The organism is Pseudomonas corni (assembly GCF_057128765.1).
This window is the reverse complement of record NZ_JBSKHW010000001.1, coordinates 90,716-205,294: the sequence shown is the minus strand read 5'-3', so window position 1 is coordinate 205,294 and position 114,579 is coordinate 90,716. Positions and strand designations below refer to the sequence as shown.

At 58.6% G+C, this 114,579-nt stretch carries 107 protein-coding genes, 1 other RNA gene and 2 pseudogenes (1 of these 110 running past the window's edge); 35 read left to right on the top strand and 75 right to left on the bottom strand.

Features of this window, described 5'->3' with window-relative positions; genetic code table 11:
• From ACWKV9_RS00875 to ACWKV9_RS00860, 4 genes are all read left to right on the top strand, one after another.
• Positions 1–1,044 carry the 3' portion of an imelysin family protein gene (locus ACWKV9_RS00875; protein ID WP_483834203.1) on the top strand. 21 nt of this gene lie to the left of the window's left edge, so only the last 1,044 of its 1,065 coding nucleotides appear in the window; its start codon lies beyond the left edge, outside the window; it ends in the stop codon at positions 1,042–1,044.
• Between the two features lies 1 nt (position 1,045).
• On the top strand, positions 1,046–2,143 hold the full coding sequence (locus ACWKV9_RS00870; protein WP_483834202.1) for a DUF1513 domain-containing protein: 1,098 nt from the start codon (positions 1,046–1,048) through the stop codon (positions 2,141–2,143).
• A gap of 177 nt (positions 2,144–2,320) precedes the next feature.
• Positions 2,321–3,469, top strand: coding sequence for an efflux RND transporter periplasmic adaptor subunit (locus ACWKV9_RS00865; protein ID WP_483834201.1), 1,149 nt, complete (start codon positions 2,321–2,323; stop codon positions 3,467–3,469).
• A gap of 14 nt (positions 3,470–3,483) precedes the next feature.
• Complete coding sequence (locus ACWKV9_RS00860) at positions 3,484–6,540, top strand: multidrug efflux RND transporter permease subunit (protein ID WP_483834200.1); 3,057 nt, start codon at positions 3,484–3,486, stop codon at positions 6,538–6,540.
• A 147-nt stretch (positions 6,541–6,687) separates the two neighbouring features.
• On the opposite strand, the gene ACWKV9_RS00855 is transcribed toward ACWKV9_RS00860, so the two are convergent.
• The 5 genes from ACWKV9_RS00855 to colR form a co-directional block, all read right to left on the bottom strand.
• Positions 6,688–6,915 carry a hypothetical protein gene (locus tag ACWKV9_RS00855; protein WP_483834199.1) on the bottom strand — a complete coding sequence of 76 codons (228 nt, stop codon included), beginning with the start codon at positions 6,913–6,915 and terminating at the stop codon, positions 6,688–6,690.
• Positions 6,912–7,631: a lipopolysaccharide kinase InaA family protein gene (locus ACWKV9_RS00850; RefSeq protein ID WP_483834198.1), complete on the bottom strand. Its 720-nt coding sequence runs from the start codon at positions 7,629–7,631 to the stop codon at positions 6,912–6,914. The genes ACWKV9_RS00855 and ACWKV9_RS00850 overlap by 4 nt, the downstream gene beginning before the upstream one ends.
• Before the next feature lie 4 nt (positions 7,632–7,635).
• Positions 7,636–8,304: a class I SAM-dependent methyltransferase gene (locus ACWKV9_RS00845; protein WP_483834197.1), complete on the bottom strand. Its 669-nt coding sequence runs from the start codon at positions 8,302–8,304 to the stop codon at positions 7,636–7,638.
• A 192-nt stretch (positions 8,305–8,496) separates the two neighbouring features.
• Complete coding sequence (locus tag ACWKV9_RS00840; RefSeq protein WP_483834196.1) at positions 8,497–9,777, bottom strand: sensor histidine kinase; 1,281 nt, start codon at positions 9,775–9,777, stop codon at positions 8,497–8,499.
• Entirely contained in the window at positions 9,767–10,450 is a 684-nt protein-coding gene (gene colR, locus ACWKV9_RS00835) for a two-component system response regulator ColR (RefSeq protein ID WP_483834195.1), read from the bottom strand. Before colR ends, ACWKV9_RS00840 begins: the two co-directional genes overlap by 11 nt.
• Before the next feature lie 246 nt (positions 10,451–10,696).
• Here colR and ACWKV9_RS00830 point away from each other — a divergent pair, with 246 nt between their 5' ends.
• Positions 10,697–11,440: a phosphatase PAP2 family protein gene (locus tag ACWKV9_RS00830; protein WP_483834194.1), complete on the top strand. Its 744-nt coding sequence runs from the start codon at positions 10,697–10,699 to the stop codon at positions 11,438–11,440.
• Between the two features lie 1,028 nt (positions 11,441–12,468).
• Here the strand turns inward: ACWKV9_RS00830 and groL are convergent.
• The 5 genes from groL to ACWKV9_RS00805 all read right to left on the bottom strand — a co-directional run bounded on the left by groL (position 12,469) and on the right by ACWKV9_RS00805 (position 17,244).
• Complete coding sequence (gene groL / locus ACWKV9_RS00825; RefSeq protein ID WP_268797777.1) at positions 12,469–14,115, bottom strand: chaperonin GroEL; 1,647 nt, start codon at positions 14,113–14,115, stop codon at positions 12,469–12,471.
• 52 nt (positions 14,116–14,167) lie between these two features.
• Positions 14,168–14,461 (bottom strand): co-chaperone GroES, encoded by a 294-nt coding sequence (locus tag ACWKV9_RS00820; RefSeq protein WP_268797778.1) that lies wholly within the window; start codon positions 14,459–14,461, stop codon positions 14,168–14,170.
• A 252-nt stretch (positions 14,462–14,713) separates the two neighbouring features.
• The gene (locus ACWKV9_RS00815) at positions 14,714–15,208 is read right to left on the bottom strand and encodes an FxsA family protein (RefSeq protein WP_483834193.1); all 495 of its coding nucleotides are present in this window, start codon (positions 15,206–15,208) and stop codon (positions 14,714–14,716) included.
• 66 nt (positions 15,209–15,274) lie between these two features.
• Positions 15,275–16,006 carry a HugZ family pyridoxamine 5'-phosphate oxidase gene (locus ACWKV9_RS00810; protein WP_483834192.1) on the bottom strand — a complete coding sequence of 244 codons (732 nt, stop codon included), beginning with the start codon at positions 16,004–16,006 and terminating at the stop codon, positions 15,275–15,277.
• Positions 16,007–16,236: 230 nt separating this feature from the next.
• The gene (locus ACWKV9_RS00805) at positions 16,237–17,244 is read right to left on the bottom strand and encodes a DUF481 domain-containing protein (RefSeq protein WP_483834191.1); all 1,008 of its coding nucleotides are present in this window, start codon (positions 17,242–17,244) and stop codon (positions 16,237–16,239) included.
• 159 nt (positions 17,245–17,403) lie between these two features.
• On the opposite strand from ACWKV9_RS00805, the gene ACWKV9_RS00800 reads away from it, so the two are divergent.
• Positions 17,404–17,772, top strand: coding sequence for an MGMT family protein (locus ACWKV9_RS00800; RefSeq protein WP_483834190.1), 369 nt, complete (start codon positions 17,404–17,406; stop codon positions 17,770–17,772).
• A 42-nt stretch (positions 17,773–17,814) separates the two neighbouring features.
• Entirely contained in the window at positions 17,815–19,380 is a 1,566-nt protein-coding gene (locus ACWKV9_RS00795; RefSeq protein ID WP_483834189.1) for an AmpG family muropeptide MFS transporter, read from the top strand.
• A 205-nt stretch (positions 19,381–19,585) separates the two neighbouring features.
• Here the strand turns inward: ACWKV9_RS00795 and ACWKV9_RS00790 are convergent, their stop codons facing one another.
• Complete coding sequence (locus ACWKV9_RS00790; RefSeq protein ID WP_483834188.1) at positions 19,586–20,437, bottom strand: mechanosensitive ion channel family protein; 852 nt, start codon at positions 20,435–20,437, stop codon at positions 19,586–19,588.
• A gap of 137 nt (positions 20,438–20,574) precedes the next feature.
• On the bottom strand, positions 20,575–21,060 hold the full coding sequence (locus ACWKV9_RS00785; RefSeq protein WP_483834187.1) for a YajQ family cyclic di-GMP-binding protein: 486 nt from the start codon (positions 21,058–21,060) through the stop codon (positions 20,575–20,577).
• A 175-nt stretch (positions 21,061–21,235) separates the two neighbouring features.
• Here ACWKV9_RS00785 and ACWKV9_RS00780 point away from each other — a divergent pair, with 175 nt between their 5' ends.
• The 3 genes from ACWKV9_RS00780 to ACWKV9_RS00770 all read left to right on the top strand — a co-directional run bounded on the left by ACWKV9_RS00780 (position 21,236) and on the right by ACWKV9_RS00770 (position 24,885).
• Complete coding sequence (locus ACWKV9_RS00780; protein WP_483834186.1) at positions 21,236–22,153, top strand: putative 2-dehydropantoate 2-reductase; 918 nt, start codon at positions 21,236–21,238, stop codon at positions 22,151–22,153.
• A 101-nt stretch (positions 22,154–22,254) separates the two neighbouring features.
• On the top strand, positions 22,255–24,291 hold the full coding sequence (locus ACWKV9_RS00775) for a sensor histidine kinase (RefSeq protein WP_483834185.1): 2,037 nt from the start codon (positions 22,255–22,257) through the stop codon (positions 24,289–24,291).
• A gap of 15 nt (positions 24,292–24,306) precedes the next feature.
• Positions 24,307–24,885: a cob(I)yrinic acid a,c-diamide adenosyltransferase gene (locus tag ACWKV9_RS00770; protein ID WP_483834184.1), complete on the top strand. Its 579-nt coding sequence runs from the start codon at positions 24,307–24,309 to the stop codon at positions 24,883–24,885.
• Between the two features lie 106 nt (positions 24,886–24,991).
• Here the strand turns inward: ACWKV9_RS00770 and ACWKV9_RS00765 are convergent, their stop codons facing one another.
• From ACWKV9_RS00765 to secA, 4 genes are all read right to left on the bottom strand, one after another.
• A complete protein-coding gene (locus tag ACWKV9_RS00765; protein WP_483834183.1) occupies positions 24,992–25,933 on the bottom strand; it encodes a Nudix family hydrolase in 942 nt (313 codons plus the stop codon).
• 2 nt (positions 25,934–25,935) lie between these two features.
• Positions 25,936–26,562, bottom strand: a complete 627-nt coding sequence (locus ACWKV9_RS00760; protein WP_483834182.1) for a glutathione S-transferase family protein — start codon at positions 26,560–26,562, stop codon at positions 25,936–25,938.
• A gap of 236 nt (positions 26,563–26,798) precedes the next feature.
• Positions 26,799–28,016, bottom strand: coding sequence for a bifunctional glutamate N-acetyltransferase/amino-acid acetyltransferase ArgJ (argJ, locus tag ACWKV9_RS00755; protein WP_483834181.1), 1,218 nt, complete (start codon positions 28,014–28,016; stop codon positions 26,799–26,801).
• 141 nt (positions 28,017–28,157) lie between these two features.
• Complete coding sequence (secA, locus tag ACWKV9_RS00750) at positions 28,158–30,899, bottom strand: preprotein translocase subunit SecA (protein WP_483834180.1); 2,742 nt, start codon at positions 30,897–30,899, stop codon at positions 28,158–28,160.
• A gap of 318 nt (positions 30,900–31,217) precedes the next feature.
• Between secA and ACWKV9_RS00745 the strand changes: the two genes are divergently transcribed.
• Complete coding sequence (locus ACWKV9_RS00745) at positions 31,218–31,673, top strand: DUF721 domain-containing protein (protein ID WP_483834179.1); 456 nt, start codon at positions 31,218–31,220, stop codon at positions 31,671–31,673.
• Positions 31,674–31,863: 190 nt separating this feature from the next.
• Here ACWKV9_RS00745 and lpxC read toward each other — a convergent pair whose 3' ends face one another.
• From lpxC to rsmI, 18 genes are all read right to left on the bottom strand, one after another.
• The gene (lpxC, locus tag ACWKV9_RS00740) at positions 31,864–32,775 is read right to left on the bottom strand and encodes a UDP-3-O-acyl-N-acetylglucosamine deacetylase (protein WP_331189637.1); all 912 of its coding nucleotides are present in this window, start codon (positions 32,773–32,775) and stop codon (positions 31,864–31,866) included.
• Positions 32,776–32,887: 112 nt separating this feature from the next.
• A complete protein-coding gene (gene ftsZ / locus ACWKV9_RS00735; RefSeq protein ID WP_483834178.1) occupies positions 32,888–34,078 on the bottom strand; it encodes a cell division protein FtsZ in 1,191 nt (396 codons plus the stop codon).
• 63 nt (positions 34,079–34,141) lie between these two features.
• On the bottom strand, positions 34,142–35,401 hold the full coding sequence (ftsA, locus tag ACWKV9_RS00730) for a cell division protein FtsA (RefSeq protein ID WP_483834177.1): 1,260 nt from the start codon (positions 35,399–35,401) through the stop codon (positions 34,142–34,144).
• A 15-nt stretch (positions 35,402–35,416) separates the two neighbouring features.
• On the bottom strand, positions 35,417–36,286 hold the full coding sequence (locus tag ACWKV9_RS00725; RefSeq protein ID WP_483834176.1) for a cell division protein FtsQ/DivIB: 870 nt from the start codon (positions 36,284–36,286) through the stop codon (positions 35,417–35,419).
• A 2-nt stretch (positions 36,287–36,288) separates the two neighbouring features.
• Positions 36,289–36,597, bottom strand: coding sequence for a hypothetical protein (locus ACWKV9_RS00720; RefSeq protein WP_483834175.1), 309 nt, complete (start codon positions 36,595–36,597; stop codon positions 36,289–36,291).
• Positions 36,594–38,054, bottom strand: a complete 1,461-nt coding sequence (gene murC / locus ACWKV9_RS00715; protein ID WP_483834174.1) for a UDP-N-acetylmuramate--L-alanine ligase — start codon at positions 38,052–38,054, stop codon at positions 36,594–36,596. Before murC ends, ACWKV9_RS00720 begins: the two co-directional genes overlap by 4 nt.
• On the bottom strand, positions 38,047–39,120 hold the full coding sequence (murG, locus tag ACWKV9_RS00710) for an undecaprenyldiphospho-muramoylpentapeptide beta-N-acetylglucosaminyltransferase (protein WP_483834173.1): 1,074 nt from the start codon (positions 39,118–39,120) through the stop codon (positions 38,047–38,049). The genes murC and murG overlap by 8 nt, the downstream gene beginning before the upstream one ends.
• Positions 39,107–40,324, bottom strand: coding sequence for a putative lipid II flippase FtsW (gene ftsW / locus ACWKV9_RS00705; protein WP_483834172.1), 1,218 nt, complete (start codon positions 40,322–40,324; stop codon positions 39,107–39,109). The genes murG and ftsW overlap by 14 nt, the downstream gene beginning before the upstream one ends.
• Positions 40,321–41,667 carry a UDP-N-acetylmuramoyl-L-alanine--D-glutamate ligase gene (murD, locus tag ACWKV9_RS00700; RefSeq protein WP_483834171.1) on the bottom strand — a complete coding sequence of 449 codons (1,347 nt, stop codon included), beginning with the start codon at positions 41,665–41,667 and terminating at the stop codon, positions 40,321–40,323. Before murD ends, ftsW begins: the two co-directional genes overlap by 4 nt.
• 5 nt (positions 41,668–41,672) lie before the next feature.
• The gene (mraY, locus tag ACWKV9_RS00695) at positions 41,673–42,755 is read right to left on the bottom strand and encodes a phospho-N-acetylmuramoyl-pentapeptide-transferase (RefSeq protein WP_483834170.1); all 1,083 of its coding nucleotides are present in this window, start codon (positions 42,753–42,755) and stop codon (positions 41,673–41,675) included.
• Positions 42,755–44,125 carry a UDP-N-acetylmuramoyl-tripeptide--D-alanyl-D-alanine ligase gene (locus tag ACWKV9_RS00690; protein WP_483834169.1) on the bottom strand — a complete coding sequence of 457 codons (1,371 nt, stop codon included), beginning with the start codon at positions 44,123–44,125 and terminating at the stop codon, positions 42,755–42,757. The genes mraY and ACWKV9_RS00690 overlap by 1 nt, the downstream gene beginning before the upstream one ends.
• Positions 44,118–45,581, bottom strand: coding sequence for a UDP-N-acetylmuramoyl-L-alanyl-D-glutamate--2,6-diaminopimelate ligase (locus tag ACWKV9_RS00685; RefSeq protein ID WP_483834168.1), 1,464 nt, complete (start codon positions 45,579–45,581; stop codon positions 44,118–44,120). The genes ACWKV9_RS00690 and ACWKV9_RS00685 overlap by 8 nt, the downstream gene beginning before the upstream one ends.
• Positions 45,581–47,323, bottom strand: coding sequence for a peptidoglycan D,D-transpeptidase FtsI family protein (locus ACWKV9_RS00680; RefSeq protein WP_483834167.1), 1,743 nt, complete (start codon positions 47,321–47,323; stop codon positions 45,581–45,583). The genes ACWKV9_RS00685 and ACWKV9_RS00680 overlap by 1 nt, the downstream gene beginning before the upstream one ends.
• Positions 47,320–47,613, bottom strand: coding sequence for a cell division protein FtsL (ftsL, locus tag ACWKV9_RS00675; RefSeq protein WP_483834166.1), 294 nt, complete (start codon positions 47,611–47,613; stop codon positions 47,320–47,322). Before ftsL ends, ACWKV9_RS00680 begins: the two co-directional genes overlap by 4 nt.
• Complete coding sequence (gene rsmH, locus ACWKV9_RS00670; RefSeq protein ID WP_483834709.1) at positions 47,610–48,551, bottom strand: 16S rRNA (cytosine(1402)-N(4))-methyltransferase RsmH; 942 nt, start codon at positions 48,549–48,551, stop codon at positions 47,610–47,612. The genes ftsL and rsmH overlap by 4 nt, the downstream gene beginning before the upstream one ends.
• Positions 48,552–48,553: 2 nt before the next feature.
• Positions 48,554–49,009 carry a division/cell wall cluster transcriptional repressor MraZ gene (gene mraZ, locus ACWKV9_RS00665; protein WP_268797805.1) on the bottom strand — a complete coding sequence of 152 codons (456 nt, stop codon included), beginning with the start codon at positions 49,007–49,009 and terminating at the stop codon, positions 48,554–48,556.
• Positions 49,010–49,316: 307 nt separating this feature from the next.
• Positions 49,317–49,674, bottom strand: an RNA gene (rnpB, locus tag ACWKV9_RS00660) — RNase P RNA component class A.
• 86 nt (positions 49,675–49,760) lie between these two features.
• Positions 49,761–50,666: a 16S rRNA (cytidine(1402)-2'-O)-methyltransferase gene (gene rsmI / locus ACWKV9_RS00655; protein ID WP_483834165.1), complete on the bottom strand. Its 906-nt coding sequence runs from the start codon at positions 50,664–50,666 to the stop codon at positions 49,761–49,763.
• A 234-nt stretch (positions 50,667–50,900) separates the two neighbouring features.
• Between rsmI and ACWKV9_RS00650 the strand changes: the two genes are divergently transcribed.
• From ACWKV9_RS00650 to ACWKV9_RS00635, 4 genes are all read left to right on the top strand, one after another.
• Positions 50,901–52,715 carry a penicillin-binding protein activator gene (locus tag ACWKV9_RS00650; RefSeq protein WP_483834164.1) on the top strand — a complete coding sequence of 605 codons (1,815 nt, stop codon included), beginning with the start codon at positions 50,901–50,903 and terminating at the stop codon, positions 52,713–52,715.
• Complete coding sequence (locus tag ACWKV9_RS00645) at positions 52,715–53,086, top strand: YraN family protein (protein WP_483834163.1); 372 nt, start codon at positions 52,715–52,717, stop codon at positions 53,084–53,086. The genes ACWKV9_RS00650 and ACWKV9_RS00645 overlap by 1 nt, the downstream gene beginning before the upstream one ends.
• A 118-nt stretch (positions 53,087–53,204) precedes the next feature.
• Positions 53,205–53,798, top strand: a complete 594-nt coding sequence (locus tag ACWKV9_RS00640) for a phosphoheptose isomerase (RefSeq protein WP_349800904.1) — start codon at positions 53,205–53,207, stop codon at positions 53,796–53,798.
• The gene (locus ACWKV9_RS00635; RefSeq protein ID WP_483834162.1) at positions 53,795–54,373 is read left to right on the top strand and encodes a BON domain-containing protein; all 579 of its coding nucleotides are present in this window, start codon (positions 53,795–53,797) and stop codon (positions 54,371–54,373) included. The genes ACWKV9_RS00640 and ACWKV9_RS00635 overlap by 4 nt, the downstream gene beginning before the upstream one ends.
• A 174-nt stretch (positions 54,374–54,547) precedes the next feature.
• On the opposite strand, the gene ACWKV9_RS00630 is transcribed toward ACWKV9_RS00635, so the two are convergent.
• The 7 genes from ACWKV9_RS00630 to rplM form a co-directional block, all read right to left on the bottom strand.
• The gene (locus ACWKV9_RS00630; RefSeq protein WP_483834161.1) at positions 54,548–54,961 is read right to left on the bottom strand and encodes a ClpXP protease specificity-enhancing factor; all 414 of its coding nucleotides are present in this window, start codon (positions 54,959–54,961) and stop codon (positions 54,548–54,550) included.
• 18 nt (positions 54,962–54,979) lie between these two features.
• Entirely contained in the window at positions 54,980–55,597 is a 618-nt protein-coding gene (locus tag ACWKV9_RS00625) for a glutathione S-transferase N-terminal domain-containing protein (RefSeq protein ID WP_349800901.1), read from the bottom strand.
• Positions 55,598–55,827: 230 nt separating this feature from the next.
• On the bottom strand, positions 55,828–56,610 hold the full coding sequence (locus ACWKV9_RS00620; protein ID WP_483834160.1) for a cytochrome c1: 783 nt from the start codon (positions 56,608–56,610) through the stop codon (positions 55,828–55,830).
• Complete coding sequence (locus ACWKV9_RS00615; protein ID WP_483834159.1) at positions 56,610–57,821, bottom strand: cytochrome b; 1,212 nt, start codon at positions 57,819–57,821, stop codon at positions 56,610–56,612. Before ACWKV9_RS00615 ends, ACWKV9_RS00620 begins: the two co-directional genes overlap by 1 nt.
• Complete coding sequence (petA, locus tag ACWKV9_RS00610) at positions 57,821–58,414, bottom strand: ubiquinol-cytochrome c reductase iron-sulfur subunit (RefSeq protein ID WP_483834158.1); 594 nt, start codon at positions 58,412–58,414, stop codon at positions 57,821–57,823. Before petA ends, ACWKV9_RS00615 begins: the two co-directional genes overlap by 1 nt.
• A gap of 262 nt (positions 58,415–58,676) precedes the next feature.
• Positions 58,677–59,069: a 30S ribosomal protein S9 gene (gene rpsI / locus ACWKV9_RS00605; protein WP_002555064.1), complete on the bottom strand. Its 393-nt coding sequence runs from the start codon at positions 59,067–59,069 to the stop codon at positions 58,677–58,679.
• A gap of 14 nt (positions 59,070–59,083) precedes the next feature.
• Positions 59,084–59,512, bottom strand: a complete 429-nt coding sequence (gene rplM, locus ACWKV9_RS00600) for a 50S ribosomal protein L13 (protein WP_025166857.1) — start codon at positions 59,510–59,512, stop codon at positions 59,084–59,086.
• Between the two features lie 242 nt (positions 59,513–59,754).
• On the opposite strand from rplM, the gene ACWKV9_RS00595 reads away from it, so the two are divergent.
• Complete coding sequence (locus tag ACWKV9_RS00595) at positions 59,755–60,792, top strand: NADP(H)-dependent aldo-keto reductase (protein WP_483834157.1); 1,038 nt, start codon at positions 59,755–59,757, stop codon at positions 60,790–60,792.
• A gap of 112 nt (positions 60,793–60,904) precedes the next feature.
• Here the strand turns inward: ACWKV9_RS00595 and ACWKV9_RS00590 are convergent, their stop codons facing one another.
• The gene (locus ACWKV9_RS00590) at positions 60,905–62,041 is read right to left on the bottom strand and encodes an acyl-CoA dehydrogenase family protein (protein ID WP_483834156.1); all 1,137 of its coding nucleotides are present in this window, start codon (positions 62,039–62,041) and stop codon (positions 60,905–60,907) included.
• Positions 62,042–62,177: 136 nt separating this feature from the next.
• Between ACWKV9_RS00590 and ACWKV9_RS00585 the strand changes: the two genes are divergently transcribed.
• Positions 62,178–63,173, top strand: coding sequence for a GlxA family transcriptional regulator (locus ACWKV9_RS00585; RefSeq protein ID WP_483834155.1), 996 nt, complete (start codon positions 62,178–62,180; stop codon positions 63,171–63,173).
• 106 nt (positions 63,174–63,279) lie between these two features.
• On the opposite strand, the gene zapE is transcribed toward ACWKV9_RS00585, so the two are convergent.
• The 3 genes from zapE to ACWKV9_RS00570 form a co-directional block, all read right to left on the bottom strand.
• A complete protein-coding gene (zapE, locus tag ACWKV9_RS00580) occupies positions 63,280–64,374 on the bottom strand; it encodes a cell division protein ZapE (RefSeq protein ID WP_483834154.1) in 1,095 nt (364 codons plus the stop codon).
• Positions 64,375–64,438: 64 nt separating this feature from the next.
• On the bottom strand, positions 64,439–65,788 hold the full coding sequence (locus tag ACWKV9_RS00575) for a tryptophan--tRNA ligase (protein WP_483834153.1): 1,350 nt from the start codon (positions 65,786–65,788) through the stop codon (positions 64,439–64,441).
• Between the two features lie 28 nt (positions 65,789–65,816).
• Positions 65,817–66,452: an alpha/beta hydrolase gene (locus ACWKV9_RS00570; RefSeq protein ID WP_483834152.1), complete on the bottom strand. Its 636-nt coding sequence runs from the start codon at positions 66,450–66,452 to the stop codon at positions 65,817–65,819.
• A 138-nt stretch (positions 66,453–66,590) separates the two neighbouring features.
• Here ACWKV9_RS00570 and ACWKV9_RS00565 point away from each other — a divergent pair, with 138 nt between their 5' ends.
• Positions 66,591–67,028: a Z-ring associated ZapG family protein gene (locus ACWKV9_RS00565; protein WP_483834151.1), complete on the top strand. Its 438-nt coding sequence runs from the start codon at positions 66,591–66,593 to the stop codon at positions 67,026–67,028.
• Between the two features lie 295 nt (positions 67,029–67,323).
• On the opposite strand, the gene cysN is transcribed toward ACWKV9_RS00565, so the two are convergent.
• The 3 genes from cysN to ACWKV9_RS00550 form a co-directional block, all read right to left on the bottom strand.
• Positions 67,324–69,222 carry a sulfate adenylyltransferase subunit CysN gene (gene cysN, locus ACWKV9_RS00560; RefSeq protein ID WP_483834150.1) on the bottom strand — a complete coding sequence of 633 codons (1,899 nt, stop codon included), beginning with the start codon at positions 69,220–69,222 and terminating at the stop codon, positions 67,324–67,326.
• 9 nt (positions 69,223–69,231) lie between these two features.
• The gene (cysD, locus tag ACWKV9_RS00555) at positions 69,232–70,149 is read right to left on the bottom strand and encodes a sulfate adenylyltransferase subunit CysD (RefSeq protein WP_483834149.1); all 918 of its coding nucleotides are present in this window, start codon (positions 70,147–70,149) and stop codon (positions 69,232–69,234) included.
• Between the two features lie 141 nt (positions 70,150–70,290).
• Entirely contained in the window at positions 70,291–71,049 is a 759-nt protein-coding gene (locus ACWKV9_RS00550) for a Nif3-like dinuclear metal center hexameric protein (protein ID WP_483834148.1), read from the bottom strand.
• Between the two features lie 111 nt (positions 71,050–71,160).
• On the opposite strand from ACWKV9_RS00550, the gene algW reads away from it, so the two are divergent.
• Positions 71,161–72,327: a Do family serine endopeptidase AlgW gene (algW, locus tag ACWKV9_RS00545; RefSeq protein WP_483834147.1), complete on the top strand. Its 1,167-nt coding sequence runs from the start codon at positions 71,161–71,163 to the stop codon at positions 72,325–72,327.
• 109 nt (positions 72,328–72,436) lie between these two features.
• On the opposite strand, the gene hisC is transcribed toward algW, so the two are convergent.
• The 10 genes from hisC to ACWKV9_RS00495 form a co-directional block, all read right to left on the bottom strand.
• Positions 72,437–73,489, bottom strand: a complete 1,053-nt coding sequence (hisC, locus tag ACWKV9_RS00540; protein WP_483834146.1) for a histidinol-phosphate transaminase — start codon at positions 73,487–73,489, stop codon at positions 72,437–72,439.
• 2 nt (positions 73,490–73,491) lie between these two features.
• The gene (gene hisD, locus ACWKV9_RS00535) at positions 73,492–74,817 is read right to left on the bottom strand and encodes a histidinol dehydrogenase (RefSeq protein WP_483834145.1); all 1,326 of its coding nucleotides are present in this window, start codon (positions 74,815–74,817) and stop codon (positions 73,492–73,494) included.
• 142 nt (positions 74,818–74,959) lie between these two features.
• Positions 74,960–75,595: an ATP phosphoribosyltransferase gene (gene hisG, locus ACWKV9_RS00530; protein ID WP_483834144.1), complete on the bottom strand. Its 636-nt coding sequence runs from the start codon at positions 75,593–75,595 to the stop codon at positions 74,960–74,962.
• Positions 75,596–75,783: 188 nt separating this feature from the next.
• Positions 75,784–77,049, bottom strand: a complete 1,266-nt coding sequence (gene murA / locus ACWKV9_RS00525) for a UDP-N-acetylglucosamine 1-carboxyvinyltransferase (RefSeq protein WP_483834143.1) — start codon at positions 77,047–77,049, stop codon at positions 75,784–75,786.
• Between the two features lie 22 nt (positions 77,050–77,071).
• Positions 77,072–77,311 carry a BolA family protein gene (locus ACWKV9_RS00520; protein WP_483834142.1) on the bottom strand — a complete coding sequence of 80 codons (240 nt, stop codon included), beginning with the start codon at positions 77,309–77,311 and terminating at the stop codon, positions 77,072–77,074.
• A 115-nt stretch (positions 77,312–77,426) separates the two neighbouring features.
• Positions 77,427–77,747, bottom strand: a complete 321-nt coding sequence (locus ACWKV9_RS00515) for an STAS domain-containing protein (RefSeq protein ID WP_483834141.1) — start codon at positions 77,745–77,747, stop codon at positions 77,427–77,429.
• Positions 77,744–78,394: an MlaC/ttg2D family ABC transporter substrate-binding protein gene (locus ACWKV9_RS00510; RefSeq protein WP_483834140.1), complete on the bottom strand. Its 651-nt coding sequence runs from the start codon at positions 78,392–78,394 to the stop codon at positions 77,744–77,746. Before ACWKV9_RS00510 ends, ACWKV9_RS00515 begins: the two co-directional genes overlap by 4 nt.
• 10 nt (positions 78,395–78,404) lie before the next feature.
• Positions 78,405–78,872 carry an outer membrane lipid asymmetry maintenance protein MlaD gene (mlaD, locus tag ACWKV9_RS00505; RefSeq protein ID WP_483834139.1) on the bottom strand — a complete coding sequence of 156 codons (468 nt, stop codon included), beginning with the start codon at positions 78,870–78,872 and terminating at the stop codon, positions 78,405–78,407.
• The gene (gene mlaE / locus ACWKV9_RS00500; protein ID WP_483834138.1) at positions 78,872–79,669 is read right to left on the bottom strand and encodes a lipid asymmetry maintenance ABC transporter permease subunit MlaE; all 798 of its coding nucleotides are present in this window, start codon (positions 79,667–79,669) and stop codon (positions 78,872–78,874) included. Before mlaE ends, mlaD begins: the two co-directional genes overlap by 1 nt.
• The gene (locus tag ACWKV9_RS00495) at positions 79,669–80,478 is read right to left on the bottom strand and encodes an ATP-binding cassette domain-containing protein (protein WP_483834137.1); all 810 of its coding nucleotides are present in this window, start codon (positions 80,476–80,478) and stop codon (positions 79,669–79,671) included. The genes mlaE and ACWKV9_RS00495 overlap by 1 nt, the downstream gene beginning before the upstream one ends.
• 313 nt (positions 80,479–80,791) lie before the next feature.
• Between ACWKV9_RS00495 and ACWKV9_RS00490 the strand changes: the two genes are divergently transcribed.
• The 10 genes from ACWKV9_RS00490 (at position 80,792) to ACWKV9_RS00445 (ending at position 87,835) form a co-directional block, all read left to right on the top strand.
• A complete protein-coding gene (locus tag ACWKV9_RS00490; protein WP_483834136.1) occupies positions 80,792–81,766 on the top strand; it encodes a KpsF/GutQ family sugar-phosphate isomerase in 975 nt (324 codons plus the stop codon).
• The gene (locus tag ACWKV9_RS00485) at positions 81,766–82,299 is read left to right on the top strand and encodes a KdsC family phosphatase (RefSeq protein WP_483834135.1); all 534 of its coding nucleotides are present in this window, start codon (positions 81,766–81,768) and stop codon (positions 82,297–82,299) included. Before ACWKV9_RS00490 ends, ACWKV9_RS00485 begins: the two co-directional genes overlap by 1 nt.
• Before the next feature lie 9 nt (positions 82,300–82,308).
• Positions 82,309–82,881 (top strand): LPS export ABC transporter periplasmic protein LptC, encoded by a 573-nt coding sequence (gene lptC, locus ACWKV9_RS00480; RefSeq protein WP_483834134.1) that lies wholly within the window; start codon positions 82,309–82,311, stop codon positions 82,879–82,881.
• The gene (gene lptA, locus ACWKV9_RS00475) at positions 82,868–83,410 is read left to right on the top strand and encodes a lipopolysaccharide transport periplasmic protein LptA (RefSeq protein ID WP_483834133.1); all 543 of its coding nucleotides are present in this window, start codon (positions 82,868–82,870) and stop codon (positions 83,408–83,410) included. Before lptC ends, lptA begins: the two co-directional genes overlap by 14 nt.
• Positions 83,411–84,136, top strand: a complete 726-nt coding sequence (gene lptB, locus ACWKV9_RS00470; protein ID WP_349800869.1) for an LPS export ABC transporter ATP-binding protein — start codon at positions 83,411–83,413, stop codon at positions 84,134–84,136. It abuts the gene before it with no gap.
• Between the two features lie 193 nt (positions 84,137–84,329).
• Complete coding sequence (locus ACWKV9_RS00465; protein WP_483834132.1) at positions 84,330–85,823, top strand: RNA polymerase factor sigma-54; 1,494 nt, start codon at positions 84,330–84,332, stop codon at positions 85,821–85,823.
• Between the two features lie 78 nt (positions 85,824–85,901).
• Positions 85,902–86,210: a ribosome hibernation-promoting factor, HPF/YfiA family gene (gene hpf, locus ACWKV9_RS00460; protein ID WP_349800867.1), complete on the top strand. Its 309-nt coding sequence runs from the start codon at positions 85,902–85,904 to the stop codon at positions 86,208–86,210.
• A gap of 12 nt (positions 86,211–86,222) precedes the next feature.
• On the top strand, positions 86,223–86,687 hold the full coding sequence (gene ptsN / locus ACWKV9_RS00455; protein WP_483834131.1) for a PTS IIA-like nitrogen regulatory protein PtsN: 465 nt from the start codon (positions 86,223–86,225) through the stop codon (positions 86,685–86,687).
• Between the two features lies 1 nt (position 86,688).
• On the top strand, positions 86,689–87,546 hold the full coding sequence (gene rapZ, locus ACWKV9_RS00450) for an RNase adapter RapZ (protein WP_483834130.1): 858 nt from the start codon (positions 86,689–86,691) through the stop codon (positions 87,544–87,546).
• A gap of 16 nt (positions 87,547–87,562) precedes the next feature.
• Positions 87,563–87,835, top strand: coding sequence for an HPr family phosphocarrier protein (locus ACWKV9_RS00445; protein WP_483834129.1), 273 nt, complete (start codon positions 87,563–87,565; stop codon positions 87,833–87,835).
• Between the two features lie 97 nt (positions 87,836–87,932).
• Here ACWKV9_RS00445 and ACWKV9_RS00440 read toward each other — a convergent pair whose 3' ends face one another.
• From ACWKV9_RS00440 to pmbA, 5 genes are all read right to left on the bottom strand, one after another.
• Positions 87,933–88,310: a zinc ribbon domain-containing protein YjdM gene (locus ACWKV9_RS00440; RefSeq protein ID WP_483834708.1), complete on the bottom strand. Its 378-nt coding sequence runs from the start codon at positions 88,308–88,310 to the stop codon at positions 87,933–87,935.
• 179 nt (positions 88,311–88,489) lie between these two features.
• Positions 88,490–89,377 carry a ZIP family metal transporter gene (locus ACWKV9_RS00435; protein ID WP_483834128.1) on the bottom strand — a complete coding sequence of 296 codons (888 nt, stop codon included), beginning with the start codon at positions 89,375–89,377 and terminating at the stop codon, positions 88,490–88,492.
• A 46-nt stretch (positions 89,378–89,423) separates the two neighbouring features.
• Positions 89,424–90,035, bottom strand: a complete 612-nt coding sequence (locus ACWKV9_RS00430; RefSeq protein WP_483834127.1) for a superoxide dismutase — start codon at positions 90,033–90,035, stop codon at positions 89,424–89,426.
• A gap of 1 nt (position 90,036) precedes the next feature.
• A complete protein-coding gene (locus tag ACWKV9_RS00425; protein WP_483834126.1) occupies positions 90,037–90,498 on the bottom strand; it encodes a DUF2753 family protein in 462 nt (153 codons plus the stop codon).
• A gap of 284 nt (positions 90,499–90,782) precedes the next feature.
• Positions 90,783–92,129: a metalloprotease PmbA gene (gene pmbA, locus ACWKV9_RS00420; protein ID WP_483834125.1), complete on the bottom strand. Its 1,347-nt coding sequence runs from the start codon at positions 92,127–92,129 to the stop codon at positions 90,783–90,785.
• 107 nt (positions 92,130–92,236) lie between these two features.
• Here pmbA and yjgA point away from each other — a divergent pair, with 107 nt between their 5' ends.
• The gene (gene yjgA / locus ACWKV9_RS00415) at positions 92,237–92,758 is read left to right on the top strand and encodes a ribosome biogenesis factor YjgA (protein ID WP_483834124.1); all 522 of its coding nucleotides are present in this window, start codon (positions 92,237–92,239) and stop codon (positions 92,756–92,758) included.
• Positions 92,759–92,815: 57 nt separating this feature from the next.
• Here the strand turns inward: yjgA and tldD are convergent, their stop codons facing one another.
• The 8 genes from tldD to mreB all read right to left on the bottom strand — a co-directional run bounded on the left by tldD (position 92,816) and on the right by mreB (position 104,462).
• Positions 92,816–94,255, bottom strand: a complete 1,440-nt coding sequence (tldD, locus tag ACWKV9_RS00410) for a metalloprotease TldD (protein WP_483834123.1) — start codon at positions 94,253–94,255, stop codon at positions 92,816–92,818.
• Positions 94,256–94,257: 2 nt separating this feature from the next.
• Complete coding sequence (locus ACWKV9_RS00405) at positions 94,258–95,109, bottom strand: carbon-nitrogen hydrolase family protein (RefSeq protein ID WP_483834122.1); 852 nt, start codon at positions 95,107–95,109, stop codon at positions 94,258–94,260.
• Between the two features lie 206 nt (positions 95,110–95,315).
• Positions 95,316–99,131: a YhdP family protein gene (locus ACWKV9_RS00400; protein WP_483834121.1), complete on the bottom strand. Its 3,816-nt coding sequence runs from the start codon at positions 99,129–99,131 to the stop codon at positions 95,316–95,318.
• Positions 99,132–99,318: 187 nt separating this feature from the next.
• On the bottom strand, positions 99,319–100,776 hold the full coding sequence (rng, locus tag ACWKV9_RS00395) for a ribonuclease G (protein ID WP_483834120.1): 1,458 nt from the start codon (positions 100,774–100,776) through the stop codon (positions 99,319–99,321).
• Positions 100,773–101,384, bottom strand: a complete 612-nt coding sequence (locus tag ACWKV9_RS00390) for a Maf family protein (RefSeq protein WP_483834119.1) — start codon at positions 101,382–101,384, stop codon at positions 100,773–100,775. Before ACWKV9_RS00390 ends, rng begins: the two co-directional genes overlap by 4 nt.
• Before the next feature lie 193 nt (positions 101,385–101,577).
• On the bottom strand, positions 101,578–102,069 hold the full coding sequence (mreD, locus tag ACWKV9_RS00385; protein WP_065990112.1) for a rod shape-determining protein MreD: 492 nt from the start codon (positions 102,067–102,069) through the stop codon (positions 101,578–101,580).
• Positions 102,069–103,187, bottom strand: a complete 1,119-nt coding sequence (gene mreC / locus ACWKV9_RS00380) for a rod shape-determining protein MreC (RefSeq protein ID WP_483834707.1) — start codon at positions 103,185–103,187, stop codon at positions 102,069–102,071. The genes mreD and mreC overlap by 1 nt, the downstream gene beginning before the upstream one ends.
• Positions 103,188–103,424: 237 nt before the next feature.
• The gene (gene mreB, locus ACWKV9_RS00375; protein ID WP_020292894.1) at positions 103,425–104,462 is read right to left on the bottom strand and encodes a rod shape-determining protein MreB; all 1,038 of its coding nucleotides are present in this window, start codon (positions 104,460–104,462) and stop codon (positions 103,425–103,427) included.
• Positions 104,463–104,669: 207 nt separating this feature from the next.
• Between mreB and gatC the strand changes: the two genes are divergently transcribed.
• The 5 genes from gatC to ACWKV9_RS00350 all read left to right on the top strand — a co-directional run bounded on the left by gatC (position 104,670) and on the right by ACWKV9_RS00350 (position 109,513).
• Positions 104,670–104,957, top strand: a complete 288-nt coding sequence (gene gatC, locus ACWKV9_RS00370) for an Asp-tRNA(Asn)/Glu-tRNA(Gln) amidotransferase subunit GatC (RefSeq protein WP_483834118.1) — start codon at positions 104,670–104,672, stop codon at positions 104,955–104,957.
• Between the two features lie 15 nt (positions 104,958–104,972).
• Positions 104,973–106,424: an Asp-tRNA(Asn)/Glu-tRNA(Gln) amidotransferase subunit GatA gene (gatA, locus tag ACWKV9_RS00365; protein WP_483834117.1), complete on the top strand. Its 1,452-nt coding sequence runs from the start codon at positions 104,973–104,975 to the stop codon at positions 106,422–106,424.
• Between the two features lie 11 nt (positions 106,425–106,435).
• Positions 106,436–107,881, top strand: coding sequence for an Asp-tRNA(Asn)/Glu-tRNA(Gln) amidotransferase subunit GatB (gene gatB, locus ACWKV9_RS00360; RefSeq protein ID WP_483834116.1), 1,446 nt, complete (start codon positions 106,436–106,438; stop codon positions 107,879–107,881).
• 138 nt (positions 107,882–108,019) lie between these two features.
• On the top strand, positions 108,020–108,391 hold the full coding sequence (locus ACWKV9_RS00355; RefSeq protein ID WP_483834115.1) for a septal ring lytic transglycosylase RlpA family protein: 372 nt from the start codon (positions 108,020–108,022) through the stop codon (positions 108,389–108,391).
• A gap of 69 nt (positions 108,392–108,460) precedes the next feature.
• Positions 108,461–109,513, top strand: a complete 1,053-nt coding sequence (locus tag ACWKV9_RS00350; protein WP_483834706.1) for a calcium/sodium antiporter — start codon at positions 108,461–108,463, stop codon at positions 109,511–109,513.
• 98 nt (positions 109,514–109,611) lie between these two features.
• Here ACWKV9_RS00350 and ACWKV9_RS00345 read toward each other — a convergent pair whose 3' ends face one another.
• The 4 genes and pseudogenes from ACWKV9_RS00345 to ACWKV9_RS00330 all read right to left on the bottom strand — a co-directional run.
• Positions 109,612–110,553 (bottom strand): AEC family transporter, encoded by a 942-nt coding sequence (locus ACWKV9_RS00345; RefSeq protein ID WP_483834114.1) that lies wholly within the window; start codon positions 110,551–110,553, stop codon positions 109,612–109,614.
• A 195-nt stretch (positions 110,554–110,748) separates the two neighbouring features.
• On the bottom strand, positions 110,749–112,308 hold the full coding sequence (locus tag ACWKV9_RS00340) for an alkaline phosphatase D family protein (protein WP_483834113.1): 1,560 nt from the start codon (positions 112,306–112,308) through the stop codon (positions 110,749–110,751).
• A gap of 286 nt (positions 112,309–112,594) precedes the next feature.
• Positions 112,595–113,983 (bottom strand): annotated as a pseudogene (locus tag ACWKV9_RS00335) (fructose-specific PTS transporter subunit EIIC); the annotation flags it as partial.
• Between the two features lie 63 nt (positions 113,984–114,046).
• Positions 114,047–114,334 (bottom strand): annotated as a pseudogene (locus tag ACWKV9_RS00330) (PTS fructose transporter subunit IIB); the annotation flags it as partial.
• Positions 114,335–114,579: the final 245 nt, after the last annotated feature.

The following is a 114,579-nucleotide window of genomic DNA, read 5'->3' as shown; positions in this document are numbered from 1 at the left end:
CTCACCAGCCTCGCCGCACTCGCGTTGGGTGCATGCGCGCCTTCGGACCCGCAGGCTGTGACTTCCGCCGCCATCGCCAAGCAGGTGATCCTGCCGACTTACAGCCGCTGGGTCGACGCAGACCGGCAATTGGCCGTCAGTGCGTTGGCGTTCTGCCAGGGCAAGTCCGATCTTGAGACGGCCCGCGCTGATTTCCTCCAGGCGCAAAGAGCCTGGGCGCAATTGCAGCCTTTGCTGATTGGTCCGTTGGCCGAGGGCAATCGCTCGTGGCAAGTGCAGTTCTGGCCCGATAAGAAGAACCTGGTCGGGCGTCAGGTCGAGCAACTGATCACCGCCCAGCCGCAGATCAGCGCCGAGGCACTGACCAAATCCAGTGTCGTGGTACAGGGCTTGTCGGCTTACGAATACATCCTGTTCGACGCCGAGATCGACATGGCCAATGCCGAGCAGAAAGCCCGCTACTGTCCACTGTTGATGGCGATTGGCGAGCGGCAGAAAAATCTGGCCGAGGAAATCCTCAACGGCTGGAACACCGCCGACGGCATGCTCGCCCAACTGAGCAAGTTTCCTAACCCGCGCTACGCAGATTCCCACGAAGCCATCGCCGAGTTGCTGCGGGTGCAAGTCACCGCGCTAGACACGCTGAAGAAAAAGCTCGGCACCCCGCTAGGCCGCCAGAGCAAAGGCGTGCCGCAGCCATTCCAGGCAGAAGCATGGCGTAGCAAATCGTCACTGGGCAGCTTGCAGGCGAGCCTTGAAAGCGCCGAAACAGTCTGGACCGGGGTCGACAATCATGGCCTGCGCGGCCTATTGCCCGCCGAGCAGAAACCACTGGCCGACAAGATCGACGCGGCCTACGCTGCCAGTCGAAAACTCCTGGCTGGCCTGAAGCCGCCACTGGTGGATTTGCTCGCCAATGACGAAGGCCGTCAGCAGCTCAATGCGTTCTACGACAGCCTCAACGTGGTCCACCGCCTGCACGAAGGCGAGCTGGCAAAGGCGCTGGGCATTCAACTGGGCTTCAATGCCAACGACGGTGACTGATATGTTGCGACGCCAGGCACTGGCTCTTGGGAGCCTCGTACTCAGCGCGTGTACTTTGGGCGGCTGGACGCTGTTCAAGAAGAAAGATGAAAGCCCGCTGCTGCTTTCCGCCCGAGACGACGGTAACGGGCAGCACTATGCCGTGGGTTATCGAGTGGACGGTACGCAGGTGTTTGCAACGCAGGTCGCCCAGCGCTGCCACGACATCATCAATCATCCTCAGCTTGCCATTGCGCTGTTCGTCGCTCGCAGGCCGGGCACCGAGAGCTACCTGATCGATGTGCGCGATGGTCGCCTGCTGCAGACGATTACTTCTCCGACCAGTCGGCACTTCTACGGTCACGCGGTGATCCACCACAGCGGCGAATGGCTGTACACCACCGAGAACGACACCACCGATCCCGGTCGCGGATTGCTGGGGGTTTACCGGTTTGTCGATGACCGGCTAGAGCGCACGGGGGAGATCTCCACCCATGGCATCGGCCCGCATCAGGTGTCGTGGATGCCGGACGGCGAAACGCTGGTGGTCGCCAATGGCGGCATCCGCACCGAAGCCGAAAGCCGCGTGGAGATGAACCTCAACGCCATGGAGCCAAGCCTGGTCCTGATGCAACGCGATGGCTCACTGTTGAGCAAAGAGACGCTGCCTCAGCAGATGAACAGCGTGCGTCATCTGGCGATTGCCAGCGACGGTACGATTGTCTCGGGGCAGCAGTTCATGGGGGCCAGTCATGAGTCGTCCCAGTTGCTGGCAATCAAGCGTCCCGGCCAGCCGTTCATGGCATTTCCCATGGATGATGCGCAGCTGCAATCAATGGGGCATTACACCGCCAGCGTGGCGATCCACAGTGAACTACGATTGGTCGCGTTGACTGCCCCGCGAGGGAACCGGTTCTTCATCTGGGATCTGGACACTGGCACAGTGCGCGTGGATGCGCCGCTGCCCGATTGTGCAGGTGTCGGCGCTGCGGCAGACGGCTTTGTCGTGACCTCAGGCCAGGGCCGCTGCCGCTTTTACGACTGCCGTCAAACCGAGTTGGTCGCACAGCCGCTGGCATTACCGGCAGGGTTGTGGGACAACCATCTGCATTTAGTTTGAAAGCACACATCCCGCGCCCTTTTGTAGGAGCTGACGAGCAACGCGAGGCTGCGAATCGGTAGTGAGTCTGATGCGATTCTTTCGCCTGACATACTGCCATCGCAGCCTCGCGTTGCTCGTCAGCTCCTACACTTGATGCGAGTCGAACCGGACATCTGTTTTGCAAGGAAGTGAAATATGTTGCGTCGTCGCATGCTGATCATGCTGGGCGTTGTTCTGATCGTTGTCCTCGCCCTGGGCGGTTACAAAGCGTTTTCGGTGTACCAGCAAATCCAGCAATTCACCGCGCCTAAACCACCGATCAACGTCGCGGTGGCGGTTGTCGAAGATCGGCCATGGCAAGGTCGTTTGCCCGCCATCGGCAGCCTCAAGGCGCTGCAAGGCGTGGACCTGAGCCTGGAAATCGCCGGCACGGTCAAGGCACTGCAGTTCGAATCAGGGCAGAAGGTCAAAGTCGGCCAGCCGCTGCTGCAACTGGACAGTGATGTTGAAAAGGCCCTGCTCGGAACTGCCGAAGCCGACCTTGGCCTGGCGCAGGTCGAATACGGTCGCGGCAGCAAGCTGGTGGGCGATCAGGCCATCTCAAGGGGCGACTTCGACAAGCTGGCCGCCACCCAGAAAAAAGCCGCTGCCACCGTCGCGCAACTCAATGCATCGCTGGCGAAAAAACGCATCCTCGCGCCCTTCAGCGGGACCATCGGGATTCGTCAGGTCGACGTCGGCGACTACCTCGCCAGCGGCACCGTCATCGCTACATTGCAGGACCTGACCAGTCTGTATGCGGACTTCTATGTCCCCGAGCAGACCTTGCCTAAACTCGCCATAGGTCAAGCGGTGCAGGTCAGTGTGTCGGCGTATCCAGGCCAGGTGTTCGAAGCGAAAATCAGCGCGATCAACCCCAAGGTCGAGGACGCCACGCGCAACGTGTTGGTACGAGCGACGCTACCCAATCCGGACAGCAAATTACTGCCTGGCATGTTCACCAGCTTGCAGGTAGTACTGGGCGAAGACACTCGCCAACTGGTGCTGCCTGAAAGCGCCATCACCTACACGCTGTATGGCAATTCCGTCTACGTCGTAGTCCCGAAAAAGAACGCTGACGGCCAGCCCGAGAAGAACGACAAAGGCGAGCCGCAATTGGCCGTGGAGCGACGTTTCGTCGAGACCGGCGAGCGGCGAGGCGGTCAGGTGATCATCAACAAAGGACTCAAAGCCGGGGAGCAAGTGGTCAGCGGCGGTCAGCTCAAGCTGGACAACGGCGCCCATGTGATCGTCAGCACCGAGCCTGCGTTGCCTGGGCAAACCAGCCAGCCGCGCGTTGACTGATCAAGGAATCGACTATGGCCTTTACTGACCCTTTCATCCGTCGCCCGGTGCTGGCTTGCGTGATCAGCCTGCTGATCGTGCTTTTGGGTTTCCAGGCGTTCAACAAGCTGACCATCCGCCAATATCCGCAGATGGAAAACGCGCTGATCACCGTGACCACCGCCTACCCCGGTGCCAATGCCGAGACGATTCAGGGCTATATCACCCAGCCGTTGCAGCAAAGCCTGGCGAGCGCTGAGGGCATTGACTACATGACCTCGGTCAGCCGGCAAAACTTCTCGGTGATCTCCATCTACGCGCGCATCGGTTCGGACAGCGACCGGCTGTTCACCGAATTGCTGGCCAAAGCCAACGAGGTCAAAAACAAGCTGCCCCAAGACGCCGAAGACCCGGTGCTGAGCAAAGAAGCAGCCGATGCCTCGGCTCTGATGTACATCAGTTTCTACAGCTCGGAGTTAGGCAATCCGCAGATCACCGACTATCTGTCGCGAGTGATTCAGCCCAAGCTCGCCACCCTGCCCGGCATGGCCGAAGCTGAAATCCTTGGCAATCAGGTATTCGCGATGCGCCTGTGGCTGGACCCGGTCAAGCTCGCCGGTTTCGGCCTGACTGCCAGCGACGTCACCGATGCCGTGCGCAAGTACAACTTCCTGTCTGCCGCGGGCGAGGTGAAGGGCGAATACGTGGTGACCAGCGTCAACGCCACCACTGACTTGAAATCCCCGGAAACCTTCGCCGCCATCCCGCTGAAAACCGTGGGCGACAGCCGCGTGCTGCTAGGAGATGTCGCGCGGGTCGAGATGGGCGCCGAAAACTACGACACCGTCAGCTCGTTCGATGGCACGCCGTCGGTGTACATCGGCATCAAAGGCACGCCCAGTTCCAACCCGCTGGACGTGATCAAGGAAGTGCGCCGGATCATGCCGGAGCTGGAAAGCCAGTTACCGCCGAGCTTGAAAGTGTCCATCGCCTACGACGCTACCCTGTTCATCACCGCTTCCATCAACGAGGTGGTCAAGACGCTGATCGAGGCCGTGCTGATCGTCATTGTCGTAGTGTTCCTGTTCTTGGGTGCGCTGCGCTCGGTACTTATCCCGGTGATCACCATTCCGCTGTCGATGATCGGCGTGCTGTTCTTTATGCAGCTCATGGGTTATTCGATCAACCTGCTGACGCTGCTGGCCATGGTCCTGGCCATCGGTTTGGTGGTCGATGATGCGATCGTGGTGGTGGAGAACATCCATCGGCATATCGAGGAAGGCAAGACGCCGCTCAATGCTGCGCTGGAAGGCGCGCGGGAGATCGCCATGCCGGTGGTGTCGATGACGATCACCTTGGCGGCAGTGTATGCGCCCATCGGCTTTCTCGAAGGGCTGACCGGTGCGCTGTTCAAGGAGTTCGCGCTGACCCTGGCGGGGGCGGTGATCATTTCCGGCATTGTCGCGCTGACGTTATCGCCGATGATGTGCGCTCTGCTGCTGCGTCGCGACCCGAACCCCACGGGCCTGGCGCATAAGCTCGATTCGGTATTCGAAAGCCTTAAGGTGCGTTATCAGCGCGTGTTGCACGGCACGCTGAACACGCGGCCGGTGGTGATTGTGTTCGCGCTGATCGTGCTGTGCCTGATCCCGGTGTTTCTCAAATTCACCCAATCGCAACTGGCACCGGATGAGGACCAGGGCATTATTTTCATGATGTCCACCGGGCCACAGCCGACCAACCTCGATTACATGAACGCCTACACCGATCAGTTCATCGAGATCTTCAAAGCGTTCCCCGAGTACTACTCCTCGTTCCAGATCAACGGTTTCAACGGCGTGCAGACAGGCGTCGGCGGCTTCCTGCTTAAGCCGTGGGACGAACGCAGTCGCACGCAAATGGCGATTCTGCCCGAGGTCCAGGCCAAGCTTGCAAACATCACCGGACTGCAGATTTTCGGGTTCAACCTGCCGTCGCTACCGGGTACGGGCGAAGGGCTGCCGTTTCAGTTTGTGCTCAATACGCCCAACGATTACGCCGCGCTACTGGAGGTTGCCGACCGGATCAAGAAGCGCGCTCAGGAGTCGGGCAAATTCGCCTTTCTCGATATTGATCTGGCGTTCGACAAGCCGGAAGTGGTGGTAGATATCGACCGCGCCAAGGCGGCGCAGATGGGTGTTTCGATGCAGGACCTGGGCGGCACGCTGGCCACACTACTGGGTGAATCGGAGATCAACCGTTTCACGATCGAGGGCCGCAGCTACAAGGTCATCGCGCAGGTCGAGCGACCGTTTCGCGACAACCCTGACTGGCTCAACAACTACTACGTGAAGAACGACAAGGAGCAGATGCTGCCGCTGTCGACGCTGATCACAGTCAGTGATCGGGCGCGGCCGCGCCAGTTGAATCAGTTCCAGCAGCTCAACTCGGCGATCATCTCCGGATTCCCGCTGGTGAGCCAGGGCGAGGCTATTGAACTCGTCAGACAAATCGCCAGCGAAGAGGCGCCCGCGGGCTTTGCTTACGACTACGCAGGCGCGTCGCGCCAATACGTGCAGGAAGGCAGCGCGCTGTGGGTCACCTTCGGGTTGGCCCTGGCGATTATTTTTTTGGTGCTGGCGGCGCAGTTCGAGAGCTTCCGCGATCCCCTGGTGATTCTGGTGACGGTGCCGCTGTCGATTTGCGGGGCGCTCATTCCGCTGTTCCTTGGGCTCTCGACGCTGAATATCTACACGCAGGTGGGGCTGGTGACGTTGATCGGGCTGATCAGTAAGCACGGGATTCTGATCGTGGAGTTCGCCAACCAGCTACGACGGGACAAGGGCTTTACAGCGCGCGAGGCGGTTGAGCAAGCGGCGGCGATTCGCCTGCGCCCGGTATTGATGACCACGGCGGCAATGGTGTTTGGCATGGTGCCGTTGATTCTTGCGACCGGCGCGGGGGCTGTGAGTCGGTTCGATATCGGGATGGTGATTGCGACCGGCATGTCGGTGGGGACGTTGTTTACCCTGTTCGTGCTGCCGTGCGTTTATACGTTGTTGGCGGCGAAGGATAAGCAACCGCAGACCGAGTCCCAAATCGCTGGCGCCTGACAGATGCTTCGCGGGCAAGCGCGCTCCTACAAGATCACACATCGCGATTGCCAAAATCGCGCGCTGTCGGAGCGCGCTTGCCCGCGAAAGCTTTTTCAGCCAAACGAAAAAGACCCCGATCAACGGGGCCTTTTGGTCAGGATGGGTTCAGTTTTGTCGCCCGGACCCTTGGGCCAGACCGTACATCAACAACAGCAAATCATGATCGGGCCGCGCAGCGACGTCCGCTTTGAGGGTGCGTGGCAGATAGCAAACGCCTTCACCGTGTTCCGCACCCAGAATCTTCGCCTGAGGCTGCTCCCACGCGGCAAGCGCGACAGAGGCAATCCCCAACGCTCCTACCAGAAACAAACCTCGAGCCAGTTCTAACTTCATCGCTCTAAACCTTTGATAGGGCTGCCAAACGCCGTCTCGTAAAAGTAGACCAGCTTGCTCCAGTCTGCAGACTTGAACGACGAGTGGCGACGCAACTGCTTCATATCGTGTTGCGCAGCGCCGTACGCGGTCAGACGGCGGCGGCATTTTTCCAGATCGAGCAGCGCGACCTCAGGTTTGGCATTGGCGCCCTCCCCTGTGACCCGCACAAAAACGTGCTTGATATAGATGCAACTGTGCTGCCAACGGCCCTTGTGCATGCGCGCCAGATTTTCCGCCAGCTCCTTAAGCATCCGGTCATGGACTTCTTCACCAAACCGTTCGCGGCCACCAGCGGCGTACCAGTTTTCGATTTCATCGAAGCCATCCAGCGAGGCAGTTACCAGCAACGCACGCCATTCGTTGTTTTCGTCACGCTCGGCACCGCAGAACACCATTTTCGGTACATTCACGTTCAGTTGGCGCAAACCTTCGAGGGCATCACGCTCGCGCAATACCGTCGGGCGACCGAAGGGGTGGAGCCAGCTGCGATAGATATGTCCGGTTTGCCGTTTCACGTACAGCAGCCGACCGTTTTCCGACACGACGCGTTGCACGCCACTCTCTCCGCCGCGACGCCGATTGGGTTCTTCAACCCACTCCCCGCGCGTATTCCAGAAATAGGCGAAGCGGTCCTTGGCCGGTACTGCCAGGTCTGCAACGAAATCAACGGCCATCCTGTTACCTCTTGCGTAATAGATATACACGCCACATGGCGTACAACGGCAGGAAATCCAATCGCTCCTGGATGCGGAATCCTGCCTGCGTAAATTCTGCTTCTACTGTGTCCACCGGTAACACGAAACGGTTCTGGTAACCCTCTTGCTGGCGCTTGCGCTCTGCACGCTTGCGTTTCCAGGCCTTGAAGTTGCCATCCACCCACAGCGAGATAATCACGCTGTCACGCGTAACCCGGTGAAACTCCTTCAATAAAGTTGCCCGATGCTGCGGTTCACCAACGTGGTGGAGTAACCGCATGCAGAAAATACTGTCCACAGCATTGTCGGGCATATCGATAGCAAAGGCGGAGGTCTGCAAGGGCCGTACCCTTTTCACCACTTCCGGCGATTGCGATTTGCAGGCCATGGCCACCATGTCGGCCGAATTGTCGGCGCCGATGATCACCCGGTTGGTTTTCTCGGCCAGCAGCGGCCAGAAACGTCCGGCACCGCAAGGCAGGTCCATCACTAACCCAGGCTCACCTGCCAGCGCCAATGCACGCCTGGCCAGTTGCTCATCGCGACGATGAGACAGCGTCCTGGCCAATCCGTCCTTATGCTTGTGCAAATATTTTTGCGCGTGGTCTCGGTCATATTTGCGCGAAAAATCCAGCTCTATTCGCTTGCTCATGATGTTGCTCCTGAAAATATCTGCGCCCAAGTTAGGCAGCGCGGCGTCATCTTCAGGTCATGCTTACGTGAAAAAAATGTCACGTTGGTCAGGCAAATGTTACGAGGTTTTACCGTCCGTTGTAGGAAGGCGGAGTTCAGTTCGTCAGAAACCGGGCATATTTATCCGCGATTTGCCCTTTAAGCGGCATTTCTAGTCGGTGGCGATCTTCAGTTCCACGCTGAAACGGCAGCCGTTGGGTTCCATGGTTTCCAGACTGACGGTCCAGCCCTGGTTTTCACAAATGCGCTGCACCAGTGATAGCCCCAGGCCCAAACCTTCACCGCGCTGTTCACTCCCCCGAACGAACGGCTTGAACATGGCCTCGCGTTTCTCTTCTGGAATGCCCACGCCACTGTCCTCGACGATGAACCCTTCGCTGTGCAAGGTCAGGCGAATGAATCCGCTGTCGGTGTAATGCAGGGCATTGCGCAACAGGTTACCCATGACCGCGTATAGGAACGTCGCGTTGTAGGAACTGCCGGACGCCTCGCTCGGCGCGTAGATCAGCTTCAGGCCTTTGGATTCAATCGGCTCACGCCACAACGCAATCAACTGCTCGGCGGCAGCTTGCAGCGTCAGTTGCGGGGTCATTCCAGCATCGTCGCGCTGGGTGCGCGCCAGCATGAGGAAGGTCTGCACCAGATCGCGCATCTCCTCGCACGCCCGCGCAACGCGCTCAACCTGCGCCCTGGCGCGCTGATCAAGGGCGGGATTTTCCAGCAGCAATTCACAGGAGCTAGCCAGCACCATCAACGGCGTGCGCAGTTCATGGCTGACGTCACTGGTGAACATGCGCTCGCGGGTCAGGGCATCACGCAGCCGACCCAAAGTGGCATCGAACGCCACGGCCAGCTCGCCTACCTCATCCGCTGCGTAATCGGGTGCCAATGGCGGCGCCAGCCCGAGCAGTTGATCGCGATGGCGAACCTGCCGTGCAAGCCGCACCACCGGCGCCATGACGCGACGGGCGAGAATCCAGCCGAGAAAAACCGCCAGTGCCAACGCCAGTACGAAACCGACCAGCACCACGGCAAACAGCACCCGTTCGCGCTCTTCGAAGTCGCTCTGGTCCTGCAGCAGGGCGTAACGACGGCCGTCTACCACCTCAATCATCGCGTGATAAGACAAGGGGCCACGGAAGACTTCGTGAAAGCCGGGCTCCAGATGGCGCAAATCCTTGGGCAGATCGAAGTCACCTGGGCCGCCGCTGAAATAAAACAGCTGGTCAGGCTCAGGACGGTGGCTCCAGTCGCTGACGTTGTCCATCAACAGCAGCCGCGTCAGGTCGCCCCCCAGGCCTGCTGATATCAGCTTCTCTTCCACCAAATGCACAGTTGCGACGATGCCCATTGCAAAAGATCCCGCCACCAACGCGCTCATTAAGGCGAAGGCAATGATGATCCGCTGGGCAAGGCTTTGCTTAAACTCCATCTCGGCCCTCGGCCAGGCGATAGCCCACACCATGGACCGTCTGCAGCAGCGGCTTGGCGAATGGCTTGTCGATCACCTGACGCAATTGGTGAACGTGGCTGCGCAGGCTGTCACTGTCCGGGCAGTCATCGCCCCACAGCGCTTCCTCAAGAATCTCGCGACGCAACACGTGGGGGCTTTTCTGCATCAGCACTGCCAGCAGCTTCAGGCCGACAGGGTTGAGTTTGAGCAAACGCCCTTCGCGGGTGACTTCGAGGGTGTCCAGGTCGTAGATCAAATCAGCGACCTGCAAGGTACGCTTGCCGCCGCCTTGAGCGCGACGCAGCACCGCTTCGATACGCGCGGCCAGTTCGGACAAGGCAAAGGGCTTGAGCAGGTAGTCGTCGGCGCCGGAGCGGAAACCCTGAAGACGGTCGTCCAGTTGGTCGCGCGCAGTGAGCATGATCACAGGCGTGTCACGACGCGCGTCTTCACGCAGGCGCTTGCAGAGGGTGTAGCCATCGATACCCGGCAGCATGATGTCGAGCACGATCAGGTCGTAATGCTCCGTCGCCGCCAGATGCAGTCCGGACAGCCCATCCTGCGCGCAGTCGACGGTGTAGCCTTTCATCCCCAGGTAATCGGCCAGATTGGCCAGGATGTCGCGGTTGTCTTCAACCAGCAGAATTCGCATGGGCGCACGTTCTCCATATGCAGGGTACGGCCTGAGCCTTTGTGCCACGCAGGGAGGTAACTGCAAGCGCGGGCGACGGTTCAGAGTTGGCGGCAGCTTAAGGCGAAGTGGGCCGTAGGGAAAGCGCCGCATCGCATAACGTTTTTTTCACTCCTGATTCACAGCTTGGTGACAGCGATCCGCCCATTCTGCCGCCTTCCCTCGGTTCGCATCCGAGCACTTACCGACATTGTCTCTGGATTACACATGCCAACAGCCCTCCAACGGCCTGAATCACGCCCGCTCAATCTGTGGGTGTGCCTGGGAATCCCGGCCGTGACCGCTATCGTTCTAATGTTGCTCGAACTGACGTCGCTGGACATGGACATTGCGAAACTGGCCTATGACCCGCTGGCGGGCGACTTCATTGGCCGTCACAGCTACTTTCTGGAAAACGTACTGCACGACCGCGCCAAGCAGGTGGTGATTGCAATGGCGGTGTTGTCGCTGCTGGGTTTTGTCGGCGCTTTCTTCCTCGAACGGCTTAAGCCATGGCGCCGTGAGTTGGGGTGTCTGGTGTTATCGATGGCGCTGTCGACCAGCTTTGTGACGCCGGTCAAGGTGGTGACTTCGGTGCAGTGCCCGTGGAGCCTGACTGAGTTCGGCGGCAAGGAAACCTACAGCGAACTGCTCAGCCCGCGCCCTGCGACTGACAAACCCGGACGCTGCTGGCCCGGAGGACATGCGGCGACGGGCTTTACGTTGTTTGCGCTGTTTTTTGTTTTCCGGGATCGCAAGCCGAAGCTGGCCAAGGCTGGGTTGGTGCTCGCCTTCGGATTGGGGACTGTTTTTTCTGTTGGTCGGATGCTGCAAGGGGCGCACTTTTTCTCCCACAACATCTGGACGGCGGTGTTTTGCTGGTTGATTTGTCTGGGGGCTTATTACGCAGTGCTTTATCGACCGGCGCTCAGGAAATCTGCAGTGCTGGACGCTGAGCCCCTATCTACCTGAGCCCGCAATTCCATGGTGCTGCTGATATCGGTTCCAGTGTGCGGGTGACGCGGTCCCCTGTAGGGGCATTCGGAGGTTACGACGGTCGCGATGCGGTGTGTCGGGTGTACCTCGATTAGGTGTATATCCGTTGTTTATGGTGTGGCTGATATCGGTTCCGCCCTTACGGCGTGTCACTTTGTCTTGGCAAAGTAACCAAACCGTTTCGCTCCCGTGTCCGGCCCTCCTTCGTCGGGTTCCCTCGCTCCGGCATTGCTCCGCCGGGACGCGCCGAACGGGCATCCATGCCCTAGCGGCGCTCGCACGACATCCATGTCGTGCGCCCGGCTACGCAACGCCTGCGCTCGGCCTTCCAAAGTCGCACTTTGTGGCGCTCACAAAATCTCGGCACGACACAGAACCTGTAGGAGCGAATTCATTCGCGAGAGGCCTGCGGGGTTGTGACAAAGCCCAGGACAATGCCCCAAAGCAGAAAAGCAGAAAAGCAGAAAAGCAAATGCTCTTGATCTTCACCCACGCCAGCCCAAACACCGCAAAACGCGACTTGGGTGCAGGCCGAACGCAGGCGACGCGGAGTGGGCAGCGCGGCATGGATGCCGCGCTAGCCGCCCCCGGCCATGGATGGCCGATGGCGGCGTGCCCACGGAGCGTCGCCGGAGTGAGGGAACCCGACGAAGGAGGGCCAAACCGGGAGGAAGACCTTTCGGTTACTTTTGGGGCGTTTTTGCCAAAAGTGACCCGCCGTAAGGGCGGAACCAATATCAGCCCCACCCCAAAAACCGGATATACACACAATCGCAGTACACCCGGCCCACCGCATCGCAGCCTCCCGCTGGTCGTCAGCTCCTACATGTGACTGCGTGAACCGATGCAGCTCCCGGATATACACACAATCCCAGTACACCCGACCCACCGCATCGCAGCCTCCCGCTGGTCGTCAGCTCCTACAGGGGACCGCGTTAACCTGAAAAACACCCATAAAAAAACCCCGCCGAAGCGGGGTTTTTTAACATCGGGGTGAGGCTGGCTTACATCATGCCGCCCATACCACCCATGCCGCCCATGTCTGGCATACCGCCGCCAGCTGGACCTTTGTCATCAACCACATCAGCAATCATCGCTTCGGTGGTGATCATCAGACTGGCGATCGAGGACGCAGCCTGCAGAGCAGAACGAGTCACTTTAGCCGGGTCCAGGATACCCATTTCGATCATGTCGCCGTATTCGCCGGTAGCAGCGTTGTAACCGTAGTTACCCGAACCCTGCTTAACCTTGTCGACCACAACGCTTGGCTCGTCACCGGAGTTGGCAACGATCTGGCGCAGAGGTGCTTCAACCGCACGACGCAGCAGAGCGATACCAACGTTCTGATCAGCGTTGTCGCCGCGCAGTTCGGAGATTGCCTGCAGCGAGCGAACCAGCGCTACGCCACCGCCAGGTACCACGCCTTCTTCAACGGCTGCGCGGGTTGCGTGCAGGGCGTCTTCAACGCGGGCTTTCTTCTCTTTCATTTCAACTTCGGAACCAGCGCCGACTTTGATCACTGCAACGCCGCCGGACAGCTTGGCCAGACGCTCTTGCAGTTTTTCTTTGTCGTAGTCCGAAGAAGTATCACCGATCTGCTGGCGGATCTGAGCGATACGGCCGTCGATGTCGGTACGAACGCCAGCACCGTCGATGATGGTGGTGTTTTCTTTGTTCAGCACAACGCGCTTGGCATTACCCAGGTGTTCCAGGGTAGTGGTTTCCAGGCTCAGGCCGATTTCTTCGGAGATCACGGTGCCGCCAGTCAGGACAGCGATGTCCTGCAGCATGGCCTTACGACGGTCGCCGAAGCCTGGAGCCTTGACGGCTGCGACTTTAACGATACCGCGCATGTTGTTCACAACCAGAGTCGCCAGGGCTTCGCCTTCAACGTCTTCGGCAACGATCAACAGCGGACGGCCGGCTTTGGCCACTGCTTCCAGAACTGGCAGCATTTCGCGGATGTTCGAGATCTTTTTGTCAACCAGCAGCAACAGCGGGCTGTCGAGCTCGGCAACCATGGTGTCTGGCTTGTTGATGAAGTACGGGGACAGGTAGCCACGGTCGAACTGCATGCCTTCTACAACCGACAGTTCGTTTTCCAGACCAGTGCCTTCTTCAACGGTGATAACGCCGTCTTTGGTCACTTTTTCCATGGCTTCGGCAATGATGTCGCCGATGGAATTGTCGGAGTTGGCCGAGATGGTGCCGACCTGAGCGATTGCTTTGGTGTCGGTGCAAGGCTTGGACAGTTTCTTGAGCTCAGCAACGATGGCGATGGTCGCCTTGTCGATGCCGCGCTTCAGGTCCATCGGGTTCATGCCGGCAGCGACGGCTTTCAGGCCTTCGTTGACGATGGCTTGAGCCAGAACGGTTGCAGTGGTAGTACCGTCACCAGCGTCATCGTTGGCACGGGAGGCAACGTCTTTGACCAGCTGCGCGCCCATGTTTTCAAAACGGTCTTTCAACTCGATTTCTTTGGCAACCGACACACCGTCTTTGGTGATCAGTGGAGCGCCAAAGCTTTTCTCGATGATGACGTTACGGCCCTTTGGACCCAGCGTTGCTTTTACTGCGTCAGCCAGGACGTTTACACCGGCGAGCATTTTTTTACGGCCAACGTCGCCGAACTTAACTTCTTTAGCAGCCATGATCGATATTCCTTAAATACTTTGTAGTAACGGGAAAATGCGCGGGAATCACTCAGCCTTCGACGACTGCGAGAATTTCGTTCTCGCTCATCACCAGCAGGTCTTCGCCGTCTACTTTCACAGTGTTGCTGCCGGAGTAAGGGCCGAACACCACTTTGTCACCCACTTTCACGGCCAGCGCACGAACTTCACCGTTGTCCAGAACGCGACCAGTACCGACAGCGAGGATCTCGCCACGGTTAGGTTTTTCAGCGGCCGAACCCGGCAGAACGATACCGCCAGCAGTTTTGGTTTCTTCTTCGCTGCGACGGATTACGACGCGGTCATGCAGAGGACGAAGCTTCATTGTCGATCTCCTGATTATGGTTTTTGAAGGTCCGGCGATGGCGCCGGCGAGTTTAAACATCCGGGCTTGCCGGTTACGGTTCGCGAGCGAACCGCAGAATACGGTCTGGCGAAACGCGCCAGAAACCTTGCGGTGACCCATACATAAGGGCGCACAAGCTGATTACAAGGCCAAAGCAGAAAATTTTTGTGACAGTCGCAGCCGTAAAAACAAACGCGGCACCCGAAGGCGCCGCGCAGAGTTGCTGGCCGATCACTTGTCGCGATGTTCGAACTCACCTTCGATGACTTCGCCTTCGATCACGTCCGGTTTACGCGCACCGGGACGATGCGCGCCAGGCGGTACAGGGCCACCTGCCAACGGGTCATCCGCGAATGCACGTCGGCGCGCAGCAGAGGCTTCAGCCCGCTGGCGGACCTTGACGACCAAGGCTTTGCGCGTAAACGGCAGCAGGCAGATCAAGCCGAGCACGTCACTGATGAAGCCCGGTAGCAGCAGAAGACCGCCGCCCACCGTCATCATCAAACCGTCCATCATCTGTTGTGCTGGCAACTCGCCTCGCGACAGGGCTTCACGGGCACGCAACGCCGTAGCAAAGCCTGCGACACGAATAATGAACAGCCCCAACATGGAACCTGCGACCACCAACAGGAAGGTCGCCAGGAAGCCGATGGACATTCCGACTTTCACCAGTACAAACAGCTCAAGCACCGGAAAAAGCAAAAAAAGAAACAGAAAAACACGCATCAAATGAGTTCCTCGACGGAAGAATGCCTTCCAATAAAACCTAAGTGACGTCGCAAGGTTGTGAATTCAAGCCTCAATCGTCTCAGCGGTCGGCCATTTTTCGGCGTGAGCCAGTTGCACCAAGGCCTGGCGCACTTGTGTCGGCGTATTACACGGCTCGCTAAACCCCAGCCAGTGCAGGCTGTGGCCAATTCGCAGGTGCATGCCTTCGCTGTCGATTCCCACCAGTGTGGCAGGCTCTGTCTTGGGCAAACCCGACAACTCGACGTAATGCGCGATAGCTTTGGTGTGATCTTCGTTCATGTGCTCGACCATGCTGGTTTCAGCAGCGCCCGCAAACGGGTTGGGCAACGAAACGTTGTCGAGCCAGTGAATCGCGCCAAAACCACCGATAAACCGATAACGCACCGGCACCAGCACCCAGAAATCGAAGTCATGGGCGCTGTGGTAACTCGCCGATTCCGGGAAGTAGCGGTAATAACGTTGCGCGGCGGCTTCAATCGCGGCCTCATCAGTGACCTTCGCCGCCTCGGCCATGACCGTGACTCGCCCCACGGCCTGGACATCTTCTGCCTCGCGCTCCCCCACCAACAGCGAGCATTTGTTGTCGAGCAACAGGTTGTGGGTGTGTTGGGCGATACGGCTGATCAGGATCAACGGGCGACCGTGATCGTCCAGGCAGTACGGCACCACTGAGCCGAAGGGGAAACCGGGCATCGACTTGGAATGGGTCGACAACACGCCGCGATATTCTTTGAGCAACAACTCTCGGGCTTGCCGGGCAGCTTTGGCGCTCATGGAGGGGCTCCTGAAAATGAAATCCGGCGAACGCGGAAGGAGGCGCTGGCAAATGCCAAGCGGGGATGCGAATACGATAAGCGTTATCGTTGGCGGGTGCCAGATGGGGAAATTGCAGGTTAACCAAAGTGGGAGCGGACCTGTCCGCGAAGAGGCCCGCCTATCCGATACATCTTCCGCGCCAGACAGATGGCTTTCGCGGACAGGTCCGCTCCCACAATAAAAACGTATTACCAGGCGACGCCAAACCCTGCGGTATAGCGCGTGCGGTCCAGATCACCGTCCGATGACCCGCTGATGATGTCTTTCTCAGCCTTGACGTTGAGCGAAGCCCACTCGGTAACCTTGTAACGCAGGCCGATTTCACTTTCCAGACTGTAATCCGCCACGCCACTGAGCGGCTTGCCGACTTCGCCGTTGGTGAAGAACTCGACCTTTTTACCGATCAGGTAACGGTTGTAATCCCAAGTGCCTGCAACGGAATAGAAGTTGTCCTTCTCGCCATTGGAGTATTCGAAATCAGTGCGGTTAATCAACGCACCCAGCTTGAACGCGCCCAACTCGTCATCCCAGAACTGGTAGCCAGGACCGGTACCGACCACACGCTGACGCGCCAGGTCTTCGATCGTGTCGCGCTTGTAGGTGATGCGACCGTCCCAGAACCACTTGTCAGTGATGAACCGGTCCACCGAGTATTCGGCTTCCCAGTTGTTGGTCGTGGTGATCTTGTCCTGCGCTTCGCGGTTGTACTCGCCCTTGGCGTTATGTCGCCATTGGCCGTGAGTCGCCGTGGTTTTGAACGCAATGTTGTAATCGTCGGTATCGTTTTCGGCGCGCTGGAAATCCAGGGCCGCATCGATATTGCCCTTCCAGACCAGGTCCGTGACGATTGGCTTGGGCTTCATGATCTGTTGAATACTGGCCAGATCTACCGTCTTCGGCGCATCGCCGTTGGCCAGCGTGACCTTGCCATCGTCAGCCGCTTTCAACGATTTGGAGATTTCGCCGTTGTAGGCATCTTGCTTGACCAACAAGTGCTGGTCACTCTCCAGCGTCTTGATCTCTTTCCAGTCCAGCGGGATATCGCCCGCGTACTTGGTATTGAGGAGCAATTTGCCGCCATCGAACACTTTAATCGTGCCCGTCAGCTTGTCGCCGTTCTTCAACCATACGGTATCGGCAAGCAAGGGAGTGGAGACACTGGTGATGGCAAGGCACAGCAAAGTTCTGGACAACATAGGCGGCGGTAGGGCTCGTGTTTGCGAAAAATCGGGCATTATCCATGGAGATAACGTCTAGGCAATCCAAGGACCACCAACACAGCACTCACAGACCGTAGGAAATTTCCCAAGTTCCTTGTCGAAATTTTCCACTTATCTTTTATCAGGAACGAATGCGTGACCGAACAGTCCCCCGCGCCAGAAGACCCCAGCGGCCAATCGCCCGCTGAGGCCCGGAAAACGGCGCTTTATCTCACCCTGCATCAGGTGCCGGAAGGCAAAGTCGTCAGTTATGGGCAATTGGCCGATCTTGCGGGTTTGGGACGAGCGGCACGCTTTGTTGGCCGAAGCCTGAGCCAGTTGCCGGATGGTTCGACGTTGCCCTGGCATCGGGTGGTCGGCGCAGGTGGCAAGTTGAGTTTGCTTCCCGGAACGGTTTCGGGCGAGGAGCAACGTGCTCGTTTGAGGGCCGAGGGCGTGACCATCCGTAACAATCGGATCGATATGCTGCGCCATGGCTGGCGTCCGACAGAGCACAACGGTTAGAGTGCGCCCTTTGTTTTCGTAACCTGAGGCAGATTCCAGCCCATGCCCCGCAAAACCTGGCGCGCCGCGCTCGCCGCATATGCCAGCCCGTCGACTTTTGTACTGCTGCTGCTCGGATTTGCCGCCGGCATGCCCTACATGTTGGTCTTTTCTACGCTTTCAGTGTGGTTGCGCGAAGCCGGCGTCGCCCGTGAAACCATTGGCTATGCCAGCCTCATCGGTCTGGCCTATGCATTCAAATGGGTGTGGTCCCCGCTGCTCGATCAATGGCGTCTGCCAATACTCGGGCGGCTCGGGCGTCGGCGTTCCTGGCTGGTGCTGTCTCAATCTCTGGTGATTCTCGGCCTGATCGGCATGGGTTTCTGCGATCCACAGCAGCATTTGTCCTGGCTGATCGCGATTGCCGTGGTGGTGTCGTTCTCGTCCGCCACCCAAGACATCGCCATCGACGCCTACCGCCTGGAAATCGCATCCGACAGCCAACAAGCCACCCTGGCCGCCAGCTACATGGCCGGTTATCGGGTAGCCGCGCTGCTGGCGACGGCGGGGGCTTTGTATTTCGCTGAAGGCTTCGGCTCAACCGGCTTCGCTTATAAGCATTCGGCGTGGACCGGCACCTACGTGCTGTTCGGCTTGCTGATGCTGCCAGCGCTGGTCACCACGCTGATCATGCGCGAGCCTGCGGTGCCAATGCGCACGCAGCTTTCGGCGGCGCGCTACGGCTTCATTCACCAGTTGGCGTCAGTATTCGTGCTGATCATCCTGCTGGTCTCTGTGCCAGCCATGTTCACCCAGCTCTACAACACCGATTTCGCCAGCGTGCTGTTCGAAGGCACGACCTGGAAAGACCTGCTGATGGAAGACCGCGCGTTCCTGCGCGCCATCCTCTACACCATCCTCACCACGCTGTGCCTGTCGTCCATCGGCAGGCGGGGTCTGGCGCCGGTCCTTACCCCCATCAACGACTTCATCCTGCGCTACCGCTGGCAAGCGTTCCTGCTGCTCGGCCTGATCGCCACCTATCGCATGTCCGATACGGTCATGGGCGTCATGGCCAACGTGTTCTATATCGATCAGGGGTTCACCAAGGATCAGATCGCCAGCGTCAGCAAGATTTTTGGCCTGATCATGACCCTCGTCGGCGCCGGGTTCGGCGGCCTGTTGATTGTGCGTTTTGGCATCTTGCCGATTTTGTTCATCGGCGGCATGACGTCTGCGTCCACCAATTTGCTGTTTCTGATGCTGGCCGACATGGGCCCGAACCTGAAGATGCTGATCGTGACGATCTCGCTGGATAACTTCAGCTCGGGGCTCGCGACGTCAGCCTTCGTGGCGTACCTGTCGAGCCTGACCAACCTCAAGTTCTCGGCCACGCAATACGCCCTGCTCAGCTCGATCATGCTGTTGCTGCCGCGCTTGATCGGCGGGTATTCAGGGGTGATGGTTGAGAAGCTTGGCTACCACAACTTCTTCCTGGCGACCGCTCTGATGGGCGTACCGACCTTGCTGATGATTGCCCTGCACTGGGTTCAGGAATCGCGCAAGGACAAGCTGATCGAGGACGCCAAGGCACTGCCGACGCAAACGCCGGTGAATGATCAGCCCTGACGTGCGCCGCTAAACCTGTAGGAGCGCGCTTGCCCGCGATGTGATGTTCGAGCCAATAAAGATGTGTTGGTTCACCATCATCTTCGCGAGCAAGCTCCCTCCCACAATAGGTAGCCAGCCAGATGTTTGATGAGCGCCGTTCGAGTGCACAGCAAAAGGCCCCGTGCTTTCTCAAGCCGGGGCCTTTCGTTTGATGCGGTACTGATTACTTCATCGCAGCGTCTTCCTGCACCACACGAATCACTCGTTGCGGGAACGGGATGTCGATGTTGGCGGCACGCAAACGGTCGCGGGCTTCGGCGTTGAAGCGATTCGAAACTTCACCGAAATCGCCGGTTTTGGTCCAGACCCGCAGCGACACAGTGATCGAGCTGTCGCCCAACGCAGCAACCACGGCCTGCGGCGCCGGGTCCTGGAGCACGCGCGGATCATCGGCCATGTCCAGCAGCACTTGCATCGCCTGCTTCAGATCCGCCTCGTAATCCACACCCACGTCAAAGGTGATCTTGCGCGTCGGCTGACGATTGGTGTTGGTGATGATGCCGTTGGACAGGTTGCCGTTTGGCAGGATCACGGTCTTGTTGTCGCCGGTGCGCAGCACAGTGTGGAAAATCTGGATGCTATCGACCGTGCCGGAAACACCTTGCGCTTCGATCCAGTCGCCAATGCGAAACGGGCGAAACAACAGAATCAACACCCCGCCAGCGAAGTTAGCCAGGCTGCCTTGCAGCGCCAGACCAATCGCCAGACCGGCCGCACCGATGGCTGCAACAAAGGACGTGGTTTCCACCCCGATCATCGAGGCCACGCTGACGATCAGCAGGATCTTCAGAATGACGTTCGCCAGGGTGCTGATGAAGCCCTGCAGCGCCAGATCGGCATGACGCAACGCCAGTAACGCGCCTATCTTGCTGGTCAGGCGGTTGATCAGCCACCAGCCGACGGTCAATGTCACCAATGCCAGCAGCACGCGGCTGCCGTACTCCATGATCATCGGGATCCAGGCCTGGGAGGCCTTGACCAGATGATCCACCTGATTTTCCAGGTTCAACTCCATCGATGTCTCCTTGCTCATAAAACAATTGACCGAAATAACGACAATCAGATGCGCGTTATTTCGGTCAGGCTCAGCCCTCCGACGCCCGCAAAACCCTTAGGTTCCCGGCGAACGGCAGCGCTGGCAGGATTGGGCAATCAATCGCGGAAGTTGTTGTACTGCAGCGGCATGCCGAATTCGTGACCGCGCAACACGGCCATCGCTTCTTGCAAATCGTCACGCTTCTTGCCGGTCACGCGCACTTGCTCGCCTTGAATGGCGGCCTGGACCTTGAGCTTGGCGTCCTTGATATGAGCGACGATCTTCTTCGCCAGCTCCTTGTCGATGCCTTCTTTGAGCGTGGCTTCCTGCTTCATCAGCTTGCCCGAGGCGAACGGGTCTTTGGTCTCCAGGCACTGCACGTCGATCTTGCGTTTGACCAGAGCAAGCTTGAGGATTTCAAGCATCGCTTCCAGCTGGAAGTCAGCCTCGGCGGTCAGGGTGATCGCCAGGTCCTTTTCCTTGAATTCGAAGCTGCCTTTGCCTTTGAGGTCGTACCGACGATCGAGCTCTTTGATGGCATTATCGACGGCATTAGTGACTTCGTGTTTATCCAGCTCCGACACTACGTCGAACGAGGGCATGTAAATTCTCCAATTGAACGGCGCGGCTCAGCCTGTAGATGGAGCGCGCCTGACTTGACGTTATGAAAGCCCGGTCATTATAACGAGACTTTTCCTACCTTCACTGTGAGCCTTTGATGTCGATGTCGGTTTCCTTTATTTCGCCTTTGATCTGTCCTTCAGGGCGTGACTGCTGATGCCAGCCGTCTGGCATATTCTCGGCGCGGGCAGTCTGGGGAGTTTGTGGGCCACGCGCCTGTTTCGCGCGGGTCTCCCGGTGCAGTTGATCGTCCGGGATGCAGCGCGACTGGCGGCCTATCAAGCAAAAGGCGGGCTGACCCTGAACGAAAAGGACCAGCGTCATACCTACGCCATCCCGGCACAAATCCCACGCAGCGATGAGCCGATTCAACGTTTGCTGGTGGCATGCAAGGCCTATGACGCTGAGCAGGCGGTTTTAAGCGTTGCATCACGCCTCGCGCCCGGTGCAGACGTGTTGTTGCTGCAAAACGGCCTGGGAAGCCAGGACGCAGTAGCCGCTTGCATTCCGGCCGCTCGTTGCATCTCGATTTCCAGCACCGAAGGTGCGTTTCTTGATCAGGATTTCAGCGTGGTCTTCGCAGGCCAGGGTTTCAACTGGCTGGGCGATCCAGCCGACCCAACGCCGCCCGACTGGCTAGACCAATTGCAAACCGCTGGCATCGCCCATGAGTGGGCCCCGGACATCCTGAGCCGCCTGTGGCGCAAGCTGGCATTCAATTGCGCGATCAATCCGCTGACCGTGTTGTACGGCTGTCGCAACGGCGGCTTGCTCGAACATGATGCTGAAGTCGCAACGCTGTGCGCAGAGCTGGTCCGAGTGCTGGAGTGCTGCGGCCAGCCAGCGGCAGCGTTCGACCTGCACGCCGATGTATTGCGCGTGATTCAGGCGACGGCGGCCAATTACTCATCGATGTACCAGGATGTCGTGCAAAAACGCCGCACGGAGATCAGTTACCTGCTGGGCCATGTCTGCGCCGCTGCGGCGCGTCATCAATGTCCGGCCCCGGCGTTGAATCGGTTGCGCGAACGCCTCATCAACCATCTGAGCCTGCACGGCCTGCGCATCGACTGACGACCGCGCTCACTGAGGACGAGCAAATGTGCGTCGCGGGTTTTCGCGGGAACTGAACAGCGCTACCCTGCCTGTTCCTCATCTGCCTGTGATCGCGCCCCATGCCCTTGCGCCAACGCCTGGAAAACCTGCCGGTCGGCCAAAAGCTGCTGGCCGCCCTTTTGGTCCTGCTGACCACTGTGTTGGTGGTCGCAAACCTGACGTTCATCAGCGCCGCTTATTACATCTCCCAGGAAGCAATGGCCCCGCAGGCGTTGCAGACCATTGGCCGGCTGATCAGCAACCCAAGCCTGTCGGCCCAGGCCCTGGCCTCCCCTGCCAATAGCCAGGCGCTGCTCAAGGAACTGAAGAACTACGGGCCTCTGCGCGCCGCAGCGTTGTACGACGCCGATGGCAATCGTCTGGCGCAAGTCCAACAGGGTGACAAACTCAGGCTTCCCGACCACTTCCGCAATCTGGAAACCTGGCGCATCACCGAGTTTCGCAATACCCAGGTCATTCCGGTCCCCAAACCCGATGGCGCGCAGGGCCATTTGCTGCTGGTCGCCAGTAGCGAACTGCCCACTGCGTTCTACACCGGCACGCTCACCGCCAGCCTTGGGATTCTGATTTTCAGCGTGTTGCTGTGGGCGGGCGTGGCGCGGCAAATTCGTCGCTTCATCACCGAGCCCATTTACCAGCTCGAAGACCTGTCGCGACGCGTTACTCGCGAAGAAAACTACGCGCTGCGTGCAGAGCCCGGCAACCACGATGAAATCGGCAGTCTGGCCGAAGCGTTCAACACCATGCTGTCGCGTATGGAAGCTCGCGAGCAGCAACTCAAACGCGCCCGCGACGACTCCCAGGATGCCTACGATCAAGCGCAGGGTCTGGCCGAAGAAACCCGCCACACCAACCGCAAGCTGGAGCTGGAAGTCCAGGTGCGCAGCAAGATCGAGAAGAAGCTCACCGGTTTCCAGAATTACCTCAACAGCATCATTGACTCGATGCCGTCAGCACTGATTGCGCTGGATGAACAGCTGTACGTCACGCAATGGAATCAGGAAGCCGGGGCGCTTTCCGGCACGCCGCTGGACGAGGCGCTGAATCAGCCGATCTTCCTGGCCTTCCCGCCCATGAAGTCGTTTCTGCCGCAGATCAAGCAAACCGTTGAGCGCCATACCGTGACCAAGATCGAGCGGGTGACCTGGGTCAAGGGCGACGAATCGCGGCACTACGCCCTGACTTTCTACCCGCTCACCGGTGGTGCGGGGCGTGGCGTGGTGATCCGCATCGACGACATCACGCAGCGTCTGTCGCTGGAAGAAATGATGGTGCAGTCCGAGAAGATGCTTTCGGTGGGCGGCCTCGCGGCTGGCATGGCGCACGAAATCAATAATCCATTGGGCGCGATCCTGCATAACGTGCAGAACATTCGTCGGCGCCTGTCGCCCGAACTTCCGAAGAATCTGGAGCAGGCCGAGCAGGATGGGGTCGAGCTGACAGCGGTCAATCAGTATCTGAATGCGCGAGAAGTGCCCAAACTGCTCGACGGCATTCAACAGGCAGGCGCGCGGGCGGCGAAAATCGTCAGCCACATGCTCAGTTTCAGCCGTCGCAGCAACCGCGAAATGGCCCCCTGTGACCTGCCCGCGCTGATCGATCAGGCGGTAGAAATCGCCAGCAACGACTTCGACCTCACCATCGGTTTCGATTTCAAAGGCCAGAACATCACGCGCCAGTTTGATCCCGAGCTTGGCCCGGTCCCCGGCACTGCCAACGAGCTGGAACAGGTGCTGCTCAATCTGCTGAAAAACGCAGCGCAAGCCATCCACCAACGGCCGGAAGACAGCGAGCCGGGGCGAATCACGCTACGCACACGTTTGAACCCGCCATGGGCCGAAATCCAAGTGGAAGACAACGGCATTGGCATGTCCGAAAGCGTGCGTAAACGCACCTTCGAGCCGTTCTTCACCACCAAGGAAATCGGGCAGGGAACTGGTCTTGGCCTGTCGGTTTCGTATTTCATCATCACCAACAATCACAAGGGCCAGATGGAAGTGCAGTCGAGCCTCGGTCAAGGCACGTGCTTCACCTTGCGCTTGCCGCTGGCGGGCAGCCAGATCAGCGCGCCGGCTCAAGTCATCAGTCCGTTGTAACCAGGAGATTCCAACATGGGTTTTCGCTTGTCGAAGATTTACACACGCACAGGCGACAAGGGTGAAACCGGCCTGGGCGACGGCCGTCGGGTGCCCAAAGACCATCCTCGCGTCGAAGCAATGGGTGAGGTGGATACGCTCAACAGTCAGTTGGGTGTGCTGCTCGCAGGGCTGGCCGATAACGTGGCACAGACACCCGGCTTGCAGGAGGTGATCGATGTGCTGACTTCGTGTCAGCATCGGTTGTTCGATCTGGGCGGCGAGCTGGCGATGCCGGAATATCAGGCGCTGAACGCGGCGGAAATCGAACGGCTGGAAGCAGCGATCGACCTGTGGAACGAAGAGCTGGGGCCGCTGGAGAATTTCATTCTGCCCGGCGGTTCAGCGCTGATTGCTCAAGCCCATGTCTGCCGCAGCCTGGCGCGCACTGCCGAGCGCCGTTGTCAGCACTTGAATGCGGTCGAGCCGTTGGCCGGGGTTGGGCTGGCGTATATCAATCGGTTGTCGGACTTGTTGTTCGTCGCCGCCAGGATGATTGCGCGGCGTCAGGGGATTGCTGAGATTTTGTGGGTAGCGGCGAAAAAACCTGATTAGCGCAAACCTGTTGGAGCGAGGCTTGCCCGCGAAGCTGACGACACGGTGTAACAGATAGTCCACGTCGTTAACTTCGCGGGCAAGCCTCGCTCCAACACATCAGAAACTACTCAGGCCAAAACGCGCGAATCCCGGCCACGCCTTGCGCGCCGATGTCCCACGCGCGCTGACGGTCATTCGGCCCTACTCCGCCCAGCAAAAACACCGGTTTGCTGAAACCCTGAATCAACTCACTCGCCTGCTCCCAGCCCAAGGGCTGCGCATCAGGGTGAGTCTGGGTCTTCTGCACCGGAGAAAGCGTGACGAAATCCACGCCCATCAATTCAGCCAGCTCCAGCTCTTCAGCGTTATGACACGAAGCGGCCAGCCAACGATCGGCAGGCAGCGGTCGCCCATTGGCCGCGTGCTTGCGCAGTTGCGCCGATGTCGCGTGCCAGCCTGCCGCCGGGAAATCTCCCAGCCATTCGAACGGACCTTTGAGCATCAAGCTCGCCTTGCTAGCGCACAGGCCCACTGCGTCCACCGCGATGTCGCGATACTTGGGGTCGTACATGTTCGGCGCACGCAACTGAATCAGCTTGATCCCACCTGCCACGGCTTTCTGAATGCCTTGCAGCAACTGCGGGGTTTCCAGACCGTCCGGCGTGATCAGGTATTCGCCCGGCAAACGTGCTGCCGCGACGATAGGCTGATTGGCCGCCGGGAAATCATACTCAGGAAGCTCACGGCTGCTGACCCACGCCAAGGGCTGGCCCTCCGCGCCGTGGGGTTCACCCGTGAATGACGACACTTCCCACACATCCAACAGAACTTGCTTGTCGGGATAATCGTGCTTGACCTTGATCAGCGGGCGCGCAGCAATGACCACGATACCCAGCTCTTCCTGAAGCTCACGGGCAAGTGCGGCCTGAACGGCTTCGCCGGGCTCGACCTTGCCGCCTGGAAACTCCCACAGGCCGCCCTGATGTTGGCTATCGGCACGCCGGGCGATGAGAATTTTGCCGTTGGCGCCACGAATGACCGCCGCAGCGACATGGACTCGTTTCACAATCAACCCTCCTCCAGACCCGCCTGTTGCCAGCGCTTGAAAGCAGGCCATTGGTAAATGGTGTCGACGTAGGCTGCTGCTGCAGCGGGCAGTTCCACGCGGTAAGTGCGTAGACGAACCGCCACCGGGGCAAAAAACGCATCGACGATGCTGGGCTTGCCAAACAGAAACGGGCCTTGCTCGGTCGACGCCGCACGGCATTCGGTCCACAACGCAACCACACGCTCGATGTCGTCCTGAGTGTCGACCGAAATCACTTCGAGCGCCTGGTCACGGCGCAGGTCCATGGGCATGTGCGAACGCAGGCTGGTGAAGCCGCTGTGCATCTGCGCACAAGCCGAGCGTGCTTGCGCCCGCGCGGCAGGATCACTCGGCCAGAGATCGGCCTTGGGGAAAAGCTCGGCCAGGTACTCGCAGATCGCCAGGGAATCGACAATCGTGCCGTGTTCGCTGATCAGTGCGGGCACCTTGCCGGTTGGCGAATGCTGAAGAATCTGCGCACGGGTGTCGGGTTTGTTGAGCGCAATGATCTGCTCGGTGAACGGCGCACCGATCGTTTCCAGCACCAGCCAGGGGCGCATGGACCAGGAGGAGTAGCGTTTGTCGCCGATGATCAGGTGCAGGCTCATGGTTTAGCTCCGTTATGTGATCGTCGCACTTTGCAGGAACGAACGTGTTCGCGAGGCGGTGTGCCTGACAGACCGAATCAAGCGCTCGCCAACAAGTTGGCTCCTACAGAATAAGGTGGTATCTGACACGCCGCGTCTGACTTTCCCTGTAGGAGCGAACGTGTTCGCGAGGCGGTGTGCCTGACAGACAGCGTTAGCCTCTGGCCAACAAGTTGGCTTCTACAGGACAGGGTGCTTTACGTGCGGTATTCCGCGTTGATCTTCACGTATTCGTGGGACAAATCGGTGGTCCAGATGGTTTCGCTGCAATCACCACGACCCAACTCGATGCGGATGGTGATTTCGGCTTCGGCCATCACCGCAGAACCCTGCTCTTCGGTGTAAGTCGTGGCGCGGCAACCCTGGCTCGCGATGCACACGCCGCTCAGGAATACGTCGATCTTGCTCACGTCCAGATCCGGCACGCCCGCACGGCCGACCGCAGCCAGGATACGACCCCAGTTCGGATCGGAGGCAAACAGTGCAGTCTTGATCAGCGGCGAATGCGCCACCGCGTAACCGACGTCCAGGCATTCCTGATGATTGCCGCCGCCGTTCACTTCCACGGTCACGAACTTGGTCGCACCTTCGCCATCACGCACGATGGCCTGAGCGACTTCCATGCACACGTCGAACACCGCACGCTTGAGCGCATCGAACAGCGGGCCTTTGGCTTCGGTTACTTCAGGCAGATCGGCCTGGCCGGTTGCAATCAGCATGCAGCAGTCATTGGTCGAGGTGTCGCCGTCGATGGTGATACGGTTGAACGACTTGTTCGCGCCATCCCGGATCAGGTCCTGCAACACGCTTTTGGACACTTTGGCGTCGGTCGCGATGTAGCCGAGCATGGTCGCCATGTTCGGACGAATCATGCCCGCACCTTTGCTGATGCCGGTCACGGTGACCGTCACGCCATCGATCTGGAACTGGCGGCTCGCGCCCTTGGGCAGTGTGTCAGTGGTCATGATCCCGGTCGCCGCAGCGGCCCAGTTATCCACAGACAAATCATCCAGAGCCGCTTGCAGCGCGCCTTCGATCTTTTCCACAGGCAACGGTTCGCCGATCACGCCGGTGGAGAACGGCAGCACAGCACTGGCGTCGACGCCGGTCAGTTCAGCCAGTTTTGCAGTAGTGCGTTCGGCGGCGAGCAAACCCGGTTGACCGGTCCCTGCGTTGGCGTTGCCGGTATTGGTCAGCAGATAACGCACGGTGCCTTGGGTGCGTTGCTTGGACAAAATCACCGGCGCTGCGCAGAACGCATTGAGGGTGAACACGCCCGCTACGGTAGAACCTTCGGCGCAGCGCATGACGACAATGTCTTTGCGCCCCGGACGTTTGATGCCAGCAGACGAAATACCGAGTTCAAAACCGGGAACCGGGTGCAGCGTCGGCAAAGGACCAAGACCAACAGCCATGAAGTGCGCTCCTTGAGAATTACCTGTGCCGTCTGGCAGCACGCCAGTACGACTCGATCGATTGAAAAACGCCGCGACGGGTAAGCCGGTCGCGGCGTGATGTTGTATCAGTTCAACTAGAGCAACTCAGCAGCACATGTCTTAGTTGATCTGACCATGACAATGCTTGAATTTCTTGCCCGAACCACACCAGCACAATTCGTTGCGACCTTGCTTCTGGTCGTTGCGAACAGGGACAGAAGCCACGGCAACGTCTTCACCGTCTTCGGCCAGCAGCGCTTGCGGCTGGTCCAGACCCGGTGCCTCGTCGTGCTGGAACTGCATGCGCGCCGCCAGTTCTTCGGCTTCGCGGCGCAGACGTGCCTCTTCTTCGGCCTGATCTTCGCGGCGAACCTGAACGTGCGAAAGCACACGGATGGTGTCGCGCTTGATCGAGTCCAGCAGTTCCTGGAACAGGGTGAACGACTCGCGCTTGTATTCCTGTTTCGGGTTCTTCTGCGCGTAGCCGCGCAAGTGAATGCCGTGACGCAGGTGGTCCATGGTCGACAGGTGGTCTTTCCACAAGTCATCGACTACGCGCAGCAAGATCTGCTTCTCGAAGCTGCGCAATGCATCGGCGCTGGCCTGGTCTTCCTTCTCGGTGTAAGCCGACATGATGGCTTCCAGGAGTTTCGGACGCAGAGTGTCTTCGTGCAGGTGATCGTCTTCGTCGAGCCATTGCTGGATCGGCAGCTTCACACCGAAATCGCTGTTCAACGCAGCTTCCAGACCGGCAACGTCCCACTGTTCTGGCAACGACTGTGGCGGGATGTGCGCGCTGATGGTGCTGTCGAGGACTTCTTCGCGGAACTCGGCAATGGTGTCACCAATGTTCTCAGCAGCCAGCAGGCTGTTGCGCATGTGGTAGATCACTTTACGTTGTTCGTTGGAAACGTCATCGAACTCTAGCAGTTGCTTACGGATATCGAAGTTACGGCCTTCAACCTTGCGCTGCGCCTTCTCGATCGCGTTGGTCACCATGCGGTGCTCGATCGCTTCGCCGGACTGCATGCCCAGCGCTTTCATGAAGTTCTTCACCCGATCAGAGGCAAAGATGCGCATCAGGCTGTCTTCCAGCGACAGGTAGAAGCGGCTCGAACCGGTGTCGCCCTGACGACCGGCACGACCACGCAACTGGTTGTCGATACGGCGTGATTCGTGACGCTCGGAGGCAATTACGTGCAGGCCGCCCGCCTCGATAACTTGCTGATGACGCTTCTGCCAGTCCGCCTTGATCTGTGCGATCTGCTCAGGGGTCGGGTCTTCGAGGCTCGCGACTTCAACTTCCCAGTTACCGCCCAACAGAATGTCGGTACCGCGACCGGCCATGTTGGTGGCGATGGTCAGCGCACCAGGACGACCTGCCTGGGCAATGATCTCGGCTTCTTTTTCGTGGAACTTGGCGTTCAGAACCTTGTGCTCGATGCCTTCCTTGTTCAACAGGCGGGACATGTGCTCGGAGGTTTCGATGGTCGCAGTACCCACCAGCACCGGACGATTCTCGGCCATGCAGGCCTTGATGTCGGTGACGATAGCGGCGTACTTCTCTTCCGCCGTCAGGTACACCAGGTCGTTGAAGTCTTTACGCGCCAACGCTTTGTTCGGCGGAATGACCATCACTGCCAGGGTGTAGATCTGGTGGAATTCGAACGCTTCGGTGTCGGCTGTACCGGTCATACCGGACAGTTTGTTGTAGAGACGGAAATAGTTCTGGAACGTGGTCGAAGCCAGGGTCTGGCTTTCGGCCTGAATATTCAGACCTTCCTTCGCTTCGATGGCCTGGTGCAGACCTTCGGACAGACGACGCCCCGGCATAGTACGGCCGGTGTGCTCGTCGACCAGCAGGATTTGACCGTCCTGAACGATGTACTCGACATTGCGATTGAACAGTTTGTGCGCACGAAGCCCGGCGTAAACGTGAGTCAGCAGACCCAGGTTATGCGCCGAGTACAGGCTCTCGCCGACAGCCAGCAGGCCGACTTCGGTGAGCATTTCTTCGATGAACTGGTGACCGGATTCGTTCAGCTCGACCTGACGAGACTTCTCGTCGATGGTGAAGTGACCTTGTTTGGTAACCACGCCTTCCACTTCCTCGATGTGTTGCTCGAGTTTAGGGATCAGCTTGTTGATTTCGGTGTACAGCTTGGAGCTGTCTTCAGCCTGACCGGAGATGATCAGCGGCGTACGCGCCTCATCGATCAGGATGGAGTCGACTTCGTCGATCACGGCAAAATTGAGCTCGCGCTGGAACTTGTCTTCCATGCTGAAAGCCATGTTGTCGCGCAGGTAATCGAAACCGAATTCGTTGTTGGTGCCGTAGGTGATGTCCGACGCGTAAGCGGCACGTTTCTCTTCAGGCGGCTGGAAAGGCGTGACAACGCCGACAGTCAAACCAAGGAATTCGTACAGCGGGCGCATCCAGTTGGCATCACGACGAGCCAGGTAGTCGTTCACGGTCACAACGTGCACGCCCTTGCCGGACAGCGCGTTGAGGTACACCGCCAGTGTCGCCACCAGGGTTTTACCTTCACCGGTACGCATTTCGGCAATCATGCCTTCGTGCAGGGTGTTGCCACCGATGAGCTGTACGTCGAAGTGACGCATACCCATGACGCGCTTGCCCGCTTCCCGAGCAACCGCAAAGGCTTCCGGGAGGAGCTGATCGAGGGTCTCACCTTTGGCTAAGCGGGCCTTGAACTCTTCGGTCTTGGCACGCAATTGCTCGTCCGAAAGGGCCACCATTTGCTCTTCGAAGGCATTGACGAGTTGAACCGTCTTGAGCATGCGCTTTACTTCGCGCTCGTTCTTGCTTCCAAAAAGTTTTTTTAACAAAGGCGCAAACATATCGACAGGATCTTCCACACATAGAGATGGAGGGCGGCCCCGTGAGTCGCCCGTGCAGCCCTCATGGCCGCATGCGAACGAGCATTCTACCCGGAAATGGTGGTGAGGAAAGTGGCGTTATTCCACGATGCTGGCACAGCGCTGTTGCGGGGCAGAAATACAATAGGGTCTTTTTGGACGACTTCAACCCATAGCACAAAGAAGTTTGATTAATGTTTCTTCATTGTGTAAGCGGGTAAATGCGTCGAACACCCAGACTTGCCGGGGGAAAACTTCGCTTTCTGCTACCATGGCGCCTTGTTCTGAGAGGCATACAACATGGCATTTCGTCCTTTGACGGCGCGTGCACCGGCCGTTTTGTTGCGTGAAGCGAAGCCGCTCAAAGCCATTTTCAGTCATGCGCAACGTCTTGGACATCTGCAACGACTGCTAGAAAGTCAGCTGCAACCGGCGGCGCGTGAGCACTGTCACGTGGCGTCGTGGCGCGAAGGCAGCTTGCTGCTGATCGTGACCGATGGCCATTGGGCAACCCGTCTGCGTTATCAACAAAAGCGCCTGCAGCGTCAGTTGCTGGCATTCGACGAGTTTGGCAGCCTGACGCGCATTCTCTTCAAGGTACAACCTCCTACGGTTCAGCGGGGCGCAGCGGGTCATACGATGGATCTGTCGATTGCGGCAGCCGAAAGCATTCAAGCCACGGCTGAGGGAATAACCGATCCCAAGTTAAAGGCCGCGCTGGAGCGATTGGCAGCCCACGCCAAGCCCAAGACCTGACGCCGACCTGACCTGACCTGACCTGACCTGACCTGACCTGTAGGAGCGAACTTGTTCGCGAGACGTGCGACGCGGTTTCTCGGGAAAACGTCTCGCGAACAAGTTCGCTCCTACAGAAAAGCCCATGATCAGGGCATAAAAAAGCCACCCGAAGGTGGCTTAAAAAAACAAAACAAGGAAGAGAGACTTTTTACACCGCCGCAACCGGGCGCATGTAAGAGATCGGTGCGGTGCTCGCATCTTCAAAGGTCACGACTTCCCAAGCGTCTTTCTGTGCGATCAAAGCGCGCAGCAAGCGGTTGTTCAGGCCATGTCCGGATTTGAAGCCGCGATACTCGCCGATCAGGCTGTTGCCCAAAAGATAAAGATCACCGATGGCATCCAGAATCTTGTGTTTCACGAATTCGTCCTCATACCGCAGGCCGTCTTCGTTCAACACACCATCCTTGTCTACGACGATTGCGTTTTCAACGCTGCCGCCGAGTGCGAGGTTGTGTTTGCGCAAGTATTCGATGTCTTTCATGAAGCCGAACGTACGGGCGCGGCTCACTTCTTTTACAAACGAAGTGCTGGAGAAATCCACGCTTGCGCTTTGTGTACGGTTTTTCAGGAACGGGTGGTCGAAATCGATCTCGAAACTCACCTTGAAACCTTCGAACGGCACGAACTTGGCGTATTTGCCTTCGTCCTCTACACACACTTCTTTCAGGATACGAATGAATTTCTTCGGTGCGTCCTGTTCTTCCAGGCCAGCCGATTGAATCAGGAATACGAAGGGACCTGCGCTGCCGTCCATGATCGGAACTTCGGAGGCAGAGAGTTCAACGTAGGCGTTATCGATGCCCAGGCCAGCCAGCGCCGAAAGCAAGTGTTCAACCGTATCGACCTTTACATCACCATTGAACAGAGTCGTTGAAAGCGTGGTGTCTCCAACGTTCTCTGCAAAGGCGTTGATCTGCACGACCGGATCGAGGTCGGTACGGAAAAACACAATGCCGGTGTTCACAGGCGCAGGTTTGAGGGTCAGGTATACCTTTTCCCCCGAGTGCAGGCCGATACCTGTGGCACGGATAATATTCTTCAGGGTGCGTTGTTTAATCATGGCATTGGCCGCTTCAGCGCATATCGCGAATTAGTATCAACAAAGGCTGGCGATGATAGCAGACCTCGCCTTTGCTGAACACCAATCACCCTTATACCCCTGATAGAACCCATTAATCAGCCTGACGACGCAGGAAGGCTGGAATATCCAGGTAATCCAAGTCATCGTGCGGATTCATTTTCGCAGCCGATGTTGCGCCGGCGTGTGCCTGATTGCGCATCACAGTCGGACGGTCCAGATCACGGTAGTTCACCGCTGGCTGCTCCTGACGCGCGCTATGTTGCTGCGAAGGTGCGGCCTGAGTGGTCTGCATGGTGTTGTCGATGACCTTAACAGGCTTCTCGATTTTCGCGCCCAGGCCAGTGGCAACCACAGTCACGTGCAACTCGTCACGCATGTCCGGATCGATAACAGTACCGACCTTGACCATGGCGTGCTCAGAAGCGAACGCTTCGATGATGCTACCCACGTCCGAGTACTCACCCAGAGACAGGTCAGGACCGGCAGTAATGTTGACCAGAATGCCGCGAGCACCCTGCAGGTTGACGTCTTCGAGCAGCGGGTTGCGGATGGCCGCTTCCGTTGCTTCGCGTGCACGGTTCGGACCGCTTGCGCAGCCAGTACCCATCATCGCCATGCCCATTTCGGACATCACGGTACGCACGTCGGCGAAGTCGACGTTGATCATGCCTGGACGCTTGATGATGTCGGAGATACCGCGAACGGCACCGGCCAGTACATCGTCTGCCTTGGCGAAAGCCGACAGCAGGCTTGCGTCTTTACCCAGAATGGTCAGCAGTTTCTCGTTGGGAATGGTGATCAACGAGTCAACGCTTTCGGACAACATGCGGATGCCTTCATCGGCGATCTGCATGCGCTTGCGACCTTCGAACGGGAACGGACGGGTCACCACCGCAACGGTGAGAATGCCCATTTCCTTCGCCACTTCGGCGATGATCGGTGCAGCACCGGTACCGGTACCGCCACCCATGCCAGTGGTGATGAAAACCATGTTGGTGCCCTGCAGAACTTCTGCAATGCGCTCACGATCTTCCAGTGCAGCCTGACGGCCGACTTCAGGGTTGGCGCCAGCGCCAAGACCTTTGGTCACGCCTGTGCCCAGTTGCAGGATGGTCCGCGCACCGATGTTTTTCAGCGCTTGGGCATCAGTGTTGGCGCAGATGAACTCGACGCCTTCAATGTTGCTTTTGACCATGTGATTGACAGCATTGCCGCCGCCACCGCCAACGCCGATAACTTTGATTACCGGGCTTTGTGGGATGTTGTCTACGAGCTCGAACATGTTCCCTCTCCTTCACTTCTCTAGTTTTTTTACGCCTGTTGCCTGCCTACCACTTTTGAATCTTTAGAAATTCCCCTGCACCCAACGCTTGAGGCGCTCTAATACCGGTGCTTTAGGTTCATCGCTATAACTGCTACTGGAGCCGGAAAGGCCGGACAGCGAGATGCCGTCAGACTGCTTTTGCAGTCCGTACAGCAACAGGCCGACGCCAGTTGAGTAGATCGGGTTGCGAACGACGTCCGCGAGCCCTTTAACGCTATGCGGCACACCAAGGCGCACCGGCATGTGGAAGATTTCCTCGGCCAATTCGACCGCGCCTTCCATTTTCGAGGTACCACCGGTCAGCACGATGCCAGCCGGGATCAAATCTTCGTAGCCGCTGCGACGCAATTCAGCCTGTATCAAGGTGAACAGCTCGTCGTAACGTGGCTCGACCACTTCAGCCAAGGCCTGACGCGACAGCTCGCGCGGTGGACGATCGCCCACGCTCGGCACTTTGATGGTTTCACCGGCGCCAGCCAGTTTGGCCAGGGCGCAGGCGTAACGGATCTTGATTTCTTCGGCGTACTGGGTCGGTGTGCGCAGAGCCATGGCGATGTCGTTGGTGACCTGATCGCCGGCAATCGGGATCACCGCCGTGTGGCGAATGGCGCCTTCGGTGAAGATCGCGATGTCGGTGGTGCCGCCACCAATGTCCACCAGGCACACGCCCAGCTCTTTCTCGTCGTCGGTCAGTACCGAATAGGCCGAAGCCAGTTGTTCGAGAATGATGTCGTCGACTTCAAGACCGCAGCGACGCACGCATTTTTCGATGTTCTGCGCGGCGTTGACTGCGCACGTGACTACATGAACCTTGGCTTCCAGGCGTACGCCGGACATGCCCAGTGGCTCACGAACGCCTTCCTGGTTGTCGATCACGTAATCCTGGGGCAGCGTGTGCAGCACGCGCTGATCAGCCGGGATCGCCACAGCCTGAGCGGCATCGAGTACACGCTCCAGGTCCGCGGAGCTGACTTCACGGTCGCGGATAGCAACGATGCCGTGGGAGTTCAGGCTGCGAATGTGGCTGCCTGCGACACCGACGAATGCCGAGTGAATGCGGCAGCCGGCCATCAACTGAGCTTCCTCGATGGCGCGCTGAATCGACTGCACGGTCGACTCGATATTCACCACCACGCCCTTTTTCAGGCCGCGCGATGGGTGGGTGCCGATACCCACGATTTCCAGGGTGCCATCAGCCGCGACTTCGCCTACCAGCGCCACCACTTTGGAGGTGCCGATATCCAATCCGACGATCATTTTGCCGCTTTGCACGTTTGCCATGGGTCCTGCCTCTTATCAATTCTTCGCGACGGCGGGTTTGGCCGTCGTTGGCGCTGCAGCTTCCTCACGCCAACCGACGGCAAGGCCGTTGTTGTAACGCAGGTCGACTCGCGCAATGTTCGTGATCTGTTCTTTGAGCGTCTTGTCGTAAATGACGATGAAGCGGCGCATTTTCTCCACCAGATGATCTCGGCCGAGCAACAACTCGATACCCGGACCTGAAGCACCTGCTCCGGTGGTCAAAAACCAGCTGCCCCGCTCACGCAATTCCAGACGAGCAATGGAAAAGCCCATGGGGCGCAACATCTGACTCAGGTTCTGGTACTGCTGCATCACCTGCTGTTGAGCCCGTTGGGGCCCGAACAACTGCGGAAGGTGTTCGTAGTTGGCCAGTTCACGCGGCGTGAACGCCTGGCCCTGGTTGTTCAATAAGGACTCATCCCCCCAGCGCGCTACTGGCAGCTGCTCTTCGAGACGGATGACCACTTGATCAGGCCAGACGCGACGGACTTCGGCGTGGGCGATCCATGGCATCTGTTCAAGCTCGGTGCGCATGCCGGCCAGATCAATGGTGAAAAAGCTCGTTGCGACGAAAGGCGCGATACGTTGCTGCACGGCTTGCTGGCTGATGTAGCTCAAGTCGCCCTGCACGTTGATCTTGGAAATCGGGCGATCGGCATAAGGCAGCAGGCGTTGCGCGCCTTCGTAGGTGCCGAAGCCAAGCGCGACCAGCAAAATCGGCCAGAACACGTATTTCAGGAAACCGAAGTTTGCCTTGGGCAGGCGCACCGACAGTGGCTCCTTGGCAACCATCCGGCTGGCGCCGCGCGGCACCGGCTTGCGGCCGGGAGCGGGTGGCTGATGACGTAGCGATGCGCCCTGCATGATCAACCTCGCGCCTGATGGCTGTCGGCAAGTAGCGCCAACAACTGCTGTTTGGAATCAAGGCCCGATGCATCAACCATTACTGGCGAACCGGAGAGACGGGCGGCTTTGCGGACAGGGATCGATTGATCGACGCCGTTCGTATTTGCCATTCCGCCACCAGTACCTTCATGAGCCGGTTGGACGATGAAAGGAAAGCCCAGTTCCGTGGCCGCAAAAATACAATCCTGCTCACTGCTCAGCACGGCAATACGCCCGAAACGCAATGGCGTCGGGGTCAAGAGCAGAGAGGATTGCAAGGCGGCTGTCATTTCAGCTTCCCTTCGGTCGAGTTGACGATCGCGCCCGTGAACAACGGGCTTTTCAGCAACTGCGGGGCAAGACCGCCGATGTCGCCAGCGCCCTGACACAACAGGATGTCGCCAGCACGCAACAGCGGCTTGACCAGTGGCGCCAACTCGACGCCACGCTCGATATAGATCGGGTCCAACTGTCCACGCTGACGAATGCTGTGGGCCAGCTGGCGGCTGTCCGCGCCCGGGATCGGCTCTTCGCCCGCCGGATAGACTTCCATCAGCAACAACACATTGGCGTCGTTCAGGACCTGCACGAAATCGTCGTAGAGATCCCGTGTGCGGCTGTAACGATGGGGCTGATACACCATGACCAAACGACGGTCCGGCCAGCCGCCGCGCACGGCAGCAATCACCGCTGCCACTTCACGGGGGTGGTGACCGTAGTCGTCGACCAGCATCACGCTGCCGTTTTCCACGGGCAGTTCGCCGTACACCTGGAAGCGTCGTCCAACGCCCTGAAAGCCTGACAGCCCCTGAACGATGGCTTCGTCGGAAACACCTTCGTCAGTGGCAATGGCGATAGTCGCCAGCGAGTTCAACACGTTGTGATTGCCTGGCATGTTCACCGACACGTCCAACGGCTCGCGGTCACGACGCAGCACGGTGAAGTGTGTGTGCATGCCGTCCTGACGCACGTTGATCGCGCGCACATCAGCCGCTTCATCGAAACCGTAAGTCAAAGTCGGGCGCTTGACCGAGGGCAGAATGTCGCGCACCACCGGGTCGTCGATGCACACCACGGCCAGACCGTAGAACGGCAGGTTGTGCAGGAACTCGACGAAGGTTTTCTTCAGTTTGTTGAAGTCGCCTTCGTAGGTCGCCATGTGATCGGCGTCGATGTTGGTGACCACCGCAACCAGCGGCTGCAAGTGCAGGAAACTGGCATCGCTTTCATCGGCTTCAGCGATCAGGTAACGGCTGGTGCCGAGCTGAGCGTTGGTGCCCGCAGCGTTCAGACGACCACCGATCACAAACGTCGGGTCCAAGCCTCCAGCCGCGAACACCGAAGCGATCAGGCTGGTAGTCGTGGTTTTACCGTGAGTGCCTGCCACCGCGATGCCATGGCGATAGCGCATCAGCTCAGCCAGCATCTCGGCACGCGGGACCACCGGGATGCGACGCTCAAGGGCGGTCGCTACTTCCGGGTTCGAGGTGTTCACTGCGCTGGACACCACCAGTACATCAGCGGCTGCCGCGTTTTCCGAGCGGTGGCCGATAAAAATCTGTGCGCCGAACGATTCGAGACGTTCGGTCACGGGCGAAGCTTTCAAATCCGAGCCCGAGACGTCATAACCAAGGTTCAGCAGCACTTCAGCAATGCCGCACATGCCTACGCCGCCGATACCGACGAAGTGGATGCGACGGATACGGCGCATTTCCGGCTGGGGCATCGCGCGTTGATTTTCAACCATGGACCACCTCCAGGCAGACATCGACGACGGTGTTGGTGGCATTGGGCTTGGCCAGTTGGCGAGCCGTAGCAGCCATGCGTTTGAGTTGTTCGGGTTGCATCAAAACCTCTTTCAGGCGAGCGGCCATTTCGGCGGCGCCAGTTGTTGCTTGTGGCATGACGAAGGCAGCACCTTCGCGGGCCAGATAATCGGCGTTACGGGACTGGTGGTCGTCAATCGCGTGGGGCAATGGCACCAGTAACGACGGCAGACCAGCGGCTGCCAATTCACTGATGGTCAGTGCGCCCGCGCGACACACCACCAGATCCGCCCAGCCATAGGCCTGGGCCATGTCTTTAATGAACGGCGCAACTTGCGCCTCCACACCGGCCGCTTGATAGCGCTCGGTTGTGATTTGATCGTGCTGCTTGCCAGCCTGGTGAAACACCTCAGGCCGCAGTTCCACGGGCACCAGAGCGAGGGCTTCAGGCAATAACTTGTTCAGCGGTTCGGCGCCAAGGCTGCCGCCCAGCACCAGCAAACGCGGCTTGCGTCCGGCCAGCGACTGACGCGGTGTTTCAAAGAACAATTCGGCACGCACCGGGTTACCCGTGGTGCGGCGCTTGGCCGACACGGCAAAGGTCTGCGGAAAGGCTTCGCACACGCGGCTGGCAAACGACGCCAGACTGCGGTTGGCCGTCCCGGCTACAGCGTTTTGCTCGTGAATGATCAACGGCACGCCCGCAAGCCTCGCCGCCAAGCCACCAGGCCCGGTGACGTAACCGCCAAAGCCCAATACACACACGGGGTTAAGTTCACGCATGACTTTGCGCGCTTGCAGCAATGCGTTCATCAACATGAACGGCGCCTTGAGCAAAGACAGGCGCCCTTTACCGCGCAGCCCGGTGACTTTGATCAGGTGCAGTTTCAAGCCAGCCGCCGGGACCAGTTCGTTTTCGATACCGCGCGGTGTCCCGAGCCAGTGCACGGTGTAGCCGCGTGCCTGAAATTCACGCGCGCAGGCCAGCGCCGGGAACACATGTCCGCCCGTTCCGCCTGCCATGATCAGCACGTTATTTTCGGCCATGAGCAGGCTCCTCGGCGAAGTCGCTCTCATTGAACTCGGCTTCTTCACTGCCCATGTTGTTGCGCGATTCCCACTCGATGCGCAGCAGCAAGCCCAGGCTTGCGCAGCAGATGATCAACGAGCTGCCGCCGTAACTGAGGAACGGCAGGGTCAGACCTTTGGTTGGCAGCAAACCAACGTTCACGCCGATGTTGATCAGGAACTGACCAATCCACAAAAACGCCAAACCGTATGCGGTGTAAGCAGCAAAGAATTGCTTGGCGCGCTCGGCCCACATGCCGATGTACATCGCCCGCAAGCTTACAAATACGAACAACCCGACGGTGACCAGCGAACCCACAACGCCCAGTTCTTCAGCCAATACCGAGAACACGAAGTCGGTGTGGGCTTCCGGCAGGTAGAACTGCTTCTGCACGCTGTTGCCCAGACCTACGCCCAGCCATTCGCCGCGACCGAAGGCGATCAGCGCTTGGGTCAATTGATAGCCGGAACCGAATTGATCGGACCACGGGTCGGTGAAGGTGATCAGCCGCGCCATCCGGTAAGGCTGCGCCTGAACCAGCACGAACACTGCACCAAAGGCCAACGCCACCATGAGCGTGAAACGGAACAGACCAACACCACCCAGGAAGAGCATCGCCGCAGCGGCGCCCATCATGACGACGGTGGCGCCGAAGTCAGGCTCCATCAGCAACAGCCCGGCCATGGGCAAGAGCACGATGAACGGCTTGAAAAAGCCCATCCAGCTTTCGCGCACTTCCTGCTGACGCCGGATCAGATAACCCGCCAGGAAAATCACTACAAAGACTTTGGCGATTTCCGAAGGCTGGACGTTGAACATGCCGAAGCCGATCCAGCGCATCGAGCCGTTGACCTCACGGCCAATCCCCGGCACCAGCACCAGAATCAGCAAACCAAATGCGCCTGCCAGCATCAACCAGCCCAGACGTTGCCAGGTTGCAACGGGAATCAACATGGTCACGACGCAGGCGCCAAGGCCCAGCACCAGATACACCAAGTGGCGGATCATCATCGCCAGCGTGTTGCCGGATTGCGCGGCTGCAACTTCGGACGAAGCCGAGGCGATCATCACCAGACCCAGGCCCAGCAGAGCCAGGCAACCGGCGAGCATCGGGAAATCCACATCAATGCCACGACCGCTGATGAGCGGCGACGGATAAGGCTTGATCACACCAAATATCATGACAAGTCCCTCACGGCCTGGGCGAAGACGCGACCGCGCTCTTCAAAATTCTTGAACATGTCCAGGCTTGCACAGGCGGGCGACAGCAACACGGCGTCCCCTTCCTGAGCCAATTCGGCAGCACGTTGCACAGCTTCTTCCAATGTTTTGACGCGTACCAAAGGCACGGAATCGCCGAAGGTCGTGGCCAGGAGTTCTGCGTCGCGACCCAGCAGGATCACGGCGCGGCAATGTGCGGCAACCGGGGCTTTCAGCGGTTTGAAATCAGCGCCTTTTCCGTCGCCACCGGCGATCAATAGCAGTTTGCCGGCGATGTCGGTGCCCAGGCCTTCGATGGCAGCCAAGGCGGCGCCGACGTTGGTGGCTTTGGAGTCGTCGTAATAACTGACGCCTTCACGCTCGCCTACCCACTGGCAACGATGCACCAGCCCGGCGAACGTGCGCAGGCTCGACAGCATCGCGTCAAACGGCAGACCGACGGCATGCCCCAGCGCCAGCGCAGCCAGCGCGTTGGACTGGTTGTGGGCACCACGGATTTTCAATTCGCGGACCGGCATCAGGTTTTCGAACTGGAAGGCCAGATACTTCTCGCCGTTCTCTTCTCGCAGACCGAAGCCGTTCCTGTCAGGCGTGTTCAGACCGAAGGTCCAGGCCGGGACGCCTTCACCGATCAATGGTCGGGACAACGCATCCTGACGATTGACCACCACTTGCCGCGCACCACGGAAGATCCGGTGCTTGGCCAGGTGATAAGCCGGTAGACCACTGTAGCGATCCATATGGTCTTCGCTGACGTTCAACACGGTTGCCACTTCGGCACCAAGCTGATCAGTGGTTTCCAGCTGGAAGCTCGACAGCTCCATGACGTACAGCTCGACGTCGTCGCTGAGCAAATCCAGCGCCGGAACGCCGAGGTTGCCGCCGACCGCCACGCGCTTGCCAGCGGCCAAAGCCATTTCCCCAACCAGCGTGGTAACGGTGCTTTTGGCATTGGAACCACTGATGGCAACGATCGGCGCTTTCGCATTACGGGCGAACAGCTCGATGTCACCGGACAACTTGACGCCACGCATGGCCGCCTGCTGCAACGCGGGGGTGGCCAAGGCCAGACCGGGGCTGACATAAAGCTCGTCGGCGCGACAGAGGAATTCAACGTCCAGCTCGCCGCAACGTACTTCCACCTGCGGGTAGTCACGACGCAACGTCTCAAGCTCCGGCGGATTCTCCCGCGTATCGGCCACGGCAAACGACACGCCCCGGTTCGCCAGGAAGCGAACCAGGGACATGCCGCTCTTGCCGAGGCCGACAACGATGCGGAAGTGGTCAGAAGCGATCAGAGACACTCGTTCTACCTCAGTTTCAGCGTGGCAAGGCCGATCAACACGAGAATCACGGTGATGATCCAGAAACGGACGATCACACGCGGCTCGGGCCAGCCCTTGAGTTCAAAATGGTGGTGGATCGGCGCCATGCGGAAAACGCGGCGGCCGGTCAACTTAAACGATGCAACCTGAATGACGACTGACAGGGTTTCCATCACGAACACCCCGCCCATGATGAACAGCACGATTTCCTGACGCACGATGACGGCGATGGTGCCCAGGGCCGCGCCCAGCGCCAGTGCGCCGACGTCGCCCATGAAGACTTGCGCCGGGTACGTGTTGAACCACAGGAAGCCAAGACCGGCACCAATAAGCGCGCCGCAGAATACGATCAGCTCGCCTGCACCGGGCACGTAAGGGATCAGCAGGTATTCGGCGAATTTCACGTTACCCGACAGGTAGCAGAAGATGCCCAGCGCGCCACCGACCATCACCGTCGGCAGAATCGCCAACCCGTCGAGGCCATCGGTGAGGTTGACTGCGTTGCTGGAGCCGACGATCACAAAGTAGGTCAGCACCACGAAGCCCACGCCCAGCGCGATGCTGAAATCCTTGAACATCGGGATCAGCAGCGTGGTTTCGACGGGGCTTTGCGCAGTCATATAAAGGAAGAGTGCCGCGCCCAGACCAAACACCGATTGCCAGAAGTACTTCCAGCGGCTTGGCAGCCCTTTGGAGTTCTTCTCGATGACTTTGCGGTAATCATCGACCCAGCCGATGCCACCGAACAGCAGGGTCACGATGAGGACCACCCACACGTAGCGGTTGGACAGGTCGGCCCACAACAGGGTGCTGATGGCGATGGCGGACAGAATCAGCGCGCCACCCATGGTCGGCGTACCGGATTTGGACAGATGCGATTGCGGACCATCGTTACGCACGGATTGGCCGATCTGCTTGTTTTGCAAAGCACGGATCATCCAAGGCCCCAGGCACAACGACATCGACAATGCAGTGAGCACGCCGAGAATCCCGCGCAGGGTCAGGTATTGGAAGACCGCGAAGCCTTTGTAGAACTGTTGCAGATACTCGGCCAGCAGCAGCAGCATTAATGTTTCTCCAGCATGGTTCCACACAGGGCTGCAACGATGTTTTCCATCGCGGCGCTGCGAGAACCTTTGATCAAAATAGTGGTGTTTTTGTCCTGCTCAGCGCCAAGCGCTGCGATCAGGTCTGCCTGACTGGCAAAATGGCGGGCATCCTGCCCGAAAGCTTTCACTGCATGGGCCATCAATGGACCAACGGCATACAAGGCATCGACTTTCCCGGCGGCGTATTCACCGACGTCGCGGTGCCCTTGTTCGGCCCAGTCGCCCAGCTCACCGATGTCGCCCAGCACCAGCACGGTACGACCGGCAAAACCTGCAAGAATGTCGACTGCCGCAGCCACTGAAGTCGGGTTGGCGTTGTAGCTGTCATCGATGACGCGCATCCCATTGGTCGCCAGTTGCGCAACAGTGCGGCCCTTGACCGGCTGCACGCTGTTCAAGCCATCGACGATGCCTTGCAGCGGCACTTCCAGCGCGTATGCGGCAGCGGCGGCGGCCATGGCGTTGGCCACGTTGTGGGCGCCTAGCAAATTCAACTGCACCGACGCAGAACCCATCGGGCCGTTCAGTGTGAAAGTGGGGCAACCGCGATCATCCATACCCAAATCACTGGCATACAGATCAGCAGCAGAATTACTCAGGGAAAAGCTCAGTACCTTGCGCTCGCCTGCGCGGGTACGCCAGATGCCGAATGCCTTGTCATCCAGATTGAGCACCGCCGTGCCGAACGCACTCAGGCCGTCGATGATTTCGCCTTTGGCCTGGACGATTTTGTCCGGACCGCCGAATTCACCCACATGGGCAGTCCCGGCGTTGGTGATAACGGTAACGTGAGGCTTGGTCAGGCTGACGGTGAACGCGATCTCGCCAATGCGCGATGCGCCCAACTCGATGACCGCCGCTTCGTACTCCGAAGTCAGCGACAACAGTGTCAACGGTACGCCCAGCTCATTGTTCAGATTGCCCCGCGTGGCAAGTACCGGGCCGCGCGTACGCAGGATGCTCGCAAGCATTTCCTTGACCGTGGTTTTGCCACTGGAACCGGTGATCGCTGCCACAGGCTTGTCGATGAACGCGTTGCGATTCAGTGCGCCCAGTTGGGCCAGCGCCTGGCGTGTGTCAGCCACTACCAGTTGCGGCAGATCGGAGCCAGGCACTTCGCGCTCGACCAATGCCCCGACAGCACCTTTGGCAGCGACCTGATCCAAATAATCATGGCCGTCGAAATTGGGGCCTGTCAGGGCGATGAACAACTGGCCGGTGGTCACGCTGCGGCTGTCGATGCTGACGGCGTCGAAAACAACGTCCTGTCCTGCAACGCGCGCGTTCAAAGGACCGACCAACTCGCTAAAAGACAGTGGCTTAAGCATGTGCAACCTCCCAGGCATCCAGTGCCTTGGCGGCTTCTTCAAGATCGGAGAACGGATGACGCTTGCCGTCGATCTCCTGGTAATCCTCGTGGCCTTTGCCGGCGAGCACGATGACATCCCGTGCATCGGCCTGGGCTATCAGCTGAGCGATGGCCGCGCCCCGCCCGGCTACGAAAGTCACGTTATCGGCCGCCACGAACCCTGCTCGGATGTCGTCGAAGATCCGCGCAGGCGTTTCAGTTCTTGGGTTGTCATCAGTGACCAGCACTTTGTCCGCCAGGCGCTCGACCACTTCTGCCATCAACGGACGTTTGCCGCGATCACGATCCCCGCCGCAACCGAACAGGCAAACCAGTTGGCCTTGAGCGTGAGGACGCAATGCAGCGAGTACTTTTTCCAGCGCATCGGGGGTGTGGGCATAATCGACCACCACCAGCGGACGTGCGCCGCCGCCCAGACGCTGCATCCGGCCCACCGGACCTTCAAGGCCCGGCAGCACTTTGAGAATTTCGTCTAGTGCGTAATCCAGCCCCAACAGCGCGCCGACCGCAGCCAACACGTTGCTCAGGTTGAAGCGCCCAAGCAAGCTGCTGCGCAGAACATGCTCGCCCTGCGGCGTCACGAGCGTGGCGCGCACGCCGTTGTCGTCGAACGTCGCTTCGCGGCAATACAAATAGGCGCTGGTGTCTTCCAGGCTGTAGCTGATCAAGCGTGAAGGCTGAGACTGTGCCGCCAGCTCACGACCGAACTCATCGTCCAGATTGATTACGCGGCAGCGCAGGTCATTCCACGCGAACAGCTTGGCCTTGGCGGCGCCATAAGCCTGCATGGTGCCGTGGTAGTCCAGATGATCGCGGGACAGATTGGTGAACACTGCGACGTCGAATGCCAGCGCAGTCACCCGCCCCTGATCCAGACCGTGTGAAGACACTTCCATCGCGATGGCTTTGGCGCCAGCCTTGCGCAGGTCGGTCAACGTCGCCTGCACCGAAATAGGGTCCGGCGTGGTGTGGATACCGCTTTTCAACGCACCGTGGAAACCGTTGCCCAGCGTACCGATGACGCCGCAGCGCTGACCCAATTGATCCAGCGCTTGCGCGATCAATTGGGTGACGCTGGTTTTGCCGTTGGTGCCGGTCACGCCAACCAGATTCAGGCTGCGCGTCGGGTCGCCGTAGAAGCGCCCGGCAATATCGGATAACTGTGCGGCCAGGCCTTTGACCGGGATCAGCGGCACATCAGTGATCGGCAGCACTTTGGCGCCTTCCACTTCATAGGCCACGGCAGCAGCGCCGTGGGCAATGGCATCGGCGATGTGATCGCGGCCATCGACCTTGAGGCCAGGAATCGCCAGAAACAGATCGCCAGGACGCACTTTGCGGCTGTCCAGCGTCAGTTCGCGAATCATCAGATCGCGTTCGTTGTAGCCGAAGATCTTGCTCAGATTAGAAGACATCAGCCGCGCCCTCCTTTAACAGGAGCTACTGGCGTGGCGTTGGCCTGCTCAGCAGGGATCGGCGCGAGGTTGTCAGGGCGAACGTTCATCAAGCGCAGCGTGCCCGACATCACTTTGCTGAACACCGGCGCGGAAACCAGACCGCCGTAGTAACCGCCTTTGCTCGGTTCGTCGATGACTACCACGATGGCGTAACGCGGGTTGCTCATTGGGCCGAAGCCTGCAAACAACGAGCGGTAGGAGTTTTCGGCGTAGCCCTTGGTGCCCACCGACGTCTTACGTGCGGTACCGCTCTTGCCAGCCACGTGATACGACGGAACCCGTGCACGATAAACACCGCGCGGGTCCTCGATCACTTGCTGCAGCATGCCTTGCAGCGTCTTCGCCGTGGCTTCCGGGATCGCCTGAGTCGAGCTCTGCGGCGTGTCGGTCTTGAGGATGGTCAACGGCACGAGCTTGCCGTTGTTGGCGAGCGCGGAATAAGCGTGAACCAGCTGCAGAGCCGTGACTGACAAGCCGTAACCGTACGACAACGTGGCGGTTTCAGCCTTGCGCCATTCGCGATAATTCGGCAGGTTGCCAACGCGCTCGCCGGGGAAGCCCAGACCGGTATATTGGCCCAGGCCCACACGCTGCATGGCACGGAAGATCGCTTCGCCGCCAACGTCGAAGGCTACTTTGCTCATGCCGACGTTACTGGAATTGATCAGAATGCCGGTGAGATCGAGGATCGGGCCTTCGGTCTTGGTCACGTCGCGGATGGTGTACTTGCCGATCTGCAACGTGCCCGGATACACCTCAACCTTGTCGCTTGGCTTCCAGCGACCGCTGTCCAGCGCAGCCGTCATGGAAATCGGCTTCATGGTCGAGCCTGGTTCGAACACGTCGATGATCGCGCGGTTACGCATCGCTGCCGGCACCATGGTGCGACGGTTGTTGGGGTTGTAGGTTGGCTGGTTGACCATCGCCAGTACTTCGCCGGTCTTCACGTCCATGATCACCAGGCTGCCGGCCTTGGCGTCGTTTTCCTGAATCGCGTTACGCAGTTCGCGGGTCGCCAGATATTGCAGGCGCAGGTCAATAGACAAAGCCAAGGTCTTTCCAGCCTTGGCGTTTTTAGTGACCTGGAGATCCTTGATCACCCTGCCGCGACGATCCTTGATCACCTGCCGCTTGCCGGGCACGCCAGCGAGCCAATCGTCGTAGGCCAGTTCAACGCCTTCGCGTCCGTGATCATCGAGGTCGGTAAAACCGACCATGTGAGCCGTGACATCGCCCGCCGGGTAGAAACGGCGAAACTCTTCCTTGGCATAGACGCCAGGAATTTTCAGGTCGACAACCGCTTGCCCCTGCTCCGGCGTGAGGCCGCGGACCAGGTAAATGAATTCTTTGCTGGCTTGTTGATCAAGACGCTCGGTCAGCGCTTTCGGATCCTGGCCCAGGGTTGCGGCCAGCAAATTCCACTTGCTCTTGTCTGCCTGCATCTCGGACGGGTTCGCCCAGATGGTAGCGACAGGCGTACTCACCGCAAGCGGCTCCCCATTGCGATCAGTCACCAGGCCACGGTGGGCAGGAATGGAAATAGTACGCAGACTGCGCGCATCACCCTGCTCGATCAGGAAGCGGTGATCGATGACCTGCAGATCGATAATGCGATAGCAGATCGCAAGCACCATGATCACCAGCAACCCGACGACTACCCGGAAACGCCAAGGGTAAAGAGCCCCATCGAGTTTCATCATGGCGACACCATCCGGATCTGCGCGGCGTCAGGGATACGCATTTTCAATTGTTCTGTGGCGAGTGCTTCGATCCGACTGTGAGCAGTCCACGTGCTTTGCTCGAGAATCAGACGGCCCCACTCGGCCTGCGCTTTGTCGCGCACGCTGAGTTCGTTGTACAGCGAGTTAAGTAACTGGCGATTCCAGTGCGCGCTGTAGGAAACCCCAATAGCCGAAACAAGCACGGCGACGAACAGCATCAGCATGAAGAAGCTGCCACCGGGCAACGGCTTGAGAAAAACGCGGCTCATCGCAGCTTCTCCGCAACGCGCATGACGGCGCTGCGTGAACGTGGGTTAGCCTTGGTTTCAGCATCGGAAGCGAACTGCGCTTTGCCGATCAGTTTGATTTTCGGCTCGAACGCCTGATGGCGAATGGGAAGGTTGCGCGGCAGGTTGTCCGCTTCGCCCTTGACCAGTTTGCGCATGAACAGTTTGACGATGCGATCTTCCAGCGAATGGAAACTGATGACCACCAGACGGCCACCGATCTCCAGCGCTTCAAGCGCAGCATCAAGGCCCGCTTCGAGATCGCCCAATTCATTATTAACGTGGATGCGCAGCCCCTGGAATGCACGGGTCGCCGGGTTCTTGCCTTTTTCCCAGGCCGGATTGGCGACCTTGAGGACTTCGGCCAGATCGCCGGTGCGTTCGAACGGCTGGGTTTCACGACGAGCCACGACAGCGCCAGCCATACGACGGGCAAAACGCTCTTCGCCGTATTCCTTGAACACGCGGGCGATTTCTTCGGCTGGGGCGGTATTGACGAATTCGGCCGCGCTGATGCCGCGCGACGGGTCCATGCGCATGTCCAGCGGGCCGTCATTCATAAAACTGAAGCCGCGCTCGGGGTCATCCAGTTGCGGTGAAGACACACCGAGGTCCAGAAGGATTCCGCTGACAGTGCCTGCGAACCCTTGGTTTTGAGCCTCTTCGCCCAGTTCGGCAAAACTGCGCTGCACAATGACAAAGCGGCCATCTTCGGCCGCCAGCGCTTGACCTGTGGCAATCGCTTGAGGATCTTTATCGAACCCGAGGAGCCGACCATCCGGCCCAAGGTTTTGCAGAATGAGTCGGCTGTGTCCGCCGCGCCCAAAGGTGCCATCCACATAGCAGCCATCTGCGCGCACTGCGAGAGCCTCGACGGCTTCTTCGAGCAGTACGGTGATGTGGGTAAAGCCGCTATTCATAGTCACAAGATCAAATCACGTAGTTCATCAGGCATCGCGCCCGGTTTTTGAATGGCCGCCAGATCCGCATCAGCAAGAGCGTTCCAGGCGTCCTCGTCCCACAGTTGAAACTTATTGAGCTGGCCTACCAGCATCACGCGCTTGTCCAGCTTGGCGTAGTCGCGCAAGCGAGGCGGCACCAGAAAACGCCCACTGCCATCGAGCTCCAGATCAACAGCGTTACCAATCAGCAAACGCTGCAAGCGACGGTTTTCCTCACGGAAAGTCGCAAGCTCACGCAATTTCGCTTCGATCAGCTCCCATTCCGGCAGCGGATAAATGCAAAGGCATGGGTCAACGGTGTCAATTGTCACGATCATCTGGCCGGCGCTACGCGAATCCAACTCGTCACGGTACCGGCTCGGCATAGCGAGACGGCCCTTTGCATCGAGATTGATTGCGTTGGCACCACGAAACACAGGCGCATTCTCCAAATATTAGCTTTTTGCGTTCAAAAAACCCACTTCACGCCACTTTCTGCCACTTGCGCACACTATAGGAATGCGGCCACCACACCGTCAAGGAGCGGTCCTAAGGAAAAGCCTTACAGAACGGAGATTTAGGAGCGGTATTGAGGGGGTTTTGCGAATTTTTGGAGAGATAGCGAGGATAAACCTCAGGAACCTCAAAAAGTTGAGGCCCGAACTTAATGTGGTTTATCAAGCGTAAGATTTTTTTGATATTAAGAAGGGGGTTTTGCGATACAAAAAAACGGGGATAAAAAAGGTGGAGAGTCGATCTGTAAGCCGGGTTCTGTCGAGGACAGTCATTCCTCTACGACGGCCGTCACCGGACGTCTTTAGCAACCTACCCGGTTCCAGCGCGGGCCACGCCTTGGAACCCTATTTGGTCTTGCTCCGAGTGGGGTTTACCTAGCCACGAACTGTTGCCAGACGTGCGGTGCGCTCTTACCGCACCTTTTCACCCTTACCGGCACCGAAGTGCTTAGGCGGTTATTTTCTGTGGCACTTTCCGTAGGCTCGCGCCCCCCAGGCGTTACCTGGCACTCCGCCCTATGGAGCCCGGACTTTCCTCCCCCCCCTGCTGCGGAACAACAGAAGGCAGCGACTGTCCAATCGACTCTCCGCCGCCAAGGTTAATGGGACGGTGGCTCGAGAACAAGCTTTATCACCCTCATGCGCCAATACGTCACGGTCCGCCCTGGGCAGATCACTCGCCCTTTTGCTTATCCAACGCCACTTGGTAGAGCAGATTTTTGCGCACCCCGGTGATCTCCGCAGCCAATGCAGCGGCACGCTTTAACGGCAAATCCTGGAGCAGCAGATCGAGTACCCGACGCGCTTCCGGGCCAACTGCATCCTCACCCTCAGGCTCACTCCAGCCAGCCACCAGAACCACGCACTCTCCACGCTGCTGATTGCTATCGCCTTCTACAAAAGCGCGCAGCTCTCCTAACGGCAGACCTTTGAGCGTTTCAAAAGTTTTAGTCAACTCACGCCCCAACACCGCGGGGCGATCAGCGCCTAACACAACTTCCATGTCCTGCAGGCATTCGAGGATACGATGGGGGGCTTCGTAGAAAATCAGCGTGCGCGGCTCTTCTTTGAGCAGTTCAAGTCGCGCCTTGCGCCCCACCACCTTCGCAGGCAGAAAGCCCTCGAAGATAAAACGGTCTGACGGCAGCCCGGCTGCAGATAACGCGGCGATCAGCGCGCAGGCGCCAGGCACCGGCACGACCTGAATCCCGGCCGCTCGCGCCTGACGCACGAGGTGATAACCAGGATCGGAAATCAGCGGCGTACCCGCATCGGAAATCAACGCGACGCTATCGCCTGCCAGCAAACGGGTGATGAAACGGCTGCCTTCTTCGCGCTCATTATGCTCATGACAAGCGGCCAAAGGTGTCGCGATGCCGAAATGCTGCATCAACCTTAATGAGTGGCGAGTATCTTCGGCGGCAATGAGCGCTACCTCACGCAGCACTTTCAACGCGCGCACACTCATGTCGTCCAGGTTGCCAATCGGCGTTGCCACCACATAAAGCGAGCCGGCAGTGGAATTCAAAGCACCTGGAGCAGTCAAAGCGCACACCTCATGTTCAGTAAAAGCCCGCATTGTACAGCGTAAGAGCGCTTCAAGCGGGTGACGGGTACAGGGAGAGTGAAAATGAACGGACGCCACGATTCAAACTCCGAATACGGTCCAGTCAGGATGCAGCAACCTGCGACATGTCACGATATCGCGCTTCGGCACGACCAATATCGAGGCCTTGACGCCACTAACGTCGCGCCCCGGCCAGTGCTTGGGTACACTTCCACGCTAATTTGCTCGAGTATCAGGAACATACACATGATCGCTTGCCTGCGGCTGTTCACTGCCCTCTGCCTGGCTGCCTTATTGGCGGCTTGCGCCAGCTCGCCCTCCTCCAGCCTTGGCGAACTTCCACGCACACCTGACGCCAGCATCGAGCAGTTGCTCGAACAAGCGGCGGCTGCCAAGTCACCGGATCAAGCCGCGCTGCTTAGACTGACCGCCGCCGACCAGGCTGCACGTCAGAATGATCCCGGCCGCGCCGCCAGCATTCTTGAACAGGTCAAAATGAACCAGCTCAAGCCTGACAAACAGATTTACGCGAGCACCCTGTCAGCCGAACTGGCGATGATTCGCAGCCAGCCCAAAGCGGCCCTGACTGCGCTCAGCCATCCAAGCCTGCAACATCTGGACGAAATGCCGGTTGACCTGCAGGTACGCGCGCACACCGTTCGCGCCAGGGCGCTTGAGGCCGACAGCCAGGCCCTCGCCGCGGCCAGTGAACGCGTCTATATGTCGCCGATGCTTAAAGGTGCCGACGCCAACGCCAACAATGACGCGATCTGGGCATTGATTGCAGCGCTGCCTACTGAGCAACTACAAAGTAACGCCACGGATGTCATGGGCGGCTGGTTGAGCCTGGCCCGCGCCGTTAAAGGTGCTGGCACGCTGGAACAGCAGCAGGCAGCCATCGACGCCTGGAAAGCACAAAATCCGCAGCACCCAGCGGCACTTCAATTGCCGACCACCCTTGCCCAACTGCGCGAACTGAAAAGCGAGCCGCTGACCAAGATTGCACTGCTGTTGCCGCAAGACGGCGCGCTGGCATCTGTAGCCCGCGCCCTACGCGATGGCTTCATGGCTGCTCACTACCAGGCACAGCAAGCCGGTCAAAATCCTCCGGCGATTGAAGTATTCGACAGCTCTCGCGTGACCTCCATGGACGCGTTCTACCAGCAGGCCAAGGCCGCTGGCGTGCAACTGGTTGTTGGACCGCTGGAAAAACCACTGGTCAAGCAGCTCAGCAGTCGCGAGCAGTTGCCAATCACTACCCTGGCGCTGAACTACAGCGACAACAACGTTGAAGGTCCGCCGCAGTTGTTCCAGTTCGGCTTGTCCGCTGAAGACGAAGCCCGTGAAGTGGCCCGTCGTGCATGGGCCGATGGCAAGCGCAGCGCAGTGGCCATGGTGCCTAAAGGCGAATGGGGCGATCGCGTACTCGACGCTTTCCGTCAAAGCTGGCAAGCCAAGGGCGGCACCTTGCTGGGTGCCGAACGAATCGATCAGCCGGTTGCACTGGCGCAGCAGATTGCCGAGTTGTTCCAGTTGCGCAACAGCGAAAGTCGCGCCAAGAGCCTGCAGAGCACCACCGGCGCAACTGTAGCTGCACAACCAACGCGTCGTCAGGACATCGATTTCATGTTCTTGGCCGCGACGCCTCAACAGGCCCAGCAGATCAAGCCGACAATGGTGTTCCAGTACGCAGGTGACGTTCCGGTGTACGCAACTTCGCACCTGTTCACCAACAGCGGTGATCAGGCGCAGTACAACGATCTGAACGGCGTGCGCTTCTGCGAAACTCCTTGGCTGCTGAACGCAACCGATCCCCTGCGTCAGCAGGTCACCGCGCAGTGGCCGCAAGCTGGCGGCAGCCTGGGTCGCCTGTATGCGATGGGCATCGACGCGTACCGCCTGGCACCGCGCCTGGGTCAGTTGAAGACGCTGCCAGACAGCCGCCTGGATGGGCTGTCGGGTAGTCTGGCGATCGGTCCAAGCCAACGCATTGAACGTCAACTGCCGTGGGCCGAATTCGTCAACGGTCAGATCCAGCGCCTGCCGGACACTGCGCCTTGATGCAAAGCGGTACGCGGCAAACTGCAGGGCGAGAGGCTGAAGCCTTCGCCTTGCGGCACCTGCAAGAGCAAGGTTTACGCCTGATTACACAGAACTGGACATGCAGACGGGGTGAGCTCGATCTGGTCATGCTCGACGGCGATACAGTAGTATTCGTCGAAGTTCGCTATCGTCGCCACTCAGGATGGGGCGGAGCTCTGGAAAGCGTTGATTTTCGCAAGCAGGAAAAGCTCATACTGGCTGCTCAATCGTTCCTGCAAAAAGAAGCGCAATGGGCCAATGCTCCCTGCCGGTTCGACGTCGTAGCCATCAATGGCGACCCCGGCGCTGCACCGGCATTGAATTGGCTGCAGAATGCGTTCGATACATGATCGATGCACCAGATCCGAAGCCTGCCCTGACGCGCGAACACATACCCGGAATCAGATTCGCTCTTTGCTTTGCAGGCCGCACACTTTGGGCCGGCCGCCCTTATTAAGGTTTACCTAGATGGACATGCAATCCCGTATTCGCCAGCTCTTTCAGGCCAGTATCGATACCAAGCAACAGGCGATGGAGGTTCTTGCACCGCACATCGAGCAAGCCAGTCAGGTCATGGTCAATGCACTGCTCAACGAAGGCAAAATGCTTTCGTGCGGTAACGGCGGCTCAGCGGGCGACGCGCAACACTTCTCCTCAGAACTGCTCAATCGTTTTGAGCGCGAACGACCGAGTCTGCCCGCTATCGCGCTGACGACTGATACCTCGACAATCACCTCGATTGCCAACGACTACAGCTACAACGAAATCTTCTCCAAACAAATTCGCGCGCTGGGCCAGCCCGGCGACGTGCTGCTGGCGATTTCCACCAGCGGCAATTCCGCCAATATCGTGCAGGCCATTCAGGCCGCCCATGACCGGGAAATGATCGTCGTGGCCCTGACAGGTCGCGACGGCGGCGACATGGCGTCGCTGCTGTTGCCAGAAGACGTGGAAATCCGCGTTCCGGCAAAAGTCACTGCACGCATTCAAGAAGTCCACCTGCTGGCGATCCATTGCTTATGCGACTTGATCGACAGCCAACTGTTCGGGAGTGAAGAATGATCTCTAAACGTCTTAGCCTATTGGCCCTGACGCTGTGCCTGGGCATCAGCGGATGCAGCTCGGTGATCAACGCCAGCCGGGAAAAGCCAATCGATGACGATCGTGGCACGCGCACCTTCGGCAGCAAGATCGATGACTCGCTGATCGAAACCAAGGTCTCGGTGAACATCGCCAAGGCCAGCCCGGATCTGGATGACAACTCGCATATCGTTGTTACCAGCTTCAACGGCATTGTGCTGCTCGCCGGTCAAACGCCTCGCGCTGATCTCAAGCAATTGGCCGAGCAAACAGCGGCAGCTGTTCAGAAGGTCAAGAAGGTCAACAATGAACTGCAGGTGATTGCGCCTTCCTCCATGCTCGCACGTAGCAGCGACGCCTGGCTGACCAGCAAGATCAAGACAGAGATGCTGACCGACAGCGCCATTCCTGGATCACGCATCAAGGTCGTGACCGAGAACGGTATCGTTTATCTGCTGGGCCTGCTCACCCAACAGGAAGCAACCCGCGCCACCAACCTGGTGCAAGGCGTCAGCGGCGTGCAGAAAATCGTGAAACTGTTTGAGTACATCGACTGATACGCTTCACTAGGATCTGATGACTTTGTAGGAGCGCGCTTGCCCGCGATGGCAGTGTGTCTCCTAAAAATACGTTGCTGACCCACTGCAATCGCGGGCAAGCGCGCTCCTACAACTGAAGGCGAAAAAAAAGGCGATCCGAAAGGATCGCCTTTTTCATTGCTGCATGATCGGTTACTTGACCACTTTCAAGCTCGGCCGGCCGGTAGGGCGCGGTGGCTCGTCGTCCGGCGGCGTGGTGTCGTCTTCGGACTCGAAGTCCTCGTCGTCATCCACCGCAGGCTCCAGGTCAAACACCATGCCCTGGCCATTCTCACGGGCGTAAATGCCCATGATCGCAGCTATAGGCACGTACAACGTGTGCGGCACACCGCCAAAGCGGCCTTCGAAACTCACCGCATCGTTGTCCATGTGCAAGTGTCGAACCGCACTGGGCGAAATGTTCAACACGATCTGCCCGTCGTTGGCAAAGCCCTGAGGCACTTGCACGGCCGGGTATTCAGCATTCACCAGAATGTGAGGTGTGCAATCGTTATCCACGATCCACTCGTAAAGAGCGCGAATCAGATAGGGGCGACTGGAGTTCATCAAACGGCTCCTTAGGCCTTAGCGCATGTCACGTTCGACACCAGACAGACTTGCCTGAAATGCCTCACGCGCAAACTGGCGCTCCATATAATCAAGCAACGGCTTGGCTGGCCGCGGCAATTCAATACCCAGAATCGGAAGACGCCAGAGTATGGGCAATAGACAGCAGTCGACCAGGCTTTGCTCGTCGCTCAGAAAAAAAGCTTTTTCCGCGAACAGAGCAGAGACGCCGGTCAGGCTTTCGCGCAATTCCTTGCGCGCCTGAACACGAACAGCTTCTTTGCTGCGCGGGTCCAGAATGCTATCCACCAATGCACACCAGTCGCGCTGGATCCGATGGATCAGCAGGCGGCTGTTGGCGCGCGCCACCGGGTAAACCGGCAACAGCGGCGGATGCGGGTAACGCTCATCCAGGTATTCCATCACCACCGTCGACTCGTACAACGCCAGGTCGCGGTCGACCAGGGTTGGTACGCTGCCGTACGGATTCACCTCGATCAACTTGGGCGGATGACGCCCCTCTACGACATCAATGATCTCGGCGCTGACACCTTTCTCTGCGAGCACAATGCGCACGCGGTGGGAATAGTGGTCGGCGGGGTCGGAGTAACAGGCCAACCGGTTGGTCACGCCCATGGCGGTCCTCCTCGCTTGTTTAATTTTCGAAAAGCAGAAAAAACGAACGCGCTCTGAAAGCGCTTTCGGCAACATCCACAGTGAGCGAGTGTTCGTCGCGGGCGACAAGATAGCTCATTTACTCAATGTAAATTCTGCAATCTTTTGCCCGCCACTATACCCGCTCTGTGTGCATGCCTCGAAAGCGGCTCCCCAGAGCGCGTTTCATGTGTCACAAGGCGACAAATTAATCAGTGAACATCCTTCCAGTATTCGCGCTTGAGCAGATAGGCGAAAACGAAAAGCACAGCCAGATACAGCAAAACGTAGGTACCTATGCGCTGGTGCTGCAACTTGACCGGGTTGGCCGAGTACGCCAGGAAGGTCACGAGATTCTTGATTTTCTCGTCGAACTGCTCCTGCGTCAGGCTGCCTGTCTTGGGCACGATGGTCAGCTCATCACAGGACTCATGGGTAAGCGGCGAACCGGTCAACGGGTCGTACTGCTTTTTACCGTCCTCGACCAACTGAACCTGCTTACAACCGATGACCTGACGCCCCTGAAGCCCGACCAGCACGTTAGGCATGCCGACGTTAGGGAAAACCCGGTTGTTCACACCCCATGGCCGCGCCGGGTCCTCGTAGAACGAACGCAGATAGCCATAGAGCCAATCCGTGCCACGAACCCTGGCCACCAGGGTCAGATCCGGCGGCGCAGCCCCGAACCACGTCTTGGCGTCCGCAGGCTGCATGCCGATGCTCATGTGATCGCCGATCTTGGCGCCCGTAAATACCAGCTTCTCAAGCATCAATTCGTGGGGGATGCCGAGGTCATCGGCCACCCGCTCATAACGCTGGAACTTGGCGCTGTGGCAGCCCATGCAATAGTTGGCGAACGTGCGCGCACCGTCCTGCAAGGCCGGCTTGTCTGCCAGATCGATATCGACACTTTCAAGTTCTGGCCCGCCGTGCTCCGCAGCCAGGGCAAAGAGGGGGATGGCAGCAAACAGCAACACCGCAAATAGCTTTTTCATCAGCCAGTCACCCTTTCTGGAACGGGTTTTGTCTTCTCCAGACGCGTGTAAAACGGCATCAGGATGAAATAGGCGAAGTACAGGAACGTGCAGACCTGGGACAGCAAGGCGCGACCGGGACTGGGCGGCAGCACGCCGAGAATCCCGAGAATGACAAACGACACGCAAAACACCACCAGCCATATTCGGCTCAACCAGCCTTTGTAGCGCATGGATCTGACCGGACTTCGGTCCAGCCAGGGCAAGACGAACAGCACCGCGATCGCCGCCCCCATCGCTATAACGCCCATAAGCTTGTCGGGGATGGCCCGCAAAATCGCGTAGAACGGCGTGAAGTACCAGACCGGCGCAATGTGCTCAGGAGTCTTGAAGGCGTTGGCCTGCTCAAAATTCGGTTTCTCGAGGAAGTACCCACCCATCTCCGGGAAGAAAAACACGATCGAACAGAAGATAAACAGGAACACCACCACACCGACGATATCCTTCACGGTGTAGTACGGATGAAAAGCGATACCGTCGAGAGGGACGCCGTTTTCATCCTTGTGCTTCTTGATGTCGATACCGTCCGGGTTGTTGGAACCCACTTCGTGAAGCGCCAGCACATGCAGCACTACCAGCCCGAGGATCACGATCGGCAGCGCCACCACGTGCAGCGCGAAGAAGCGGTTCAGGGTGATGCCGGAAATCAGGTAATCGCCGCGAATCCATTGCGTCAGGTCGTTCCCGATGACCGGGATCGCGCCGAACAGCGAGATAATCACCTGCGCGCCCCAGTACGACATTTGCCCCCACGGCAACAGATAGCCCATGAACGCTTCGGCCATCAGCGCCAGATAGATCAGCATGCCGAAGATCCACACCAGCTCGCGGGGTTTCTGATACGAGCCGTACAACAAGCCGCGGAACATGTGCATGTAAACCACGATGAAAAACGCCGACGCGCCGGTGGAGTGCAGCAGCCTCAGGATCGAGCCGTACTCGACGTCACGCATGATGTATTCGACAGAAGCGAAGGCCTCTTCCGCCGACGGTGTATAACTCATCGTCAGCCAAACCCCGGTGACGATCTGGTTGACCAACACCAGCAGCGCCAGGGAGCCGAAAAAATAGAAGAAGTTGAAATTCTTGGGCGCGTAGTACTTGCTCAGATGGTCTTCCCACATAGAGGTCGCAGGGAAGCGCGCATCGATCCAGTCCATGAACTTGCTCATTACGCTTTCTCCTGATCGACACCAATGACGATGATTGAGTCCGACTCGTAGGAATGCGGCGGAACTGGCAGGTTCAGTGGTGCGGGCTGCGACTTGTAAACGCGGCCGGCCAGATCGTAATGAGAGCCGTGACACGGACAGAAATAACCACCCACCCAATCCTTGCCCAAGTCAGCAGGGGCTACCTCTGGACGGAATGTTGGCGAGCAACCCAAGTGCGTGCATATGCCGATCAGCAGCAGAAGCTCGGGCTTGATCGAGCGGACCTTAGGGTCGACGTAGGTGGGCTGAACGGAATTTTTGGATTCGGGATCGGATAACTGACCGGTGATCTTACCTAGATTGGTCAGAATTTCTTCGGTACGACGAACGATGAACACCGGCTGCCCGCGCCACTCGGCAATCATTTGCTGGCCCGGCTCGATCTTGCTGACGTTGACCTTTACGGGAGCGCCAGCAGCTTTTGCCTTAGCGCTGGGAAACCATGACCCTACGAACGGGACCGCAGCCCCCACCGCTCCTGCTGCGCCAACCACGGATGTGGCCGCCACGAGGAAGCGACGCCGGCCTGCATTCACGCCGTCATTGCTCATTCCGTCCTCTCCCATCAGCTTTTTTTATAGGCCTGTGTGTCCAGGCGCTCATTAAATTATTGTCGAGCTGTCAAAAATCCTGCCGGATGGTAATTAAAAGCCCTTTTGCAGACAAGGGAATTACCCTGAGGCGAAAACGGGAGGCCTTATAATCAGGGGCGTCCGCGAATGAGTCATGTCGCCACACCCAATAATAGACGCCCACAAAAAAACGCCCAGTTCCGTGAGGAATCTGGGCGTTCTTTTTTGAACGAAGAGCGAATTAACGCTTCGAGTACTGCGGACGCTTACGCGCTTTACGCAGACCGACTTTCTTACGTTCAACTTCACGCGCATCACGAGTTACGAAGCCTGCTTTACGCAGTGCGCCACGCAGAGTCTCGTCGTACTGCATCAGAGCGCGGGTGATACCGTGGCGGATTGCGCCAGCTTGACCACTCACACCGCCGCCGATGACAGTGACGTAGATGTCGAATTTCTCGACAGTCTCAGTCAGCTCCAGCGGCTGACGAACTACCATGCGGGCAGTTTCGCGGCCGAAGAAGTTATCCAACGAACGGTTGTTGATGGAGATGTTACCGGTACCTGGACGCAGGAAAACGCGTGCGGTTGCGGTCTTGCGACGGCCAGTGCCGTAATTTTGAGTCGCCGACATAATGAACTATTCCGTTAAAACTTCAGTTCTTGGGGCTGCTGAGCAGTATGAGGGTGTGCAGTGCCCGCATAGACTTTCAGCTTACGATACATGTCGCGACCCAGCGGGTTCTTAGGCAGCATGCCTTTGACCGCGGTCTCGATCACGCGCTCAGGAGCTTTGGCGATCAGCTTTTCAAAGTTGATCGACTTGATCCCGCCCGGGAAACCGGAGTGAGAGTAGTAGATCTTGTCGGTGGTCTTGGCACCAGTAACGCGGATTTGCTCAGCGTTGATAACGACGATGTAGTCGCCGGTGTCAACGTGCGGAGTGTATTCCGGCTTGTGCTTGCCACGCAGACGGCTCGCGATTTCGGTGGCCAAACGACCCAGGGTCTGGCCAGCAGCGTCGACGACGAACCAGTCGCGCTTTACTGTTTCCGGTTTAGCGGTAAAAGTTTTCATTCTGTATAGCCTCAGGGGCCGCCTGCAAAAATTAGACGGCGGATCTTACTGAATAGTACGGTCTTTGACAAGTCAAAGTCCGCCGGGCACGGACGCTATAGGGGGCTCGGGTCAGCGCGTCCAATTGCGGCGGTGTCTTGGGCAGGGGAGCATCACTTCCGCTGCAAAGAGCTGCGGAATTATGCAGATTGCGAAAAAAATTTCAACCTGCTTTTATGTTTCTCTTTAAATAGGAGCGCCAAATGGATTATCGCCAACTGGGCAGAACCGATCTCAATGTCAGCGCCATCTGCTTGGGCACCATGACCTGGGGTGAGCAAAACAGCGAGTCCGAGGCCTTCGCCCAGATCGAACGGGCCAAATCGGCGGGCATCAATTTCATCGACACCGCCGAGATGTACCCTGTCCCGCCACAAAAAGAAACTTACGCCAGCACCGAGAAAATTATCGGCAACTGGTTCAAGAAAAATGGCGACCGCAAAGACTGGATACTCGCCAGCAAGATCGCAGGCCCTGGAAACGGCATCGATTACATCCGTGACGGCCAGCTCAAATTCAATCGCGAGCACATCGTTGCGGCAGTGGATGCGAGCCTGAAACGCTTGCAGACCGACTACCTCGATCTCTATCAGCTGCATTGGCCAGAGCGCAGCACCAACTTCTTCGGCAAACTCGGTTACTCCCACAAGGACGAAGTATTCACCCCCTTGCTGGAAGTGCTGCAGGTGCTGGACGAGCAAGTGAAGGCTGGCAAGATTCGTCACGTCGGGCTGTCGAACGAAACGCCATGGGGCACCATGAAGTTTCTACAGGCCTCTGAAGCTCAGGAGCTGACCCGTCCGGTGTCGATCCAGAACCCGTACAACCTGCTCAATCGCAGCTTTGAGGTAGGTCTGGCGGAAATCGCCATCCGCGAGCAATGCGGTTTGCTCGCCTATTCGCCACTGGCGTTCGGCATGCTGTCTGGCAAGTACGCTGACGGTGCTCGTCCGCCGAAGGGTCGGCTGAGCCTTTACAGTCGCTTCACTCGCTACTTCAACCCGGAATCGGAAGCGGCCTGCGCAAGTTACGTGGCGCTGGCCCGTGAGCATGGTCTGGACCCGGCGCAGATGGCACTGGCGTTCGTCACCAGCCGTTCGTTCGTGACCAGCAACATCATCGGTGCCACGACTCTGGAGCAACTGGACAGCAACATCGAAAGCTTCGAACTGGAGCTGACCGAAGAGGTATTGGCCGGGATCGATGCGATCCACAAAGCCCAGCCGAACCCTGCGCCTTAACCGCAAGATCTGTAGGAGCGCGCTTGCCCGCGATTGCAGTGTGTCAGGTATTAAATGCATTGCTGACCCACCGCAATCGCGGGCAAGCGCGCTCCTACAACGGATCTGGCGACTACAAAGGCCGCGCAATGATCTCCTTCATAATCTCGTTAGTCCCCGCATAAATGCGTTGCACCCTGGCATCCGCCCATGCCCGCGCAATCGGGTATTCCCACATGAATCCGTAGCCACCGTGCAGTTGCACGCATTCATCTAGCACCTTGCATTGCAAATCGGTCGCCCAATATTTGGCCATCGCAGCGGTGGGCACGTCTAGCTTGCCTTCCAGGTGCAATTCCAGGCAGCGGTCGATGAACACCCTTCCGATCTGCACTTCCGTAGCCATTTCCGCGAGTTTGAAGCGGGTGTTCTGAAAGTCGGCGATGGCCTTGCCAAACGCCTTGCGTTCGCGGGTGTATCCCAGCGTCCACTGCACCGCCGCCTCTGCAGACGAAATGGCACCGATTGCAACGGTCAGACGCTCTTGGGGCAACTCTTGCATGAGATAGGCGAACCCCATCCCGGCCTGCCCCAACAGGTTTTCCCTTGGCACGCGAACGTCCTGGAAGAAGAGCTCTGAGGTGTCCTGAGCCTTCATACCGACTTTCTCCAGTCGCTTGCCCTTCTCGAACCCTGGCGCGCCAGACTCCACCAGAAACAGGCTCGTGCCCTTCGCGCCCGCCTTTGGATCGGTCTTGGCCACGACGATCACCAGGTCCGCCAGGTAGCCGTTAGTTATGAAAGTCTTCGAGCCGTTGATCACGTACTCGTCACCGTCCAGCACGGCGGTGGTCTTGACGCCCTGCAGGTCCGAACCTGCGCCCGGCTCGGTCATGGCGATTGCCGTCACCAACTCTCCCGAAACCATTTTCGGCAGATATTTGCGCTTCAGCGCTTCGCTACCGTAATGCAGGATGTAGGGCGCCACGATGTCCGAGTGCAGTGAAAATCCGATGCCGGTCAAGCCCAGCCGGTAGATTTCCTCGATCACTACGGTGGTATAGAGAAAGTCGGCCGCCATGCCGCCGTACTCTTCCGGCAAATGCGAGCACAACATGCCCTGCTCACCCGCACGATTCCATAGCGTGCGATCAATGTGCCCCTGCTTTTCCCACTGTGCGTGAAACGGCGCGGCGTGCTGTTCGAGGAATTTGCGCACGCTGTCTCGGAAGAGTTCGTGCTCGGCGCTGAACAGTGTTCTTGGAAGCATGGGGACACCTTGGCTGCGGGAGGATGGCCCTCAGAGCCTATGCTCAGGCGATGCACGACGACACTGGACACATTAGCCAAAAAATAAGACGATCACGCCGTTGCTTGACCACTTTCCCATATAAGAACAACAGATCATGTCTATTCAACACACCGTGCCCTTGCGGCGCGTTAGCATTCTTGCGATTGATGGCGTGTTTGCCTCGACATTGACGCAGGCCAAAGACTTCTTCCACCTCGCCAGCCTGCGTTACGGAAAACAGCTGGGCCAGGGTTTGAAATCCGCGTTCGAGACGCGCCTGGTCAGCCCGGATGGACAGTCTGTGCGCAGCTTCAGCGAGATTGTTCTGCCGGTCGATAGCGCCCTCGAAAACAGCGACATCATCGTTTTGCCCGCCTTCTCTGACCATTTCGACACGCTTTGCGAACGTTATCCACAGGTCTTGCCGTGGCTGCGTGAACAGCATGCCAGGGGCGCTGTGCTGTGCGGAGAGGCAAGCGGCGTGTTTTGGCTTGCGCAAGCGGGCTTGCTTGATGGCAAGGAGGCCACCACGTACTGGCGATTCTTCAATGACTTCGCCGAGCGCTTTCCAAAAGTGCTGCTCAATCAAGAGAAACACCTGACAGACGCCGACAATTTGTATTGCGCGGGCGGCACCGTTTCGGCGTGCGATCTGTACATTTACCTGATCGAACGCTTCTGCGGTTCAAACGTGGCGCAAACCGTCGCCCGGGACATACTGTACGAAGTGCAGCGCAGCTATACCCCGGGCCGCATGGGCTTCGGCGGCCAAAAGCTGCATCAGGACGTCATCATCCTGCAAATCCAGCACTGGCTCGAAGAGCATTTCGCTGACAAGTTTCGCTTCGAAGACGTAGCTCGCGAACACGGCATGAGCATCCGCAACTTCATGCGCCGCTTCCAGACCGCGACTGGCGATAAACCGCTGCATTACCTGCAACGCCTGCGCATCGAGACTGCAAAGGGATTGCTGTCAGGAAGCCGCAAAAGTATCAAGACCATCAGCTATGAAGTGGGCTACGACGACGCAAGCTTCTTTGCGCGGCTGTTTCGCCAGCACACCGAACTGTCGCCGAACCAGTATCGGCAGCAGTTTCAGCAGGCAGCTTGATGTGACGTTTCTGTAGGAGCGCGCTTGCCCGCGATGGCGGTGTGTCAGTTGCAAACCTGTTTACTGACACTCCGAGATTCGCGGGCAAGCGCGCTCCTACAAATGTCTAAGGCTTATGAGCACGGGACAGGAACTCGTGGGACTGCATTTCGAGCAGCCGGCTCAGGGTGCGCTGGAACTCGAAATTCAGACGTCCGCCGGTGTACAGATCCTTGAGCTCGACTTCAGCCGAGATGATCAGCTTGACGTTGCGGTCGTAGAACTCATCGACCATGTTGATGAAGCGTCGCGCGATGTCGTCGGTGGTGACGCTCATCTGGTACACGCCGCTGATCAACACAGCGTGGAAAATCTTGCCCAGCTCGATGTAATCGTTCTGGCTGCGGGGGCCATCGCACAATTCGGCAAAGTCGAACCACGCCACGTCATCGCACGTACGAATGGCTTTGATCTCGCGATTCTCGATCATCAGCACATCGTTTTCGATAGCTTTGGTGCACTCGGGAGTCAGCGCACGGAAGCTCTTGCGCAGGCTTTCGTGAGCAGCTTCGTTGAGCGGGAAGTGAAACAGTTCGGCTTGCTCAAGATGACGCAGACGGTAATCGACGCCGCTGTCGACGTTGACGATGTCGGTGTTCTGCTTGATCAGCGCAATCGCTGGCAGGAAGCGTGCGCGTTGCAGGCCGTCCTTGTACAAACCATCAGGCACGATGTTGGAAGTCGCGACCAGCGTGACGCCGTTCTTGAACAGCTCTTCCATCAGCGTGCCGAGGATCATGGCGTCGGTGATGTCGGAGACGAAGAATTCATCGAAACAGATTACCCGCGCTTCGTCGGAAAACCGTTTGGCGATAGCCGTCAGGGGATTCTTCTCGCCCTTGAGCGTTTTCATTTCTTCATGAACGCGCTTCATGAAACGGTGAAAGTGCGTGCGCACTTTGTCTTCAAACGGCAGCGCTTCAAAGAAGGTATCGACCAGATAGGTCTTGCCGCGTCCGACACCGCCCCAGAAATACAAGCCTTTGATCACGGTCACTTCTTTCTTGCCGAACAGCTTGCCGAACAGGCCGGGCTTGCTCTGGTGAGCGGCCACAAGGTCGTCGTACAGGCGCTGTAAATGGCGCACAGCGTTTTCCTGCGCGGCATCATGGAAGAAGTCGGGGCGTTTCAGGTCAGCCTGGTATCGTTCTAGGGGGGTCATAGTTTTCGTTGGCTAGGGAGCAAAAACGGGCCGCCACTGTAGCGACGGCCCGTGGGATTGGCAATCAGTCCTGTTGCGGGGCCAGCGCCAGTTTCAAGCTCTGGATAGCGGCGTCGCGACTGGCTGCGTCGGCGAATTCAGGGCTGTCGGCCACACATTGGCCATCAAGCCACAACGTGAAGCGCTCGCCCTCGCTGCGCAGATCAAGCTCACCGCCCTGTTGTAGCTGCTTGGTAGCAGCGCCTGCAGTCTTGCCATCGGCGAAGTTGCGCGACAGCAGCAATTGCTCTCCATCGGCCGCGAGCAGACGGAAGCGGAAGCTGCCGTCGTCTTCGCGGAAACTGACAAAGCGCGGGCCTTTGCTGGCTTTTTTCTTGGTGGAGGCTGTGGTTTGAGCGGCGCTGCGGAATGAACGCAGGCCGACAGCTTCGCGCAACTCGCCGAGGAATGGCGTAGCGGTACGACGGGCTTTCTCGGCACCAGCCAACAGGATGTCCTCCAGGTCTGCCGGGCGCTCGATCAAGCGGTGATAGTTCTCGCGAGCCTCGCCCAGTTCGCTGTCGAGCAACTGGAAAAGACGCTGCTTGGCATCGCCCCAGCCCAGGCCCTGCAACAGATCAGCGCGGAACTCATCGCACTGCTCTTTGCTGGAGAACGCCTGGTACAGCGTGAACAGATGAGAATTGTCCGGATCTTTGGCTTCGCCCGGCAAACGCGAGTCGGTAACGATCCGCGAGATCGCGTCCTTCATCTCTTTGCCGCTGCTGAACAGCGGAATGGTGTTGTCGTAGCTCTTCGACATCTTGCGGCCATCCAGGCCTGGCAAGGTGGCGACGCTTTCTTCGATCAGCGCTTCGGGCATGACGAAGAATTCTTTGCCGTTGCCAAACAAGTGATTGAAGCGCTGCCCGATGTCGCGGGCCATTTCAACGTGCTGGATCTGGTCACGGCCGACCGGCACTTGATGGGCGTTGAACATGAGAATATCCGCCGCCATCAGCACCGGATAGCTGTACAGGCCCATGGTGATGCCTGCGTCCGGGTCATCGCCGGTCTCCACGTTCTTGTCCACCGAAGCCTTGTAGGCGTGAGCGCGGTTGAGCAGACCCTTGGCGGCGACGCAGGTCAGCAGCCAGGTAAGCTCAGGGATTTCCGGGATGTCGGACTGGCGATAAAACGTGACGCGATCAACGTCCAGGCCAGCGGCGAGCCAGGTGGCGGCGATTTCCAGACGCGAACGCTGAATGCGCAGCGGATCATCGCATTTGATCAGGGCGTGATAGTCCGCCAGGAAGTAGAAAGAATCGGCGTCGCTTTGACGACTGGCGACAATGGCCGGGCGGATGGCGCCCGCATAGTTGCCCAGGTGAGGCGTGCCGGTGGTGGTGATACCGGTCAGGATACGAGTGGTCATGATTAGTCGCTTATTCTGGGTGCTGCAATCAATTCGAGAGACGCGGCAGGACCAGATCCTTGAGATCGGTCAGCTTACCGTGGAAAAAGTGTCCGCATTCTGCCACTTTCAGCAGTTCGTGGGGGCGCGATAAGTTGTCGGACCATTCGTAGACGAGTTGGGGATCAATCACTTCGTCGTTTTCCGGCTGAATCAGAGTCAGCGGACCGTTTTGCGGCAGTGCGCTGACGTCCGCGATGCGCATGACCGCAGGCGCGATCATGAACAGGTGATTAAGGGTTTCGCCCTTGACTTCAAGACGACCGCCGAGGGTAGCGGCGACGAAACCGCCGAAGGAAAATCCAAACAATGTCAGCGGCAGATCAGGATGTTTGTCGCGCAACCACTGGGCGACCGCTTCGGCATCGTCGACTTCGCCCTGAGCCATGTCAGAGGTCCCGGCACTGGCGCCGACACCGCGATAATTGAAGCGCAGGGTGATCAGGCCGGCGTCGCGGGCAGTACGTTGCAGCGTCGAGACGACTTTATTGAGCATCGTGCCGCCCTGAACCGGGTTAGGATGGCAGATCAGCGCCACACCCCTGGCCTCTTCCAGGTCGAGGTAAAGGGCTTCCAGTTGGCCGACGGGGCCATCGATGAATACAGGGTTTTCGCGGATGAGCAAGAATGAACTCCGTGACCTTGCAAAAGGTCGACTCGTCTAGCTGATGTCTGTGGCTGGCATATCGGCGATACGTCGCGGGTATACAGCGCAGGTTCGAGCCGTTAACGTAAAGCAAAGCCGTTTATAGAGGAAGGACTCGTGGAACACTCGCTCTTAGTTTGGTTGTTGCCGACCATTGCCCTGGTCGTTGGGGTCGTCATCGGTTTCCTCGTCGCGCGTTTGGTGCCTAATGCCGCGCCTAGCAGCACTCAGCGTCAACTGGATGATGTTCAGGAGCGCTTCGACACGTATCAAAACGAGGTGGTCACTCACTTCAACAGCACGGCCAATCTGGTTCAGAAGTTGTCCCAGAGCTACTCCGACGTTCAAGAACACCTCGCTGAGGGCGCCAACCGTCTGGCCCTGGACGAACTGACCCGTCAGCGCTTGCTCGCTGCCCTGCATCCGGAGGCCAATCAAGCGCCGCGCGATCGCCTCACGCCACCGCGCACGGCCGCCGAGCCACCCAAAGACTACGCACCCAAAATGCCTAACTCACCGGGCATGCTGGATGAGCATTACGGTTTGAAGAAGTAACACGCGAGACGCAGCACACAGAAAGCCCGCCATTTGAGAGATCGAGTGGCGGGCTTTTTTGTGATTGCTCGCTTTTGATGCTGGCCGGTCGTCTACGTCCTTCGGGCTGAAGCACCTCGCGAAAACCCCATAAACCCTGTAGGAGCGCGCTTGCCCGCGATTACGGCGTGTCAGCCAATAATGCAGCGATGGCAAAAACGCTTTCGCGGGCAAGCGCGCTCCTACAGGGAATGCATGATTTCTTCGCAAGAAAAACCCGCCAGTCACGGCGGGTTTTTTGTGTAGCGGACAGCGCTTAGATCGCGCCGCGAGCCCGCAGCAGTTCCAGCACTTGCTTGACGCTTTCCTCGACGTTCAGCGACTGGGTGTCGATGACGAGGTCGGCGTTGAGCGGTACGTCGTACGGGAAGGACTCACCAGGGATGTTGTCCTTATCGGCGGCGTACAGGCCTTGTGGGTCGCGTTCACGGCACACCTGCGGCGAAGCCTGGACGTAGACCGTTATCAAGCGGTCATCGCCAATCAGGCTCTTGGCGTTTTCACGCCCAGCGGCATCCGGCGCAACGAAGGCAGCCAACGTCAACAGACCCGCCTCGTTGAACTGACGCGAGACATGCGCGGCACGACGCCAGTTCTCGGTACGGCCAGCGCGATCCTGCGGCAGCCCCTTGTTCAGGTCGTGACGCAGGTTCTGACCGTCCAGCACGTAAACCGCGCGGCCCATGTCGAACAGCTTGCGTTCGACCGCATACGCCAGCGTGCTTTTGCCAGCGCCGGACAGACCGGTGAACAGCACCGTCGCAGGCTGCTGCCCGAAACGCTGAGCACGCTCCTCGACCGAAACATGCGCCAGGTCGCCATGATGGCTAGCACCGCCTGCGTGCACCGGCTTAGCGATAATCATGCCAGCGCCGACCGTGCCGTTGGTCAAACGGTCAATGACGATGAACGAACCGGTGGTGCGGTTGCTGTCATAACCATCCAGCGCGATGGGGCTGTCGAGGCTGATCTTGACCCGACCGATCTCGTTGAGCTGCAACGAACTGGCAGCGCCCTCCTCCAGCGTATTCACATCCACGCGGTGAGTGATGCTGGCAATCGAGCCCGGCACATAACTGGTGGCGCGCTTGATGTCGTATTTCTTGCCCGGCAACATCGGCTCTTCCGCCATCCACACCAGCATGGCGTCGAACGCGTCGGTCACCTGCGGCACGTTGTCGGCATGCACCAGCAAGTCGCCACGGGAGATGTCGATTTCGTCTTCCATGGTCAGCGTCACTGCTTGACCTGGGCCTGCGTGCTCAAGCTCACCTTCGAACGTAACGATGGATTTCACGCGGCTGCTTTTGCCAGATGGCAGCACAACCACTTCATCGCCCTTATGCACGATGCCGCTGGCCAGCGTACCGGCGAAACCTCGGAAATTCAGGTTCGGACGATTCACATACTGCACCGGGAAACGCAGGTCGGTGTAGTTACGGTCGTTGGCGATCTCGACGGTTTCGAGAATTTCCATCAATGACTGACCGGTGTACCAGGGCGAACGCTCGCTCTTGTTCACCACGTTGTCGCCCTTGAGCGCCGACATCGGCACGAAAGCCATGGTGGTCGGCTTGAAAGCGATGCCGTCAGCGAACTTCAGGTAGTCAGCCTTGATCGACTCGAACACGCTTTCATCGAAGCCGTTGAGGTCCATCTTGTTGATGGCGACCACGATGTGCTTGATGCCCAGCAACGATGCGATGTAGCTGTGGCGACGGGTCTGGGTCTGAACGCCGTAGCGGGCGTCCACCAGAATGATCGCCAGGTCGCAAGTCGATGCGCCAGTGGCCATGTTGCGGGTGTACTGCTCATGGCCGGGGGTATCGGCGATGATGAATTTGCGCTTGGCGGTGGAGAAGTAGCGGTAAGCAACATCGATGGTGATGCCTTGCTCGCGCTCGGCCTGCAAACCGTCAACCAGCAGCGCCAGATCGACTTCGTCGCCGGTGGTGCCCGATTTTTTCGAATCGCGGGTAATGGCTTCGAGATGATCCTCGTAGATCATTTTGGAGTCGTGCAGCAGACGCCCGATCAGCGTGCTCTTGCCGTCATCGACGTTGCCACAGGTTAAAAAGCGCAGCATTTCCTTGCGTTCGTGCTGGCCCAGGTAGGCGAGGATGTCCTCGCTGATCAAATCAGATACGTGCGACATGACAACCCCTTAGAAATAACCCTGACGTTTCTTTTCTTCCATGGAGCCGGCGCCATCGTGGTCGATGACCCGGCCCTGGCGCTCGGAAGTTCGCGTCAGGAGCATTTCCTGAATGATGTCAGTGAGGCTGATGGCCTCTGACTCGACGGCGCCCGTCAACGGGTAGTCGCCCAGCGTGCGGAAACGGACCTTCTTCTTGACGATGCGCTTCTTGTCTTCATCGCTCAGATGATTACGCAGGCGATCGTCGTCGATCATGATCCAGGTACCGTTCATTTCGATGACTTCGCGTTCGGCGGCGAAATACAGCGGCACGATCGGGATGCCTTCTAGATAGATGTACTGCCAGATATCCAGCTCGGTCCAGTTGGAGAGCGGGAACACGCGGATCGACTCGCCTTTGTTGACGTTGCCGTTGTAAACATTCCACAGCTCTGGACGCTGATTTTTCGGGTCCCAGCGGTGCTTGGTGTCGCGGAAGGAATACACACGCTCCTTGGCGCGGGACTTCTCTTCGTCTCGACGGGCGCCACCGAAGGCTGCGTCAAAACCATGTTTGTCGAGGGCTTGCTTGAGGCCTTCGGTCTTCATGATGTCGGTGTGCTTGGCACTGCCGTGGGTCAGCGGATTGATGCCCTGCGCGACGCCGTCCGGGTTGACGTGAACGATCAGGTCCAAGCCCATTTCCTTGACCATTTGGTCGCGGAATTTATACATCTCCTGGAATTTCCAGCGTGTATCGACGTGCATCACCGGGAATGGCAGCTTGCCGGGGAAGAAGGCCTTGCGTGCCAGGTGCAACATCACGGCGGAGTCTTTACCGACGGAGTAGAGCATCACCGGGTTATCGAACTCGGCAGCTACCTCGCGGATGATGTGGATGCTTTCCGCCTCCAGCTGTTTCAGATGCGTCAGTTTGTCGACCATGGTTACTCACGGGGGATAACGTTCTTTATGGAAGGCCAACGGGCCGTATTCGAGCCGGGGACTTTAGCACACGGCTTAATTCTATTGAGACAGCAGACTAGATCGAAACGATCTAACGATATAGCTCTCTGATCGGTGCCTTCAGATCGGATTGGGGCAATCGATAAACAAGTGTTCAAGGGCAAATCGCCGGGCCAGGTAATCGCCCAACGCCTGCACGCCATAACGCTCGGTGGCGTGATGGCCTGCGGCGATGAAGCTGATATCGTTTTCCCGGGCGCTGTGGAACGTCTGTTCAGACGCCTCGCCGCTCAAGTACAGGTCAACCCCTGCCAGTACCGCCTGATCAATGTAGCCCTGCCCACCACCGGTGCACCAACCAACCCGTCGGATCATCCCACTGCCAGCAATCAACAGCGGCTCGCGTCCCAATGCGCTCTGCACGCGATGGGCAAAATCGCGGGGCGTGACCGGCTCTGCGAGCGATCCCACCAATCCAACGATTTTCAGATTTTCTGGGTCCAGCGGCCCTTCGACGGTGATGTCGAGCTGACGCGCCAATTGCACGTTATTCCCCACCTCCGGGTGTAGATCCAGCGGCAGGTGATACGCAAGCAGGCTGATGTCGTGCTTGAGCAGAGTCTTGAGCCGTCGTTGTTTCATGCCAGTGACGCAGGGGTTCTCGCCTTTCCAGAAGTAGCCGTGATGAACCAGGATCAAGTCGGCATCAGCATCGACCGCGGCATCGAGCAACGCCTGGCTGGCCGTAACGCCGCTGACGATACGCGTAACCTGCGAGCGCCCCTCCACTTGCAGCCCGTTCGGGCAATAATCCTGGATCCGCGCACTGTTCAAATAGCGGTCCGCCTCTTCCACCAGCGTGCTCAGTGCGACAGCCATAAAAGACTCCTAAATATGCAGTTCAGACCGTCTCGGTCCTCGTATAATGCCCGCCATTATGGCGCAGGTGACACCCAGTATTGCTGCGCTGCTCACTTCAGGACGTGCTCAATGTTCAAAGCGCTGCGTTTTCTCGGCTGGCCACTGCTCGCTGGCGTGCTTATCGCTTTATTGGTTATCCAGCGTTACCCGCAATGGGTCGGCCTTCCGACTCAGGACGTCAACCTTCAACAAGCGCCACAAACCGCGACCGTGCAACAAGGCCCTGTTTCCTACGCCGATGCGGTCAGTAGCGCCGCGCCCGCCGTTGCCAATCTTTACACGACCAAAATGGTCAAAGACAAACCCAACCATCCGCTGTTTGAAGACCCGCAGTTTCGGCGCTTCTTCGGCGATAACCTGCCCAAGCAACGACGCATGGAATCAAGCCTGGGTTCGGCAGTGATCATGAGCCCGGAAGGCTATCTGCTGACCAACAACCACGTAACCTCCGGCGCGGACCAGATTGTAGTGGCGCTCAAGGATGGCCGCGAAACCATCGCTCGCGTGATTGGCAGTGATCCAGAAACAGACCTCGCGGTCCTCAAGATCGATCTGAAAAACCTGCCTGCTATCACGCTAGGCAGCTCCGACAGCATCCGCATCGGCGATGTCGCGCTGGCCATCGGCAACCCGTTTGGGGTCGGCCAGACTGTGACCATGGGCATCATCAGTGCCACTGGCCGTAATCAGCTGGGGCTCAATACCTACGAAGACTTCATCCAGACCGACGCCGCGATCAACCCCGGCAACTCCGGTGGCGCGCTGGTGGATGCCAACGGCAACCTGACAGGTATCAACACGGCGATCTTCTCCAAGTCCGGCGGCTCCCAAGGCATCGGCTTTGCGATCCCGACCAAACTGGCGCTGGAAGTGATGAAATCGATCATCGAGCACGGTCAGGTGATTCGTGGCTGGCTGGGGATTGAAGTTCAGCCACTGACCCAGGAACTGGCGGAGTCGTTCGGGTTGAAGGATCGTCCAGGGATTGTCGTAGCGGGGATTTTCCGCGATGGCCCGGCGCAGAAAGCAGGCTTGCAGTTGGGTGACGTGATCTTGAGCATCAACGGCGAGCCAGCTGGCGATGGTCGTAAATCAATGAATCAGGTAGCGCGCACCAAGCCGACCGAGAAAATATCGATTCAGGTCATGCGTAACAGCAAGGAATTGAAACTGACGGCGGAAGTGGGCTTACGTCCACCGCAGGCGCCTGCTGCGGCGGCTGCGGGTGAGGATTGATACGAGAGAGTCGCGGAACACTCTGTAGGAGCCAACTTGTTGGCGAGAGATAGTGCGGCCAGCGCATCTAGCCGCCTCGCGAATAAATTCGCTCCTACAGATCTAAACCCTACAACTCCCCTAACGCATCCACCAGCGCCTGGTTCTGTTCAGGCGTTCCGATGCTGATCCGCAGGAACTGCGCGATGCGCTCCTGCTTGAAGTGCCGAACGATCACGCCCTGCTCGCGCACTTTCGCTGCCAACTGCGCAGCGTCATGCTGAGGGTGGCGCGCGAAAATGAAGTTCGCCGCAGACGGCAGCACTTCAAATCCTTTGCCCTCCAACTGCTCGATCAGCACTTCACGGCTGGTGATCACGGCCTTGCAGGTCTGCTCGAAATACGCGCGGTCATCGAAAGCAGCGGCTGCACCGACGATGGCTATGCGATCAATCGGATAGGAGTTGAAACTGTTCTTCACCCGCTCCAGCGCTTCGATCAGATCCGGATGACCGACCGCAAGTCCGACCCGCAAGCCCGCCAGCGACCTGGACTTGGACAGGGTTTGCGTGACCAGCAGGTTCGGGTAACGCTCAACAAGTGTGATGGCAGTCTCGCCACCGAAATCGATGTAAGCCTCGTCTACGATCACCACTGAATCCGGGTTCGCCTTGAGGATCTGCTCAACCACGTCCAGCGCGACCACACAGCCGGTCGGCGCATTCGGATTGGGGAAAATGATGCCGCCGTTGGGGCGCGCGTAATCTTCGGCACGAATCTGAAAGTGCTCATCCAGCGGCACCGCTTCGAATTCGATGCCGTACAGGCCGCAGTACACCGGATAAAAGCTGTAGCTGATATCCGGGAACAGCAGCGGCTTGTCGTGCTTGAAAAATGCGTTGTACGCGTGGGCCAGCACCTCGTCGGAACCGTTGCCCAGGAACACCCGATTGCTCTCGATGCCGTAGTAGCCCGCGACTGCCTGCTTGAGCAGATCGCTGTTGGGATCAGGATAAAGGCGCAGGTTGTCGTTCACCTCAGCGCGCATCGCTTCGATGGCTTTGGGCGACGGGCCGTACGGGTTTTCGTTGGTGTTGAGTTTCACCAGCTTGGTCAGCTTCGGTTGTTCGCCCGGCACATAAGGCACGAGGTCGCGAACAAACGGACTCCAGAATTTGCTCATGCTTATTTACCTTCCTGTTTGTCGACGATTCGGTACTCGGCGCTGCGTGCGTGGGCGGTCAACGACTCACCACGGGCCAGTACGGAAGCAGTCTTGCCGAGTTCGGACGCGCCTTGTTCGGAGCAATAAATGATCGAGGAGCGCTTCTGGAAGTCATACACACCCAGCGGCGAGGAGAACCGCGCAGTGCCCGAGGTTGGCAGCACGTGGTTCGGCCCCGCACAGTAATCGCCCAACGCCTCGGAGGTGTGACGCCCCATAAAGATCGCACCCGCATGGCGCACGTGAGGCAACCAGGCCTCAGGATCAGCAACCGACAACTCGAGGTGTTCCGGCGCGATGCGGTTGACGACTTCAAGCGCCTGTTGCATATCGGCGACCTTGATCAAGGCACCACGGCCTGTGATCGAGGTCTTGATGATCTCGGCGCGCTCCATGGTCGGCATCAATCGCGCGATGCTGTCAGCGACCTTGTCGAGAAACTCCCCATCGGTGCTGACCAGAATCGCTTGCGCGTCTTCGTCATGCTCGGCCTGGGAGAACAGGTCCATGGCGATCCAGTCCGGATCGGTCTGACCGTCGCATACCACCAGAATTTCTGAGGGGCCGGCGATCATGTCGATACCGACCTGACCGAAAACATGGCGTTTGGCCGTAGCGACGTAGATGTTGCCGGGGCCGACGACCTTATCGACCTGCGGCACGCTTTCGGTGCCATATGCCAGTGCCGCAACTGCCTGCGCGCCACCGATGGTGAACACACGGTCGACGCCGGCGATGCATGCTGCCGCGAGTACCAGCTCGTTGAGCTCGCCACGAGGCGTCGGCACCACCATCACTACTTCGCCAACGCCTGCGACTTTCGCTGGAATGGCGTTCATCAGTACCGAAGACGGATAAGACGCTTTGCCGCCCGGCACGTACAAACCAGCGCGGTCCAGCGGCGTGACTTTCTGGCCCAACACCGTGCCGTCGGCTTCGGTGTAGCTCCAGGAATCCTGTTTCTGTTTTTCGTGATAGATGCGGACGCGGTCGGCAGCTTTTTCAAGCGCCTGTCGCTGAGCCGGTGTGATGCGTGTGAGTGCCAGCTCCAAGCGTTCCCGGGGCAGAATCAGATCAGCCATGGACGCCACTTGCAGGCCGTCGAAACGCTGGGTGTATTCCACCAGCGCCGCATCACCGCGCTCACGCACGTTTTTGATGATGTCCAGCACCCGCTGATTCACCGAGTCGTCGGACACACTTTCCCAGCTCAGCAGGTGATCCAGATGTCGTGCGAAATCCGGGTCAGCAGCGTTGAGTCGGCGAATGTCGGTGGAAGTGGTCATAGCGGGGCCTCGGTGATTGGCGAATGTTCAGGTGCCGTTTTGGACGCGGGGTCCTAAGCTACCAAGCTATCCGCGTAGGCACCTGAGAATTCTGGCTATGACACGGATAGTCGGGCGCAGCGCGGGAGGCTGCGCTTATCGGTCAGCCGCGGTGTCGCGACTCCACTGCCTGACGCAGGGTATCGATTAACGCCTGAATGCGGGCGTGCTGCATTTTCATCGACGCCTTGTTAACCACCAGACGCGAGCTGATGTGGGCGATCAACTCTTGAGGCTCAAGGCCGTTGGCACGCAGCGTGTTGCCGGTGTCGACGACGTCGATGATTTTGTCGGCCAGGCCCACCAGCGGTGCGAGCTCCATGGAGCCGTACAGTTTGATGATGTCGACCTGACGCCCTTGCTCGGCGTAGTAACGCTTGGCCACGTTGACGAACTTGGTGGCAACGCGCAAACGGCCTTTGGGCTCGGCAGCACCTACGGCGCCAGCGGTCATCAATTTGCATTGTGCAATTTGCAGGTCCAGCGGCTCGTACAAGCCTTGGCCGCCGTATTCCATTAGTACGTCTTTGCCCGCAACACCCAGATCAGCCGCGCCATGCTCGACGTAAGTTGGTACATCAGTCGCACGTACGATCAACAGGCGCACATCGGCCTGAGTCGTCGGAATAATCAACTTGCGGCTTTTGTCCGGATTCTCGGTCGGCACAATGCCCGCAGCAGCGAGCAGCGGCAGAGTGTCATCAAGGATACGGCCCTTGGACAGCGCGATGGTCAACATGGGAAACGTCGGTCCTTATCAGCAATCATGCGTCGGATCGCAATCGGCGCCCGACAACCTCCAAGCCAAGAAAGGGCTCGAAGTAGAACGAATCAGAAAGTGATGCTCGCATTCGGCGTATGACTGCGGCGCCTGCGGTGATCAAATCACTCGCAAACCACCGCAGCCAAACCGTCAGCTCAGAACAACTAGCCCGGAACGCGACGAATCTTCGCGCCCAGCATCTGCAGCTTCTCTTCGATGCACTCGTAACCACGGTCTATGTGGTAGATGCGGTCGATCAGCGTATCGCCTTCAGCGATCAACGCCGAGATAACCAGACTGGCCGAAGCACGAAGATCGGTGGCCATGACTGGCGCGCCTTTGAGCTTGGTGCAGCCGGTGACGATAGCTGTGTTGCCTTCGACCTGAATCTGAGCGCCCATGCGGTGCATTTCATACACGTGCATGAAGCGGTTTTCGAAGATCGTTTCGATCACAGCTCCGGTGCCTTCGGCAATGGCGTTGAGCGAGATGAACTGCGCCTGCATGTCAGTCGGGAACGCCGGGTACGGCGCGGTGCGCACGTTCACAGCCTTCGGACGCTTGCCGTGCATGTTCAGCTCGATCCAGTCCTTGCCGGTAGTGATCTCGGCGCCTGCTTCGCGCAGTTTTTCGAGAACGGCTTCCAGAATGGTCGGATCGGTGTCCTTGAGTTTGACGCGGCCACCGGTAGCGGCAGCGGCAACCAGGTAAGTACCAGTTTCGATGCGGTCTGGCATGACTTTGTAAGTCGCCGAACCCAGACGCTTCACGCCATCGATAGTGATGGTATCGGAACCTGCGCCGGACACTTTCGCACCCATGGCATTCAAGAAGTTCGCCAAATCGACCACTTCAGGTTCACGGGCGGCGTTCTGCAACACGCTGCGACCATTGGCCAATGCGGCCGCCATCATGATGTTTTCGGTACCGGTCACGCTGACGGTATCGAAGAAGAAATGCGCACCACGCAAGCCACCTTCCGGCGCCTTGGCCTTGATGTAGCCGCCTTCGACATCGATGACTGCGCCCATGGCTTCGAGACCACGGATATGCAGGTCAACTGGACGCGAACCAATGGCGCAACCGCCAGGCAGTGCGACTTCGGCTTCCCCGAAACGCGCAACCATCGGACCCAGTACGAGGATCGACGCACGCATGGTTTTCACCAGTTCGTACGGAGCGATCAGGGTTTTGATGGTGCGTGGATCGATTTCAACGCTGAGCTTTTCATCGATGATCGGCTCGATACCCATACGACCGAAGAGCTCGATCATGGTGGTGATGTCGTGCAGGTGTGGCAGGTTCTGAACAGTCACCGGCCCATCGGCCAGCAGCGTGGCTGCAAGAATCGGCAGGGCAGAGTTCTTTGCCCCGGAAATGCGGATTTCGCCATCAAGACGAACGCCGCCAGTAATAATCAGTTTGTCCATTAGAATCTCGACGCCAATTGGCTCAGGTGCGCTCGGCCCATGCAGCGCGGCTGAAAAATTTCATGGTGACCGCGTGGATGCTGCCATCAGCGATCCATGGGTTCAAATGCGCATAGATCTGCTGTTGGCGCTTGACTGGACTCAGTGTAGCCAGTTCGTCGCTTATGACGTTCAGCTGGAAGTTGCAGCCTTCGCCCTCAACTTCGACTTGAATGTGTGGCAGCTTACCTTCTAGGAAGCTTTTAACTTCTACGGCCTGCATGCTTAACCTCAATCGGCGCCCTACGCGCGCGGGTCGGCCATCATACAAAAAAGCCCTCTCGTTGCGAACCCTACTTTGTAGGAGACGGACGAGGGGCCAGATCGAAAAACGGCAATCAATGATGTTGGAGCAGATCAGTCAGTTCTGATACCTGCGCGATTTCGCGCATGTCTTCCGGCAGCGCTCGCACGCTGACGGTCTTGCCGGCAGCGGCGCCGTCGCGAATGAAACCCAGCAGCAGGGACAAGCCCACGCTGCTGGACTTCTCGACATCGGAGCAGTCGATGACCAACGCAGGGGCATCGCTCGCCTTGATCAGCTCGGCGCCCTGCTTGCGCAGGACCGGACCGGTTCGATAATCGAGCACACCTGCCAGTTTGATCTCACCGGCCAGTCCAGTCTGTACGCTGGCCTGACTCAAGCTGACCTTGCTCATTTGATGGTCTGTTCCGACTGGGAGGCTTCTTTAGCCTTGGCCACTTCGCCAGCCCAACCGTTGATGGTTTTGTCCAGATCGTTGCCATTGCGCTGCATGGCGTCGGCGAACTGATCACGGAAGAGCTTGCCAATGTTAATGCCGTTGATGATGACGTTACGCACTTTCCATTCGCCGTTCAGCTTCACCAAGGTGTAGGAAACAGGGTAGATCGCCCCGGCACTGCCCTTGACCTGCATGTCGACGGAGGTGCGATCAGCAGCTTCTTCTTTAGCAGGAGAAACAACGATGCCCTGGTTGTTGTACTCCAGCAGCGCGTTGCCATAGAACTGGATCAGGCTGCGCTTGAAGTTTTCCTGAAAGCGCTGCATTTGCTCAGGCGATGCTTTGCGGGAGTACTTCACGGTCATGATGCTTTTGGAAATGCCATCCGCATCGATAACCGGCCCGACGATTCCGTTCAGCGCATCGTAAAAAGCGCTTGGGTTGCCTTTGTATTCTTCTTTGTGGGCGGCCAGATCGCTCAGCAAGCGTTTGGTCGTATCGTCCACCAGGTCATGGGCAGATTGAGTCGATGTAGCGGCACTGGCCATCATCGGCAGAGCCGCCAGCAAGACCAGCAGCCCACGGCGCAGAATTGAAATCATGAAAAACTCCTCATTTGGCGTCTTTGCTCACGGTATTCATCAAAAATTTACCGATCAGATCTTCGAGTACCAGCGCTGACTGCGTGTCGTGGATGGTGCTGCCATCCTTGAGCAACTTGTCATCACCGCCCACGCTGATTCCGATGTACTTCTCACCCAACAGGCCCGCTGTCAGGATCGAGGCGGTGGAGTCGATTGGCAGATTGTTCACGCCCTTCTGCACTTCCATCGTCACACGACCAGTGAAGGTATCGCGATCCAGATCGATTGCTGTGACCTTGCCGATAGTTACACCGGCCATGGTCACCTTGGCTCTGACAGTCAAACCGGCCGAATTGTCGAAATAGGCATAAAGTTTATAGCTGTCGTTGGTCGCGCTGGCTGTCAGACCGCTGACCCGCAGGGCCAGCAACAGCAAAGCCAGTATCCCGGCCAGCAGGAACAGGCCGACACCGGTTTCGAGGGTGCGGTTTTGCATCAGAAGTCTCCAAACATCAAGGCGGTCAAAATAAAGTCCAGGCCCAACACGGCCAGCGAGGCATACACCACGGTTTTGGTCGTGGCACGACTGATCCCTTCTGAGGTGGGTTCGCAGTCATAGCCTTGGAACACGGCAATCCAGGTGACGACAAAAGCAAAAACAACACTTTTGATCACCCCGTTGAGCACATCATCGGAAAAGGAGACGCTGTTCTGCATGTTCGCCCAGAAGGAACCTTCATAGACGCCCAACCAGTCGACTGCGACCCATGAGCCGCCCCAGATACCGACGACGCTGAAAATCATGGCCAGCACTGGCAGCGAAATGAAGCCTGCCCACAAGCGCGGCGCAACAATGTATTTCAATGGATCAACGCCGATCATCTCGAGACTGGATAACTGCTCAGTCGATTTCATGTTGCCAATCTCAGCCGTCAGCGCAGAACCTGCGCGACCTGCGAACAGCAACGCTGTCACCACCGGACCCAGTTCGCGCAACAGGGTCAGGGCAACCATCTGCCCCACCGCCTGCTCCGAACCATACTTGGCCAGGATGCTGAACCCTTGAAGCGAGAGGACCATGCCGATGAAGACGCCGGAAACAACGATGATTGCCAGAGACATCACGCCGACCGAATACAACTGACGCACCAGCAGCTGGAACCCGCCGCCAATTCCGCCGCGCCCCAACAGGGCATGAACCAGAAAAATCCCCGAGCGGCCCAGCACTGCAACAATATCTATCGCGGATCGCCCCATCAGGCGAACACGCTCCATTAACGACTTTTTGCGCATCAGCGCTTCCCCAAAAGATCTTCGCGATAATCCGCTGCCGGATAGTGAAACGGTACAGGTCCGTCAGGATCGCCAGTCATGAATTGACGGATGCGCGGATTGTCCGACTCCATCAACTCCGCAGGCGTTCCCTGCCCCAGCACTTGTCCGTCACCGACCACATAGAGATAGTCAGCAATGCTGGCGGTCTCTGCGAGGTCATGGGAGACGACGACACTGGTGATGCCGAGCGCGTCATTGAGCAGACGGATCAGGCGCACGAGAACGCCCATCGCGATCGGGTCCTGCCCCACGAAGGGTTCGTCGTACATAAGAATTTGCGGATCGAGGGCAATCGCCCGGGCCAACGCAACCCGGCGCTTCATGCCACCGGAAAGCTCATCTGGCATCAACTCGACAGCTCCGCGCAAACCTACGGCTTGCAGCTTGAGCAATACGATGTCACGGATCATGTCTTCGGGCAGTTCGGTATGGACGCGTAGCGGGAATGCGACGTTCTCGAATACATCGAGATCGGTAAACAACGCACCGCTCTGAAACAGAACGCCCATTTGCTTGCGTGCATCGAACAAATCGCTACGCGAAAGGTTCGGCAGGTTCTGACCGTTGACCCAGACTTCGCCACTGCTGGGGCGCAGTTGTGCACCCATGAGCCGCAAGAGCGTGGTTTTACCACTGCCCGACGGTCCCATGATGCCGGTGACTTTGCCCCGGGGAATGCGGATGTCCACATTATTGAAGATGCTTCGCGCACCGCGTTTGAAGGACACGCCCTTCAATTCGACCGCGTAGGCGTTATCGGCACTCATCTAAACTCCTTGCGATACAGCCTGACTCTCAGATGCCGCGTCCTTGACGAACGACACACTGTCTGGAGGGCCGAACAAGCGGCGAACTATAGCACCGCTCATGCACGCGGCCCAAGAGTGATGCCTGCAACATTTAGAATGAAGACAAATATGGCGACCACGCAGGAAAATTCCTGCACAGATGAACACGTCAGTCGGGGCCATCGGCTTTCGTAAAGCAGCCTTCTATAAACAAGAGCGACAATGATGGGTGAGGGTTTTCAACATTGCCGCTATAATCGCCGCCTTTTCATCAGGCCTACTTTTTTCCGACATGAGCCAATCCAGCGACCTGATTCAATCGGCACAACGCACCATCCGCCTCGAAATTGAAGCTGTGGAAGGTTTGCTTGCGCACATCAATGCAGATTTTGTGAGCGCCTGCGAGATGATTCTGGCGAGCAAAGGGCGTGTAGTCGTGGTCGGCATGGGGAAGTCTGGTCATATCGCAAGAAAGATTGCCGCCACCCTTGCAAGCACGGGAACGCCCGCTTTTTTCGTCCACCCAGCCGAAGCCAGTCATGGCGACATGGGGATGATCACCTCCGCCGACATCATTCTGGCGCTGTCGAACTCCGGCACTACGGCTGAAATCGTCACGCTGCTGCCGCTGATCAAGCGCCTGGGCATCAAGATGATCAGCCTGACCGGCAATCCCGCTTCGACGCTGTCTAAAGCCGCCGAGGTCAACCTCAACGCTCATGTAGTACATGAGGCCTGCCCTCTGAATCTGGCCCCAACCTCGTCGACCACTGCCGCATTGGCCATGGGCGACGCGCTGGCTATTGCACTGCTTGATGCACGTGGCTTCACGGCCGAAGATTTTGCCTTCTCTCATCCTGGCGGCGCTTTGGGCCGACGTCTGTTGCTCAAGGTCGAGCATGTCATGCACACCGGCGAACAACTGCCGCTCGTCAGTCGTGGAACACCGCTGCGCGATTCGCTCATGGAAATGACGCGAAAAGGCTTGGGCATGACCGCTATCGTAGAGCCCGACGGAAGACTGGCCGGTATCTTCACCGACGGTGATTTGCGACGCACGCTGGACCGCACGATCGATATCCGCCAAGCGAGCATTGATGAAGTGATGACCGTACACGGCAAAACCGTACGCCCTGAAATGCTGGCGGCAGAGGCACTCAAAATCATGGAAGACCACAAGATCGGCGCACTGATCGTGGTCGACGAGAACGACCGCCCGGTGGGCGCGTTCAACCTTCAGGACCTGCTGCGCGCGGGAGTCATGTAATGAGCACTGACATGAACGATCTGATGCAACGCGGCAAGCACATCAAACTGGCGGTCTTTGACGTCGATGGCGTGCTCACTGATGGCCGTCTGTATTTCCTCGAAGACGGCAGCGAATTCAAGACTTTCAACACACTGGACGGCCAAGGCATCAAAATGCTGATTGCGTCTGGCGTCACTACTGCCATTATCAGCGGCCGCAAGACTCCGGTTGTCGAACGACGCGCCAAGAATCTGGGCATTGCTCACCTTTATCAGGGCCGCGAAGACAAGCTTGTGGTGCTTGACGAGCTTTTGGACCAACTGGGCCTAAGCTATGAGCAAGTAGCGTATCTGGGTGATGATCTCCCCGATTTACCTGTGATTCGCCGGGTAGGTTTGGGCATGGCCGTTGCCAGCGCCGCCAGTTTCGTTCGCCAGCATGCCCATGGGATTACCCAGGCCCGCGGCGGCGAAGGTGCAGCCCGTGAATTTTGTGAATTGATCCTGAGCGCGCAGGGCAACCTTGAAGCGGCTCATGCCGCCTACTTATAGAAGCTCACTATGTTCAGTAAAAAAATTCGTACCTTCCTGCTGTTCGGCGTACTCGCCGTGCTGCTGGCGGCTGCCGGCTACTGGAATATCAGCCCGGAAAGCTTCATGGACCAGCCCAAAAGTGCGGTCGATGAAAGCGCCATCGACTTCTACGCCATCAACGCCCACAGCGTTCAGTTCCTGCCGGACGGCGGTCTTCAGTACGAGATGACCGCAGACAAGGTTGAGCACGTGAAGGCAACCGACGTCACTTTGTTGACCACGCCGAACCTGGAGCTGTATCGAGGCTCCACCTTCCCGTGGCACGTCGAGAGCAAGACAGCCGAGGTGTCTCCCGGCGGCGATCATGTAGAACTGATCGATTCCGTGCGCATCAACCGAACAGACGAAAAAAGCCGTACGACCATCATTACCAGCAGCCGCATGACGGTATTCCCTCAGAAGCAATATGCGGAAACCAAGCAAGCCGTTAGAATCGACGGCTTGGGCGGTGTAACGACGGCCATCGGCATGAAAGCGTATTTGAAAGACAGCAGGATGGACCTGCTCTCCAACGTAAGAGGACAGTATGACGCTCGTTAAAACCCTTCCTTTATTGCTCGGCCTGGGCGCAGCACTGGGAAGCGCGAGCGCCTGGTCTTTGCCGACAGACCGCGATCAGCCCATCCACATTCAGTCCGATGATGCGCAGCTCGATGACAAACAAGGCGTCGCCACTTACAAGGGCAACGTGATCATCACTCAGGGCAGCATGAAGATCACGGGTAACACCGTGACCATCACTCGTAACGCACAGGGCGAAGTCGACGTGTTCACCTCCGTCGGCAATCTTGCGTATTACGAGCAAAAACCCTCGGTCGACAAGCCGATCGTGCAGGCCTACGGCGTGACCATTCAGTACTTCGCGGCTCAGGATCGTATTGTCCTGATCGACAAGGCGAAGGTTATCAACGACGGCAACACGTCCGAAGGCGAGAAAATCGTCTACGACACCGTGAAGCAGGTCGTGAACGCCGGTCGTGCTAATGGCACCAAGATCACTACGCCGCGCCCAAGAATCGACATGGTTATCCAGCCGAAAAAGAAATCCGACCAGCAGAAGGCCCAGTAAATGGCAACGCTGAAAGCTCAGCACCTGGCGAAAAGCTACAAAGGTCGCCAGGTCGTCCGTGACGTGAGCCTGTCCATCGAAAGCGGTCAGATCGTTGGCTTGCTGGGGCCCAACGGCGCTGGCAAGACCACCTGTTTTTACATGATCGTCGGCCTGGTTCAGGCCGAACAGGGACGCGTCCTGATCGATGATCAAGACGTCAGCCACCAGCCCATGCATGGCCGTGCGCGCGCAGGCATCGGTTATTTGCCTCAGGAAGCCTCGATTTTCCGCAAGCTGTCCGTTGCCGATAACATCATGGCCATCCTGGAGACGCGCAAAGAACTGGATCGTCCTGCTCGTCGCAAAGAACTGGAAAGCCTGTTGCAGGAATTTCACATCACGCACATCCGCGACAACCTCGGGATGAGCCTGTCCGGCGGCGAGCGCCGCCGCGTCGAGATCGCACGCGCCCTGGCGACTTCACCCAAGTTCATCCTGCTCGATGAGCCGTTTGCCGGTGTCGACCCGATCTCGGTTGGCGACATCAAGCAAATCATTTACCACCTCAAGGCCAAAGGTATCGGTGTGCTGATCACCGATCACAACGTCCGCGAAACGCTGGATATCTGCGAAACCGCCTATATCGTCAACGATGGACAGCTGATTGCCGAAGGCGACTCAGACACTATTCTGGCGAACCAGTTGGTGAAAGAGGTATACCTCGGCCACGAGTTCCGCCTGTAATTGCTGCGATGACGCTCGATTGGCAGATGACTGAGCTAGACACCTCAGCCACCGATCGAATTTTAATTGTCATCGCACTCTAGGCAAACACTCTGGTTTCAGGCATATAATTTGCTTAAGTTGGCGCCCTGGCGCCCTGTAGTGGATGGCGCGCATATGCGCCGGCGAACGAATAAGGTGTTTAGCCCCTGCCATGAAACCTTCGCTAGTCTTGAGAATGGGCCAGCAGCTGACGATGACACCGCAGCTGCAGCAGGCCATCCGCTTACTCCAATTGTCGACTCTGGATCTCCAACAGGAAATTCAGGAGGCGCTGGAGTCCAATCCTATGCTCGAACGCCAGGAAGAAGGCGACGACTTCGATAATGCCGACCCCATGGCAGACAGCGTCGAGCAAAAGCCAAATCCTGATGTACAGGAACCGACCTACCAGGAATCCGCCCCCACCGTCGACAACCTCGAAGACGGCGAATGGAGCGAGCGCATTCCTAACGAATTGCCCGTCGATACGGCCTGGGAAGACGTTTACCAGACCAGCGCCAGCAGCCTGCCGAGCAACGACGATGACGAGTGGGATTTCACCACGCGCACATCGGTAGGCGAGAGCCTGCAAAGCCATCTGCTGTGGCAACTCAATCTTGCGCCTATGTCGGACACTGACCGGCTGATCGCCGTGACGTTGATTGACTGCATCAACAACCAGGGTTATCTGGACGAATCGCTCGATGAACTGCTCGACGCTTTCGATCCGGAACTGGACATCGAGCTGGATGAAATCGAAGCCGTTCTGCACCGTATCCAGCAGTTCGAGCCCGCCGGCATCGGCGCCCGCAACCTCAGCGAATGTCTGTTGCTGCAACTACGCCAGCTGCCTGCCAAGACCAAGTGGTTGGCTGAAGCCCAGCGCCTGGTCAGCGATTACATCGATCTGTTGGGTAGTCGCGACTATGCCCAGCTGATGCGCCGAATGAAGATCAAGGAAGACGATCTTCGTCAGGTCATCGAGCTGGTGCAGAGCCTGAACCCGCGTCCTGGTTCACAGATTGAGTCCACGGAAGCCGAATACGTTGTGCCTGACGTGATCGTGCGCAAACACAACGAACGCTGGCTGGTTGAACTCAATCAGGAATCAGTGCCGCGACTGCGTGTTAATCCGCAGTACGCAGGGTTCGTGCGCCGGGCTGACACCAGCGCCGACAACACCTTCATGCGCAACCAGTTGCAAGAGGCCCGTTGGTTCATCAAGAGTCTGCAGAGCCGAAACGAGACGCTGATGAAGGTTGCCACGCAGATCGTGGAGCATCAGCGCGGCTTCCTCGAATACGGTGATGAAGCGATGAAGCCGTTGGTGCTGCACGACATCGCTGAAGCGGTCGGCATGCACGAATCGACGATTTCCCGGGTTACCACGCAAAAGTTCATGCACACGCCGCGCGGTATTTACGAGCTGAAATACTTCTTTTCCAGCCACGTCAGTACTTCTGAAGGCGGCGAATGTTCGTCCACGGCCATTCGCGCAATCATCAAAAAACTGGTTGCGGCCGAAAATCAGAAAAAGCCATTGAGTGACAGTAAGATCGCTGGTTTACTGGAGGCACAAGGCATTCAAGTGGCACGTCGCACAGTCGCCAAGTACCGCGAGTCTCTAGGGATAGCGCCTTCCAGCGAGCGCAAGCGACTGATGTAGAGGTCACATGCCACAGCGTTCCAGTGGCAGGCAACCAAGCCTGCCTCTTTTATGCACTGGCAACGAAGGAGAAGCTGTATGCAAGTCAACATCAGTGGACACCAACTGGAAGTGACCAAGCCCCTGCGTGAATACATCGAGCTCAAACTCAAGAAGCTCGAAGGGCACTTTGACAAGATTACCAATGTGCAGGTGACGATGGCCGTCGAGAAGCTTAAACAGAAGATCGAGGCCACCCTGCATATCCCTGGTGGAGAGGTGGTTGCCAATGCGGAGCATGACGATATGTACGCTGCAATCGACCTACTCACTGACAAGCTCGACAGACAATTGCTCAAGCATAAGGAAAAGCAGCAAAGCATCCTCAAAGGTGCGGCCGCTCGCTGACACTCCCTACCCATGATCCGACTTGAAAATATCCTGACCCCTGGCCGTTCCCTCGTGAACGTGCCAGGCGGCAGTAAAAAAGCTGTACTCGAAGCGATTGCCAAAGTTATTGGGCAGCAGGTGCCCGACCTTGACCAGCAAACCGTCTACGAGAGTCTGATAGCCCGCGAAAAACTGGGCTCCACCGGTTTCGGCAATGGCATCGCCATTCCGCATTGCCGGCTCAAGGGCTGCATCAGCCCGATCAGCGCCCTGCTCCACCTCAGCCATCCCGTAGATTTCGACGCCATTGACGGCGCGCCGGTAGACTTGCTGTTCGTTCTGCTGGTCCCGGAAGCGGCTACCGATGCGCACCTCGAACTGCTGCGCCAGATTGCCAGTATGCTCGACCGCAAAGAAGTGCGAGAACGGCTTCGTGCAGCCCCAAGCGGCGAAGCGCTCTATCAAGTGGTACTCGACGAGCAAACCGGGCACTAACATGCGCATGATCATCGTCAGCGGCCGCTCCGGCTCAGGCAAGAGTACGGCCCTCGATGTGCTGGAAGATAGCGGCTTTTACTGCGTTGACAACCTGCCCGCAGGCCTGCTGCCTGAACTGGCAGAACGTGCGTTGATCAACAGCGAACTGGCCGAACCACTGCTTGCAGTGTCCATCGATGCCCGTAACCTGCCCAGCCACCTCACGCGCTTTCCAAGGATGCTCGAAGAGGTACGCTCGCGACACATCCAGTGCGATGTGCTGTTTCTCGATGCCGACGAGCCGACCTTGCTCAAGCGCTTTTCTGAAACCCGTCGTCGTCACCCGCTCAGCAACGCCACGCGCTCATTGGCCGAAGCCATACGCGACGAGAAAACCCTGCTCGGGCCGATCATCGACCTGGCCGACCTGACCATCGACACCACTAACCTGAATCTGTACCAACTGCGCGACGCTCTTAAATTGCGGTTGCTGAACAAACCTGAGCCGGGTACGGCGTTTCTGGTTGAGTCGTTCGGTTTCAAGCGTGGTATGCCGGTGGACGCAGATTTGGTGTTCGACGTGCGTTGCCTGCCCAATCCCTACTGGAAACCCGAGCTACGGGAACAGTCCGGGCTCGATCAACCGGTAGCCGATTACCTCGCCGCTCAGCCGGACGTCGAAGAAATGTTTCAGGACATCTTCACCTATCTCAACAAGTGGCTGCCGCGATTCGCGGCCAGCAACCGCGCTTACGTCACTATTGCCATTGGCTGCACTGGCGGGCATCACCGTTCTGTCTACCTGACCGAGCGACTGGGCCAGGTCCTGCAGCAATCGCTCAAGAATGTTCAGGTCCGCCACCGCGACCTAAGCTGAAAGGATCCCCTTCGCGATGCCCGCTCTCCAGATCACCATCATCAACAAGTTAGGCTTGCACGCCCGCGCTGCCGCTAAATTCGTCGGCGTAGCGGGTAAGTATTCCTGCCAGATCCGCGTGGGCCGCGCCCCTGACAGCATGATTGACGGCAAAAGCATCATGGCGGTCATGATGCTGGCGGCGGGCAAAGGAACGCAGCTTGAGCTAAGTACCGAGGGTGAAGACGACCAAGCAGCGCTTGATGCGTTGGTCGAGTTGATCAACAACAAGTTCGATGAGGGCGAGTAAGGTCACTTCGGTTTCGCTAGCGTACTGATCGCCCCCAGAAAAAAGCCCCGACTCGCAAGAGCCGGGGCTTTTTCGTACAACGCTTGGGGGCAATCAATCAGCCCTTTTTCACGAATTCCGACTTGAGCTTCATCGCGCCGATGCCGTCAATCTTGCAGTCAATGTCGTGATCGCCATCCACCAGGCGAATGTTCTTCACCTTGGTGCCGACCTTCACAACCAGCGACGAGCCTTTGACTTTAAGGTCTTTGATCACGGTGACGGTGTCGCCATCCTGCAGCGTGTTGCCCACCGAATCCTTGATGACTTTGGCATCGTCCGACGTCTCGGCGGCGCTTTCAGCAGTCCACTCGTGAGCGCATTCCGGGCAGACGAATTGGGTGCCATCTTCGTAGGTGTATTCGGAATTGCATTTGGGGCACGGCGGTAAGCTCACGACGATTCTCGCATCAGCAGATAATAGGCGCAGGATTATAAGGGTTTTTATCGACAAGGGTGGCGCCGATGGTAATTCGTATCTAAATGCCGCATCGGGCATTGACCGAACGCAAATCCTGTAGGAGCGCGCTTGCCCGCGAAAGCATATCTTCATTGCCAACTATGTGTCTGGGACACCGCGATCGCGGGCAAGCGCGCTCCTACAAGACAGGTCAGCTAACCCAACGCCGTATCCATCACCATCATCACGCAAAATCCGGAGACAAGCCCAAGGCTTGCGATTCGATGATGACCATTGCGTCGGGACTCGGGGATGATTTCGTGAGTCACTACGAGCAACATCGCGCCAGCAGCGAGTGCCAGTCCGACGGGAAGCAACAGTTCGGCAATCGCCACCAGCCATGCGCAGAGCACTGCAAATAACGGCTCGACCAAGCCAGATGCAGCACCAATCAAAAACGCCTTGAAGCGCGACATCCCGGCACCCGCCAATACCAGCGCAATCACCAAGCCTTCGGGCACGTCCTGAATGGCGATGCCCATGGCCAGACTGTCGGCGTGCGCCAGACCGCCACCCGCAGACACCCCGACGGCCATGCCCTCGGGGATGTTGTGAGCGATGATCGCGATGACGAACAGCCAGATGTTCGACGGGATTACGGGATGATCAAGCAATGGCGGCAGGCTTGAATCCCGAGACACCAACGTGTCCACAACAAACAGTCCGACCGCGCCTAGCAAAATCCCGAAACTGATCAGTCCGCCCGCCCCCCACGGCGTAAACCCCAGGCCTTCGGCGGCGCTGAGTCCGGGTACGATCAGCGAGAACGCCGTTGCGGCAAGCATGATTCCGGCACCAAAGCCGAGTAACCCGTCCGACACCGCCACCGGCATACCGCGAATCACCAACACAGGCACCGCGCCAAGCGCTGTGCCCAATGCGCAAATCGCACCGCCCTCAAGCGCCCTCAGCATGCGTGGCTCAAGGATCAACCACGACAATCCTTGAGTGATCAGCAACCCCGTGCCGGCCAGTACCAGCAAAGAACCCAAGGCCAGCCGAAGCAACCGCCCACTGCTGATCGTAAGTATTTCCGAACGCATAAACCGCCTTACTGCTTATTGTTTTCGATGGCTTGATGATCGTATGTCACGCAAGGGCCGCCTGGTACCGACGTGCCACTTCGGCCCAATTGACGACGTTGTAGAACGCGCTGATGTATTCCGGGCGACGGTTTTGATAGCGCAAGTAATAAGCATGCTCCCAGACGTCCAGACCCAGGATCGGTGTATTGCCACTCATCAACGGGCTGTCTTGGTTGCCGCTGCTCTCAACGATCAGTTTCTTATCGGGGGTGACGCTCAGCCAGGCCCAGCCGCTGCCGAAACGGGTCAGCGCTGCTTTGGTGAACGCGTCTTTGAACGCATCAAAACCGCCCAATTGATCGTCAATCGCCTTGGCCAAAGCGTCGGTTGGCAGACCACCACCCTGTGGGCTCATCACTTCCCAGAACAGTGAGTGGTTGGCATGGCCGCCACCTTGATTGATCACTGCCGGACGGATCTTTTCTGGAAGTTGCGCGAACCCGGCAACCAGTTTTTCAATGGGCCACTCGGCGTATTCGGTGCCCTCAACGGCGGCGTTGAGGTTATTGATGTACGTCTGGTGGTGCTTGCTGTAGTGGATTTCCATGGTTTGCGCGTCGATGTGCGGTTCCAGGGCGTCGTAGGCATACGGCAAGGCAGGCAAAGTGAAAGGCATATCAATGAACTCCAAAAGAAAGGCTGCCCGCAACGGTGACGTTTTGCGTAAGCGCTGAGCGCGAATGCTCGCCACTGCTGTTGAGCAAACGATGGGTGCGAGGGTATTCGCCGTGTTCGTTGATGAATCCCAACAACTCGGCGTAGGTTTTGTGACTGTGGTTGAACGCGGCGTGACGCAGTGCCGGTTGCAGGTGTGAGTTCTGAATCACATGCAGCAAGCGCTGGTGTGCAGCGCACAGGTACTCGGCGCTCTCTTCCGGCTGCTTGAGCGCCAGATGTAAATCGGCCAGGTTGTGATGGGATATGACAAAGGCGGCGACCGCTTCGTCGGGCACACTCCAGCGCTCCAACAACACTTGAGCCAGTGCCAGAGCCTGCAGATAAAGCTCGCGGGCATCGATCAGGTCACCGGAGTTGAAGCAACTGTTGCCTTTCAGGATAGTGAGTTTCCAATGCTCCATAGCGTACCTCCAGAGGCGATGGCAGTGGCAGTCATCAGCGGACAGCCGTTGGGGATCGCAAATGAATGATATTCATTATTAAATGAGTTTGAGAATCAAAACAACCCCGACACCGAATATGAGATTGCAGGAACGCGCTTGCCCGCGATTGGGGAATGACGATCGTGAATCTCAGATTGGCAAAAACCATCGCGGGTAAGCGCGCTTACAAACCAGACAGGCAAAAAAAAGCCTGCACACCGAATCGGTGGCAGGCTTTGGGGACTACGTTAACGCTTTACAAATCAGCTACCCGCGACAGTCATTTTCTCGATCAGCACTGAGCCCGTGCGGATGTTGCTACGCATTTCCAGATCGTTACCGACGGCGATGATCTGCTTGAACATGTCCTTCATGTTGCCAGCGATGGTCACTTCCTGAACCGCGAATTGAATCTCGCCATTCTCGACCCAGTAGCCCGCTGCCCCGCGCGAATAATCGCCCGTGACCATGTTCAGGCCACTTCCCATCAGCTCGGTCACAAGCAGACCGCGGCCCATGCGACGAATCAACGCTGCTTGATCCTCAGTGCCGTGGGAAACGAACAGGTTGTGTACGCCACCCGCGTTCGCCGTGCTTGGCAGGCTGAGCTTGCGTCCGGAGTAGGTGCTGAGGATGTAGGACACCAGATCACCATTCTCGACGAACGGTTTGGCGTACGTAGCAAGACCGTCGCCGTCGAAGGCCGAGCTGCCCATCGCGCCGACCAGATGCGGCCGTTCATCGATGGTCATCCACTCCGGAAACAAACGTTGGCCCATGGCGCCTTCGAGGAAGGATGATTTGCGATACAGATTGCCGCCGGAAATCGCCCCAAGAAAGCTGCCGAACAGACCGCCCGCCAGCTCCGCCGAGAACAACACCGGCACTTCACAAGTCGGCACCGGGCGCGCACCCAAACGGCTCGCAGCGCGTTGAGCGGCTTTCTGGCCAATGAGCTTGGCGTCCATCAACAGCTCGCCGCGACGGTTGACGTCGTACCAATAATCGCGCTGCATCTGGCCGTCTGCCTCGGCAATCATCACGCAGCTAAGGCTGTGGCGGGTCGACGCGTAACCGCCGATGAAACCGTGGCTGTTGCCATATACGCGGCAGCCTTGATGGACGTTCAGCGTGGTGCCATCAGCATTTTTGATGCGCGGATCAGCGTCAAAAGCAGCGGCCTCGCAGATCAATGCACGCTCAATCGCCTGCTCCGGGGTGATGTCCCACGGGTGGAACAAGTCGAAATCACGCAGATCTTTGGCCATCAACGCGGCATCGGCCAGCCCTGAGGCTTCGTCTTCTGAGGTGTGTTTGGCAATCGCCAGCGCAGCAGCGACTGTTTCGCGAATGGCGTCTGGCCCATTGGCAGAGGTGCTGGCCGAACCTTTGCGATGCCCAACATACAGCGTGATGCCAAAACCCTGATCGCGGTTGAACTCGACGGTCTCCACTTCACGCTGGCGAACCGAGGTCGACAGGCCCTGCTCCAGTGACACGGCCACTTCACAGGCGGTAGCGCCCTGACGCTTGGCCTCGGCGACGATCTGTTCGACCTGCTCCTGCAATGCAGGCAGGGCCTGCGGGCCGACGCTTTCTGATGCACTCATGACTTTCTCCATCAAATTCTGATTGCGGCACTGACCGAATACCGACTGGGCCGGACAATTGGCCCCTGACTGGTTATCATGGCGGCGTTTATTTGCGGACTGCCCCCATGGTTGATTCTTACGACGACTCCTTCGACGGAGAGAAAAGCAAAACCCAGGTCAAGCGAGAGCTACATGCTCTGGTTGAACTCGGCGAACGCTTGACGACTTTCAAGGCCGATGTACTGGCCAAACTGCCTCTGACCGACCCGTTGCGTCGAGCATTGGCCGATGCTCCAAAACACACTGCGAACATCGCGCGCAAACGCCATATTCACTTCATCGGCAAGCTGATGCGCGACCAGAACCTGGAAGAGATTCTGGTGCTGCTCGATCAACTCGACGCTTCCACGCGCCAGTACAACGAGCGCTTTCACAACCTGGAACGCTGGCGTGATCGCTTGGTGACCGGCGCTGATGATGTGCTGGAGCAGTTCGTCAACGAGTACCCGGAGGCCGATCGTCAGCAACTGCGTTCGCTCATCCGTCAGGCTCAACACGAAGCTGCGCAAAACAAGGCGCCGTCTTCGACCCGTAAAATCTTCAAATACATCCGCGAACTGGACGAAGCCAAACGCGGACTGCGCTAGATCCCGACGCGCCGGGTAAGTCACTTACCCGGCGTCGCTCATATCATTGCTTACTCTTCAAGAACCTGTCCCGCCAACCGTGATCGCATCGATCTTCAAGGTCGGCTGACCCACGCCCACCGGCAACGATTGCCCGTCTTTACCGCACGTACCCACGCCGCTGTCTAGCGAGAGATCATTACCCACCATCGACACCCGGCTCATGGCCTCGGGGCCGTTGCCGATCAATGTCGCGCCCTTGACCGGCGTGGTGATCTTGCCGTCTTCAATCAAATACGCTTCGCTGGTGGAAAACACGAACTTGCCGCTGGTGATATCGACTTGCCCGCCGCCCAGGTTCGCGCAATAAATGCCGCGCTTGACCGAGGCGATGATTTCCGCCGGATCGCTCTGGCCGCCCAGCATGTAGGTATTGGTCATGCGCGGCATCGGCAGGTGCGCGTAAGACTCGCGACGACCGTTGCCGGTTCGGGCCACGCCCATCAGGCGCGCGTTCAACTTGTCCTGCATGTAGCCCTTGAGCACGCCGTTTTCGATCAGCGTGGTGCACTCGGTCGGGGTACCCTCGTCATCGACGCTCAGCGACCCGCGACGCCCGGCTAAGGTGCCGTCATCGACGATGGTGCAGAGCTTGGAGGCCACCATCTCGCCCATACGGCCGCTATAGGCCGAGCTGCCCTTGCGATTGAAGTCGCCTTCCAGGCCGTGACCGACTGCTTCGTGCAACAGCACGCCAGACCAGCCAGAACCCAGTACCACCGGCAAGGTGCCAGCCGGTGCAGGAATGGCTTCAAGATTCACCAGCGCCTGACGCAACGCTTCGCGGGCATAACCCATGGCGCGATCTTCGCTGAGGAAATAACGGTAATCAGTACGGCCGCCACCGCCGTGCCCGCCGCGCTCACGACGGCCATTTTGCTCAACGATCACGCTCACGTTGAAACGCACCAGTGGCCGTACATCTGCAGCCAGGCTGCCATCGGTTGAGGCCACGAGGATGCGCTCCCAGACACCGGCCATGCTGACCGTGACTTGCTGGATACGGGTATCCAGAGCGCGGGTGGCGACGTCGATGCGCTTGAGCAGCTCGACCTTTTCGGCGCGGGTCATGACTTCCAGCGGGTTGTCCGGACCGTACAGTTGCGCTACGTCCTGGGTGGTGAACGCCTGCACCCGGCCGTTTTGCCCGGCACGGGAAATCGAGCGGGCAGCGCGGGCCGCCAAGGTCAGGGCTTCAGGGGTGATCGCGTTGCTGTAGGCAAAACCGGTTTTTTCGCCCGATTGAGCACGCACGCCGACGCCTTGATCAAGGTTGAAGCTCCCTTCTTTGACGATGCCGTCTTCCAAAGCCCATGACTCGGAAATCTGCCCTTGGAAATACAGATCAGCGGCGTCGATTCCGGGCCCAGCCAGTTCGCCCAGCACCGATTGCAGGCTGTCGATGCTCAGGCCGCCGGGCGCCAGAAGGTGTTCGCTGACAGAGGACAAGTCGCTCATATTCACTCCGGGGTATTAGCAGGCCGCAAAGCGTCCTGCGAAAAAAATCGCCGGTGATTCGACACCGGCATCCGCGCCCGTATGGACGCTTGTTCTTGACTGTCTCTGTCGGCCAGCAGCACGGCTTCACCCTGTGCCTGCTCGGCCAACACGCGGCCCCATGGATCGATGATCGCCGCGTGCCCAAATGTTTCTCTCGGCCCTGGATGAACCCCACCCTGCGCCGCCGCCAGCACGTAGCACTGGGTTTCGATGGCTCGTGCGCGCAGCAGGATTTCCCAGTGCGCCGCGCCCGTCACCGCCGTAAAGGCTGATGGCGCGGTAATCAATTCAGCACCTGCTTCACGCAGTGCCGTGTAGAGCTCAGGGAAGCGCAGGTCGTAACAGACCGTCAGCCCTAGCTTGCCCACCGGCGTATCGACTACCACCACGTTGTTGCCGTGGGCGTAATCGTCCGATTCGCGATATCGCCCACGCGTGTCAGCCACGTCCACATCGAACAGGTGCAGCTTGTCGTACCGCGCCACCGTCTCGCCGTGCTCGTCCACCAACAGCGAACACGCCGTGACTTTTCCCTCCGGCCGATCATTGGGCGGCAAGGGCAAAGTCCCGGCAACTATCCATAACTTGAGGTCGCGAGCGGCAAGTTTCAACCATGGCAGGATAGGACCTTCACCTTTTGCTTCGGCACGACCGATTTCAGCGACGTCACGACGGCCCATGGCGGCGAAGTTTTCCGGGAGCACTGCAAGCTTTGCTCCGGCCGCTGCGGCCTGTTCCAGCAAGCGACGGGCCTGGGCCAGATTGCCCTGGACGTCGCTCTGGCTCACCATCTGAATAACGGCAAAGGACATAGACGCTCCTTGAAACGGTAGAACTGCACTCTACTCCAAGCTTTGCTGACAGGCTTGGTTGCGGTCAACGCAGAAACCACTGCGCCTGCTCTCTGTAGGAGCGCGCTTGCCCGCGAAAAGTCGGGACATGCGCTATACCTCTGGTGGATGTACCTAAGCCTTCGCGGGCAAGCGCGCTCCTACAGATTCTGTCGACAACTTGATGACTACTGCGGCTTTTCGAACGGCTTATCGAAGGTGATTTTCGGCTCTTTTAAAGAGCCTTCGACCTTGTACTGGACGCTGGCAAAACGCGCTACGCGGTCGCCCAACAGCTTATCGACCAGAAACAGCGCACCACCAATGGCTGGGGCACCGACGAGCAACGCGGCAATCGGTAGATTGTTGGTCACCGGCAGGGTCACCAGCACTTTAGCGTCAACGCGGTCCTTGACCATGTCCAGCGTACCGTTGAGCTCAAGATTGCTCGACGGTCCGGTCAACGTGATCGGATCACGGGTGACGTACACCCCGTCGCTTGCCGCCAATAACCCTTTGACCTTGTCGTAACTCAAGCCCTTGCCCAGCAAATCCGAAAAATCCAGACGCAGACGGCGGCCGATGGAGTTGAAGTTGAGCAGGCCGAAGACCCGCAGCGCTGCGGCACCGCCTTCGACTTCGACAAACTGGCCGCGACGCAATGTGGCATCCAGGCTGCCCGAATAGCGCTTCAGACCTACCCACGCTGGCGAACCCGGCCAGCGACCGTCAGCATTCATTTCGAAATCTTCGCTGGTGACCGTGGGTGCGAACCCCCACGCTTTGAGGATATCGGCCAGATTCTTGCCCGTGACTTGCCCTTTGAACCAACTGCTAGTCGAGCCTGGCGCGCCTTCCCAACCGCCGTTACCCTTCAATGTCATGCCTTTGAGGCCCAGATCCATGTCCGCCAGTTGCATGCCATTAGCGGTCGGGCGGGTCTTCAACGACCACGCACCCATCAGCTGATCGCCCTGGAATACCTGAGTGACCTTGAGATTCATAGAAGGGATTTTGTGGGGGTCGACGTCAGCCAACGGATCGGGGGCGTTTTCGACTACTGCCGCGGTCGGATCGGGCGCCGGCAGGCGTACATACAGCAGATTGATATCGATGGGGGTGGTCTTGCTGTCGGGTAACGTGGCCGTGCCCTTCATCAGCGAACTGTCCAGCGCCAGTGCCCAAGACATGTCTTTGCGGTTGAGCTGAACACTGGTCTGATTGAGCGTTGTGCCAAGAGCGGTCAACTTGCCGATCTGCAAGTCCACACTGTTAAGCAACTGTTTGGCGCTGCCGCCAGGGTCGTCCCCAGCGTACTTTTGCACCATCGCCTGCCACGGCGCGATGTCCAGTTCCGCCAGCGAACCGCGTACCCTGAGGCCTTTGGCTTCAGGAACGATGGCTCCGCCTTCGCCCAGAAACAACTCTCCACGGCCATCGGCAAATTTGCCACCGGGGGCGGCGAACGCAAAGTTGGCCAGATTCCCGTAGCCCGCATTGAAACGCTTCTCCGCGCCTTGCAAGTTCATACTGAAATCGCTATCGCGTACCTCGTCGGCGGTTTTGCCGAACGGCGCAGGCAGATCGATAGCCAAGCCCTTGAGACTGGAATTAATCCGCAACTGGCTGTCGTTGCCGTTCAGCGTGACCTGCAGTTGATACGGTAAATCGCCCGACAGTGGCATCGTTTGCGTCACGCCCAGCCAATCAGTCAGGCGCTTGACGCCGATCTGGCTGCTGGCGGCAATGCGAGTCACCGGCGCTCCGGGTTTGCCCTCACCGAAAATCTCGGCAGTGACCGGCTTCTCGAACGCTGTCGCCTTAATGTTTTTGCCGCTCAGGCCCTTGGCGTAATCAAATCGAAAATCGCCCTTGAGCTGAGTTAATTCAAGCGCCGGATCGGCGAGTTTGAGTCGCGCGTTATCAGTCTTGAAATCCACGACGACTTTCGGCTCCTGGCCTTTGACCAGCGGGATGTCGAGGTTGATATGGCCCTGCAACGGCCCTTCGCCCTGCCATCCGGCGAACGTCTGCGCAGTGCCGATCGGCGCTTCCTGAAGAATCTTCACGCCGTCATCCAGGCCGCCGGCAAAGTCCCCATCAACTAGCAGATGACTTGGCTGACCGGCAGGCACGTGGGGCACATCGACCGAAACCTTGCTGACTTGGGTATTGAGCAACTTGCCCTTACTGGCCCGAATGCGCACGCCGCTGTTCTCGACGAACACGTCGCCATCAACGCCGGTCAGCTGCGGCCAGCCTGGCTGGAAGGCCAGGTTTGCGTTGCGCACCTTGAAGAACAGGCTGATGACCCGTGACACTTCCGAGGCGCTTTTGTTGATCGAGCCTTGATACTGGAAGAAGCCCTGGTCGACGTTACCGCTCAGGATGGCCGTGCGCAGCCACTCGTCAAGGGCCGGGCTCAGCACTTGCGGCAGGTATTTTGAGGTGTAGCGACCATCGCCATCGACCATGCCCACGCGCAGGTCCATGTAGTCTTCCTGACTGTGATCGAAATGCAGCCGAATCAGAAAATCACTGGCGATCTTGCCTTCATCACCGAGCACCTTGATGTACGGTGCGATAAGGGTGAAGCCCTGATCGTCCAATGCGTAGGTCAACCGGGCTTCGGCGTGTTTGTAGCGCCATTCATTGGCGAAAATCGGGTCCAGGTGCAGCATGAAGTCGTCAGTGTTCAGGCGCAGCTCGCCCTGTCCCAGATCACCACTGATCGAGCCGGTAACGTTCCCCGCGGCCGGCGCGCCGTGATAGGCGTCGAAGCCGACCTTGTCCAGATTGGCAGCAAAGCTCAAACGCTTGGCGCCGGTGGCCTGGGGGCGGTAATCAACAAGCGCATTACGCAGACCGCCGGTAACTTTCAGATGATCAACGACCTCCATCACCTTGTCCGGTAGTGGGGCCCAAGAGTCGAGGAGCGGAGTGATCGGCGTCAGATCAAGCCGGTCGGCCTGTAGGTGCCAGAGTTCTTCACTGTCAGCGGTCGCTGCGGTCTGCTGGACCTGAATCCGGCTTTCCCAGCGCTTGTCGCCCAGGTTCATGGCCAGGGAATCCAGCGATATCGCAAGGCCCGTGTCGTTGCGCTGAGCCCACGCGTTGAGCGCCAGATTTTCGACCTTGCGCGGCTTGCGATCGGCATAGGCGCCTTTCACCAGAGGAGCATTGAGCCGCGCAACAGCGCTTTGCACAGTCCCCTTGCCCCAGCTCAGCCAGAATTCGCCACCGGCTTTGAGGGATTTGATTTTCCAGTCGTGGGTCAGGCTTTTGGGCAACCACTGCGCCCAATCACTCTGCGGCAGACTCAAGTAGGCGTCGGCTTCGCCGTCCCGCCATTGTGTCGCCTGCACCCGGGCATTGACGTTCAGCGCCAATGGCTGGCCGTCAGGCAAGGTCAGACGAGCATCCAGACGTTGATGGCTGCTGCCGGTTTTCAGGGTCAGGCTGACATAGGTCAGTGTCAGTGGGGCCTGAGCAAAAGGCTGCAAGGTAATCTGGCTGTCGAACAGCGACAGGCGCGAGACCATTTGCATCTGCGTCAGCATTTGTTCCGGATTGAGGGGTTTGTCGTTGCTGATCGGCAAGCCCTGCAAAGACCAATGGCCGTTCTGGTCCTCACTGAGACTGACTTGCAAGCCGTCGAGCTCGACGTTGGCAATCCGCACTTCCCGCGCTGTCAGGCTTTTCCAAAGGTCGGGGACGGCGCGGACCTGATCGAGTCGCACGGCGCTGGCGCCCTCGCCTACCATCACATCATGGGCGACGAAGACCGGCACAAAGCCTTTCCAGCTACCTTCCAGACGCCCAATGCTGAGTGGGATGCCAAGCGCAGCCTGCACCTTGTTTTGTACTTCAACGCGGTACTCGGCCACCATCGGCGCCAGCTCGCGACCAACGCTCACATAAAGTGCCGTCAGCACTACCACTAGCGCACACAGACTCAAGCCCCAGCGCAAAAGGCTCCCAAGAAAACGGGTCAGACGCTCCATGTCGCCGCGCCTCCGCTCAGGACGTGGGCAAATCGCAACCGGCTCAGTGCAGGTGTCAGTACGTCCGGGAAGTGCTCATTTGCCACGCAACATTCTCTTTAAAGGGCATCCATGCCGTCGGCCCGTCGGGCGCAATTTCTGGTTTTCGTGACCCCGTCAGTCAAAGAACAGGGGCGTTCTCGTTCAGTCAGAGCAGCACGACGTCGTATTGTTCCTGCGAATACATGGTCTCGACCTGAAAACGGATAGTGCGGCCAATAAACGCTTCAAGCTCAGCGACATTGCCCGACTCTTCGTCGAGCAACCGATCAACCACTTTCTGGTTGGCCAGAACACGATAACCAATGGCCTGATAGGCACGGGCTTCGCGCAAGATCTCGCGAAATATTTCATAGCAGATCGTTTCAGGTGTCTTCAGCTTGCCGCGCCCCTGACAGCACGCGCACGGCTCGCACAGTATTTGCTCAAGGCTTTCGCGGGTACGCTTGCGCGTCATCTGCACCAGACCCAACTCGGTAATACCGATGATGTTGGTTTTGGCGTGATCGCGTTCAAGCTGTTTTTCCAGCGTGCGCAGGACCTGACGCTGGTGCTCTGCGTCTTCCATGTCAATGAAATCAATGATGATGATCCCGCCCATATTGCGCAGGCGCATTTGCCTGGCAATAGCGGTTGCCGCTTCCAGGTTGGTCTTGAAGATGGTCTCTTCGAGATTGCGATGACCGACGAACGCCCCGGTATTGACGTCGATGGTGGTCATGGCTTCAGCCGGGTCGATGACCAGATAGCCGCCGGACTTGAGCGGAACCTTGCGATCAAGGGCGCGCTGGATTTCGTCCTCGACACCGTAAAGGTCGAAAATCGGCCGCTCGCCGGGGTAGTGCTCCAGGCGATCAGCGATTTCAGGCATCAGTTCAGCGACAAACTGGGTAGTTTTCTGGAACGTCTCCCGCGAGTCGATGCGAATCTTCTCGATGCGCGGGCTGACCAGATCGCGCAATGTACGCAGGGCCAGACCCAAGTCTTCATAAATTACGCTGGGCGCGCCGATGGTTTTGATCTGCTCGCCGATCTGGTCCCACAGCCTGCGCAGGTAACGAATGTCCATCAGGATTTCGTCGGCCCCGGCGCCTTCGGCCGCAGTGCGCAGAATGAACCCGCCCGCTTCCTTGATGCCTTCCTGGGCCACACAGTCGCTGACGACTTTCTTCAAGCGTTCGCGCTCGGCTTCGTCTTCGATCTTCAGCGAAATGCCGACGTGGGCAGTGCGCGGCATGTAAACCAGATACCGCGAAGGGATCGACAATTGAGTCGTAAGGCGCGCGCCTTTGCTGCCGATCGGGTCCTTGGTGACTTGTACCACCAGGCTCTGACCGTCATGCACCAGCGAGGCAATGCCCTCAACTGCCGGGCCTTCACGCATAGAGATTTCCGATGCGTGAATGAACGCAGCGCGGTCCAGGCCAATGTCGATGAAAGCCGCTTGCATCCCGGGCAAAACCCGGACGACCTTGCCCTTGTAGATATTGCCGACGATCCCGCGGCGCTGGGTGCGCTCGACGTGGACTTCTTGCAATACCCCGTTTTCAACGATGGCCACGCGCGATTCCATCGGCGTGATGTTGATCAGAATCTCTTCGCTCATGACTTTTTACCTTCCAGGCATTGCCAACAGGGTATGCCGAAACGCTGGAGGATTTCTGCGGTTTCGCACAGCGGTAAGCCGACCACCGCGGAATAGCTGCCATTGAGGCTTTCGACGAAAACCGCAGCCAGGCCCTGAATCGCGTAGCTGCCAGCCTTGTCCTGAGGCTCTCCGCTTGCCCAGTAGGCGCTCGCTTCTTCGGCGGATATCGCGCGAAACTTCACGCGGCTGCTAACAATGCGGGTTTCGCAGCGCTCCCCGTCGACCACAGCGATGGCAGTCAGTACTTCATGTTCGCGATCCGACAAGGCCGCCAGCATCGCCAGTGCGTCTGCTTCATCCACGGGCTTGCCGAGAATTTTGCCGTCTAGCACCACGGCGGTGTCTGCGCCGAGAACGCAAGCGCTTGAATAGGCGGGGTCGTTGGCGAGAAACAGCAGGCCGGCGTCAGCCTTGCTGCGCGCCAGGCGTTCGACATAAGCGGTTGGGGTTTCGTCGTTGAGAGGGGTTTCGTCGATATCGGCGCTGATAACAGTGAATGTCACGCCGATTTGAGTCAGCAATTCACGACGGCGAGGTGAGCCAGAGGCCAGGTGAAGTTGGGGCATGGGACGTCTCCGTGTCAGTGATTTCAGCTTGGCTGCTTACAAGGTAGGCCGAGTAAGCTTTCTGCCGTTGCATTACTTTGTGGGGGGGAGCTTGCTCGCGATAATTCCTCTCAGTCCGGCATATCCTCAGCCGGGCCAAAGCATCGCGAACAAGCTCCCTCCCACCAGACCAGCACCCAGGGGCCTTACATCCTCAATTTATCTTCAATCGCAGGCGCAACCCGCGCAAACCATAACTCACCCATGGCCACAGCAATGCGCTGACCAACGCCGGCAGGACCAGCGCCAAGGTCGGTTGGCGGTTGCCGGTCAGGGCGCTGAGCCACAACTGGACCAACTGCGCCAGGCCGAAAATCACCAGAATCACCAGGCATTGCTGCCACATCGGGAACATACGCAAACGCTGTTGTAGCGACAGCACCAAAAACGTAATCAGGGTCAGGATCAGCGCGTTCTGGCCTAAAAGCGTGCCGTAGAGCACGTCTTCGGCGAGCCCCAGCATCCACGCCGTAACCATTCCAATCTTGTGCGGCAACGCCAAAGCCCAGAAAGCCAGCAGCAGCGCGAGCCACAGCGGACGAAAGATTTCCATGAACTGCGGCAGCGGCGAAACGCTCAGCAGCAGGCCGATGGCGAAGGTCAACCAGACGACCCAACCGTTTCTCGCGGGGGCATGACGAGCCATTATTCTTCCCTCTGCCGTAGCGTTTCAGGCGCTGCGGCCGGAGATTTGGTCGCTGCAGGCTTGGCAGGCGGTTTGGCAACAGCCTTGGTGGTTGGTGTTTTGGTCGGTGCAGCAGCGGGCGTAGCCGCAGGCGTTGCGGCTGGCGCCGACGCTGCCCTAGTGGCGGCAGGTTTAGCTGGCGTCGCGGACGCTGGCTTAACGGCGGTTGCCGCACCAGCCGGAGCGGCGGCGGGCAATGTCGCTGACGGGACGACCGCAGGATCGGCCGTAGGGTGTTCAAGGGATTCTTGCTGTTGCGCGGCATCGGCGGCGCGCTCTTCCGGCGAGCGTCCGTCGGAGAACACCAGCAACAGATAACGGCTGCGATTCAATGCCGCAGTCGGCACCGCTCGTACGATGGCAAACGGTTGGCCGGAGTCGTGAATTACTTCCTTCACCGTCGCCACTGGATAACCCGCCGGAAACCGCTGACCAAGACCGGAACTGACCAGCAGGTCGCCCTCCTTGATATCTGCCGTGTCCGCCACATGACGCAGTTCCAGCCGCTCCGGATTGCCGGTGCCGCTGGCGATGGCGCGCAGGCCGTTGCGATTCACCTGCACCGGAATGCTGTGGGTGGTGTCGGTCAGCAGCAAGACGCGTGAGGTGTACGGCATCAATTCGACCACTTGCCCCATCAGCCCGCGCGCATCGAGCACCGGCTGCCCCAGCACTACGCCATCGCGCTCACCCTTGTTGATGATGATGCGATGAGTGAAGGGATTGGGGTCCATGCCGATCAACTCGGCCACTTCGACCTTTTCGTTGACCAACGCCGAGGAATTGAGCAATTCACGAAGACGTACGTTCTGCTCGGTCAGGGCCGCGAGCTTTTGCAGGCGTCCTTGCAGAAGCAAGTTTTCGGTCTTGAGTTTTTCGTTGTCGGCGGCGAGTTCAGTGCGGCTACCGAACTGGCTGGCGACGCCTTGATACAGACGTTCCGGCAAATCGGCGATCCAGTAGGACTGCATCAACACCAGTGACATCTGACTACGGACAGGCTTGAGCAAAGTGAAGCGTGCGTCCACGACCATGACCGCAACGGACAGCACGACCAGCACCAGCAGACGAACGCCCAGCGAGGGGCCCTTTGAGAAAAGCGGTTTAATAGGCCGCTCCTTCCAGGCATGCGTTCGACAGATTGCGCTTCGATGGGGTGTGCTTATTCATGCGACATGAAACCGGCCCGGTGCAGGTTGACGGAAACTACAGACTGACAGACTTTGAACGCCAAAGGGTGTCGTCGACACAACGAACACACAGGCAACACCGGGGGTGTCGCCTGTCGGGTTCATCACAGGTGCAACTCTAGCGCTTTACTCGCTCGAGAGCAGGTCCATGGTGTGTTTGTCCATCATTTCCAGGGCACGGCCACCGCCACGCGCTACACAGGTCAACGGGTCTTCGGCAACGATGACCGGCAGACCGGTTTCCTGGGCCAGCAGCTTGTCGAGATCACGCAGCAACGCGCCGCCACCGGTCAGGACCAGACCGCGCTCGGCGATGTCCGATGCCAATTCAGGTGGGGATTGCTCCAGCGCGCTTTTCACGGCCTGAACGATGGTTGCCAGGGATTCCTGCAACGCTTCCAGCACTTCGTTGGAGTTCAGGGTGAAGGCACGTGGTACGCCTTCAGCCAGGTTACGGCCGCGTACGTCGACTTCACGTACTTCGCCGCCCGGATAGGCAGTGCCGATTTCCTGCTTGATGCGCTCAGCGGTGGATTCACCGATAAGGCTGCCGTAGTTACGGCGCACGTAAGTGATGATGGCTTCGTCGAAACGGTCGCCGCCCACACGTACGGATTCGGCGTAAACCACACCGTTGAGGGAGATCAGCGCGATTTCAGTCGTGCCGCCGCCGATGTCGACAACCATCGAACCGCGGGCTTCTTCAACCGGCAGGCCGGCACCGATGGCAGCAGCCATTGGCTCTTCGATCAGGAATACTTCACGGGCACCGGCGCCAAGTGCCGATTCGCGAATGGCGCGACGCTCGACCTGAGTGGATTTGCACGGTACGCAGATCAGCACGCGAGGGCTGGGCTGCAGAAAGCTGTTTTCGTGAACCTTGTTGATGAAGTACTGCAGCATCTTTTCGCACACGCTGAAGTCGGCGATTACGCCGTCTTTCATCGGACGAATGGCAGCGATGTTGCCCGGGGTACGGCCCAGCATACGCTTGGCTTCCATCCCGACAGCAACGACGCTCTTCTGATTTCCGTGGGTCCGAATGGCCACAACCGATGGCTCGTTCAGGACAATACCGCGCTCACGCACGTAAATAAGGGTGTTGGCAGTGCCCAGGTCGATGGAAAGATCGCTGGAAAACATGCCACGCAGTTTCTTGAACATGGGAAAGGGACCCTAGGGAACGCGTGGGTAAAAAAGTGCGGCAAACTCTAACAACGACAGGGATTTTGGGCAAGGAGCCAATATGTTAAATTGGCTGTTTTTCCGAGCACTACCCTCGACGTTCGCGGCCTTATGACCGTTTAAAGCGTGTAGTGTTCCGCAATCTGACGTACGGCGCATGCCCTACGCATTCCACTGGAGAACCCCATGGCGCTTGATCGCTCCGACGTGGAAAAAATCGCCCATCTGGCCCGACTTGGCCTGAATGACGCTGATATACCACGTACTACCGAGGCACTTAACAGCATTCTGGGACTCGTCGACCAGATGCAAGCGGTTGATACCACCGGTATCGAACCACTCGCGCACCCGCTTGAAGCCTCTCAGCGCCTGCGAGAAGACGCAGTCACCGAAGGCAATCACCGTGACACGTATCAAGCCATCGCACCAGCGGTCCAAGACGGCCTTTATCTGGTTCCGAAAGTCATCGACTAAGGGAATGTGCCCGTAATGCACGATTTGACACTGGCAGAGATCGCTCGCGGACTCGCCGACAAAAAGTTTTCCTCCGAAGAATTGACCCGCTCGCTGCTGACGCGTATCGCTCAGCTCGACCCGCAGATCAACAGCTTCATCACTCTCACCGAAGACCTGGCCATCACTCAGGCCCAGGCCGCCGACGCGCGTCGTGCTGCTGGCGAGAATGGCGCCCTGCTCGGCGTGCCGCTGGCGCACAAGGACTTGTTCTGCACCAAAGGCATCCGCACCAGCTGCGGCTCCAAAATGCTGGACAACTTCAAAGCGCCGTACGATGCCACCGTGGTTGCCAAGCTGGCCGCTGCGGGCACTGTCACGCTGGGCAAGACCAACATGGACGAATTCGCCATGGGGTCCGCCAACGAATCAAGCCATTACGGCCCGGTGAACAACCCGTGGAATCTTGAGCACGTACCGGGTGGTTCGTCTGGGGGTTCTGCTGCGGCAGTGGCTGCGCGTCTGTTGCCCGCCGCGACCGGCACCGACACCGGCGGCTCGATCCGTCAGCCTGCTGCGCTGACCAACCTCACCGGCCTGAAACCCACTTATGGTCGTGTTTCGCGCTGGGGCATGATCGCTTACGCGTCGAGCCTCGATCAGGCAGGCCCGATGGCGCGTACCGCCGAAGACTGCGCACTGCTGCTGCAAGGCATGGCCGGTTTTGATACCAATGACTCCACCAGCATCGACGAACCGGTGCCCGACTACGCCGCCAGCCTCAATGGCTCGCTGCAAGGTTTGCGCATCGGCGTGCCGAAGGAATACTTCAGCGCCGGTCTCGATCCACGCATCGCTGACTTGGTCATGGCCAGCGTTGAAGAGCTGAAAAAGCTCGGTGCTGTGGTCAAGGAAGTCAGCCTGCCGAACCTGCAACACGCGATCCCTGCCTATTACGTGATCGCGCCAGCAGAAGCTTCCTCTAACCTGTCGCGTTTTGACGGCGTGCGCTTCGGCTATCGCTGCGAAGACCCCAAAGACCTGACCGACCTGTACAAGCGATCCCGCGCAGAGGGCTTTGGCCCGGAAGTGCAACGCCGGATCATGGTTGGGGCCTACGCCCTGTCGGCCGGTTACTACGACGCCTACTACCTGCAAGCACAGAAAATCCGTCGCCTGATCAAGAACGACTTCATGAGCGCGTTTGCTGAAGTCGACGTGATCCTCGGCCCGACCACGCCCAACCCGGCCTGGAAAATCGGCGCCAAGAACAGCGACCCGATTTCTGCGTATCTGGAAGATTTCTACACCATCACCGCCAACCTTGCGGGTCTGCCGGGCTTGTCGATGCCCGCGGGCTTCGCTGACGGTCTGCCGGTGGGCGTGCAATTGCTCGCGCCGTATTTCCAGGAAGGCCGCCTGTTAAACGTTGCCCACCAATACCAACAGGTAACTGATTGGCACACCCGCTCGCCGGCTGGCTTCTAAGGAGAAAACACATGCAATGGGAAGTCGTGATCGGGCTGGAGATTCATACCCAGCTCACCACCCAATCGAAGATTTTCTCCGGTAGCTCCACCACGTTCGGCTCCGAGCCAAACACCCAGGCCAGCCTCGTAGATCTGGGCATGCCCGGTTCACTGCCGGTGCTGAACAAAGAAGCGGTACAAATGGCGGTCAAGTTTGGCCTGGCCATCGACGCTGAAATCGGCCAGCACAACGTGTTCGCCCGCAAGAACTACTTCTACCCGGACCTGCCCAAGGGCTACCAGATCAGCCAGATGGAATTGCCCATCGTTGGCAAAGGCCACCTGGATATCACGCTGGAAGACGGCACGATCAAGCGCATCGGCGTAACCCGCGCGCACCTGGAAGAAGATGCGGGCAAAAGCCTGCATGAAGATTTCAGCGGCATGACCGGCATCGACCTGAACCGTGCGGGCACTCCGCTGCTGGAAATCGTTTCCGAGCCGGACATGCGTTCGGCCAAGGAAGCGGTGGCCTACGTCAAGGCGATGCACGCGCTGGTGCGTTACCTCGGGATCTGCGACGGCAACATGGCCGAAGGCTCGTTGCGCTGCGACTGCAACGTGTCGATCCGCCCCAAAGGCCAGGTTGAATACGGCACACGCTGCGAGATCAAGAACGTCAACTCGTTCCGCTTCATCGAAAAAGCGATCAACAGCGAAATCCAGCGTCAGATCGAGCTGATCGAAGACGGCGGCCGGGTCATTCAACAGACCCGTCTGTACGATCCGGCCAAAGACGAAACCCGCGCCATGCGCAGCAAAGAGGAAGCCAACGACTACCGTTACTTCCCCGATCCTGACCTGCTGCCGGTGGTCATCGAGGACTCTTTCCTTGATCAGGTCCGCGCGACATTGCCTGAGCTGCCGCCGCAAAAACGCGAGCGCTTCCAGTCGCAGTTCGGTCTGTCGGTCTACGATGCCAGCGTGCTGGCTTCCAGTCGCGAGCAAGCCGATTACTTCGAGAAAGTGGTCAGCATCGGCGGTGACGCCAAGCTGGCAGCCAACTGGGTCATGGTTGAGCTGGGTTCGCTGCTGAACAAGCAAGGTGTGGAGATCGACGAGTCGCCGGTCAGCGCCGAGCAGTTGGGCGGCATGCTGTTGCGCATCACTGACAACACTATCTCCGGCAAGATCGCGAAGATGGTGTTCGAGGCGATGGCCAATGGCGAGGGCAGCGCCGATGAGGTCATCGAGAAGCGCGGCCTCAAGCAAGTCACCGACAGCGGCGCCATCGAGTCGATGCTGGACGAAGTGCTGGCAGCCAACGCCGAGCAGGTTGAACAATATCGCGCGGCAGACGAAGCCAAACGCGGCAAGATGTTCGGCTTCTTCGTCGGTCAGGCAATGAAAGCGTCCAAGGGCAAGGCCAACCCGCAGCAAGTCAACGAACTGTTGAAGAGCAAGCTGGAAGGTTAAGCACGACTGCCCCGTAGGAGCGCGTTTGCCCACGATTGCATTCTGTCAGCTAACACATGCATAGCTGATACACCGCAATCGCGGGCAAGCGCGCTCCTACAGGTGTCGGAGGCTCAATACGATCAAGGACTGCCACCAATGCTGCGGCTTCTCGGCGCTTGCGCCCTGCTCTCCCTGCTGGCCGGTTGTGCCAGCGACAGCATCATCGACCCACACGGTTACAACGCCACCGGCGGCGCGTCCTATTACGGGCCCAGGCATCAAGGCAAACGTACTGCCAGCGGCGAACGCTTCGATCAAAACAGTCTCACGGCAGCGCATCGCCAACTGCCCTTCGGTACTCGGGTACAGGTCACCAACCTGAGCAATGATCGAAAGGTCGTGGTACGCATCAATGATCGCGGCCCGCACACCCGTGGGCGCCTGATCGACATATCACGCGCGGCTGCAGCGCAATTGGGCATGCTGCGCAGCGGCACCGCCAAGGTTCGCGTGCAAGCGCTGGACTGAATTCCAATGTTTCATTGACCTCTACAGGTACCCGCAATTCTCGAATTATCCACACTGCCGCTGCCCAACCTGATTGAGCTGATTGGCGGCCTGCTGTTACTGATCATCGGTGCTGAATTGTCGGTACGCGCTGCCGTGGGGCTGGCGGTCATCCTGCAAACCCGGCCGTTGTTTCTCGGCCTGACCGTGGTGGCGCTGGGCAGCAGTGCGCCGCAAATGGCCGTTGGCTTGCAGGCAGCATTCTCCAGCAGCAGCGACATCGCGATTGGCAGCGTGATCGGCAGCAACATCTTCAACGTGCTGGTGACCCTCGGCCTGGCGGCGTTGATCATTCCGCTGCGGGTCGCCCGGCAACTGGTGCGGGTCGACATTCCGCTGATGATTGCCGCCACGGCACTGGTGACGGCGCTGGCATGGAACGGTGTGCTCAGCCGTCTGGACGGGGTGATCCTGCTGCTGGCGCTCGGCGGCTATCTGGTGATCGTGCTGCGCCAGTTCGCCCATGGCACCCGGCACTTCAGCCCGGCGCCGGATCAATCGAAACGCCGAATCCGTCCGCTGATCGGGCGCCTGTCGATGATGATCGGCGGGCTGGTGCTGATGATTTACGGCAGCCATTTTCTGGTCAGCGCGGCGACCGTGATCGCTCAGGATCTGGGGCTGTCGGAACGCGTCATCGGCCTGACCGTGATCGGCATCGCTACCTCGCTTCCGGCGTTGATGACCTCACTGATCGCAGCACTGCGCGGCGAGCGCGACATTGCCGTGGGCAACGTGATCGGCAGCAATCTGTTCAACCTGCTCGGGGTGTTGGGTGCCACCGCACTGATCAGCCCGGAGCCGCTGTCCATCTCGCCCAATGCGCTGGTGTTTGATCTGCCGGTGATGCTGGGGGCGGCGGCATTGGCCCTGCCGCTTTTTTACTCGGGCTACCGAGTGACGCGCATCGAAGGCCTGCTGTTGCTGGCGTTGTACGTGGTGTACGGACTGCACATCGTGTCATTCACCACCGGTATGCCGCTGGCTGACCGCCTGGAAACCCTGATGATTCACTACGTGCTGCCGGTGTTGGCGGTGGGTGTGGCAATCAGCACCGCCCGCGCGTGGCGGCGCCAGCACTAAGTTGGCAGCCTCTGTAGGAGCGAACTTGTTCGCGAGGCGTCGCACCTGAAGCATCTAGTGATCCGCCTCGCCAACAAGTTGGCTCCTACAGATTTCCGCTAAATCCACCCACCCCACTGCAAAATAAAGATCCCGATATTGGTCGTCACCGCAGCCGCCAGCGTGGTCATGACGATGATTGCCGCCGCCAGCTCGTGATTGCCGTTGGCCGCACGCACCATAACGTAACTGGCCGACGCGGTCGGGGCGCCGAAGTACAGAAACAATATCCCCAGCTCCGCGCCGCGAAACCCTAGCGCCCAGGCGCCGAAGGTGCAGATGATCGGCAGCCACACCATTTTCATCAGGCTGGCACTGATCACCAGCCCGCCACTTTCACGCAGCGACTTGAGCGACAAGGTACCGCCGATGCACATCAACGCCAGCGGCAGGGTCATCTGCGCCAGATAGCTGCCGGACGTGTCGAGCCACTTGGGAAACGGAATCGAGAAATAGGCGAAAGGCGTGGCCAAGACGATGCTGATGATCAGCGGGTTGGCGAGCACGCTTTTGAAAATGCTCCAGGGGTCGGACTTGATCACCGGGCTGTACACGGCGAGCACCACCGTGGAGAGGGTGTTGTAGAACAGAATCACCAGGGCTGCGAGGATTGCTCCGAGCGAAATCCCGTAATCACCATACATACTGGCCGCGAGCGCGAGACCGATGACGCCGTTGTTGCCGCGAAACGCGCCTTGGGTGTAGATCCCGCGTTCGGCGAAGGGCACCCGGTAAATGGCCCAGCCCCAGGCGATGGCAAAGCCCACCAGCGTAGCGACGATGAAGTAGATCAACACACCCGGCTGCAGCGCGGCGTGCAGGTCTGCGTGAATGATCCCCAGAAACAGCAGCGCCGGCATGGTGCAGTTGAACACCAGCGCCGACGCGGTGTGGATGAAACTGTCATTGATCCAGCCAACGCGCTTGAGCACCACGCCAAGAAACAACATGGCGAACACCGGCGCGGTGATAGCCAGGGTCTCGGAAAAAATGTCCAGCATGCGCAAACCCTGTCCCGTCGTTAGGTGGCTAATGATAGGTCACCAAGGACGGTTCTGGGGCAGGGATTTGAATAGTTATCAGACAACCTCACCACTGTAGGAGCGCGCTTGCCCGCGATTGCATTCTGTCAGCCCACCGAAATGCGGCTGATACACCGCAATCGCGGGCAAGCGCGCTCCTACAATAGCGGGACATCAACCCTTCGCAGGCGCCAGCTTCTTCTCGAACACCGATACCCCGTCCAGATCACGTAGGGTTACGGTCAGCTCGGACGTCTGGCCGTCGATATTCACTTCGCCGAAAAACTGATACCCGGCAAACGGTGACATGTTTTGGGCGGTCGGGGCTTTCTGGAACACCAGTTCCGGGCCGAAGGTTTTGTCCAGCACGTTTGGCCCGTAGGTCCCGGCATTCAAGGGACCTGCAACGAACTCCCAGAACGGATCGAAATCCTGAAACACTGCCAGATCCGGTTGATAGTGATGCGCGGCGCAGTAATGCACGTCCGCCGTCAGCCACACGCAATCCTTGATCTTCTGCGCGCGCAGATAGCCCAGCAGTTCAGCGACCTCCAGCTCACGTCCTTTCGGCGCGCCGTTGTCAGCATTGGCGATGGCTTCCCAGCGCGCCACGCCAGGGCTGACTTCGCCGTCCGGGACGCCAAGGCCGATGGGCATGTCGGCAGCGATGATTTTCCATTTCGCGGTGGAAGCGGCCAGTTCGCGCTTGAGCCAATCCAGTTGTTCGCGCCCCAGAAACGCAGTGGTTGGACCGGGCTTTTCAGCCAGATTGGCGTCGTTGCCGTCGCGGTAGCTGCGCATGTCGAGCACCAGCACATCGAGCATCGGGCCGTAGCTGAGCTTGCGATACACCCGGCCACCGTTGTCGGCACTCTGCAACCGCATCGGCGCGTATTCGAGAAACGCCTGGCGGCCGTGCTGGGCGAGCAGTTGGATGTCTTTCACTTTGTAGCGGTCATCCAGTTGCTTGGTCGGCGACCAGTTGTTGCACACCTCGTGATCGTCCCACTGCCAGATCTGCGGCACTTCGGCGTTGAAGCGGCGCAGGTTGTCGTCCAGCAAGTTGTAGCGATAGGCGCCGCGATATTCATCGAGGGTTTCGGCGACTTTGCTTTTGGCTTCGGTGGTGATGTTGCGCCAGACACGGCCGTTTTCAGCAACGATCTCGGCGGGCACCGGGCCATCGGCGTAAATGGTGTCGCCGCTGTGGATGAAGAAATCCGGCAAGCGCAGGCGCATGGCCTCGTAGATGCGCATGCCGCCGATGTCCGGGTTGATGCCGAAGCCCTGGCCGACGGTGTCGCCGCTCCAGACGAAGCGGATGTCGCGTTTGGTCTGCGGCACGCTGCGCAGGTGGCCGAACCAGGGTTCGCTGGCGACGCCGGTTTGGGCGTCTTCAAAGAACACGCGATAGAAGATCGCTTGATCGGTGGGCAGACCGGTCAGTTCGACGCGGGCAGTGAAGTCGGTGCGCTGGTCGGCCAGCAGCGAAACGCTGCGACGCGGATTAGTAAACATGCTGCGGGTGTCCCACTCGACCACCATGCGCGAGGGACGATCGCTGCGACTCCAGACCATCGCCCGATCACCCTGAAGGTCACCGGACTGCACGCCATCAGTCATTTTCGGACGGTCTTTGACGGAAGCGATGACCGCAGGCGCAAGGCCGGGCAGCAGCAAACCGGCGCCGGCAGCTTGAATGATGCGGCGGCGGGTCAGGTCGAATTGAGTCATGTGTATCCCCATCGAGCGAATGCGAAGGGGTAAAACCTACAGCCTGATGTTGGCCGGAATGTGACAGCGTGTTATTGATTCTGGCGGCAGACACGGGCAACTACCGGACGCTCGCTTTTGTAGGGGCTGACGACCAGCGGGAGGCTGCGATTGCGGTGTGTCAGATGTACCGCATCGCAGCCTCGCGGAGCTCGTCAGCTCCTACACGGGGCCGCGGTCCATCGTCATAACACGCTCAGTCGGTAGGAGCGCGCTTGCCCGCGATGGCTTCGGACCAGTCAACAGATCAAGCCCCGGCAGGCACCGCATCCAGCTCGACCGCTTCAGGCCGTTTCAATACCGCGTATAGCAATCCGGTCACCAGACTGCCCGCCACAATCGCCAGCAGATACAGCAACGCATGGTTGATTGCGTTGGGGATCAGCAGCACGAAGAGCCCGCCATGGGGTGCCATGAGTTTGCAGCCGAAATACATCGACAATGCGCCGGTCAGCGCGCCACCCGCGATACTGGCCGGGATCACCCGCAGCGGGTCTTTCGCGGCAAACGGAATCGCACCTTCGGAGATAAAACACAGCCCCAGCACGAGCGCCGCTTTGCCTGCTTCGCGTTCGCTCTGGGCGAACTTGCGGCGGGCGATGAACGAGGCGATCCCCATACCTATCGGCGGCACCATGCCTGCAGCCATGGTCGCGGCCATCGGCGCGCCGCTGCTCGACGCCAGCAGCCCCACCGAAAACGCGTACGACGCCTTGTTGATCGGCCCGCCTAGGTCAACGCACATCATCGCGCCCAGCAGCACGCCCAGCAGTACGGCGTTTGCAGTGCCCATGGTGTCGAGAAAATGCGTCAGGCCTTCGAGCATGGCCGCGACCGGCTGACCGACGACGTAGATCATCACCAGCCCGGTAAAGGCACTCGCCAGCAAAGGAATAATAAGGATCGGCTTGAGCGCTTCAAGGCTTGGCGGCAACTTGGCATAACGATTGACCGCCCAAGCGCTGTACCCCGCAAGAAAACCGGCGATGATCCCACCGATAAATCCAGCGCCCAGTGTGCTCGCCAGCAGACCACCGATCATGCCGGGGGCAAGCCCTGGCCGATCGGCAATCGAGTAAGCGATGTAACCGGCCAGCAACGGCACCATCAACTGGAACGCAGCGCCAGCGCCGATCTGTTTCAACGCGGCGGCCAAGGTCCCTGGTTCTTCCGCCGCGTGGATGCCGAACACGAACGACAGCGCGATCAGTAGACCGCCCGCCACCACCATCGGCAGCATGAACGAGACGCCGGTCAGCAGGTGCTTATAGACGCCGGTTCTCTCCTGTTTGGCCGGCGTCTTTAAAGCACTGGCCGAAGATTCGACCTCGGCTTCAGCGAGGGCTTTTTTCAGCGTCGACTCAGCCTGCTTCAGCGCGATACCGGTGCCGCAGCGATAGATGCGCTTGCCAGCGAAACGCTCGGTGGCGACTTCGATATCGGCTGCAAGCAACACGACATCGGCCTCGGCGATGGCCTGGGCACTGAGCGGGTTGCGTGCGCCGACCGAACCTTGGGTCTCGACCTGCAACTCATAACCGAGCTTTTTCGCCGCCTGTTGAATCGCCTCGGCGGCCATAAAAGTGTGCGCCACACCCGTCGGACAGGCGGTTATCGCCACCAAACGCGGCTGGGCAGAAATAGCCGGCAGCGCGACGTTGGAAGCGGAAGAACCCTCGTAGGGTTTTGCGAGATCAAAGGCGCTGCGCAGAAAACCATCGACGTCCTGCAACGCTTGCGCGGGCGTCGCTTGATGCAGGCGCTTGCCGGCAAAACGAGTCAGGTCCAACGGGCCGGTGTTGACCACCAGAACCCAGTCTGCAGCCTCGATGTCGGCAGCCGTCAGTTGCTGTTCCGGATTGCGCGGATTGTGAACCTCGACGCTGGTGCTCCAGCCCTGACGCTGCGCGGCAGCATCGAGCAGACGCGCGCTCAAGACACTGCTGATCTTGCCGTTGGGACAGGCCGTAACAATCGCTAACTTCATCACAATCCTCTCCTTTCAACACAAACTGAACGGGCTATTTTGGGTGCCCTCCGAACGACCCAGACTTCTGTAGGAGCCAACTTGTTGGCGAGACGGCTGACGCGGTGTGCCTGCCAGGACGCCTCGCGAACAAGTTCGCTCCTACAGGAGCCAGGAACGGCGCGCAGCTCTGTAGGAGCCAACTTGTTGGCGAGACGGCTGACGCGGTGTGCCTGCCAGGACGCCTCGCGAACAAGTTCGCTCCT

Coding starts and splice junctions, on each gene's coding strand:
- ACWKV9_RS00870 (WP_483834202.1), top strand. CDS start 1,046: ATGTTGCGACGCCAGGCACTGGCTCTTGGGAGCCTCGTACTCAGCGCG.
- ACWKV9_RS00865 (WP_483834201.1), top strand. CDS start 2,321: ATGTTGCGTCGTCGCATGCTGATCATGCTGGGCGTTGTTCTGATCGTT.
- ACWKV9_RS00860 (WP_483834200.1), top strand. CDS start 3,484: ATGGCCTTTACTGACCCTTTCATCCGTCGCCCGGTGCTGGCTTGCGTG.
- ACWKV9_RS00855 (WP_483834199.1), bottom strand. CDS start 6,915: ATGAAGTTAGAACTGGCTCGAGGTTTGTTTCTGGTAGGAGCGTTGGGG.
- ACWKV9_RS00850 (WP_483834198.1), bottom strand. CDS start 7,631: ATGGCCGTTGATTTCGTTGCAGACCTGGCAGTACCGGCCAAGGACCGC.
- ACWKV9_RS00845 (WP_483834197.1), bottom strand. CDS start 8,304: ATGAGCAAGCGAATAGAGCTGGATTTTTCGCGCAAATATGACCGAGAC.
- ACWKV9_RS00840 (WP_483834196.1), bottom strand. CDS start 9,777: ATGGAGTTTAAGCAAAGCCTTGCCCAGCGGATCATCATTGCCTTCGCC.
- colR (WP_483834195.1), bottom strand. CDS start 10,450: ATGCGAATTCTGCTGGTTGAAGACAACCGCGACATCCTGGCCAATCTG.
- ACWKV9_RS00830 (WP_483834194.1), top strand. CDS start 10,697: ATGCCAACAGCCCTCCAACGGCCTGAATCACGCCCGCTCAATCTGTGG.
- groL (WP_268797777.1), bottom strand. CDS start 14,115: ATGGCTGCTAAAGAAGTTAAGTTCGGCGACGTTGGCCGTAAAAAAATG.
- ACWKV9_RS00820 (WP_268797778.1), bottom strand. CDS start 14,461: ATGAAGCTTCGTCCTCTGCATGACCGCGTCGTAATCCGTCGCAGCGAA.
- ACWKV9_RS00815 (WP_483834193.1), bottom strand. CDS start 15,208: ATGCGTGTTTTTCTGTTTCTTTTTTTGCTTTTTCCGGTGCTTGAGCTG.
- ACWKV9_RS00810 (WP_483834192.1), bottom strand. CDS start 16,006: ATGAGCGCCAAAGCTGCCCGGCAAGCCCGAGAGTTGTTGCTCAAAGAA.
- ACWKV9_RS00805 (WP_483834191.1), bottom strand. CDS start 17,244: ATGTTGTCCAGAACTTTGCTGTGCCTTGCCATCACCAGTGTCTCCACT.
- ACWKV9_RS00795 (WP_483834189.1), top strand. CDS start 17,815: ATGCCCCGCAAAACCTGGCGCGCCGCGCTCGCCGCATATGCCAGCCCG.
- ACWKV9_RS00790 (WP_483834188.1), bottom strand. CDS start 20,437: ATGGAGTTGAACCTGGAAAATCAGGTGGATCATCTGGTCAAGGCCTCC.
- ACWKV9_RS00785 (WP_483834187.1), bottom strand. CDS start 21,060: ATGCCCTCGTTCGACGTAGTGTCGGAGCTGGATAAACACGAAGTCACT.
- ACWKV9_RS00780 (WP_483834186.1), top strand. CDS start 21,236: ATGCCAGCCGTCTGGCATATTCTCGGCGCGGGCAGTCTGGGGAGTTTG.
- ACWKV9_RS00775 (WP_483834185.1), top strand. CDS start 22,255: ATGCCCTTGCGCCAACGCCTGGAAAACCTGCCGGTCGGCCAAAAGCTG.
- ACWKV9_RS00770 (WP_483834184.1), top strand. CDS start 24,307: ATGGGTTTTCGCTTGTCGAAGATTTACACACGCACAGGCGACAAGGGT.
- ACWKV9_RS00760 (WP_483834182.1), bottom strand. CDS start 26,562: ATGAGCCTGCACCTGATCATCGGCGACAAACGCTACTCCTCCTGGTCC.
- argJ (WP_483834181.1), bottom strand. CDS start 28,016: ATGGCTGTTGGTCTTGGTCCTTTGCCGACGCTGCACCCGGTTCCCGGT.
- secA (WP_483834180.1), bottom strand. CDS start 30,899: ATGTTTGCGCCTTTGTTAAAAAAACTTTTTGGAAGCAAGAACGAGCGC.
- ACWKV9_RS00745 (WP_483834179.1), top strand. CDS start 31,218: ATGGCATTTCGTCCTTTGACGGCGCGTGCACCGGCCGTTTTGTTGCGT.
- lpxC (WP_331189637.1), bottom strand. CDS start 32,775: ATGATTAAACAACGCACCCTGAAGAATATTATCCGTGCCACAGGTATC.
- ftsZ (WP_483834178.1), bottom strand. CDS start 34,078: ATGTTCGAGCTCGTAGACAACATCCCACAAAGCCCGGTAATCAAAGTT.
- ftsA (WP_483834177.1), bottom strand. CDS start 35,401: ATGGCAAACGTGCAAAGCGGCAAAATGATCGTCGGATTGGATATCGGC.
- ACWKV9_RS00725 (WP_483834176.1), bottom strand. CDS start 36,286: ATGCAGGGCGCATCGCTACGTCATCAGCCACCCGCTCCCGGCCGCAAG.
- ACWKV9_RS00720 (WP_483834175.1), bottom strand. CDS start 36,597: ATGACAGCCGCCTTGCAATCCTCTCTGCTCTTGACCCCGACGCCATTG.
- murC (WP_483834174.1), bottom strand. CDS start 38,054: ATGGTTGAAAATCAACGCGCGATGCCCCAGCCGGAAATGCGCCGTATC.
- murG (WP_483834173.1), bottom strand. CDS start 39,120: ATGGCCGAAAATAACGTGCTGATCATGGCAGGCGGAACGGGCGGACAT.
- ftsW (WP_483834172.1), bottom strand. CDS start 40,324: ATGATATTTGGTGTGATCAAGCCTTATCCGTCGCCGCTCATCAGCGGT.
- mraY (WP_483834170.1), bottom strand. CDS start 42,755: ATGCTGCTGCTGCTGGCCGAGTATCTGCAACAGTTCTACAAAGGCTTC.
- ACWKV9_RS00690 (WP_483834169.1), bottom strand. CDS start 44,125: ATGCTTAAGCCACTGTCTTTTAGCGAGTTGGTCGGTCCTTTGAACGCG.
- ACWKV9_RS00685 (WP_483834168.1), bottom strand. CDS start 45,581: ATGTCTTCTAATCTGAGCAAGATCTTCGGCTACAACGAACGCGATCTG.
- ACWKV9_RS00680 (WP_483834167.1), bottom strand. CDS start 47,323: ATGATGAAACTCGATGGGGCTCTTTACCCTTGGCGTTTCCGGGTAGTC.
- ftsL (WP_483834166.1), bottom strand. CDS start 47,613: ATGAGCCGCGTTTTTCTCAAGCCGTTGCCCGGTGGCAGCTTCTTCATG.
- rsmH (WP_483834709.1), bottom strand. CDS start 48,551: ATGAATAGCGGCTTTACCCACATCACCGTACTGCTCGAAGAAGCCGTC.
- rsmI (WP_483834165.1), bottom strand. CDS start 50,666: ATGCGGGCTTTTACTGAACATGAGGTGTGCGCTTTGACTGCTCCAGGT.
- ACWKV9_RS00650 (WP_483834164.1), top strand. CDS start 50,901: ATGATCGCTTGCCTGCGGCTGTTCACTGCCCTCTGCCTGGCTGCCTTA.
- ACWKV9_RS00645 (WP_483834163.1), top strand. CDS start 52,715: ATGCAAAGCGGTACGCGGCAAACTGCAGGGCGAGAGGCTGAAGCCTTC.
- ACWKV9_RS00640 (WP_349800904.1), top strand. CDS start 53,205: ATGGACATGCAATCCCGTATTCGCCAGCTCTTTCAGGCCAGTATCGAT.
- ACWKV9_RS00635 (WP_483834162.1), top strand. CDS start 53,795: ATGATCTCTAAACGTCTTAGCCTATTGGCCCTGACGCTGTGCCTGGGC.
- ACWKV9_RS00630 (WP_483834161.1), bottom strand. CDS start 54,961: ATGAACTCCAGTCGCCCCTATCTGATTCGCGCTCTTTACGAGTGGATC.
- ACWKV9_RS00625 (WP_349800901.1), bottom strand. CDS start 55,597: ATGGGCGTGACCAACCGGTTGGCCTGTTACTCCGACCCCGCCGACCAC.
- ACWKV9_RS00620 (WP_483834160.1), bottom strand. CDS start 56,610: ATGAAAAAGCTATTTGCGGTGTTGCTGTTTGCTGCCATCCCCCTCTTT.
- ACWKV9_RS00615 (WP_483834159.1), bottom strand. CDS start 57,821: ATGAGCAAGTTCATGGACTGGATCGATGCGCGCTTCCCTGCGACCTCT.
- petA (WP_483834158.1), bottom strand. CDS start 58,414: ATGAGCAATGACGGCGTGAATGCAGGCCGGCGTCGCTTCCTCGTGGCG.
- rpsI (WP_002555064.1), bottom strand. CDS start 59,069: ATGTCGGCGACTCAAAATTACGGCACTGGCCGTCGCAAGACCGCAACC.
- rplM (WP_025166857.1), bottom strand. CDS start 59,512: ATGAAAACTTTTACCGCTAAACCGGAAACAGTAAAGCGCGACTGGTTC.
- ACWKV9_RS00595 (WP_483834157.1), top strand. CDS start 59,755: ATGGATTATCGCCAACTGGGCAGAACCGATCTCAATGTCAGCGCCATC.
- ACWKV9_RS00590 (WP_483834156.1), bottom strand. CDS start 62,041: ATGCTTCCAAGAACACTGTTCAGCGCCGAGCACGAACTCTTCCGAGAC.
- ACWKV9_RS00585 (WP_483834155.1), top strand. CDS start 62,178: ATGTCTATTCAACACACCGTGCCCTTGCGGCGCGTTAGCATTCTTGCG.
- zapE (WP_483834154.1), bottom strand. CDS start 64,374: ATGACCCCCCTAGAACGATACCAGGCTGACCTGAAACGCCCCGACTTC.
- ACWKV9_RS00575 (WP_483834153.1), bottom strand. CDS start 65,788: ATGACCACTCGTATCCTGACCGGTATCACCACCACCGGCACGCCTCAC.
- cysN (WP_483834150.1), bottom strand. CDS start 69,222: ATGTCGCACGTATCTGATTTGATCAGCGAGGACATCCTCGCCTACCTG.
- cysD (WP_483834149.1), bottom strand. CDS start 70,149: ATGGTCGACAAACTGACGCATCTGAAACAGCTGGAGGCGGAAAGCATC.
- ACWKV9_RS00550 (WP_483834148.1), bottom strand. CDS start 71,049: ATGGCTGTCGCACTGAGCACGCTGGTGGAAGAGGCGGACCGCTATTTG.
- algW (WP_483834147.1), top strand. CDS start 71,161: ATGTTCAAAGCGCTGCGTTTTCTCGGCTGGCCACTGCTCGCTGGCGTG.
- hisC (WP_483834146.1), bottom strand. CDS start 73,489: ATGAGCAAATTCTGGAGTCCGTTTGTTCGCGACCTCGTGCCTTATGTG.
- hisD (WP_483834145.1), bottom strand. CDS start 74,817: ATGACCACTTCCACCGACATTCGCCGACTCAACGCTGCTGACCCGGAT.
- hisG (WP_483834144.1), bottom strand. CDS start 75,595: ATGTTGACCATCGCGCTGTCCAAGGGCCGTATCCTTGATGACACTCTG.
- murA (WP_483834143.1), bottom strand. CDS start 77,049: ATGGACAAACTGATTATTACTGGCGGCGTTCGTCTTGATGGCGAAATC.
- ACWKV9_RS00520 (WP_483834142.1), bottom strand. CDS start 77,311: ATGCAGGCCGTAGAAGTTAAAAGCTTCCTAGAAGGTAAGCTGCCACAC.
- ACWKV9_RS00515 (WP_483834141.1), bottom strand. CDS start 77,747: ATGAGCAAGGTCAGCTTGAGTCAGGCCAGCGTACAGACTGGACTGGCC.
- ACWKV9_RS00510 (WP_483834140.1), bottom strand. CDS start 78,394: ATGATTTCAATTCTGCGCCGTGGGCTGCTGGTCTTGCTGGCGGCTCTG.
- mlaD (WP_483834139.1), bottom strand. CDS start 78,872: ATGCAAAACCGCACCCTCGAAACCGGTGTCGGCCTGTTCCTGCTGGCC.
- mlaE (WP_483834138.1), bottom strand. CDS start 79,669: ATGCGCAAAAAGTCGTTAATGGAGCGTGTTCGCCTGATGGGGCGATCC.
- ACWKV9_RS00495 (WP_483834137.1), bottom strand. CDS start 80,478: ATGAGTGCCGATAACGCCTACGCGGTCGAATTGAAGGGCGTGTCCTTC.
- ACWKV9_RS00490 (WP_483834136.1), top strand. CDS start 80,792: ATGAGCCAATCCAGCGACCTGATTCAATCGGCACAACGCACCATCCGC.
- ACWKV9_RS00485 (WP_483834135.1), top strand. CDS start 81,766: ATGAGCACTGACATGAACGATCTGATGCAACGCGGCAAGCACATCAAA.
- lptC (WP_483834134.1), top strand. CDS start 82,309: ATGTTCAGTAAAAAAATTCGTACCTTCCTGCTGTTCGGCGTACTCGCC.
- lptA (WP_483834133.1), top strand. CDS start 82,868: ATGACGCTCGTTAAAACCCTTCCTTTATTGCTCGGCCTGGGCGCAGCA.
- lptB (WP_349800869.1), top strand. CDS start 83,411: ATGGCAACGCTGAAAGCTCAGCACCTGGCGAAAAGCTACAAAGGTCGC.
- ACWKV9_RS00465 (WP_483834132.1), top strand. CDS start 84,330: ATGAAACCTTCGCTAGTCTTGAGAATGGGCCAGCAGCTGACGATGACA.
- hpf (WP_349800867.1), top strand. CDS start 85,902: ATGCAAGTCAACATCAGTGGACACCAACTGGAAGTGACCAAGCCCCTG.
- ptsN (WP_483834131.1), top strand. CDS start 86,223: ATGATCCGACTTGAAAATATCCTGACCCCTGGCCGTTCCCTCGTGAAC.
- rapZ (WP_483834130.1), top strand. CDS start 86,689: ATGCGCATGATCATCGTCAGCGGCCGCTCCGGCTCAGGCAAGAGTACG.
- ACWKV9_RS00445 (WP_483834129.1), top strand. CDS start 87,563: ATGCCCGCTCTCCAGATCACCATCATCAACAAGTTAGGCTTGCACGCC.
- ACWKV9_RS00435 (WP_483834128.1), bottom strand. CDS start 89,377: ATGCGTTCGGAAATACTTACGATCAGCAGTGGGCGGTTGCTTCGGCTG.
- ACWKV9_RS00430 (WP_483834127.1), bottom strand. CDS start 90,035: ATGCCTTTCACTTTGCCTGCCTTGCCGTATGCCTACGACGCCCTGGAA.
- ACWKV9_RS00425 (WP_483834126.1), bottom strand. CDS start 90,498: ATGGAGCATTGGAAACTCACTATCCTGAAAGGCAACAGTTGCTTCAAC.
- pmbA (WP_483834125.1), bottom strand. CDS start 92,129: ATGAGTGCATCAGAAAGCGTCGGCCCGCAGGCCCTGCCTGCATTGCAG.
- yjgA (WP_483834124.1), top strand. CDS start 92,237: ATGGTTGATTCTTACGACGACTCCTTCGACGGAGAGAAAAGCAAAACC.
- tldD (WP_483834123.1), bottom strand. CDS start 94,255: ATGAGCGACTTGTCCTCTGTCAGCGAACACCTTCTGGCGCCCGGCGGC.
- ACWKV9_RS00405 (WP_483834122.1), bottom strand. CDS start 95,109: ATGTCCTTTGCCGTTATTCAGATGGTGAGCCAGAGCGACGTCCAGGGC.
- ACWKV9_RS00400 (WP_483834121.1), bottom strand. CDS start 99,131: ATGGAGCGTCTGACCCGTTTTCTTGGGAGCCTTTTGCGCTGGGGCTTG.
- rng (WP_483834120.1), bottom strand. CDS start 100,776: ATGAGCGAAGAGATTCTGATCAACATCACGCCGATGGAATCGCGCGTG.
- ACWKV9_RS00390 (WP_483834119.1), bottom strand. CDS start 101,384: ATGCCCCAACTTCACCTGGCCTCTGGCTCACCTCGCCGTCGTGAATTG.
- mreD (WP_065990112.1), bottom strand. CDS start 102,069: ATGGCTCGTCATGCCCCCGCGAGAAACGGTTGGGTCGTCTGGTTGACC.
- mreB (WP_020292894.1), bottom strand. CDS start 104,462: ATGTTCAAGAAACTGCGTGGCATGTTTTCCAGCGATCTTTCCATCGAC.
- gatC (WP_483834118.1), top strand. CDS start 104,670: ATGGCGCTTGATCGCTCCGACGTGGAAAAAATCGCCCATCTGGCCCGA.
- gatA (WP_483834117.1), top strand. CDS start 104,973: ATGCACGATTTGACACTGGCAGAGATCGCTCGCGGACTCGCCGACAAA.
- gatB (WP_483834116.1), top strand. CDS start 106,436: ATGCAATGGGAAGTCGTGATCGGGCTGGAGATTCATACCCAGCTCACC.
- ACWKV9_RS00355 (WP_483834115.1), top strand. CDS start 108,020: ATGCTGCGGCTTCTCGGCGCTTGCGCCCTGCTCTCCCTGCTGGCCGGT.
- ACWKV9_RS00345 (WP_483834114.1), bottom strand. CDS start 110,553: ATGCTGGACATTTTTTCCGAGACCCTGGCTATCACCGCGCCGGTGTTC.
- ACWKV9_RS00340 (WP_483834113.1), bottom strand. CDS start 112,308: ATGACTCAATTCGACCTGACCCGCCGCCGCATCATTCAAGCTGCCGGC.